This is a genomic window from Veillonella sp. CNR 79/14 (assembly GCF_003992185.1).
Taxonomy (GTDB): domain Bacteria; phylum Bacillota; class Negativicutes; order Veillonellales; family Veillonellaceae; genus F0422.
The window spans coordinates 1-115343 of sequence record NZ_RQVH01000003.1; the positions used below are offsets into that span (position 1 = coordinate 1).

A 115343-nucleotide genomic window follows, 5' to 3' on the forward strand; every position below is an offset into this window, starting at 1 on the left:
GGCTTATGTTTACTTCTTTCGAAGTAATTACCTTTTATTGTTCAGTTTTCAAAGATCAACTTTGTCTTCACAACACTGTGTTGCGGCGACTAGATTATAATAACAGATTCACAAGTTCATGTCAACAGTTATTTTTAATCTTTTTAATTTTCTTAGTTACTAAGCTGTAAGAAAATTAAAAGTGCTTGTGTCTCAAGCACTGAATGTATTATATGATATTTTTAAACATTTTGCAACCCCTTTCCCAATATTTTTTAAACAAGCATAACCACCGTATAGCTTGAGAAAAAATATATTACTCGTTTCTAATGACACCACCAAGGAACGCCATCTTTGCGTAGAACGTTTTGCTATATCCTTATTACCTAAATGTCGAAACGCAGAAACGAGCAACATGCTCCAGAGCAAACCTAACCACTGTATCAGTTCGGGAAGGAATATGTTACTTGTTTCCAATGACACCACCAAGGAACGCCATCTTTGCGTAGAACGTTTTGCTATATCCTTATTACCTAAATGCCGAAATGCAGAAACGAGCAACATGTTCCTGAACAAGCATAACCACTGTATAGCTTGAGAAGGAATATGTTGCTCGTTTCCCTTTCACCAATCAAGCATTCTAGCAAAACAGAATAGCTTTATTAGAGACGATTTCGTGCATCTTTTTTATTATTGGATTTCCAAATTGCCCACAAAGATGTAGCTACGCAAATGGATGAGTACGCACCACTGACGAAACCTACGATCATACATAGAGCAAAGTTCTTTGTTGTGTCCCCGCCAAAGAAGTACAAGGAACAACATGCGAACAATACTGTGGATAATGTATAGCAGGAACGATGGATACTTTGATGGATACTTGCATTCGCAAGATCTGCAAATGTATCTGTACGCTTATGGGTATGTGTATTTTCACGAATACGGTCAAAGATTACGACAGATTCGTTCATAGAGTAACCGATAACTGTCAAAATCGCCGCCAAAAAGGAGGAATCAATTTCTAAATGGAAGAAAGAGAATATCCCCAATACCATGATAAGGTCATGGAAGATAGCTGCCAAACATGACAAGGCCACACGATACTCAAAACGATATGTAATATACAAAGCTAACGCTACGAAAGCAATTAATAAATTCGTCAATGCATGTTCTGTTACTTCGGATCCAATAACAGCGCCTACTGATTCAATACGTTTTACTGTTCCTTCCGCTAGATTTTTATTCAATGCTGCTACCACAGCTTGACTTTCACTAGCCTCAAGGTTACGAGTACGAATCATTACCGTTTTACCTTCTGATTCAGTAGCATCCGCACCAGATAATTGGATAACTGCATTTTCTAATTCAAAGGCTTTCAAATTTTCCCGTACAGCAGACACCTGTACTGGTTTGCTAAATTCCACTTCTACAATTGTACCGCCTGTAAAATCGATACCAAAGTTAAATCCATACATAAACATGGAAATAATACTTAGAATAACCGCAATGGAGGAGATACTAAACCACCAACGATGACGTTTTATTACATCAAATGTCATTATTTCTTATCTCCTTTCTTAAATGCTTCAATTGTAACAGATGGAGATACGTTAGAACCATACCAGAATGGACGATTCGTAATTTGTGCTGCAATAAGCATATGCATTAAGGTACGGCTCATGGATACAGCTGTAAACATAGATACTATAACCCCTAATGCTAAGTTGATGGCGAAACCTTTTACAGGGCCACTACCAAGAACAATGAGGATCACTGCTGTAATCATAACGGATGTATTCGCATCAAAGATCGTATCAAAAGCACGACGGAAACCAGATTCCATGGACATGCGTAACGTTTTACCTTCCACCACTTCTTCTTTGAACCGTTCAAAGATTAGGATATTCGCATCCACGGCAACCCCCATACTGAGGATAATACCAGCTACACCCGGCAAGGTCATGGTCGCATTCAAAGCATGCGGCCCTAAGATTGCTACCAAAATTAACACAAACACCAATAAAGCGATAGTTGCTACGAATCCAGACAATCTGTATAAAACAAGCATAAATACAATGATTAAGGCAATACCAACACCAAAAGCTACGACAGATTTATCTTTAGAGTCTTGACCCAAGGTAGGACCAACGGTACGCACTTCCATAACTTCTACTTTTACAGGCAATGCACCAGAACGTAGTAAAATAGCTAAGCTTTTCGCTTCTTCCAAGTCACGGCTACCAGTAATACGAGCACTACCACCAGTAATTGGTTCGTTGACCACTGGATTTGTCAATTGCTCACCATCCAAATAAATACCGATGTGACGACCAATATTAGCTGTTGTTAAGGCGCCGAATTTTTTCGCCCCTTCATCTGTTAATTGGATATTAACGGATGCTTGTTTACCTTCTAATTGTTCTTTTGCATCTTTTAAGTCATTACCATCTAAATGGACTTTTCCATTTTCATCACGGAACTCAAGAACCGCCGTTTTACCAACTGTTTCGATGGCTTTTTGCGGATCTTTTTCACCAGGTAATTCGATAATGATACGTTTTTTACCTTCTCGTTGAATGATAGGCTCAGTTAAACCCATTTCATTAATACGACGGCCTAAGATTTGAATAACCCGTTCTACTGCATCATCTGTAACCACGTTAGGGCCAGAATCTTGCGCTTCTAATACAATGTGAGTACCACCTTGTAAATCCAACCCTTGTTTAATGGAGTTAGCAAGTGGTCCAATGAGCCAAATAAATAGGCCTAAAATCACTGCTACTACGCCGAAAAAGCGTAAAGCTGCTTTTGTGTTCAATGGATTCCCTCCTGTTCTTTATAACAATGGATACTCTCTGATGGGGTCACAATGGTATGCATCCACTCATCATGAGGTGCCATGGGTAACATTTCTTCTGAAATTTGATTATCCCAGGCTATACCGATTCGGTTCTCTACAGCAATCTGTTGTAAGTATCGGTCATAATATCCAGCTCCCATTCCCATGCGGCCACCTCTACGATCAAAGGCTAAACCAGGAACGAGAATACAATCCAATGTTTGAGGTTCTACAACTACATACGGTTCTTTGGGAATCCGTATTCCCAAAGCTCCTCTATCAAGGTCCTTTAAACTCTGTATGCGAACTCCTACCATATCTGTCTTCGTCACACACACAGGCACATATACATACTTACCCTGTTGCAATGCTTCTGTAATAAACATATCTACATTGGCTTCTTTAGGCATAGCCAAGTACGCCATAATATGCTCTGCATCAGATATTGTAGGAATAGACAAAAGTCGATCATCTAATTGTTGAGACCAAATTGCAACCTCTTGGACTTGTACATTGCGACGACGTTCTAAAAACTTCTTACGCAATGCCGTTTTATCCATTACTTCTGTTCCTTTCCAAGAACTTGAGCTATGGCTGTACGAGCAAATTTCATTTCCACTTTTTCAGACACTTGTAACACTAATGTATCTTCTGTTAAGGAAACAATTTCACCATAAATACCACCAACAGTCAATACTTTTTGACCTTTTTTAAGGCTGTTCAATAACACTTGACGTTGTTTTTGTTGTTTCTTTTGCGGACGATATAACAAGAAGTAGAAAATCACGACCATAATCAACAATGGTAAAATCGCTTGCCCTGTTTGTCCTTGGAAAAATTCTAAGAAATCCATAAGTCCTCCTATTTAGTAAAATACTGCCAGAACTCTTCGCGGAATGCTACAAAGCGATCCTCTAGGATAGCTTTACGCATTTGACGCATAAATTCTAGTAAGAAATATAAATTATGATACGACACCAATCGGAAAGCCAAAATTTCTTCTGCCTTATATAGATGTCGAATATAAGCTCTTGAATAGTTTTGGCACGCATAACAGCCGCAACCTTCTTCAATCGGACCCCAGTCACGCATGAAAGAAGCATTGCGTAAATTCAATCGCCCTTTCCATGTCATGGCCATGCCATTCCTCGCTACTCGTGTTGGATATACACAGTCAAACATATCTACTCCACGAGCTACCCCTTCCACTAAGCAGTCAGCAGTACCAACACCCATCAAATAACGAGCTTTATTGGTAGGCAACAATGGTGTTGTATATTCTAGTACTTCATACATCAAATCATGTGGTTCCCCTACCGAAAGGCCACCAATGCTATACCCTTCAAAGTCCATATCCACTAACTCTTTAGCACTTCTTTCACGAAGGTCTTTATACATACCACCTTGAACGATACCAAACATGCCTTGATTCTTAGAACGACGTGCTTCTTGGCAACGTTCTGCCCAACGTGTGGTCCGTGCTGTTGATGCATCAGCATATCGATGATCCGCAGGATATGGAATACACTCATCGAATGCCATCATAATATCAGAACCTAATTGTTCTTGTACCTTAGTGGCCACTTCAGGAGAGAGAAATTTTTTCGACCCATCTAAATGGGATCTAAAATTAACTCCTTCTTCAGTAATCTTGCGCAGCTTTCCTAAACTGAACACTTGGAACCCGCCACTATCAGTTAAGATGGCTTGGTCCCAGTTCATGAACTTATGCAATCCGCCCGCTTCTTCCACTAGGTCAGCGCCTGGGCGCAAGAATAAATGATAGGTATTACTCAAGATAACTTGAGAACCCATCGCTTTCAGCTCCTCTGGGGCCAATGTTTTTACCGTTGCCTGTGTCCCTACGGGCATAAACATCGGTGTTTCATAGGTTCCATGAGGAGTATGCAATAACCCTGCCCGTGCACCTGTGTGGGGACATTGTTTTTGCAATTCATATCTAATCGCCATATACACACTCCTTTATTACTTCTGTATTATAACACAACTTTCAACTTATCGAATGAACATTGCATCACCAAAGCTAAAAAATCTATATTTTTCACGTACCGCCTCTTCATAGGCCTCTAGACAATGCTCTCTACCAGCTAAGGCACTAATAAGCATGAGTAAGGTAGACTGTGGCAGATGAAAGTTAGTGATCAACGCATCTACCATCTTGTACTCATAGCCAGGATAAATAAAGATTTGAGTCCAATCAGACCCACTCCTTACATGACCTACCTCGGTCGCTGCTGATTCTAATGTACGCACCGATGTAGTTCCTACGGCAATCACTCTTCGTCCTTCCGCTTTGGCACGATTCACCAGCTCTGCAGTTTCTTCTGACACGTGATAAAACTCTTTATGCATATCATGGTCTTCAATGGATTCTGCCGACACAGGGCGGAATGTACCTAACCCTACATGCAATGTAACAAATCCAACTTGTACCCCTTTGCGCTGAATTTCATCCAATAATTCCGGTGTAAAATGTAAGCCTGCTGTGGGGGCTGCTGCGGATCCTTTTTCTTTCGCATATACCGTTTGGTATCTATCTTTATCTTCTAGCTTTTCATGAATATACGGAGGCAATGGCATTTCACCAATGTCATTAATAATCTCATCAAAATTACCGTTCGGCTTAAATTGAATCAGTCGACCGCCAAAATCTGTATGGTCTATAACCTCAGCCTCTAGATTAGGACCAAAGGATAAGAGTTGCCCCTTTAGACATTTTTTCCCTGGCTTTACCAGACACTCCCAAAGATGTTCTCCTTTGGGCGTTAACAGTAGTACTTCTACCTTACCACCTGTCCCTTTACGTTCTCCATACAAACGAGCAGGGATAACCTTAGTGTTATTAAAGATTAACACATCCCCTTCACATAGTTCATCTAGTATGGAGTGAAAGGATGCTTTATGGCATATCTCTCCACTTACCTTGTCCAAGGTCATCAATCGTGACGTATCCCGTGGTTCTACCGGATGTTGTGCAATGAGTTCCTCAGGCAGTTCATAATTAAAATCAGATACTTTCATACTATTCCTCATTAATTGTACAGTTTCGTAAGTGCCGTACCTTGGTAATAATGTTGTAAAATTACTTTATAATAATCAGGCTGACTTGCCTCTTTTCGGCTAGCCATTTCCGCCGCTCCCCACTGTGAAAGTCCCAAACCATGTCCCCAACCATATCCATGAATTGTCACAGTCTGATTCGCTTTACTAAACGTATGGTTAGCTTTTACAGAAGACCCCTGAATCCGACTCGGCGGTGTTTGTCCTACATAAAAATCAAATAAGGTGGACTTTAAGCCAAATATCCCTTGTACCTGTTCTCCTGTAAGCGATATAGAGCCCTTTTCACCTACAAATTTCATTATTTTTACACGTCCTGAAACCCCTCGATCTTGTACTTTCATAGGTCGATCTGCCAATGGAGATAATTCAATTTTCTGTAAGTACCCTACCGATTTGCTAGCTGCTGCTAATTTTTGTTCTATACTTTGACGGCTGGTAATGACATTCCATACGGTTGTACCCTCATGATTCGAGTAATCTTGCACCCCTTTTAAGTAGGGCAAATCATTACCCCATAGGTTCACGCTATCCTCTGTATAGCCACCTCCATCGGAATGAAAAAGAGCATTAATCGGTTGACCCTGATAAGTGAGAACCATGCCATGTGTACGCTTTACCGCTGTATTTGTGCTTACAAACTCACTACTTTTCCCTCCATATACTTGGTCAGCTGTAGTAGTTCCAATATCATACATACTATTTTGTTTGCTCTTCATGGAGTGCAAGGCATAGGTCCTAGCTGCCACTGCTTGTGCTTCTAAGGCCGGCGTAGGCCAACTAGGTACCACTTCTTCTGGTACTACACCTTGTACATATTGTTCTAACCCCAGTACATTAATAACACTCATGGATCCTGATGTATTAGCATGTACTGTCACAGCGCCTCGATAGTTTTTTCCTAATGTTTGCAATTCAGATCCATATCTACCTTGTGTATTTTGAACAGTAATTGACTTATCAATACTATGTCCATTTATATGTACTGAACCGCCTCCACTCGAAACTGTCACAGTCTGATTTTCTTTGATAGTTTGCACTTGATGTCCATGGCTATCTAGAATAACTATAGGCATAGTACTACTAATGGAAAAAGATTGTGATCTATGCCCAAGCAACACTCGTATCACAGGCTCTCCACTAGAACCTTTTTTGACCTCTTGTACAACATTAGATACTCTTGTTTGTTTGTCAATGTTTTCTTGCGCTCTGATCGTCTCTTGAGGTGTTGTTTTCGTCGCTTTAGTCACTTTAGCAGCAGGCTTAAAAACTACCCGTTTTGATGCTGCCGAATCTTTTCTTTCATTCGGTTTTACAAAAGTGGCTTTCACTGTTGTACGTTTCGGCACTTCCTTTTGCGATGCTGCTGCTCCTACAAAAGGTGCACTTCCCAATACAGCTGTTATAACCACTATCGCCACATAGCGATATCCTACCTTTCTCATGCATCCACCTTTCTAGGGATTCCCAAGTGGTCATAGGCAGCAGGAGTGACGATACGTCCACGATTTGTGCGCGCCAACAAACCAAGTTGCATCAAATATGGTTCATACACATCTTCAACACTTTCACGTTCCTCACTCACAGAGGCTGCAATCGTATCCACCCCTACAGGTCCACCATCGAATTTTTCAATGATAGTGCTTAAAATACGTCGATCTATACGGTCTAGACCTAGTTTATCAATATCTAATCGCTGTAAGGCCTGATCTGCAATTTCTTTTGTAATCACACCATCACCCAATACTTGTGCTACATCACGAACACGTTTCAACAAGCGATTCGCAATACGAGGAGTTCCTCTAGAACGACGAGCGATTTCACTAGCCCCTTCTGGATCCATATGAATATCTAAAATATCAGCAGAACGGCTCACAATAAACTCTAGCTCATTTTGCTTGTAATATTCTAAACGGCTAATCACACCAAAGCGATCACGTAGCGGTGCCGCCAAAGATCCTGCTCGTGTTGTGGCACCAATCAGCGTGAATTTAGGCAATTCAATGCGCACCGATCTAGCACTCGGACCTTTACCAATAATGATATCTAAAGCATAATCTTCCATAGCAGAATATAGCACTTCTTCTACAGAGCGAGATAAACGATGGATTTCATCGATAAACAATACATCTCCCGGTTGCAAATTGCTCAATAAAGCTGCCAAATCGCCAGCTCGTTCTATGGCTGGTCCAGAGGTAACTCGGAAGTTTACTCCCAATTCATTGGCTACTATTCCTGCCAAGGTGGTTTTCCCTAACCCTGGAGGTCCATAGAGTAAAACATGGTCCAAGGTATCTCCTCGTAGCTTGGCCGCTTCAATAAAAATATGAAGATTCTCCTTTGCCTGTGTTTGTCCAATATATTCTTTTAAATAGCGAGGACGAAGACTAAATTGCCAATTATCTTCCTCCCGTTCTTGCATGGTTACAATTCGATTTTCTTGATCCATTCTTATCGCCCTTTACCCAATGCCGCTAATACTTGTTTTAATAAGACTGGTACTTCTTGTGTGCCATCGTAAACTTCTTGGATTACCGGCTGCACTTCTTGTGCGCTGTATCCTAATGCCATAAGTGCTTCTAGCACTTCTTCGGTAGTACCTACAGGCACTTGTTCTACTGGTGAAATTCTTCCCGTTGGTGTGAAAGTTCCTGCAATACCGAGGCTTTCAATTTTATCTTTTAACTCTAGCACCAATCGCTCTGCTGATTTTTTACCAATACCAGGCAATTTCTGAAGACCTTTTGTATCACCACTAATGATGAGTCCTACAAAATGTTCTGGACTTATGGCCGATAAAATGCCAAGACCCAATTTAGGTCCCACTCCTGATACGGAGATGAGCAGTAAAAACAACTCATAATCTTCCATCGTCAAAAAGCCATATAACTGAATAGCATCTTCACGAACATTAGTATACGTGAATAAACAAGTTTCTTCACCTACTTGCAACTGACTTTGCACTGAACTAGGTACGTACACACGATAGCCCACATCATGGACATTCACGTACACCGAATCTAGCAATCGATGGGTGACAACCCCTTTTATATATGCAATCATAAACTCCTCACAATTGTAAAATTTGCTTCAATGTATCTGTATGGGAACTATGGGCTGTACATATAGCAATCGCTAAGGCATCAGCCGCATCATCAGGCTTAATTTTTTCACGAATCCCCAATAAGTTCATTGTCATATACGTGACCTGCTCTTTTGTAGCTTTTCCATAGCCCACCACAGATTGTTTCACCTGCAATGGTGTATATTCGTAAATTGGTAAGTCTTGTTGACTCGCCGCCAATAAGGTAACACCTCTTGCTTGTGCTACGCCGATACCCGTCGTTACATTGCGGGCAAAGTACAATTTTTCTATACCAAACTTTTGAGGGCGAAATTCTTCTAAAATATCGCTTAGTTCATTAAATATAATTTCTAACCGGCTTGCTTCTGGCGTTTTTGCCTCTGTGGTTATCACTCCATAGGTAACAGGTTTTAAAGAGCTTCCTATGACATCGATGATACCATATCCACAAATCGCATAGCCTGGATCTATTCCAATAATTCGCACGCTATAACCTCTGATTTCTTTTCATTGTTCCAATCATTTAATTATAGCAAATTTATAGAACATCTGCACCTATAGTATCCCTTTTTCTAATAAGCTTACATAGATGCCATCACCAATAATGATATGATCCAACACAGGGATACCCATCACTTCTCCAGCTCTAGCAAATATTTTAGTCACCCGTACATCATCACTACTCTCGGTAGGATCTCCTGATGGGTGATTATGCATCAAAATAATAGCAGCCGCATTGGCATCGATAGCTTGACGGAATACTGCTCGTTGCTCCGCCGTACTACTAGTTAACCCTCCTTTAGAAATCAGAACAGGCTTAATCAATTTATTTTTTACCGTCAATAATAAGACATAAAAGTGTTCTTCTGTTTTATGACGAAGACGTTCCATCATGTAATTAGCTGCCGCCTCCGGAGTGCTAAAATCTTCCCAATCTCGTTTCACTTTCATCTGTCCTAGACGTCTGCCCAGTTCGATAGCCGCACAAATAGTCACCGCCTTGTCTTGCCCAATGCCATCAATTTCTCGCAAAGCATCTATCGTAACATTGTTCAAGCCTCCTACCAATCCTTCCATGCGTTTCACCACTTCATGAGCCACTTCTAAGACGGTGGAACCTTTGCATCCTGTACGCAATAAAATGGCTAATAATTCTTCCAATTCTAACGCTTCAGCTCCTAAGGCAATGAATTTTTCTCGTGGCATTTGATATGATTGTAAATCCAACATAATTCCTCCAACATTTGAAAGTACATCCTTTAGCCCTATAAACGACAACACGCCACACTCCAAAGAGTGTGACGCATCACTATGTACCCATCGTGGGCACTTATATATCTTTCTTTATACTATAAATTCGCTATAGATTAGGAAAATCCTTTTATTTTGTTCAAACTTTATCCAACTTCTCCCACAGATTCCACCTCAGTCGAGGTCTAATGATAACAATCTGCTTAGGGTAAACTCCCTTTCTAACCTATACTAAGAAAAGCTTATTCTTTCACATCCTCTGCACCCGCTTGACCTTGCCCATATACATTGGCTGCATAGATCGCAAAATCTTCTCCATGTTTGAAAGCATCTTCTCTTAGATACGCATGAAAGACAACTTGGTCTTCTTTCACCTGTATCAAATTCGGTACATGCTGCGCTAAAACATCAAACAACTCTTGTTCTGCTTTTAATAACACACGGCCATGTTTTAACTTTTTCCCTTCTACCACTGAGTAAGCTAAGGCCCATACAGGGCGATCATCAGTGGACGATAATTTACGATATTTATAGCGAAATTTCAATGGGGGCATCATCGATTGTTTAAATTGGTAGACCCCGTTGATCATTGTATAAGGAATGATCATTCGTTTCTTTCCTAATAAGCCTACCTCATCAATGATGAGATCCGATTCGGTCAACCTAAATGTATAGGTCCCCACTGCCTGCGATACAAGGACAAATAGAATCATTCCTTCTATTAATATTTCCGCTAAGGCTATACTACCTAACTCCACATAGCGCCATACACTATATGCCAACGCACCCAATGCTATCACAATAAATACAGTAACTAATGCAATGCCAGCTTTGGATCGTTTCGATTGTTCTTGATATTGTATAGACATGATCTCATCCTTTCATCAACAGTATCATCATCCTACTGTTAGAATAACAACCGATGAAAGCATTTGTCAACAAAAAAAGAGCCCCTCATAGAGGGGACTCTTTCACAAGTAATCAAAGATTACCAGTTTTTCATCACTAATGGAGCTGTAATACGTTTTGTATCACGAGCGATCATGATTTCTTCATTTGTAGGGATTGCAAAGATTTTAACTTTGGAACCTTCTGCACTGATTTCCGCTTCTTTACCACGAACATTGTTGCGTTCAGGGTCAATACGAGTACCTAAGTATTCTAAACCATTGCAGATTGCGTCACGGTTGCCAATACCATTTTCACCGATACCAGCTGTGAATACGATAGCATCAACGCCACCCATAACAGCCACGTAAGCACCGATTGTAGCACGTACTTTGTAATGGAACATATCCAATGCTAATTGCGCACGTTTATTGCCTTCTTCAGCAGCTTCTTCGATAACGCGGAAGTCATTGGAAACGCCAGAAATACCAAATACACCAGATTTTTTATTCATGATAGCATCGATTTCATGGTATGTCATATCCCATTTTTCCATCAAGTAAGGTACGATAGCTGGGTCAATATCACCACAACGAGTACCCATGATTAAACCGGACAATGGAGTGAAACCCATGGAAGTATCGATGGAACGACCACCTTTGATTGCAGTAACAGAAGAACCATTACCTAAGTGACAGGATACGATACGAAGATCGGACATGTGTTTACCCATCAATTCAGCTACACGTTGTGCCACATATTTGTGGGAAGTACCATGGAAACCATAACGGCGAACACCTAAATCAGTGTATGCTTCGTATGGAAGACCATATAAGAATGCCTCAGCTGGCATTGTTTGATGGAATGCTGTATCAAATACACCAACTTGTGGTACATTTGGCATAATTTTTTGGCATGCTTCGATACCTTGGATATTTGGAGGATTGTGAAGTGGAGCGATTTTTGCGCATTCTTCCAAAGCTTCCATCACTGCTGGTGTAATTAATACGGAATCAGCAAATTTTTCAGCACCATGTACTACACGATGACCTACAGCGTCGATTTCATCCATGGAACCAATCACGCCATGTTCTGGATCAACTAAAATATCCAATAAGACTTGTAACGCCACTTTGTGGTCAGCTACTGGTTCGATGCGTTCTAATTTTTCAGCATCTGGACGGCGATGAGTGAAAATAGCATCATCGGAACCGATTTTTTCAAATTGACCTTTCGCCAATACAACTTCATGCTCCATATCAATTAATTGATACTTCAAGGAGGAGCTACCGCAGTTTACAACTAAAACGTTCATGTCTTATCCCTCTTTCTTAGTAACTTGAATGTGCCCATTCACACGTTGATTGATTTCTTCTCCTTGTGGGGAACTATCACTGTATGAATAGCGTATATTCCACAGTACACCTTTATTAATGAAAGTATACTGAGTAAACCTAATTTTTTGTCCATTAGCACCTGCTAGCATCGTAGATTTCACAGCCTGTACGCCGTCCACCTGCACTTGCTCTTGGTCCCATGGTATATTAGCACCCGTTTGGCCTAATTCTTTCACCAAAGCTTGTTGTCCTAATTTTGCGCCCTCTTCTAGTGTTGGCAATGGTGCTCCTGTAGAAGCCTGTGTAGCACTCACATAGACACCATAATTTTTATCTAGTCCTGCATAGATGGTTAAAGGTTGTCCCTTTTCATTAGCTGTAATTCTATCCAACTGACCGAAGTCAAAAGGAGAATCCACAATCACTTCAGATTGACCTACATTGATGACTTTCTGACCAAAACTATAGGTATCGATGGCTTGTTGACTACCACAGCCACCCAAGAACAACACCATCCCTAAACCAAGGGCTATGATATATTGTTTCATATAATTACCTCTAATAGACACATTTTCTACACCCAATTATAACATTAAATTCACGTTTTTTTCTACCCTTTTTTATGACTTCTTCCATACATAGCACTTCTATCGCATATAACTATTGCGCATATCAATCAAATAGATAGTCTGTTATACTATACATAAGAGGAGGTACTAAACCATGAACATCATCGGAATTATTGCAGAATATAATCCCTTTCATAAGGGGCATGCACACCAACTAAAAGACTTACGGCAAATGTATCCAGATGCAACTTTGCTGGTTGTGATGAGTGGCGACTTTGTGCAACGGGGGACACCTGCCATATTTTCTAAATTTCACCGTGCTCAATGGGCTGTTATGGGTGGTGCTGATATTGTGTTTGAGTTGCCGTCTATGTTCGCCGTTAGTTCTGCAGAATATTTTGCATCCGGTGGTGTCAGATTATTACATGCCTTAGGGTGTGACGCTATCTCATTTGGTACCAGCCATACACAAGTAGAGGAACTTGTATCCATCGCCAAAGCTCTCGATCATCCTAGCACGCAAGAATCGTTGCGTATCTTCTTGACTCAAGGATACTCCTATGGCACAGCTCTTCGTAAAGCAGTGCAAGGACTTCACTTAGAAAGCAATGGATTAGAAACCTCAAACCATATGTCTATATTAGACTCTGACCCTAATACTATCCTAGGTATTGAATACATACGCGCCTTACATCGCTATCACATCGAGCTAGACATCATTCCCATGAAACGAACTAGTTCCCATCACAATCCAACCTTAGATGATTCGTTACCATCTGGTACGGCCTTACGAAGTGCTATATATGCTTCGAAACAAACTGCTTCTAATCCGTTGGAATCCCATAACACGCAACAGGCAACAAGTACTACTTGTTCACCTTGTACGCCATCAGAAATCGATAGGGCTATCTCCTTAGGTGAATTGGCAATCAATGGGACTACCTCGTTAGGCAAAACTAGTCCCCAGTGGCATCACTACTTACCCCCTATGGTTGCCCCTCTTGCGATGGACGTCGTAGAGTCCAACTATTACACTAACTTAGAGCGCTATTATGACATGATTCATTTCGCTAGCCGTGTATCAAGCAAAGAAGATTTGCAAACTCTACAGGATATGAGCGACGGTTTAGAGGAGGCATGGCTCACTGCGAGTGCCCTCGCCTCTTGGGAGCAAGCCCGTGAAAGTTTAAAATCAAAACGCTACACCTATGCTCGTCTCGATCGCATCGCTACCTACAGCCTATTCCGTCGCACCAAAGAGATATTCCAAAAGTGCCACCAACAAGGACCTACCTATGGACGACTGCTCGCTTTCAACGACAGAGGCCGTCAATACTTAAAAGAAAAACGTTCCTCCATTCCAGTCGTCCAAAAATGGGCTCCTTTTTGCCAAAGTGCAACAGGTACTACTAAAGTACTGTGTGAGCAAGATCAACTAGCTAGTAAACTATGGCGAATGACTGTAGATAATCCTAATTATCGAGGTAGTCATTATGATTTCACCACCAGTCCCATATATGTATAAAACCACAAAAAGTCCCCTGTACTGAACGCATCATTGCACTCAGTACAAGGGACTTTTTTATTACAACCATTCTGGAGGATCTACGATCATCTTACCACCTTCAATATCAATGGTTAATACCACTGTTTTCAAAGCTGGTAATAATAAATCTGGCTCCCCCTCTTTAGCGACTACATACACATCGTTTGCACCAGGTTGTAGTACTTCTTTTACAATGCCTAAATCATTACCTTCTGTATCTTCTACGGCAAGGCCTTCGATTTCAAAGATATAATATCTATCTTCTGGCAATTCCACCAAATCTTTTCTTGGCACTTTAATTTCTTGCTTACCTAAACGCTCCACAGCTGTGCGATCAGGTAACTCTTTAAAAGTAGCCAAGATAAACTGTTTATGAAATTTTGCAGATGTAATATGGTATAGTTGACCATTGATGTAGCATTCATCCATTTTCATAAACCGCTCAGGAAAATCTGTTCTCGGTAATATACGAACATCGCCCCGCACACCGTGCGGAGCGACGATCACACCGATGGTAATCAGTTCTTGTGTATCCATTATTGACGGAATGCCACAACTTTGCCATCTTCTAGCAAAATTTCAGATCCCATAAGAGCATCTAAATTATCACCGATTTTCACAGTAATAGTTTGCTCCATTTGACCTTGGGCAATTTCAGAACCAATTTCAAGCTTTTCTGCTTCTTTCAAACGCTCTGCTACTTGAGCTTTGAAAGCTACGCGTTGTTGCTTTTCTTCCTCGATTTGTTGACGCAATTGGATTAAACCTTGTGCATCAATTTTTGCTTGTTCACTTAACAAACGTTTAGCTTGGAATTCGATTTGTTGTAAATCTTGATCTACCATATCCATTTGTTGTTGTAAATCAGCAATAATTTTGTTTTTTAAAGTGTCCGTAACCTTAGACTTAATTGCCACGGGTACGCGTAATGTCATTTCTTCCATGTTACCACCCTTTTAGACAATATCAACGGATATCTTCTTGTTCTCTTTAATAGCCGCTGCTTTAGCCACAGCGCGAATCGCTTTCGCAATCTTACCTTGCTTTCCAATTACTTTACCCATATCATCAGGAGCGACACGGATTTCATAGACTTCCACTTGATCGCGAACTTCCATAGTAACAGAAACGGCTTCAGGTTGCTTAACTAATGATTGAACAATTAATGTAATTAATTCTTGCATCACAGTACGCCTCTCTATTAATTATTTTTTAGCGTCAGCAAATTTTTGCATAACACCATGTTTTTTGAACAAGGAGCGAACAGTATCAGTAGGTTGTGCACCTTTACCCAACCATTCTAATGCTTTCTCTTCGTCAATATTAACGATTGCTGGGTTTTTAGTAGCATCGTATTGACCTACTGTATCAACTGGACGACCTTCGCGTGGAGCGCGGGAGTCAGCAACAACGATACGATAGAAAGGAGCTTTTTTAGCACCTAAACGAGTTAAACGGATTTTTAACATTCTTCTTTCACCTCCTTAAATAGAATATTATCCCATGAACGGTAATTTAGGGAACATCCCCTTCTTACCTTTGCTCATAGACTGCATCTGCTTCATAAACTTACGAGCATCCTCGAACTGTTTAATCAGTTGATTTACTCGCTGCACTGTAGTGCCAGATCCTGCCGCAATACGTTTGCGCCGAGATCCATTCAATATATTAGGATTTGTACGTTCTGCCATCGTCATAGATTTGATGATAGCTTCAATTTGACGTACTTCTTTATTATCTAAATCAAAGCCTGCTAATTGGTCCTTCAATTTTCCCATACCTGGTAACATGCCTAAGATATTTTGCAAAGGTCCCAATTTGCGTATTTGGTTCATTTGCGCTAAGAAATCATCTAAAGTAAAGCTATTTTTGGCCATTTTCTCAGCCATTTTTTTTGCTTCTTCTTCATCGATAGAACTTTGCACATTTTCAATCAACGTTTTGAAATCGCCTAAATCAAGAATACGAGATGCCATACGATCTGGATGGAATACTTCTAAACCATCCATTTTTTCGCTAGTACCGGTAAACTTAATTGGCGTACCTGTGACAGCTTTAATGGAAAGTGCTGCACCACCACGGGCATCGCCATCCATTTTCGTTAGAATGACACCATCAAGGCCTAGGTAATTATTAAATGCTTCGGCTGTGCCTACTGCATCTTGACCAATCATGGCATCCACCACTAGTAAGATTTCATGCGGTTTTACTTCACCCTTGATATTAGCTAGTTCATCCATCAAGGTTTCATCGATGGCTAAGCGACCTGCTGTATCGATGATAACAATGTCTTTGAATAAGCGTTTTGCCTCTTCAATACCCGCTTTAGCAATCTCCACAGGATTCGCACCTGGCGTTTCATTCGCAAATACAGGAACATCGATTTGAGCTCCCACTACTTGCAATTGCTTAATCGCTGCTGGACGATACACATCGGCTGCTACTAGCATTGGATTCTTACCTTGTTTACGAAGATGTACAGACAACTTACCAGCCGTAGTCGTTTTACCTGCCCCTTGTAAACCTACCAACATAATGATTGTGGGAGGTTTTGGAGAAATCATAATACGACTTTCAGTGCCACCTAATAGCTCGGTTAATTCGTCATTCACAATTTTAATGACCGTTTGCGCTGGGTTCAAGGAACCAAACACTTCCTCACCCAAGGCTTTATCCTTGATACGGGCAATGAAATCTTTCGCTACTCCAAAGTTTACATCAGCTTCTAACAAAGCAAACCGAACTTGTCGTAACGCTAGGTTAACATCTTCTTCAGAAATTTTACCTTTTCCTTTTAAGGATGCAAAGGCTTCTTGTAATTTATGTGTTAAATTTTCAAAAGCCATACTAGCCCTCCAATTGTGTTAATAATGATTGAATCGATTCAGATGTAATGGCAGCAGATACTAGCTCTTCTCTAATCTGTTTCACAATCTTTCGCCGTAGTAAATATTGTTCAATGAGGTGCAACTTTTGTTCATACCCCTCCATACTAGCTTTTGCTCGTTCAATATTATCATGAACAGCTTGCCTAGAGATATGCATTTCTTCTGCAATTTCACCTAGTGACATATCATCTTCATGATGTAAGGCATAACACTCTCGTTGTCGCTCCGTCAGCAAGGATCCATAAAAATCTAACAACAAACTAATTGTCATTCGTTCTTCCATGGTCCCTCCTTCTAAGCGTTTTGAAAGTATTATCTGTCAAGCAAAAAATATTTACACCCTATATTAACAATATTTACCTAACTTGTCAATAGTTGTAAAGTGAATTGCCTTTACACACAAAATAATCTATACCACAACATCTTATAATATTTTGTACTGCATCGCGTCTTATGGTAACTCATTTTTTATATTTTGTTTCCAATTTTTCGGCGTACATGTTTCACCTATTCCTCAACAGGTACTGTAATTTTAGATAAATAGTCTTCACGTTTTGTCTCTGTCCAATAATTCCGTACTGGTTCTATATATACGGAACCTGCAATTTGTAATCCCTCATAAGACAAATAACTACTTACTTTATCGTACATCCACTGAGCCTGTTCTTCATAAAGACCCGTATAAAACATTTCTAGATACATCCCTCTAGGACGAGTAACAATCTCCATGTCTCCTTCATAATCAAACCCTACATCTGTACAATAATGGCTGTACTTGGTGATATCTCCCTGTTCATAGTCTTCTCCATCGATAGCCATACCAATTTGAATAGCTTTAAAAGGGACTTCCTCTATAAGCCTAGCTTGATGTTCTAATAAAGTAAACAACTTTTTCTTTCCTTTTTCTGTTGCATCATAAGAAGTTAGTGCATAAAAAGATTCTTCTTTCATACCAAAGAATAATCGATTTTTAGGTATTTTTAAATATCGTTCTAAGTTAAATAAGGTTCTCTCTAAATTCATTTTATTTGTATATAAATCATTAATCTCTCGATCAAAGCCATAGCGTGCATCTTCTAATAAGGTTTTCAACATATGCGGACCTCGATGTTCCACATAGTCTTGAATATCTTTCAAGGATAGATTTAGTTTTTTTAGGGTCAAAATAATCTCTAATCGATAGCACTCTTCTAATGTGTAATAGCGGTATCCATTATCTTCAATTTTTGCTGGCAGAAATAGTCCTAATTTTTCATAGTATAAGATCGTTTGTTTTGATATGCCATAAATTTTCGACACATCTCCAATCGTCATATAAATATTTCGCATAGATACTATCCTTTCTACTGTATTTCCAACAGGCATTTAGGTCTTCTAACAGATTTAATACATGTAACGCCTTTAATCCTCTTAATACTTGTATTGCTTATAATACATTCACAATATTTGCAATCTCTATATTATCTGCAATCTTTATAATACTTCTTTTATTTTATTTCCTGTAATACATAAGTGTTTTAGTAAAACTAAACTACAGGTATATAGTTTTAACTACACCTATACTATAGCATAACTATGGGCTTTTTAATATATTGAGTTTCATTCATATATTTTTATCTATTATTAAATTAATTCTCATAAAAAAGTCTAGTCCAAAACCTTTCAAGTTCTATAAACCTTATACTATCAATGGTTAATAACAGATATGAAAAATTTTAAAAATAATTCTTTTTATTTGTTGACTCCACCACAACCATATACTTTATTATAATAACAGAGGACAGGTACTAGATGTACAGGAGTTCTCAATGAGCAAGTTAATAAGTATAAACTATATTGTAAAAGGAGGCTATTCCTATGGCATGTGGACACAAAGGTCGCGAATTTTACGCGAACGATCCAGAAAAATTAGCACGCTACGATATGGCAATGCGTCATATTGAAGCAGCTCGTGAAGAAGGTCAATCTTCCGAGGAAATCCATGCTATGTTCAACCGCATTATGAGCGGCAACACGGCTGGTAAATGTAAGCACAAAAAAGGTTGATTCAAATACGTACGCCCATACTATTAGAATATACCCCAACCTTTGAGTGAAATAGATAGGACGATGTCCGAAACAAAACCCCAACTCTTCTTCCCTTGAGTTGGGGTTCTATTTTTGTGTTAAAACTATTACTAACCACTCTTATATACATAATTCCAGCATTTTGTATAATATCCACAAAAAGGACTATAGCAAATCGTACCTAGTTCGTATTTGTTATAGTCCTTTTCTATTGTATGACATACGGTGAATGTTCATGTAAGTCCTATTACATAGATATTACAATAAAGTTATGAACTTCTCCGGATCATCATATAAGCTGATGATTACACTTTTGCACGTTTTAACCGCAATGCATTACTTACCACAGTAACAGAGCTAAATGCCATGGCGGTTCCGGCAATGATAGGGCTCAAATACCCTATGGCTGCCAATGGAATACCAATGCAGTTAAAGATCAATGCCCAGAATAAATTTTGTTTAATATTTGTCATCGTTTTACGACTAATCGTCACGGCTTGTACTAAGGTGCGCAAATCATTTCGCACTAATACGATATCCGCCGCCTCAATGGCTACGTCCGTACCATGACCGATACCAAATCCAATATCTGCTAGCGCTAAAGCTGGCGCATCATTGATACCATCTCCCACCATGCCAACGGATTTTCCTTGACTTTGTAATGTGGCGATGGTATTTGCTTTATCTTGTGGCAGTACTTCCGCTACTACGTGAGTAATTCCTGCTTGGGCAGCTATATAGTTCGCTGTGCGCGCATTGTCTCCTGTGACCATCCACACATCGATGCCTTGCTCTTGTAAAGCCTTTACAACCTCAGGAGTTTCTGGACGCAATGTATCTGCTACAGCCCAAATACCGTGTACTGTGCCGTCTACTAACAAGACGGATACAGAATTGCCTTGTTCTTCCAGACTGTGGATCTCCGCTTGCCATGGCGTGATATCAACACCTAGTTCTTGCATCCAGCGAGTATGACCAACCCGAATCAATTTATCCGCTATACGTCCTTCCAATCCTTTTCCTGGAATATCTTGGAAGTCTTTCACGATCATTTGTGGCACGCCTTTGCTAGCACCGTATTTAGCAATGGCTTGTGCAATAGGGTGAGTGGATCCTTTTTCAAGATTCACTGTGAAAGCCAAATTATACATTTCATCACCTGCTGTATATATCACTTTCGTAACAGATAGCTTTCCTTCCGTTAAAGTCCCAGTTTTATCCATGATGATGGCATTGATATGACCTGCTTTTTCTAAAAATTCTGCGCTTTTAATAAGCACACCATGTTCTGCCCCAAGGCCTGAACCTACCATGATGGATGTGGGTGTCGCCAAGCCCAAGGCGCACGGGCAGGCAATTACAAGCACAGCTGTGCCATATAATAAAGCTTCTCCTACCGTAGATCCTAATACAAAATACCAAATAATCATGGTAAGAATGGCAATACCGATGACTACCGGCACAAAATAGGATGCTACCACATCCGCGATACGCTGAATGCTCGCTTTAGATGCTTGTGCTTGTTCCACTACTTTGATGATTTGGGATAACATAGTTTCCTCCCCAATAGCAGTGGCTTTCATAATAAATGTGCCCGACATGTTAACTGTGGCGCCTATGACTTGACTAGACTGACCTTTTTCTACAGGTACGCTTTCACCTGTCAGCATAGCCTCATCCACTGTGGAATGACCTTCTAAAATAATTCCATCTACTGGCACTTTTTCGCCGGCCCGTACTTGGATTTTGTCACCTAGGACAATCTCCTTCGTAGGAATATCCATCCACTCCCCATTGCGTTCCACATGGGCCACGCTAGGTTGTAATGCCACTAATTTTTGAATAGCCTCAGACGTACGTCCCTTAGCAATTTCTTCCAATAATTTACCTAATAAAATAAAGGTAATAAGCCACGCAGAGGTTTCAAAATACACATCATGATTCCCTACTGCCATTTGATAGATACTAAATCCGTACGCTACGGACGTGCCTAATGCTACGAGCACATCCATAGTAAGCGTGCCACTGCGAATCGCCGCAAAAGCGCTAGTATAAAAAATCCAGCCCGCTCCAAATTGAGCAATCGTAGCTAAGACTAATTCAATTTCATGAGATAACATCGGCCAATGCCATAAATAGTGACCCATCATGGATACCATCATAGGGATCGCCATGAGGGCTGCCACACCTAAGCGAATATATTGCCCTTTATGAGATGGTTTTTCTACCTTCATATCCGCATCAGTAGCAATATGTGCTTCAAAGCCAATCTTTTCAATAGCAGCAATGACCTCTGCCGCACCTATTGTGCTACCTTCTGTATACGTTACGGTTCCTTTATTGGTGAGCAAATTGACTTTCACATCTTCTACACCATCTAATTTGCTAACTGCTTTTTCTACACGCCCTACGCAAGCTGCGCAGTGCATGCCAATAATAGAAAATTCTTCTTTACGCATGATTCCTCCTAATGATACATAGTTCTATATGAAAGATACCTATATTTATTACTATGAATATATTAACATATATCCAACCTTTTTCATAGTATATACCCTATACAAATTTAACAGTATATTTCTTATACAAATCTTGCAGTATGTGGCTTACACCGATTTGATAGCTATCGATTGTCTAACCCACCGTATTTACACAAACTATTGTATCCTGTCTATGTTACGCTATCCAATTATACAGACCTAACACTCTATATTTCATATAGCAACAGTGTTCCACTAACTTATGTTATACTATAGATACACAAGGATTGTAAACTAATATTTATTATTCATATACAGGAGTTTCTATGTCAGATATCCCCCAATCTTATATCACTATAGCCAATGAGTTTAGAACTGAATATATTATCGAAAAGTCACGTTTCATTTCTACTATCGCTCCTGTTACTACTGAAGGAGAAGCACAAACATTTATCCAACGTATATCCAAAGAATTTTGGGATGCTACTCACAACTGCACCGCCTATGCTATCGGCCCTCGCCAAGAACAACAGCGTTCCTCTGACAATGGAGAGCCCTCAGGGACGGCAGGAAAGCCGATGCTAGAAGTATTAAAAAAAACAGGCATTACAAATGTAGCTGTCGTGGTTACTCGTTATTTCGGAGGTATTAAGTTAGGTGCAGGAGGACTCATTCGTGCGTACTCTCATAGTGCAGCTAAGGCTGTCCAAGAAGGTCCTAAACTACTTATTGCACCTCGCCAAATTGTGACTATCTCCATAGATTATTCTAACTTTGGAGCCATAGAGCGCCAACTACAAACTCAAGGGCTTCACTATACAGCATCGTTTACAGATCTAGTATCTATTGAAATCTATGTAGAACCAGAAGCTGTGACCTCCTTAGAAACAGATTTGACCAACCTAACTGGAGGTAATCTAACTTGGCAATTGCAAGAAGTTCGCATGGTAGAATTACCGTATGTTGCTGATATAACTGAAAACTGATGTTTAGATGTCACATATATGCAATTGGTAATAGAATGGTAGAGTTACTGTAGCCCATCTCCTCTCACAACACATCAATCAGTTATGTAATAGACTAATAAAATTTCTGATCTAACTCTGATGAACAAATGATATGGGATTTTCCAAAAGAGCAACAAAAAACCACGGTGTCTTCCTTCACCGTGGTTTTTTGTGCTTCTTGTTGGAGTCCTCTATATAAAGGGAAAGTACGCTAAATTAATTGTTGCAGCATTCTGCTACAAATACTTCTACAACTTCTTCATCTTGCAATTCAGAAGTCCAAGGATGTGGCCAGCCTTTAATGCTATTATCTTTGCATTGGCTTGCTTCACATGCTTCTAAACGATGTTCTTTTAAATTTTCTATCCATGCTGATACTAAACTCATATTAGTTACTTCCTTCCTTGTCATAACACTCTACTCTTCCTGTTAAGTGTACTCTTATTGCATGTCTGTAGTATACAAGAGTCCAGAACATTTGTGAAATGACAGATAGTTATTATCTCATAAACTATTTTTTATAACACTTTTTATAGTATTTTTATTAAATCAAATTTAATCATAACTAACAAGCATGTTAGATATAACTTTTTGACATTTATTTGACGATTTTTGATAAAATAGAAAACAAAAAGCACACATGTATAACATATGTGCTCTTGTCCTGTGGCGGAGGATTAGGGATTCGAACCCTAGCGCCGGTAACCCGACCTAACGATTTAGCAAACCGTCCTCTTCAGCCTCTTGAGTAATCCTCCATGATACTTACTAAGAATACCATAGAAAGATTCAATTTGTCAATTCTTTTTTAAAGTTCATAGCCAACTTCTACAACTTCAACTTCTCCAGAGTTTGGATGCATCATTAGTCCATGGACTGCTACATCCTTTGGAATCAACGGGTTCATACGAAGCATGCTCACTGTTTCTTGTACATTATCTACTGGGTGAGAAAATCCATCAGCCCAATGCTCTAATTCGTGACGCACCATTTGAATCGCCTCAGGTGCTACACCCCGCAACAACATGGCTGTAGTCAAACTTTCAGAAGTAGTTTTCGCCATGCCACACTCATAATGGCCGATCACAAAAATTTCAGATACTCCTAATTCATAGATACAAACTAACAAACTACGTACCACGCTATCAAACATACCTGAAATGGAGTTGCCCGCCGATTTAATCACCTTTGCATGACCCCGTTCAATGCCGAGAGCTTGCTCCATAAAGTTCACTAATCGCGTATCCATACACGTCAAAATCGCAATTTCACGAGTTGGCACCTTACTTACTGTTGGTGGCTCATCCCCATGTTCTTTGGTCGTACTGTCTAGAAATTCTCGATTATGTCGTAATATTTCATTTAATAAATTCATCAGTCACCTCACATAAAATTATCGAATTCGTTTTTTATAATGTTGTGAATTACCTTGCTGTTTCCAACCTACACGATCACCAATAGACATAACGCGACGAGTTAAACACTCTTTACATTGGTCTGCATTATCATCCACACATGGCTTATTATCATATAATAAATACTTCGCACGATGCTCTGGTACTGTAATGATAGGCATTAAGATATTCGCTCCAGCCGCCAATCCTTTTTCACGACCTAGTTTGTCTAAAGCTTGCAATGCTGTGGTAGCTGCAATATTAACATCTTTTAAGAATAGACGTGTTAAGGCAATCATTTTTAATCCTAACTGCACCCGCTCTAGTTTACCCTCTTGTGAGTCTATGCCTAACTCCAAAGCACGTTGCCCTAGAGGAGTATCATGGTGTACCACATACGGTCCCATACCAATCATATCGATATCCATATCACGATAGAATAAAATGTCGTTGACAAGATCATCTAGTGTTTGTCCTGGTAAACCAATCATAACACCTGTACCGACTTGAAATCCTACCTTGCGCAAAGACTTCAAGCAATTCACACGTGTCTCAAAGGAGTGTAAGGCATCCTTTGGATGAATCATCTCAAATAAGTCTTTGTTCGTTGTTTCAATACGAAGAAGGTAGCGGTCAGCGCCTGCTTCACGCATACGTCTATACGCCTCTTCCGATTGCTCCCCTACACACATGGTGATGCCTAGCTCATTGTTGCTTAACTTTTTAATATCGCGAATTAAATCCACCACATAATCTACAAAGGCATCATCCGTACGTTCTCCGGACTGTAATGTTAAAGATCCATACTCATGGTCGTAGGCCCATTGTGCCATTTTTAATACGTCATCACGAGACATATCAAATCGTTCTGTCTTGCTGTTTTCATGACGGATACCACAATATAAACAGTTTTTGATACAACGATTGGAAAACTCAATGAGTCCACGGTAATAGGCTACCTTATCTACATAAGCAGCTTTTACTTCATAGGCTTTTTTATATATTTTTTGTAATTCTCCCTCATCCGTAATGGTCATGAGAAATCGTAACTCCTCCTCCGTTAACCACTCGTCACCGACAAGGTCTTTTTGTAAAATACTATCTACTGTCATAATTCCTCTATTAGAACACATGTAATACTTATAATTCCTTACGATAGGCAATGGTAATTGACCCATCTATAGCTATAGGCAATGGATCCAATACAAATCCTTTTAATTCTTTTGGTAACCGTGAAAGTTCTGTCACTTGATGTTCACAGATATAATGTGCCAATGAACCACGCATCTGTTTTGACGATGTACTAAGCTGCTTCCACACACCATTACGATGCTCTAAAAATTCTATGGTTACCATCTTAGGATGGTTAATCCATTTAGAATATTCCTTAGATGCCAAATTGAGTATCCAATCTTCCTCACCTACAGCGGCATCCACTAAAGGTTGCCACCAGGCATAGAGATTTGTTTTTTCCTCTTTCAATACAGGATCAATTAAATCCAGCCGATATCCTTTGATACCACTGTTAGGGGCTACTAAGCCATACAAGGCAGACCCTATCCATACATGGGTATTGGCGAATGCTTTTCCTTCCTCTGAAAGTCCATCATAATCAAAATTTTTGAAAGATAGCCCGTCATAGCTAAGCGCTGCCATACCTTCTACTTCTTTGTCATAATTTTGATAAAAATCATATACTTCATCTAAAACTGTATCTTTTATTTTTAAAGCCTTCCCTAGACCTTCTTTTGATACACCTTGCATGTGTTTCACAATTTGCTCCGTCATATATGATGCAAACATAGGTCCACTAGGAGTGCCTTTTATATCTTTTGTTTTACTAGGGGATATAATTAGTTTCATAGTCTCCTCTATTCTAACAGTACTATTCTATCGTTTAATATATCTATTTATTTAATACCCAATAATCATGATATTATCTATTTTCAATCTTGTTAGTATTCATAGTATTGTTGTAGACTTATATAGTATATCATACATCGACTAAAATGGATATGGACTCCATCATACATATTTAAGTATCTTTTTAATACCCATGATGCATTCCACAATCTTATTCTATTCCTCTCATATATTATAGACAAAGACCATATCATATCAAGAATATTAGAAAAATTATAAGTAAAGAAAACCCCTCAAACACAAGTGTTCAAGGGGCTTTGTTATACGCTTTATCGATTATTTCAATTCGATTGTTGCGCCAGCTTCTTCTAATTTAGCTTTTAAAGCTTCAGCGTCAGCAGCAGCTACGCCTTCTTTAACAGCAGCAGGAGCGCCGTCAACGATAGCTTTAGCTTCTTTTAAGCCTAAACCAGTAGCTTCACGTACAACTTTGATTACGTTGATTTTGGAAGCACCAGCGTCTTTAAGAATTACGTCGAATTCGGATTTAGCGTCAGCACCGCCAGCAGCAGCACCAGCAGCAGCTACAGCTACAGGAGCAGCAGCAGTTACGCCGAATTTGTCTTCGATTGCTTTTACAAGATCATTAAGTTCTAAAATAGTTGCAGTTTCTAATTCAGCAACGATGTTTTCGATGTTCAATGCCATGATTGATATCCTCCATTTTTGATATATGTTTTCTTAGTTAATTGTGTTGCTATTATGCAACAGTTTCGTCTTTTGCTTCCGCAACAGCTTTTACTGCGTAAGCTACATTGCGAACTGGAGCTTGAAGCACGGAAAGAAGCATGGAAAGCATACCTTCGCGGTTCGGCAAGTTTGCAATTTCTTGTACTTTTGCAGCGTCAAGAACTTCACCTTCCACAATACCAGCTTTAACAGTTAAAGCTTCAGTTTTTGTGTCTTTAATGAAGTTTTCAAGAATACGAGCTGGAGCTACAGCGTCTGTGCTAGAAGTTGCTAATGCAGTAGGACCTTCTAAATGCTCAGAGAAAGCTTCGTAACCTAATTCGTTAGCAGCGATGCGAGTCAAAGTATTTTTGATTACTTTGTATTCTACACCTTCAGCCAAGAATTTACGACGAAGATCTGTTACTTGAGCAACAGTCAAACCGCTATAACCAACTAATACAGCACCTTTCGCTTCAGAAAGAGTTTCTTTCATTTGAGCTACAACTGCTTGTTTTTGTTGAGTGACAGCCATTAGAATACCTCCTTGTAGATTTTTGGTGATTTTCTATGTACTATCTTAGCGTAAAAACGACCTCAACGAAGACGTTGAGGTCGAGAACCATTCCATAATAGATTGGATTCAGCCTCAGCGGGCGAGTTTCCTCATTAAATCAAATGATGCCAGCCGTCTACAGCTAAGAGAACATATATAATTATTGTTCCTTGCTAGTGCTTGTTAATTTAAACACGTTCATAGGAACGCCAGGACCCATAGTGGAGCTAAGTGTCACAGTTTTAATGTATTGACCTTTAGCTGCTGCAGGTTTAGCTTTAACAATAGTATCAACGATTGTACGGAAATTGTCAAGTAATTTCGCATCATCAAAAGATGCTTTACCGATAGGACATGCAATGATACCAGCTTTGTCTGTACGGTATTCGATTTTACCTGCTTTAATTTCGCTAACAGCACGAGCTACGTCAGGTGTTACAGTACCAACTTTAGGGTTTGGCATTAAGCCTTTAGGACCTAAAATTTTACCTAAACGACCAACTTGGCCCATCATGTCAGGAGTAGCTACAACAACGTCGAAGTCGCTGAAACCACCTTGTACTTTTGCTACTAATTCTTCGGAACCAACGATATCTGCGCCAGCATCCTCAGCTTCTTTAATTTTGTCGCCTTTCGCAAATACGAGTACGCGTTGAGTTTTACCTGTACCATGTGGTAATACAACGGCACCACGAACTTGTTGATCAGCGTATTTAGGATCGACGTTCAAATTGAAAGCGATTTCGATTGTTTCGTCGAATTTTGCAGTGGCAGTTTTCTTAACTAATTCAATACCTTCTACTGGTTCGTAGAATTTATCTGCTTCGATAAGTTTTACTGCTTCAGCATATTTCTTACCTACTTTTGCCATTTTTATTCCTCCTTATGTGGTGTAACGGGATGTCCCTCCCACCGATATGTGAGTCACATACCGTACGCTAATTAATCAACGATTTCAATGCCCATGCTGCGTGCAGTACCTTCTACCATACGCATAGCTTGCTCAACAGTGTTAGCATTTAAGTCAGGCATTTTAAGTTCAGCGATTTCACGAACTTTATCGCGACCAACTTTAGCTACTTTATCACGGTTAGGTACTCCAGATCCTTTTGGGATACCTGCTGCTTTTTTCAATAAAACTGCAGCTGGTGGAGTTTTTGTGATGAAAGTGAAGCTTCTATCTTCGTATACAGTAATAACAACTGGGATGATAAGACCAGCTTGTTGAGCTGTTCTTTCGTTAAATTCTTTAACGAAGCCCATGATGTTAACACCTGCTTGACCCAAAGCTGGACCAATCGGTGGCGCTGGACTCGCTTTACCAGCCTCGCACTGTAATTTCACAACTTTACTAACTTTTTTAGCCATGGTGATTACACCTCCTTGCGTCAAAATGTGGTGGTAACGGAGCGAAATTGCCCCTCCCACTGGCAACCTCCCGGCCGCCTAAAAAGGTTAGAGTTATATAATATATTAAAGAATTTTCTCAACTTGAGAATATTCTACCTCTACTGGGGTTTCACGATTAAACATCTCTACATTTAAACGTAGTTTTGCATGATCATGATTAATTTCAGTAATAACGCCTGTTCTATCTTCAAAGGCACCGGATGTAATTCGGACAGTTTCTCCTACTTCAACATCAAGAGTTTGTACTGGTTCTTGATCCAAACCTTGAGACTTCAAGATATAGGCTACTTCAGAATCAGATAGTGGCACTGGTTTTGTTACAGAACCAACAAATCCTGTAACACCTGGTGTATTACGCACCACATACCAAGATTCGTCATTTACTTCCATTTCTACCAGCACATAGCCTGGAAAGACTTTGCGTTTTACTACTTTTTTTACACCATCTTTTTCGTCGATTTCATCTTCCATTGGAATTAAGATGCGTGAAATCACATCTTCCATTCCCATAGCTTGAACTTTCAACTCCAAAGTGGTTTTTACTTTATTTTCGTAGCCTGAGTAAGTATGTAAGACATACCACTTTTTATCTGTTCCCATTAAAAAAGCCTCCTACTTTACAGCACTCTTTAACAACTTAAAAAGTTCTGCAAATACTGTGTCAACGATACCAATAATAACAGAAATTAAAATTACTGCTATAAATACGGCAATCGTATAGTTCACAAGCTCTTTTTTTGTAGGCCAGACTACTTTCTTGAGCTCAGATCGCACTTCACGAACGAATTTACCGTTACCATTTTGTTGTGCTTGAGCTTTTGAATTAGTTCCTGCCATGATATCACATCCTCACGTCAACAAATAATTAACAATTATTTTGTTTCACGGTGTAACGTGTGTTTACCACAGAATTTACAGAATTTATTCATTTCAATACGATCTGGGTTATTTTTTTTGTTTTTGTTTGTCTGATAGTTACGTTGCTTGCATTCAGTACAAGCCATTGTTACTGCGTTACGCATCAGTTTACACCTCTCTTTAAAGTGCCTAGACGGCTATTACTTCATAAACATACTAATATAGACTACCACAAGTGGAAGCCTATGTCAAATGCAATCTAAAAAAGCCAGGTTTTTCCTGACCTCTATATTATTACATAGAACATCTTAAATAGCAAGTAGTTTCCTATGTTATTTATAAATTTTTCATTTACAAAATTGAATGATAGGACTATAATAAAACCATAATTTACCATGTTGCATGGAACACTAGCTCAGTTGGCAGAGCATCTGACTCTTAATCAGAGGGTCCAGGGTTCGAACCCCTGGTGTTCCACCACACCTATAACCGCACAACAGTGCGGTTCTTTTGTTTTGCGACATCAAGATTGATTGACGTAACTTTTTCAAGTTGACCCCATTTTGACCCCAGCTTGACCCCAGCTTACTTGATTTCTTGAAAAATGCACGCAGTTTATGGAGTTCCCCATGTTTAAATTTTTCCTATCTACCCTTATCTCTTTCATCGATGCCCTATTTATGTTATTTGAATCTATTGGTATATTTGTTTTTTCCTTAATTATCTTAATTATAGTACTCATCGTAGTTGGATGTTTCTTTATAGCCTTATTTAGCTAATTATTATTTACATCACTCAATTCTTCACTCCGCTTAATGCGTAATAGAATCACAAATATTCATTATAATTTTATACGATAAAGGACTGTCACAAAATGTAGAAATACATTTTAGGACAGTCCTTTTCCATTATAACACCAGCGCCCCTACGACGCCACCTACTAGCAAGGTAATGTCATAGAATATAAATGTTGGCACGCAAGTATCCCATATATGATTGTGTTGTCCATCTGCATTGAGTCCTGATGTAGGCCCTAATGTAGAATCCGATGCTGGCGAACCTGCATCTCCTAAGGCTGCTGCGATACCGATTAATAAGATGATAGCCGGCACTGAAAAACCTAAATGCAATCCCATAGGAATATATATAGATGCAATCACTGGAATGGTACCAAAGGAAGTGCCTATTCCCATAGTAATTAGCAATCCCACAATAAGCATCACGATGGCACCTACTAATTTTGAATCAATAATAGTCACTGTGGCTGATACTAAATGTTCCACAGAGTTTGTTTCTCGCAATACGTTGGCATAACCTGCGGCAATTAACATGACAAATGCTATGGTCCCCATCATGCGAATACCACCATCCACATCTTCATCCATTTTTGACCATTTGATGAGGCCTGTAGCAAAGAATACTGCCAATCCTGCTAACGCTCCTATGGGCAAAGATTTAAAATACAGCTGTGCCACAAAAGCCACTGCTGCCCCTGCTAATCCTTTCCAACAATCTGCCGTCATACGAGTTGTATGCTCTGTAGATTCTTCTTGCACCACCGCAATATCTTCATACTCACGACTTCGACTATAATACACAATGGCAAGCAATAATCCTACCACCATGGATATACCACCAATCCACATGACAGAAGCTATATCAGAAATCGATACATTCACACCGTTCGCTACCATTTGATCTTTTATAATAGTCATAAACAGTAATCCAAAGCCAACTGGCAAAGATACATACGGTGCTTTCAACCCAAATGTTAAGGCGCATGCCACCGCTCTACGATCTAATTTCATTCGATTCATCACCACTAATAGGGGCGGAATCAAAATAGGAATGAAGGCAATATGCACAGGAATTAAATTTTGCGAAAAACATGCTACGAAAGCGATGAGCAAGGTAAATGCTACTTTTTTCGTACCTACAATATTAGTAATCTTCTTGGTAACAACTGTGGCTAGCCCAGACCGTCCAATGACAATGGCTAAGGCTCCCAGTAAAATATAACTAAATGCAGTTTCCGAATTGCCACCCATACCACCGATTAATGACTCAATCGTAGTAGTTACCGTCATCCCTCCTGCTAGGCCTGCCACTAAGGAAGCTACGATAACCGATAACAACACGTTAAATCGTAGCAAACACAGAATCGACATTGCGATGACTGATAACACTATGGGGTTTAACACTATATCCATTTAGGATCTCCTTCTTTTGTACTTACTCAGCTTGGAGCAACTGTTCTAGGTACGTTCGTTCCCACACATCTCCATAGCCATCTAATTGTTGCAATGCTATTGTACCATAGGTAGCCAAACTTTTAGAAAAAGCTTGATCCACCTCTGCACTAGGATACTCAGTTTTGAGGAAACAAATAGCCCAATGCACACGACCAACTTCTTGTCCATGTTGCTCTACTACACCATGAGATTGGGCAGATTCCAAATAGGATACAGCTGTCTGCGTATCTCCTTTAATTCGGGCTAACAAACCAAGGTATGCCTCAATAGTCGGTCTCCGTCGACTTATGGTATATTGCAAGCATAATTCATAGGACTGTTGAAAATACGTAGCCGCTACTTCATACTGTTGCAATGCAAAAGCTGTCATACCCGCATTGGTGGCAAATACAATCCATGAACTATATAGTTCCGTTTGATCACAATAGTCCAGTGCTTTTTGGTACATCTCTAATGCCGTCTCCAGACAAGACCGACTTTTTTCAACATCTCCTAAGTAGTTATAGGCCGCCCCAATATTAATAGCATATCTACGAGCCACAGTTTGGGTTACCGAGAATAAGCGTATAGATTCCTCTAGGAGAGGAATTGCCTGTTCTGGCTGACCTTCCATAATGAAAGCCAATGCTTTCAGTCTTAATATAACCCCAATCTCCTTTTTGAAATGGTACTGCTCTGCCAACGCAAGAGCCTTTGTGGTATATTGATGTATCTCTAGAATATGACGCATTTGCAAGTGATAATAAATCATCTCTTTATAAGCTTTCAACTTATAATTCGATGCTTCTTGTTCCATACTTTCCTCTAATAATTCTTGAAAGTATCCTAAACCTCGCTCCTTATCACCGATACTCATGTAATATTTACCTGCTCCGTATAGGTAAGGCAATTCTAAGGCTCGCACCTCTGGCACATCTCCATACAATGTGTACACATGAGCTAACTCATCTTCTATTTCCTGCAAGGCTTTACCCGTTACTTCTCCCATAAAATACCCTGCATAGACAGAAGATAATTCCCCTACGCCAAGTTCTGGAGAGGCATCTTTATTAAAGTTTAAATAATGCATAAAAGATTTTAATTTATACATTAAAGCTTTTTGGTATTGTCCTGCTTCACGGAAATGAAATTCTAGTTGCTTATAGCGAATCATATCTTCCTTGGAGTGTGTTAACCGTTTTTCCCAGGCTTCCCCCAGATACGCATGCAAAATTTGACGGCGATCGATAGCCATTTGATCTCGTAAATACTCTTTGCACTTGAATTGTTTTAAACTATATTGCACTTCACCATGTTGTGTACGGTAATCAATGAATCCTTTTCTTTCCAACTCCTCTAAAGTTTGCAACAGACGTAGTTTGTCTAAGCCCATATATTGTTCAATCATCCCTAATGGTGCTTCATTATAAAATAAACTGATAAACTCCGCCAATTTACGTTCTTCTTCAGATAAAGTATCGCATTTCTTGCTATAGAGCAGTTCCATATCTTTAGTCAAACCATAAATAGAACCATATTCTTTCCATAGTTGCATACTTTCTATCAGCACTAACAAATTGCCTCGACTGACTTCTACTAATTGATCCACTATATCTGTGTCCTGTAACGTAGGTTCTCGGTCCAAGATAAAAGCTCGCATCCGTTCATCTGGTAAAGGCAATAAGGAAATACTTTGCAATGCTTTCTGCTGTTCTAAACTTTGCAAGGTTCGTTGATGCATGCCTTTTACTTCCTCTACGTCAGTAACAATGATCATAAGACGTTCAGACCTATGATGTAACAGCAATAAACTCAATAAAGAAAAACTTAAGGAGTCCATCCATTGCACATCCTCAAAAATCAATGTAAAAGGAATTTCTTCCGACACCTGTTCTAGTAGATTTGATACTGCTTGGTACACTACATCAAAAGGCAATGCTTCCGTTACTTCTAAAAAGCCCAAGTCTCGAGCCATACGTCGATCTAACTGTGGAAAGATTTCATAAATACGCCGTAATTCGATGTTTTCCAGACCTTGTAATTCGATTTCTTCAAGTATCTTTCCTACAATAGGAATCCACGCATGCAATAGCAAGCCTTGTTCCTCTTCATAACATTGGCTATCTAACACACATCGGTAGGGCTCTACTTTATCTCGTATATATTCTACGAGGCTCGTTTTACCGCTTCCAGTGTCTCCTGTAATACGCAAAGCTAAGGGAGTATCTTCAAAGAAGTGCAAATACTTCTGCACCTCTCCTGCTTCTGCATCACGGCCCTTCAACATCGTATGTTCTACAAAGGACACTGCCTCTTGCTTTTGTACTTTTGATAAATGCATAGCTTCTCGAAGAGAGTTAGGTACACTTTCATCTAAATCATCTGCGTAAATACATTGCAGTTGATGGTATAACTGTTTCCCCATGGTCGTGAAACCTTGGCTCATAATCAGTTCCAAAATCGCACTAAACCGCTCTTCGTTATAGGGGTCATAGGACAATAGGACAGGAATATATCGCTCAATACAGGCGATATTTTTTTCCTCAATCCCTGCATCTACTAAATCATAGACCGCCTCCATGTACATAGATTTAAGACGACTTCGTTCCCCTAAATACCAATCTTCATAAGCCACTGCATCTTTTACATAAAATCCCTGTAAAAATTCCCCTTTGTAAATATCTATATATTGTTTAGGGTTCCTTTGAAATTGATGTACATCCACATAGATATGTGCCGTAGGATTCCATTGTAATACAGCGTTCCTCGGTGATACAAATACATCTGCCCCCAATAGCTTTTTTGCCTCATAAATGGCATTTCTTAAGTTTTTTCTGGCATTGATCTCCGATTTTTCAGGCCACAATAAACCGCTAATTTCATCTCGGAGGGCTACTCCTTTTACCACCATATAATAAATGAGCGCTTGTACTTTTCCATAGGTAAAAAAGATGTCTTTCCCATCTACTTGTATCCGTGGTGTCCCTAATAAATGAATTTCTATCCCCATATGATTTCCTTCATTCCATTATGATGGGTCTTATATTTTAGCAAGACCTAACAATCGTTGTTCCTCTGCATCTAACACAGCTTCTATCTCTTCCATGCTATCTGCCAATTGTTTCACAAGCTCTGCATCTTGTATAGATCCTAAATTGATTTTCACATTTAAAAAGGCACTCTTTACAGCAGCTCTTGCATTAATCGTAGCAATCATCCCATCCGTAATGGCATTGGTATTTCCTTTTACAATGACTGTTTCCGTCAAGGGTAATAAAGTATATGCTAATTTACCAATTTCATAAGGCACTAAGGCTGCTTGTTTCGTGGTACGTTGTATTTCAGCTTTACGAAATACTTTTTCTTCATCTGTTTCTTTTGGTAATTTGAAAGCTCCCATTAACTCCATAAAAGCAGCACTATCTTTATTAATATAGTGAACAAAGTCTTCTTTGACTTGGCTTACTTCTTTTTGAATAGCCTTCATCTCCTCATGGACCGCTTCGTATTTTGCATTCCCAATTGTTAAATTCGCTACCATTTCAATTAAAGCGGCCGCCATAGCGCCATTCATCGCCGCCACACTGCCACCTCCTGGGGCTGGTACACTAGAACCAAGGTCACGAATAAACTCTAATACAGATGCGTTATGTAATTCCATCATTCCTCCTAAAACAATCCTTTAATAGTCCCTTCTGCTGTTACATCCATACCAAGAGCTGCTGGTTGTTTCGGTAACCCTGGCATGACCATAATATTGCTTGTTTGACACACAATAAATCCAGCCCCATTGGCAATTCGTACATCTTGCACAGTAATCGTAAAGCCTGTAGGGGCTCCTAGTAACTCCGGATTATCACTTAAGGAATATTGTGTTTTTGCCACACATACCGGTAAGTCTGCCAATCCCCATTCTTCCAATTGAGCAATTTGCTTTTTCGCTGCACTGGTAAATTCTACACCATTGCCACCATAAATTTCTTTTACAATAGCCGTTAACTTATCAGGAATACTATCTTTCGCGTCGTATAAAGCAGTTGGCTTGATATCTGTTCCTTCAAGCATACCCATCACTTGTTTCGCCATATCAATACCGCCGGCTCCACCTTTTCCCCAGCATTCATTAAGGCTTACATCTACACCGTAATGATCACATAATTGCAATAATGCATCGATTTCAGCTGGTGTATCCGTAGCAAATTTATTAATACTCACTAATACTGGTAACCCAAAGGCTCTCATATTGGCGATTTGTTTCCCTAAATTCACAAAGCCTCGTTCTAGTGCTTTTACATTTTCTTTGGTCAACTCTGATTTTGGCACTCCTCCATGCATTTTTAAGGCACGGATAGTGGCTACGATGACCACTGCATCAGGGAAGATGTCTCCATAATGACACTTAATATGTAAGAATTTCTCTGCTCCTAAATCCGCCCCAAATCCCGCTTCTGTAATGACTACATCACCTAATTTTAATCCTAGCTTGGTAGCAATGATAGAGTTACATCCATGAGCAATATTCGCAAATGGACCACCATGGATCAGTACTGGTGTATGTTCTAACGTTTGTACTAAATTAGGTTTGATAGCATCTTTCATAAGTAGTGCCATCGCTCCTTCACAACCTAATTGATGAACAAATACAGGATCTCCAGATAGGTTTGTACCAATTACAATACGACCAAATCGTGCTTTTAAATCTTCTAAATCACGAGCCAAGCATAAAATAGCCATAATTTCAGAGGCCACCGTAATCATGAAATGATCTTCTCGTGGTACACCACTCATAGGGCCACCCATGCCAATGACCACATTACGTAAAGCACGATCATTCATATCTAATACGCGTTTCCAACTAATACGACGCACATCGATTTGTAGTGCATTACCTTGGAAAATATGATTATCAATCATTGCTGATAACAAGTTATTAGCCGCCGTTATGGCATGCATATCCCCTGTAAAATGAAGATTAATATCTTCCATTGGCACTACCTGCGCATAACCACCGCCAGCAGCACCACCTTTGACACCGAATACTGGTCCTAAGGATGGTTCGCGCAATACAGCAATACTATTCACACCAATTTGTTGTAAAGCTTGCGTCAATCCAATAGTAGTGGTAGACTTGCCTTCTCCTGCTGGTGTAGGTGTGATGGCTGTAACTAGTACCAGCTTACCATTCGGCGTATCCTGTAAGCGTTCCATCGCATCAAAGGACACTTTTGCTTTATATTTTCCATATAATTCTAATTCATCTTCTGCTAAATTGCATCGTTTTGCAATTTCCACAATAGGTTCCATTTGTGCCTGTTGGGCAATTTCAATATCACTTAACATGAGTCTCCCTCCTTATACATCGCTATGCACTTGCATGACCATAACGCAGGTTACAGCAATTCTTTACTGTTCAAGAATTCCAACACTTTTCACTAGTACTATAGTAAAGAAATAGTCTATTACGAACATCATACAACGATTTACCATATTTCGTCTATCAATAATTACACTTAAAGCACTTTCCTTTTCTATAACAAGTTATAAAAAAACACCATATATCCAGAACTGGTATATATGGTGTTTATTTACATTCTATTATGCATGCGCATCTGCCATAGCTTCCAAATGTTTTTGTTCTAGAGCCGATACTTCTTCATCTGTTAGTGGATGATCTATATATCGTTTTAAATCTTCTGCAGATACTTCTTGTTCCCATCGCCCCACAATAGCTGCAGCGATGCAATTACCTAACAAGTTACATACGGTACGACCCATATCTAACACACGGTCTATCCCCAAAATTAAAGCTAAGCCTTCCACTGGCAGTCCAAAGGCTGCACTTGTAGCTGCCACCACAATTAAGGAGCCGCCTGGTACCCCTGCAATTCCTTTAGTGGACAACATCAACGTAATCATCATTAAAATTTGTTGATCAATCGGAAATGGAACACCATAGACTTGTGCAATAAAGACAACCGCCAATGCAGAGTACAACGTAGAGCCATCTAAATTAAATGTATATCCCAAGGGAAGTACGAAGCTTACAATATGATTGGGAATCCCCATCTTTTTCAATTTCTCCATAGCAATTGGTAATGCTGCCTCTGATGCGGCTGTGGTAAACGCTAAGATAGTAGGCTCTTTCAATGCGATGAATAATTTAAATAAGTTCACTTTTGTTAAAGCCGATGCGATACCCAATACGATGGCAAGGAACACAATTAGCCCCGCATATAAAGTAAATACTAATTTTAATAATGGAATCAGCATTTCAATCCCAAAGGCACCAACTGTATACGCAATAGCACCAAAAATACCGATAGGAGAAATATACATGACATAATGGGTTACTCTAAACATGATGTGGGCTATACTTTTTGATAAGTCTACAATTTGTTTTCCCTCTTTACCCAAACTTGCTGCTGCAATAGCAAACATACAGCTAAAGAAGATAATTTGTAACATATCTCCACGAGCCATGGCATCAATAATATTTGTTGGAATAATATTCACTAACATTTGCACATGGTCCATTTGACCTTTAGAGGCTGCTTTGTTAACGATATCCGTAGCGCCACCACTAGCTGTCAAATTCACACCCACTCCGGGTTCTACTACATTCACAGCAAACAATGCAATAAATAACGCCAACGTAGTAGCTAATTCAAACCATAGAATCGCTTTTCCGCCAAGACGACCTAATTTTTTAAAATCCCCTGTCCCGGCGATACCCATTACTAGGGAGCTAAAAATTAAAGGGACTACAATCATTTTAATCATGCGAATAAATACATCACCTAAAGGTTTTAATTGTTTCGCAAAATCTGGTGCCACTGCACCTACTAGCACACCAGCCAAAAGACCAATGCCTATCCACCCGGACAGTCCAATTTTCTTTAACATAGTATAGAATCTCCTTTTTACATACCAATACTTGCTTAGGTTATATAAAAAGAGGCGATGGTGTACAAGTACAGAATGTCTCTTTCAGAACCTATTCTAAAATTCTATAGAAAGCATTATAACAAATCCTTTACAGAGATACAATAGTACAATTAATGTATACAAAAAATATAAAAATCTTTTTTCAAAAAATTTTTAATAAAAAGTTTTATATTTTGACATTCTTTTGACGCTTCTAGTTTATACTACACATAAAGAGTAGCAACACTATGATACTCTCTTTCTTGTGAAGTGATGTACGTATATTATAAACTCCTCAACTCCTTTATAGGGCCTAATAATATATGTATGCGACATAACCAGCTACCTCTACCATGCTACCTCTACGGTATGTCGCACATAAATACACATCCTTCATTCACATCTTTAGGTCTTCTCCTCTACTCTTCCCTACAGATGGCCTAAAGAACTCTATCAACGAATACCATGAGCATCTATTAGATGTACATGGTATTTTTTCTTTTTTGCTGCACTTATACTATTATATAATCTAAGTATTTCGACAACATTAATACTCTCATCACCGTATAGTGAAATACAAAAAAAAGGCTCTATAATAAATGTTGGGGCTACTCATATAAGAGTAGTCGCCAACATTTTTTGTTGCAATAAAATAGACATATACAGACTCATACCGTATCATAAAAGTAACCACACAATTAAGAAAGGATGAGTCATATATGTCTACAGTTAATTATACAGAAATTATCTTTAAAATTAAAGAGGAATATATCAAACATACAAGAGTAAATGAGGACGGTTCTGTTCACTTTACTCTTGAGATGCCAGTAGCTGAACAAGTGTGTCCTCATTGTGGAGAGAGCACTAGAAAGTCTAAAGGTAAACGATCTAGGGAGGTTAAATTTGGTGTTATACAACATCATCCTGTGACTGCTACATATTTACAAAGACGCTACACATGCCAGGAGTGTCATCATACTTTCATAGAAAAGAATCCTTTTGTTAGCCGTTATTTGCAAATTAGTAAAAGTAATATGGAATATCTATTTAGGCAATTTAGTGAAAAAGGATCTTTTACCGAGATGGCTAAGCGCAGTGACATTTCTGTATCTACAGTCATTCGATATTGTTCTAAGTTAGCTATTCCTAGGCCAAAGAATCTACCTACTGTATTAGGTATCGATGAGTATAAAGGTAATGCTGGAGGTCAAGTATACCAAGTTATCATTACGGATATAAGGAATCATTCCATCGTGGATATTTTACCTAAACGAGATACTAATGCACTAATTCAGTATTTTTCTAGCTTTTCTAGAAAAGCTAGAAAACAAGTTACATATATTATTATGGACATGTCTCCGTTATTTAAGTTAGTGATGCAAACTATGTTTCCTCATGCACATATTGTAGCTGATCGCTATCATGTATGTCGCTTAGTGGATTGGGCTGTAGAACGAGTACGCAAGAGAGAGCAAAAGATATTAGTAGCACATTCTAAAATGCTCAAACATAACCGAAGAATACTTATGAAAAATCCTGACAGATTAACTGAAAGCGAACAGATAAAACTACAGGAAATATTACGTATCTCTGATGATTTACGGATTGCTTATGGACTTAGATTAGCCTTTAGAAAGATATTTAAAACCTTTAGCATTCATAACATCGAAAGACATTTACAGTTATGGCTGAACATAGTAGAAAGAAGCCATTTAGTAGAATTTAACAATTTTAAACTATCTTTTACTAATTGGTTCCCTCAAATTGTCAATGCCTTTGTATTACCATATTCCAATGGATTTACTGAAGGTTGTAATAACAAAATTAAAGTATTAAAGAGAATAAGTTATGGGTTACGCCATTTTGAACGCTTTAGAGTTCGTATACTTATGTTAAGCAAAAAGAATAGCACTAGCTATTTCCATAGCTAGCGCTAAAAGCTTTTACATGAGTAGCCCCCACATTTGACAAAGAGCCAAAAAAAAGACTGCTTACATAGTAAATGTAAACAGTCTTTTTTGTATTGCAACGATCTCAGTGTAATTAATTATGCTTGTTGTTCACCTACGTGTTCAAAGCTTGCTTGTTCTAAAGCTTCCACTTCTTCATCAGTCAAAGGATGTTCCATTAATTCTGACAAACGCTCCGCAGATACTTCGTTTTCCCAACGCCCTACAACAGCAGCTGCTAAACAGTTACCAGATAAGTTACATACAGTACGCGCCATATCTAATATACGGTCTACACCAAGGATTAATGCTAAGCCTTCTACTGGCAATCCAAAGGCCGCTGCTGTACCAGCAATAACAATCAATGATGCTCCTGGCACTGCTGCAATCCCTTTCGTGGACAACATCAACGTTAATACCATTAATAATTGCTGTTCTAATGGAAATGGCACACCATACACTTGAGAAATAAATACTACCGCTAAGGATGAGTACAACGTGGAGCCATCCAAGTTAAATGTATATCCCAAAGGTAGTACGAAACTTACGATTTGGTTAGGAATACCAACCTTTTTCAATTTTTCCATGGCAATTGGCAATGCTGCTTCAGACGCCGCTGTAGAGAAAGCCAACACGATTGGCTCTTTCAATACTTTACCTAGTTTAAATAAGTTTACTTTTGTAAAGAAAGAAGCGATAGCAATGATAAGGATTAAGAATAACGCCAAACCACCGTACAAGGTGAATACTAACTTCATCAATGGCACTAGCATACCCAAGCCAAAGTTACCTACTGTATATGCAATGGCACCAAAGATACCGATAGGAGACACATACATTACATAGTGCGTCACTTTGAACATAATATGAGCCAAGTCTTTGGAAAGTTCAACAATTTGTTTCCCTTCTTTACCAATACTTGCTGCTGCAATAGCAAACATACAGCTAAAGAAGATAATTTGCAACATATCACCACGAGCCATAGCGTCTACAATGTTCGTTGGAATGATATTTACCAACATTTGTACGTGGTCCATCTCGCCTTTTGCTGCTGCTTTATTAGCAATGTCTACGGCATTACCTGTAGCTGTTAAGTTCACTCCTACGCCCGGTTCAAATACATTAACTACAAATAACCCTACAAATAATGCTAGTGTAGTCGCAACTTCAAACCATAGAATAGCTTTGCCCCCTAAACGGCCTAATTTTTTAAAGTCCCCCGTACCAGCGATGCCCATGACAAGGGAACTGAAAATCAATGGTACTACGATCATTTTAATCATACGAATAAATACATCGCCTAATGGTTTTAATTGTTTTGCAAAATCTGGTGCTACCGACCCTACTAGTACACCCGCTAATAAGCCAATGACAATCCAACCAGATAAGCCAAGTCTTTTTAATACTGCCATAGAATCTCCTTTTTCATAAATACTACCCTTTAAAGACCATACAAAAAGAGGCACAGGGTACGTGTACGATGTGTCTCTTTGTAGACCTTACTTATAAAATTCTATAGAATTATTATATCAGATTTTTTCTAAGCCTACAAGATAAATACCCATAAAACAGGGTATTTATTCATATTTTTGTTTCTTTATTCTTTTTATCGAGTAAACGGTAACACTTTTACTAATGTTCCTCTCTCTAATCGATCGCTATTCCCTGGAATTTTAATTAAACCATTAGCTACCGATAAAGATTTTAAACCTCCCGATGTCATCCCTAAGTTAGGGTATGCCCAACAAGAACCAGCTTCGTACCTAATATGTCCTTGATAATAGCGGTCAAGAGGGTGTTTTCTATCTGCCACTTCACCTAGGTAACATTCTATCCACCTAGTCATTACTGTCTGTCCAGATAACCGCTCTAACACAGGCAGCACCAATAAATAGAACTGATTCATCGCAGCCGTAGGATTACCAGATAAGCCCATGCACCATATACTATGGTCATCAATCGTAATGATACCACCGAAGGATGCAGCACCTGGGCGCATATGTAACCGTCGATACAATGTATTAGCCCCTAATCGTTCGTACAATTCAGGCATAGTATCATAGTCACCTACAGATACACCTCCGGTGCTGATAATCATATCCACCGGTCCCAATGTATCCAGCATATGTTGTACGGTAGCAATATTGTCGTCTACTGTGCCTGGCGCATCCGACAGATGGGCTACTCCCACCACATCAACACCTAATACATGTAAGGTGCCTTCTAGTAAATACCGATTAGAGTTATAAATATGCCCCACTCGTAGTGGCTCTGATGGATCTTGTACTTCACGCCCTGTGGTGAGCACAATAACTCTTGGATTACGATACACTAAGACTTCACTATATCCTTGCCCCGCTAAAGTTCCAACTTGTTCCGCTTCCAATACAGTACCAGCAGGCAATAATTCTTGACCGATTTGTATATCTTCCCCTTCGAGGATAATATGTTGCCCCCGTTCTATGCGACTAGGTACAGTCACCTCCATATCATTACTCCAAGTAAGAGCTTCTTTTACCACCACCGTATCTGCAGTATCTGGTATCATAGCACCCGTCATAATGTGAATCCCTTCACCAGGCGCTAATTGACCTTGAAAGACTTCACCTGCGCCAATAGTCTCTAGTATACGATATGTCCTTGTATCTTCTGCATATCGAATGGCAATACCATCCATAGCCGAACGCCTAAAAGGAGGATAATTCATCTTAGCTAAAGCCGTCGTTCCTAGCACTCTACCATAGGAGTGTCCAATGGATACAGATTCTCTCTCTATTTTATATCTATTTTGGGTAAAAGGAGTTTCTAGCAACTGTAAGCCTTCTTCTACTGTTACTACTTGCATTATAACAACTCCTTCAATATCCAATCGGCTAATCGATCCATATCTTCATCGCTGAAACTAAATTGCTCGCAGATAGTATTCCCATCTAATGTATCATCTATATCTGTAACTACTGCCACAATATCTTCTAATTGCTGTAACCGTATATCATTATGATTGGCACGGACCACTTCAATAATAGGTGCCACCCCATGACTTCTACTTTCTAGGAGCACCAAATCTACTGGCATTTCATTGGCCAAACGAATGAGTTGCTGTTGTCGTTGCATACTTTCACCATGTACTACCATGGCATATCCATTGGGTCCAGCTATCGCCACCGCTTTAGCCCCTGCTTGACTAGCCTTCCATGTATCGGTACCTTCCTGATCCATGCTAAATCCATGACCGTCGCTTTTCACCATTCCCACCACGATACCTCGTTGTGAAAGGCGATTGATGAGAGACGTAGCCACCGTCGTTTTACCCGACTTAGATTGGCTCGCACTAATGGTCACAATGGGAACAGAGCGTTCACGATTGGCAGATTTAGCTTTTGCCAACTTATAGGATAATCTAGTATTCACATTGCTATATAGCTCTGCTTCTTCAATCATATCCATTTCCATATAAGGAATCTTATCTAATACTCCGTGCATAGACACATCTTCACCTTCTAGGGATTCTTGAATCGTATCTAGCACAGATCGTTTATAAATGGCCGCCAATGGCTCGTATTCCTGTAATCCTACATAGGGAACCATAGCTAATAATTCGCCTTGTAAAAATGCATCTATATGCACTTCCCAAGACGGCAACCAATGAAAGGAAAACCATGGCATATCTGCAGACACTACGATATAGGCTTCTCGAGTACCTACTGAAAGGGCTGATTGCAGTCCACTAAGAGGGCCTTTCATAGCAATTGTATCTGGCACTAATTGAATATGTCGACCAAAAGAACGTGCCTCTTCAATAATATGTGCCTCTGATTCTTCTAATTCTCGATTAATGGAGACTAAAATTTCTCCACATTCTGTGAGGACCGCCTTACGGAGCATTTCCCCTAATAAAGTGGTACTGCCCCATGGTAATCTCGTTTTATCCGTCCCCATACGAGTGCTAAGTCCACCCGCTAACACAATAATTCCTAATTCAGAAATCATAGATATCTCCTGTCTAGATGTTTTCTTATTTATGGATTGGTGTCACACGACCTAATCCACGCATCACTGGCACATACAACAATGCCAATACTACAAGATTAATCACCATATCTGGCAACATATATGTTGCATTATACGTTAAGGAGTAAATCCAAGGACTTATCCCTTCTGGCGCATAAGAACCAAACACAACCACACCACTAATGGCAGATATGGCAAAGCGTGTTAAGATTGCATAAATTGCGCCAAAGAAGGCTTTCACAGTACTAGAACCACCAAAAAATCCTGCCATACCGATGGCACCATACGCCAAAATATAATCCAAAATAATGCTCATGTAATGAATGGAAAATTTAAATCCCACTAAAAAATGGACAATCCCATAGGCAACTCCCGTTAGCATGCCAGCACGACCACCCCAACGATACGCATAAATTAAAAGGGGTACTAAATTAGCTGCTTTCACTGCACCACCTTGTGGCATTTGGTAAATCACATACATGCTCAGAATTTGTGCCATAGCAATGACTAGGCCGCCTTCTACTAGCATTTTTGTTTTTCTTGAACTTGTATAACTCATATCTATCTCCTTTTTAGATTATGATACATTGAAATATATTATCAAATTCTCTATTATGTTTCTTTTTATTGTATCACTTTTAATCTATTTTTATCTATATATTTTTTCACAAAATACAGGATTCCTTTAGTACAAATTAGCATATCAAAAATGACTAAGTATATCCTTCCTATTGTTGCCAAGATAAGAGGTCTTATGTATAATAGATAAGGATTATGTCGTAATCCTAATTCTGTCTATTTAGGGGGCAATAAATAATGATCAATACTACAAACATTTTCGATTATGAAGACGTGCAGTTGATACCGAATAAGTGTATCGTATCCAGCCGTAGCGAATGTGACACAACGGTGAAACTGGGAAATCATACATTCCGCTTACCAGTTGTGCCAGCTAATATGCAAACCATCATCGATGAAAAATTAGCAAAACAATTAGCGGCTGAAAACTATTTCTACATCATGCACCGCTTCCAACCAGAAAAACGTTTGGACTTTGTAAAAGACATGCATGAGGCAGGTTTATTTGCATCTATTTCCATCGGTGTAAAACCAGAGGAATTTGAATTCGTTAAGGAATTAAAAGAAGCAAATCTATGCCCAGAATATATTACTATCGATATCGCTCACGGTCATTCCAACAGCGTTATCGACATGATTCAACACATTAAACGTGAGCTTCCTGAAAGCTTTGTTATCGCTGGTAACGTAGGTACTCCAGAGGCCGTTCGTGAACTAGAAAATGCTGGTGCTGATGCTACTAAAGTGGGCATCGGACCTGGTAAAGTATGTATCACAAAACTAAAAACTGGTTTTGGTACTGGTGGTTGGCAATTATCTGCTGTTCGTTGGTGTGCAAAAGCAGCCACAAAACCTATCATCGCAGACGGCGGTATCCGTGATCACGGTGACATTGCCAAATCTATTCGCTTCGGAGCTTCCTTTGTTATGATTGGCTCTTTATTCGCTGGTCATATCGAATCCCCAGGTAAAGAAGTGACTATTGACGGCGTAGCTTATAAAGAATACTTCGGCAGTGCTTCTGAACACCAAAAAGGGGAACGGAAAAATGTAGAAGGCAAAAAAATCACAATCCAATCCAAAGGCAGTATCTTTGATACATTGACTGAAATGGAACAAGATTTGCAATCTTCTATCTCCTACGCTGGTGGTACTACACTACAAGCCATCAAAAAAGTTGATTATGTCATTGTTAAAAACTCTATCTTTAACGGCGACCGGTAATCACATATACACGAGGACTCTTCTCTAGGAGGGTCCTCTTTGTATTGGAATACTTTTGAACCATGCATCTTATTTTATATACGAACAGAATATCCCTTACGAGATGTACCTTCCTCCAATGCCAAAAGAGCTATTATCGACCTTATTTAGTCGTAATAGCTCTTTTTTCACATCCTCAGATGCACTATTTAAATTTAGGTCGTCTTCCTTCAGCAAAAGCACGCACACCTTCACGGAAGTCTTCTGTTTCTCCTAAGGAATTTTGGATTTTCACTTCTAATTCCGCATATTCCTCAAAATTTGTAAAGAAACTAGCCCACATCATTTGTTTCATCGCTCGGAAAGATTGAACTGGCCCTTTCGCCAAGCGTTGCACTAAACGATTCGTTGTGCGTTCCAAAATCTCTGGTTCACACACTTTATAGACAAAGCCATATTCCTTACCTTTTTCAGCTGTTACCGCTTCCCCTGTCATAGCCAGTTGCATAGCCCTGTTGATACCTACAGCACGGCTCAACAAGTACATACCACCTGCATCAGGTGCTAGTCCCACATTGACAAAAGCTTGAATGAAACGACTATTCGTTGAAGCTACGCACATATCTGCTGCCAACACCATATTAAAAGCCGCCCCTGCCACAGCACCATCAGTACACATGACTACAGGTTTTGGCAAATGTTTCATAGCCAAAGATATTTCCATCACCAAGTGGGTAATCTCAAACAAAGACTCCGTATCGTCTTCTTCTACAGCGCGCTTCATTTCTGTTAGGTCTCCACCTACAGAAAAAACCTTACCTTCAGCCTTGAATACTAATACACGGGCCTCATCCGTTTCTTTAACTACACGAATAGCATCTAAAATTTCTTGGCACATAGGCACATTAAAGCCATTTTGTACTTCTGGACGATTAAATGTTATAGTCGCCACATTACCTTCGATGCTAAATATAATATTTTGATACGTCATACTTCACCTATTTTAATGTTTTCGTAGGATCTGCATCTACATCTTCTGGTTCTTCTTGTAATGTAAATGGTTTACCTACCCCATCATTACGCAAGCGATCTGCTTTAATTTTTGCCCAGTCGATAGGTTCTCCTTTTTCTAAGGCTTGACCTGTCACAGCATCTACTTTTACACTATATTCTTTTTCATCTTTATCTTGTGTGCGCACCATATAATGCACTTCATTATTTTCCGCTTTAATTTCCCATCCTCTAGTGAAAGAACCTTCTCCTACCAAAGCACGAGCTGCTACTTCCGCTTCTTTTGGGGAAATTACTTTCAATGGATTAAAGACTTTAGACGCTACATCTTTTGCTTTGCTAGAACGGAATTCACGCACTACTTTACCAGTAATTACGTCTACATCAATGGTAATTTTTTGTTTCGGTGTATATCCTACCACCACATACTGATAATTACCTTTTGATGGATCCAGTGTAATAGAGCTAACGGCTGCTTTTACATAACGGCCCACAAAGATACCTGCTACTTCACGCATGGACAATACCATGGATTGACCAGGTTGGCGCACCACCACTGTTTTATCATTTAAGTTAGAATATTCATTGATTTCAGCATGTGCTTGTGGCGCTACTGCAAAGGTTGTGGCAAATGCCATAGCTCCTACTAAGGCTAATGTACTTTTTTTCATTGGACTCTCCTATATATACAATTCTATGAACAAAACTTACATGACTATACTCCACGAAGTTTGCATTCTCAATCTTGAGATATCTCTTTCATTATACCGTATCTATGCAATTTCTTCAATATAGTACATAGTTACTCAAAGTAAAAACGCTCCTACCTAAGTAAGAACGTTTTTATATACATTATAGATATTTACTGATTACTGCTTGGAATGCTTCTGGTTGTTGATCTTTCCATGTGTCAAAATCTTGTCCTGCTACTTCCAGTGCTTTCACAAGGTCAATGAAGAATTGAGGAATATCTTCCACTGTGACTACACCCACTTCATCAGACATACGTGGGCCTTCTAATTCACCATTACCGTTGATGAACACTTTGAAAGCTGGTTGCGGTTTACTATCCACTAGTTTAGTAAAACCATGAAGCCCTAAGGAGCCTACTTGATGTGTACCACAAGAAGATAAACATCCAGATACATGTAATTGTGGTAAACGATCGGTAGATAATCCTTGCGCTTCTAAGGTCTTCTTAATTACTTTTACCAATCCAGAAGAATCTTGGAACCCGAGTTGACAAATCGTAGCACCTACGCAAGATACAGTGTGCTCGAAGTTATTTTTCGCATGAGTATCAGCGATAATAGCCGCTACTGCATCCGCTTCTTCTCCTGTTAAGTTTACGATGTACACAGATTCATCACCACAAATACGGATTTCTGTTTCTTCTAAACCGCCTACGTAATCAAATAATTTTACGAATACGTCGATTGGCGGTGTACCTACTAATGGTTTGTATTGGATGTAGTACAAGCCTTCTTGCTTTTGTGGCTCTGCCAACGGTGTAGCCGGTGTTGTGGTACCCACTTTTTTCACTTCATAAGGCGCCACAAACAATGTCAAATCATGGGCTGCTTTAGATTTTTCTAAATATTCATGATACGCTTTACGGAACTCTTCTTCCCCTAAGCGTTGTGCAATGAAACGAGAACGTGCTTTACCACGATTGTTAAAGTCACCCAATTCATGATACAAATGCAACATGCCATCGATATGTTGTAATGCTTCTTTTGGATCTACATTTTCTGCTACTAACACGCCGAATGCAGAACCACCACCCATGCCACCACCAGCATAGACATCAAAGGTACCATTTTCTTTTGCCAAAAATCCTAAATCTTTATAATTTGCATGGCCCTCATTGTCTACCACAGAGAAACCAATTTTATATTTACGTGGTAATGCTAAGGTACCAATTAAAGATACAGCATACTCACTAGCTGCTTGCAAGTAAGGAGTCACTGCAAATGGCTCATCAGGATGTACCCCATGTAATGGGCTTGCCGTTACATTACGCAAGTTATCTCCACCAGTACCACGATTATAGATGTCATGTTCAAAACAGTCTTTATACAACTCTAAGATTTGTTCACCTTGTAATTGATGGAATTGAATACATTGACCTGTTGTGAAATGTACATATTTTAAATCGTATTTCTTTACAGAATTTACCAAGAATTTCATTTGGTAAGGAAGAATACGAGATCCCAAGAAACGCAAACGCAACATTGCACTTTCATGTCCGCGTTCTGCATAACTACCAAATCCTCCACCAATGCCTTTGAAATCCTTTGGGGCGATTTCCTTCTTAAAGAAACCTTCAATCCCTGCTTGGAACTTTTCAAACTCTCCCGCAAATCGTTGTCGTACTTCTTCTGAAATAGCCATTATACTTTCTCCTCTCCTGAGCACTCGCTCAATAGAAAACTCTTCTTCCCAAGTATAACAGATATTAAGGCGGATTTCTATAGATTGAAATCCGCCTCTTTTCATAGGTTATATCACTTAGTTATACAGTGTAATAACCGCTTTCTATTCATTTTTCTATTCGATGAAAGCCACAACTCCATCAGTCAATTCATTCTGCAATTCATTAGAACGATCTTCAGAGTCAAACGTATCATCAAACGTCACCGCCATACGACGAGCTTTTGCTTTCATGCCTTGTACAAGACGCATAAACATCTTTTTAGTTCCTTCATCATCGCTATACACAATATCCTGCACATCATCCACTAATAATAAATGTAGCTTACAGTATTCTTCCATATAATCTGCCACTTCTCCATAGGTCACACTGTCATTGTATTCTTTAATGAATTGCGCTCCTGTCACATAACGAACACGGATGTTAGGGTTTCCTTTTACCGCCTCTTGTTCCATGGCTTTCAATAGATGCGTTTTACCCACATTAGCTTGGCCAAATAGAAATAGTACTGGCTCAAAGCACTTTGTAAAATCAGTCATCGCCAACGCAGAAGCCATAGCGAATTTATTTTTCTCTGTTACCTTGAAAGTTTCAAATGTTTGCATAATTACTCCTTATTTCCTAGCCACAATGGAAAAGAGTGGCACTGGATTGTATAATTCATCTTCTTCATTATAGATACGGCTACTCACTGCCATATCTAGATACACTCTGGAAAAACCTGCTTTCCGAATCATATGCACATCCCAATGGGGGCGATCCATACGACTGATAGATAGTCCTTCCGTAATAGCAATGCATTCTTGCATAGTCTCATTCGATACTGTCTCATGAATATGGTGCTGTGCCACCACAGGCACTTTGAGTTCTACTCCATAATCACCATCGATATTGATAAGCACCCCTTTCGGCGCAAGCACACGGTACCATTCCTTATAGGCTGCTTCCACATCAGGCAAGGTCCACGTCAGATTGCGCGCTAAGATGACATCGAAGGACGCATCTGCATATTCCAGTTGCATAGCATCCATACAGTGAAAGTCCACCGTACCTTGTAATGAGTCCTGCAATACCAACACTTGCTCCTTCGCCACCGCAATCATGTCTTCCGTCAAATCAATGCCGGTCACCGAATAGCCCTTTTGGGCCAGTAAAAAGGCAAAAAAGCCTGTACCCGTGCCCAAATCTAAAATCCGTTGATGGGTGTCCTTAAGATGCGGAGTAATCTCTCGCAACCATCGTGGCGCTAGATTCGATTGTAATTCCTTCATGCGCAGTGCTCCAAAATCATCGCTTCGCCCTTTCCAATAGGCCATAATTCTATCTCGTATCTGCATATACCCTCCTTGCATCGTATCGTATTATACCATGAGGAACATGGTTTTGTATGTATCTTGAGTCACGAACAGATGGATAAAGGCCTACTAAAATACCTTGAGATTCCACACTAAAGTACGTACTCCGCAATGTGGACATACTTGCTCAGTTACTGGCATCTCTAGTGTAAAATGAATGATACGGTATGAGTTTGTATATGTCTATTTTATTGCAACAAAAAATGTTGGTAGCTACTCTTATATGAGTAGCCCCAACATTTGGTATAGAGCCGTTATAATAACTACAAGCTCTATAGAGCGTGTTTGTATACTTAACTACAAATTATAATTTATCAAAAAGATAAACTATTTTACTTCTGCCCAACCTAAAGCAGCACGTTTAGCATCCATATCTGCTAAGATTTTTTCAGCTACTTTAGCAGGATCTGTATTAACATACATAACAGAACCTAAGATGTCTTTAGTGTCTTCTTTCAACCATTTTGTTACAGCATCAGAGCCTTGTGTAGGTGGCTCAACGCAGTGGTAAGAGTTAATCCCCATTAGGCGGAAGCCAAGGGATGCATCGATACCTTTTTCGTTAGACCATTCAGGACTAGACATTGCAAATGGCATTTGTGGTAAGTTAAGACCTAATTCAGCCGCAATACCACCAAAGATACCAGAAGAACGAGCATTATCTACACATTCACCAACATGCCATACTGGTGGTTGATCATCACCCAAGAACTCTTGTAATGCAGGGCTACATTTTTTAATAGCATCTGTATTACAGTAACCAAGTTTCATCAATGGGAAGGATGCACAACCATTTGTTAAGATGATACAACCATTTTTAATAAGTGTATCAACGATATCTACAGTAGCTTTTTCGTAGATAACGCGAGGGTTAGAACAACCTACTACGTTAACGATACCACGAACTTTGCCAGATTTTAAAGCCTCTGCCAATGGTTTGAAGGAACCATAATGTTTAACAGTAGATTCTGGAGAGAAGCCAACTTCTGCAGTGATTTCGTATGGTGGAATGAATACAGGCATACCTTTACGCAATTCATGCGCTTCAAGAGCACGATCCAAAATTTTGCGCGCCAATTCTTTTGTCTCAGACAAGTTAGTATGGTGATGATCGTAACCGATATGCTCAGCACCTGGCAAACGAGCTGCATCAGATGTAGTAATAACTTTTGTGTTAAAGCAACGTGCTACGTCCATGATAGCAGGATATACGTCTTGAACGTCAGCTACCCAGCAATCAAGAGCGCCAGTACCAAGTACAAGTTCAGCACCGATAGCATTACACAATGGAATTACATTTTCATAACGGTACATACTGGATAAGCCAGAGCAGCAAATACCGTAGAATTGGATGCCTTTAGCACCGATAGCTTTTGCTTTTTCTAAATACTCTTCGGACGCACCAATTGTACAAATTTGAGAAACCAATGTTGGTAAGTGACCATGAACAGCTATATTAACATAACCTTTTTTCAAAGCACCAATATTAACTTTGGATGTACGGCGACCGCCTTGACCGAATAATGCATCAGTAGCGATATCTGCAGCTACTACACCAGTAAATGTGAAAGCAAGACCACAACGCAAGAATTGTTTCATATTACTTTCCCAATCGCCATCTGTACCTACGGTTGTACGATGATATGCATCAAAGGCTTCATTGTATGCGGAAACAGGCAAGATATCCAAGTTTTTCCAAACTTCGCGACGCTCTGCAGGAGCCAACGCTGTAATTGTTTTATATTCACCTGGCAATGCACGGCTCAAATCTTCGAGCAATACATCCGCTAAATCATTAGCTACTTCTTTTAAAGAACGACCTTCTTCAGGGATGTTGAAAGCCTTACATACAGTACGGATTTTTTCTTCCCCTAAAATCTGAATATCCAATTGGTCATTAGCAGCAGCTTTCAAAGAAATCAAAATTTCACGAGCATGCGCACCATGTTGAGTCAAACCACCTGCAGCAGCACGTGTCATATTACGAGCTACGATGAGGTCAGCATCCGCACCGCAGACACCGCGAGGACTCTTAGGTGTAATTTTACAAGGGCCCATGAAACAGATACGACAACATATACCAGCAATACCAAATGTACATTGTGGTTGTTGTTTATCAAAACGATCAAATACTGTATCGCAACCAATTTGCTCCATGCGGAGAATCATTTCGCGCACAGCAGGATCTGGTGTTTGTTCGATAACATCTTGTTTGGTAGGCCATGTTTTTCGATATTCAGCAACGGCTTTCATGTAGTCATTTACACCATGTTCATGAGGCACGCCTGGTTCATGAGTGTGTGGCACCCATTTATCCGTTGGTAGTGCTTTGTCATGACTGTGATCATGGTCGTGATGGTGACCGCCACAATGGCAATGGTCATGATGATTGTCATGATCATGATGGTGATGATGTTCGCCATGGCTATGGTCATGGGTATTTTTGTTTTCCACATCTTTACTCATAATGAACCTCCTAGGGGCCTACATAGGCCAACCGTCAATAACATGAAAACATATTCTACTTTTATTTCGATTTTTAAAACACTATACTTGTAGGTTTTAAACCCTACTCCTAAATAGGTTTTAAATTACCTTAAGTATATTCTCTGACTAGACATCTGTCAATTACTTTTTGAGATTTTTTTGACTCATTTTTATCAAGAAAGGCTGCATTTACTATATTTATCAAATCCGATATTTTCAGTTTTCCTTCACAAAGCAAAAGAGTTTAATTCCCGTAAATTTCAGGAATTAAACTCTTTAATCGATAGAATAATATAGCTAGCAAGATTTGCTCATCAAGTACGGGATAGCTTTCAGGAGCTTGAGAATAAATTATCGTCCAATCTTTCATTATCCTTTACTTATTAAACGTATATCTTTACTTTTTTTCTTAAATCTTTACTTTTTATCCTGTTTTTTATATGATAAGTAAAGATGAAAGAGGTGCCATATGTATAATTATCAAGGATTACTCCGTCTATTACAAGAACATAACCTACACAAATCTCACTTAACGCAATTACTTCACATGTCTTCAAGAACTATCGCAAAAATTTCTAAAGGTGAAAGACTTTCACCCTCAGTCATACGCAAGTTATGTGAGTACTTTTCTTGTTCCCCAACAGATCTCTACACACTAGAGTCTGACAACCCCATCCTTAAACAGTTGCGAGAAGAAAAAGAGCATGGAATCTCCGGTGGACTTTACCATGAACTGCAAGTGCGCATGACCTATAACTCCAACCACATAGAAGGCAGTAAGTTGAACGAAGAGCAAACTAGACATCTCTTTGAAACGAACACGATCCACGGAGATGAAAGTCTGTCCGTTGATGATATTATCGAAACCGTCAACCACTTCAGAGCCATCGATTACTGCATTGATATCGCAGAAGATCCTCTCACAGAAGAAAACATCAAACACCTTCACTATCTATTAAAAAATAATACTAAAGACGAAAGACTTCCTTGGTTCAAAGTAGGAAACTACAAAACACGACCGAATGTAGTCGGTGGCATAGAAACCTCAAAACCTGAGCAAGTAGCAGGAGATATACAAAATTTACTAACATGGTATACCAGCAAACAACATATTTCATTTGAAGATATCCTGGAATTTCATTTCCGTTTCGAACGCATCCATCCATTTCAAGATGGAAACGGCCGAGTAGGTAGACTCATTGCCTTTAAAGAGTGTCTAAAACACAATCTAATCCCCTTTATCATCGAAGATAGCAAAAAATATTTTTATTATCGAGGCTTAACAGAATTTTTACGTGAACCAGGATACCTCATCGATACCTGTTACGATGGACAAGACACGATCAAACGTCTATTGGAATACCTTGAGATTCCACACTAAAGTACGTAGATACAGGTAGTATTTTTTCTAGAAGTATGCTAGAATATACATATAAAAAAGAAGAGCCATCAACGTGTCTGAGGCGTTAGGCTCATCTCAAGCAACTAAAAAATGTGATGATGCCTAACGTGTTGAGGTATGAGAGACCTCTTTTACGTTAGGCGTTTTCATTGCTTACTTATATAAGGCAATGATGTTAACTACCAATGTCAAAATAGAAATGATTAAGCTAATCTTTTCATACTTCGTCATAGTACCACCTCCTCCCATATTAGGAAGAGATGATCCCAACTCACGTCGGCGACCCTTCTATAAACTTATTATATCACAAAATTTATCAAATCGTTTATATTATGATTTGATTTTCCTTAAGGAACACAGTGATGAGTAGAAAACTTGTGGCCGATCATACTGACTAAATAGGACAAACAAAAAAAAGAGCACGGTGTGCCCCCGAACAAACAACATCCCCTGAGGAACGCAGTTACGCGTAGAAAACTTGTGGCACCCATATTGACTGAATTACACAAATACAAAACGAGCGCAACATATTCCGGAGCAAACCTACCGTAGGATCAGTTTGTGGAGGAATGTGTTGCGCTCGTTCATTTAACCACTCAATGCGTGCCACAAGTTTTCATAGCATCGCAAGAGACGTTTTACTCGGGTTGAATCGTAAAGGACAAGCTAGAGAAGTATTTAGTTTGTTCTCCTTTTGTTTCAGTTGGGAATGCTACTTCTACGCCTACTACGTTCACGCCGTTAGCAGCTACTGTAACCATTGCTTTACCTTGCGCGTCAGCTTGGCTTTCATTAGTCAAGTCGTTAAGAACGTCTTTGATCAATGGAGCGTTAGCATAAGGCATGCCATCTTTGAACACTTGGATTTCATAAGTGTCGCCTTTACGCAATGTCAATGGGTTAACACTTGGAACGATTTCGATTGGCATATTCAAACGTTCAGGTTTTACTGCTGCATTCCAGTAGTTTACATTGTATTTTACTGCATGAGTGGATTTTACCGCATTTGGTACATCTTTCATCATAGCTCTATGCGTTTTACCGTCTTTATCTTTTGTAAAGTAACCATAGTCAAATGTAGTTGCTGTTGTGCCTAACATTTCATTTTTTTCGATAGTTACATTGTGCTCATGAGGAATCACTTTTAAGTCCAATGGATTATACGCTACATCATAAGCTTCAAAACTTTTTACCATAGATGGCATATATCCGTTATCTACAGGGCCTTCTCCTAATACCAATGTTGGTTGATCAATACGTTCTGCAAACCACACGCCATGAGCAGACGCATTTGCACCTACAGAAACTGCACCTACTAAAGCTAATGCAAGAATTGCTAACTTACTTTTTTTCATGATGGATACCCTCCTATGAAATATAAAATTTATAACGCTTTTATTCTACACCTTCTGAGAATGACTAGCAAGATTTATTTTTAATTATGAATTATTTCTATAACCAAATACAATAACTATCTATATATACAAAAAACGCATACTATTCTGTTATAGAATCAACTGAACTATACTTTCAAAAATACCTAAAATCACTGCAAATACTGGACGGATGATAGCTCCTAAGAATCCAAATTGTCCCAACACCAAAATACCGATAAAGAACCACAACTGAGCGCCTAACAGTTTTTCTTGCCACTCATAAGGCAAATATTGCAGTAGCACATAAAATCCAATAAAGCCTGGTACTGGTAACATGTTAAAGACCCCAAAGCCTATGCACAAGGTCACAATATAGGACATAACCATTTGTAAACCAGTGCTTACTGTGCTGACTTGCATAGCCACAGACATACCAGCATAGGCTAAGAATGCCACTAAAATATTAGCGCCTAGACCTGCTAAAGCAATTTGTATCATCCCAGTCCGTGGATTTTTAAAGTGATACGGTGAAAATGGAATTGGTTTACTCCACCCCACGCTAGCAATGAGCATCACCAAAATACCAAGTAAATCAATATGAGCAAAGGGATTGATTGTATCTCGCCCCCATTGTCTCGGTGTCGTATCCCCTAGGTGGATGGCCATCTTCGCCTGAGCATAGTTAAATATAGATATAGCAATAGCGATAGCTGGTAGCATCGCAATATAATGAATCATATCTTTCATAGTATCTCCTTCTATCATTAAAACTGTTCCTTTTATTATACACGATAGTCGTCTCCTTCCTCCATAGGTGATAGAAAATTTCCTACCAGTCACACACCCTCCTACCAGTGAGTGGACAACATGCTTCATTCTATGCATACTGAAAGTAATCTATCTTTCACAAGGAGGCATCTTATGAGGCAGCAAAAAAAGTTCATTATTCCCATTCCTTATGAATTACTATACCACTTATATGTGACGAAACACATAAGCACAAGCACTATTGCCAAGCAATTACACTGCAGTCAAAGCACTATTTGTCAACGCCTACGAGACTATGAGATTCCTTTTCACAATAGAACTCCCTGCATTCCCAAAGAAGAACTAATTGCACTCTATACAAATGGTACATCCATCAACGCCATCGCCCAGCACTTTCATGTGTCCTCTCGAACCATCTATAGCCGTTTACATGAATGGCACCTAAAAGAACCTCGCCCTAGTTCTTCCCTAACAGCATTACCTATCTCCTATATCCTAGAATCCTACGATAAAGGATCTAGTGCCGCCATGATTGGTCGAGAATTACAGGTGGCACCTTCTACGATTATTCATATCTTACAACGTCATGGTATTCCTCTTCGAAATAGTATGAAACGCATTGACTTACCTATCGATGATATTTGTCATCTCTATACACAACACAAACTCTCTACCATTCATATTGGTAAACTATATGATGTCAAAGCCTCTACCATTGCCTCGAGATTACGAGAACAAGGGATTATATTACGTGGGAATAAAGATCAACTTCCTACATACTCCATTATTTCTGACTATGTACAAGGTACCTCCTTACAACAATTAGCGAGCACCTATCAGACTAAGTATCATACTATTCGTAATCTATTAATCCGTCATGGGGTCTATCAAAAAGCACGACGTATCCGCGACTTCGCCCATGCTATACAGACCTTCCACCAACGAGAAGGACTTTCCATAGCTGAAATTGCCACCCATTACGGATGCCATCCAGAAACGATTCGTCGCATTGTAAAAGATATATTACCTAAAGAAAAATCTATCCATTGATATCCTTGCTATGCGCTCTAAAGTAACGTATACTAAAAGTAAGTCTATCATTATTTGAAAAGGAGTTCATCATGGAGTATATCTTTGCCCTACTACCTTACTTTACGATAGGTATCGTAGCAGCGTTTATCTCCCGGTTTACGGGGATTACCATCTCATTCTTACTGGTACCGACCCTATTATATTGGGGTGCTACACCAGTAGAAGTTGTGTCATTTATGTTGACATTCACTTTGTATAATACATTCACCTTAGAAACACAGGATGTACGATTAGATTTTAAAGAGTTGACCTTCTTTCCAGGTTGGAAGTTAGCGATCCCTCTTGTTATCTCTTTTGGATTAAGTCTCGTATCTCCGCACTTATCTATCGGTTTATTTATTTTCTTCTTTATCTTGGAATTAGGTGCAGCCTTATACAAACGCATTCCACAAGCAGAGCGTCCTACCCTACGACAAATTGGAGTTTCCTCCTTACTTGCAGCTGGTTGGACTATTGTTGGTGTCTTAGCATACCGTCATATTCCTGATACATGGTACTTCCTTTTGGTAGGTATTGCCATGTTAGGCTTAACTTGGTTTGCCTACTATGTAGGTGCTAATCGCTATGCTATGCGGCAATCTTGGACTGCTGTTTGGCCATCCCTATCCCTACTATTAGGCCTATTCGGATTGGAAATCTCCTCCTATATTCATGGGGTAAAACGAAATTTCCCATCTCCATTTGATCGCATTGTGCCTATGGTCACAGTGATTGGTGCTTTTGCTGGTACCATGGTTTTGTTTGTACTAGAAAATCAATTCTCTTTGGCCTCCTTAATTGCTGCCGTTGGTTGTGCCTTCGGTATCCGCATGTTTGGATACTACGGATTCAGTAAGTCTGGTAAATTCTCTTGGTTAATCATCGGTTTAACCATCCTCATCGTGCTTTGCCTATATTTGGTAAGCCCTGCTCCAGTTGGTATGGATACAGGCAATCAATTATTACAAGCACCGATTGCAGAATAATCTATAACTAACTATAAAGGGACTGTAACAAACTAGTTCCTAATAAAAAGAGGAAAGTTAATTAAAAATTATCAACTTTCCTCTTTTTGTATATGTAAAAGTCTATCCTTGTGGAAATGCTCCAACGAACTCCCAATCGGTTACATCTGGTATACGACTCTCTCTATCCATGGATTGTAAAGTCTCTATACACCACTTGGTAGTGACATATCGTTTTACATACATGTGATTATATCCGTCTATATCTAAAGCAATTTCCAGATTTAATTGATCTGGATGATCTTCATCCATAATAGCTTGGACAAAGTGGCAGTTTTCTTTTGGTGTGTCCCAAAACAAACTAAAGAACACGCGTTCATCTGCTACAATTTGATGTAATACCTTCTCTACATCGTGCCAAGTTCCCTGTTCATAGGTTTCTTCATCCGTCACTAACCGAAACATTAGGCTTCTCCTTGTTCAATGCGGATTACATGTCCAATACGATGGCATAATTCATCCAATTGTTCTTGCTCCGGACCTTCCGCCATAACGCGAATCAATGGCTCAGTACCAGATGGACGCACTAAGATACGACCATTAGCACCCAGTTCTTCTTCTGCTTCACGAATAACATCTTGGATGGCTGTATTCGTTTCCCAACCTGCTTTAGTTAAGACGCGTACATTCACCAACAATTGTGGGTATTTCGTCATCAAACCAGCTAGCTCCGATAGGGATTTTCCTTTTTCTTTCATAATGGATAAGGTTTGTACTGCCGTCAATAAACCATCGCCAGTGCTATTGTAATCCAAGAAGATCACATGTCCAGACTGTTCACCACCAATCGAATACCCTTCAGCTAGCATTTTTTCCAACACATAACGGTCTCCCACAGCAGTGCTACATGTTTGCATACCCAATTCTTTAGCCGCCTTATGGAATCCGATATTGCTCATCACTGTGCCTACAATCATGTTCTCTTTCAATTTACCTTGCTCTTTCAAGTGTAAACCGCAAAGCAACATAATTTGGTCACCGTCTAAGACTTGGCCTTTTTCATCAACCATTAAACAACGATCTGCATCACCATCATTGGCAATACCAACCTGAGCGCCTTCTCTTAGCACTGCCTCTTGCAAGCCCTCTAAATGAGTAGACCCTGCATTATCGTTAATATTTGTACCCGTTGGTGTTACATTGATAGCAACTACCTCTGCTCCTAATTGGCGAAGGATCTTAGGCCCCACATAAGAAGCTGCCCCATGGGCTCCGTCATAGACTACTTTCAAACCAGTTAGCATATCACTAGTGGATACTACGAAGTTTACATATTCTTCCACCCAGTCTTGATGGTAGAAGATTTGACCAATATCACCTTTTGTTGGTCGTGGCAAGCAATCGTCTGCACTAGCTGTACATAATTTTTCAATTTCATCTTCTACAGCATCTGGCAATTTAAATCCATTACCGTCGAAGAATTTAATACCATTATCTGGATACGGATTATGGGATGCAGAAATGACAACCCCTGCAGTACATCCTTTCTGACGCACTAAATAGGCAATCGCTGGTGTCGGTGCTTCTCCTAAAATAATCACATCTCCACCTACAGCGCAAATACCAGAGGCTAAGGCATTTTCTAGCATACCTCCCGATATACGTGTGTCACGTCCAATTAAGAAGGTTGGACGATCAACGGATTGTCCAAAGTAAGACGCCGCTGCACGACCTAAATGATAGGCCAACTCTGGCGTTAAAAATTCATTCACTAAACCTCGTACCCCATCTGTACCGAATAATCTACTCATGATGATCTCCTTTCAAAGGGCCATATGTATTCATAATTAGTATGGCAGTTTCTGCCCCATCTAAGGCGGCACTCATGATGCCTCCTGCATATCCTGCACCTTCCCCGATGGGATATAATCCCTTCGTGGACTGTGAAAGTCTATTTTCGTCTCGCACGATGCGAAGCGGTGCTGATGTTCGTGTTTCCACCCCAGTCATACACACATGGTCCGCATCAAAACCTTGTATGCGTCTCCCAAAATATGGCAACGCCTCCGCTAATGTATTCGTCACATACTCCGGCAAGCATTGGCGAATATCTGCTGGTGTCACACCAGGTTCATAGCTATATGCCTTACGTTGTACATCATTTGTCTCTGTACGACCTAAGAAATGCCCTACCGTCTGAATTGGCGCATGGTAATTGCGACCTCCCACGATAAAAGCCTGTTCTTCCCATTTTCGTTGAAAGTCCACCCCAGCTAATGGATGATCTCCAAAGTCTCGAGGTCCTACCGTGACCACCAACGCACTATTCGCAATCCCACTGTCACGAGCGTATAAACTCATACCATTGGTCACAACGCCTCCCTCTTCGGACGCGCTGGCAACCACTTGTCCTCCTGGGCACATACAGAAACTATAGCAAGAACGATCTTGTTCTTTATCGTGATACACCAAGGAATATTCTGCAGCTCCTAATCCAATATCTGCTGGATGCACTCCATATTGTGACGTATCGATCACATCTTGATCATGCTCGATACGAACACCGATAGCAAAGGATTTCCCTTCTAAATGAACACCTCTGTCATAGAGCATACGATAGGTATCGCGCGCACTATGACCAACTCCTAACATCACAATATCTGCAGGGATTCGTTCTGTTCCATTAATAACAACACCGGTTACAACTTGGTCTTGTACTTCAATATCTGTAACTTGCGCACCAAAACGAACTTCTCCACCCCATGCAATAATCTGCTGTCGCATAGCTTTTACCATATGGCGCAAAATATCTGTTCCTACATGAGGTTTATGTTTATATAAAATTTCTTCAGGAGCTCCAAATTCTACAAAGTACGTAGCAATCTCATGAAGTCTTGGATGGGTTACACGAGTGGTTAATTTACCGTCTGAAAAGGTACCTGCTCCACCTTCACCAAACTGTACATTCGATTCAGGTTTGAAAATACCTTCTTTCCAAAACTGTTCTACATCTAAGGTACGTTGGTCTACATCTTGACCTCGTTCTAACACGATAGGACGATACCCTTCTCGAGCTAAGTAAAAGGCCGCTAGCATGCCCGCCGGTCCAAAACCTACCACCACTGGTCGATGTTGCATAGGCATAGTACCACGCACAATAGGTTCCGGCATTTCAGGTTCCATCAAAGTAATATCTTTATACCGACTTAGTTTTTTCATCAATTGTTGTTCTTGGTCTACTTCTAAGAACATAGTGTACACGAAAGTAATATGCGGTTTCTTTCTCGCATCCACAGCCCGTCGTACCACATGAATTGCTGTAATACGTCCTTGTAAAGGGCTATATTTTTTAATCAATAATTCTTCTAACCGTTCAGCATCTTGTACGGGTATCCGAAAGTTTATGATACGTAACATGACTATCTCCTACATATGAGGTTCTATTTCTACTTTTACTACAACTCGGTCTGTCGACGTAGCCACACCTTCTGGTAATACAAAGCTATAGTTCCCCGTAAAACTACCTGTAGCGCCATTGACTGGAATATCAATGGTTTTCACTCCATCAATACCATTTAAAATGGATTCTTTTCCTACAATCGTCAATTCTTTTGGTTCCACTACCACTCGTTTCACTGTATATCCAACTGGCACATTACCTACTACATTGGCTTGAACAGGTACCTTTTTCTCCATACGAATACGCTCTAAATCATATTGAATTTGAGCTCCCTTTGGTGTAACAGTAAGACCTTCTACCACATTTCCAGATGTATCTACTGGCAGAATTTCTCCTACTTCAGTAAAGCTTTCACGATGTTTATCTAAATTAATCCGAATCACCGCATAAGTAGCCTTGCTCACAAGGTGAGCTGGCCCCGCAATAGTTACCGTCGTAGGCATAATTTTAGACTCTTTAATGGCAATGTCATTAGGCACTGTCCCCAATGGTTGTGCCTGCACTTGCAATTCTTTTACCATATATTCATCCACCGTAACGGTCACATTTTCAGGGGTCATACTGTCAATGAAAGTCCCTGTAGGTGCCGTAAAGTTAATGGCTATATTTTCCTGTCCTACATGAGCATTCTTTAAATTTACATAGGCTTTCAGTACAGACGGATTAATATCAAAGATAGCATTGCGAGGTCCTCGTAAATGGACACGCACTTCCGTAGGTACACCTTCTACTAAATAGTTGGGATCCAAGTTTTGCACTTGTACTGGTACAGTATATGTCATCTCTATCACAGGATTTTGGTCCTTCATAACAAATACCCACATACCAATGGCACAAAATAGACAAAATAATTTCATCCCCCAATTATGTTTTAAACCTGTTATCCAATGCATCATTTCGATTCACCTCGTTTTATTTTAAGTAAAGAACTGACTGCACTTGGTGTTGGCTCCAATAAGGACAACATAACTGTGCGCAACGTATCTTCTGTGACACCACGGTGAATCTGCCCTCCTAAGGCATAAGAAATTTGTCCCGTCTCTTCGCTAACCACTACCACTAAGGCATCGCTTTCTTCACTTTGCCCCAAAGCTGAGCGGTGTCGTGTACCCAATTCTTTACTCACATCACGATTTTGACTTACTGGAAGTAAGCTTGCGGCAGTCTCAATACGGCCATTACGAATGATCACTGCTCCATCATGAAGAGGAGATTTAGGATAAAATAAATTCATCAATAATTCACTAGTCACGAGTCCGTCAATACGAGTCCCTTGCATAGATAATACATCTAGCTTCATCTTTCGTTCAAAGACCATGAGAGCCCCTATCTTGCGACGAGACATACTACGGCAAGCAATAACTACTTCTTTCACAATGGATGTGAGCTCTTCTTTAGAAATTTTAGTACGGGATGAGAAAAATCCAGTACCACTACCCAATTGTTCCAAGAGACGTCGTAATTCTGGCTGAAACACAATAGGTAACGCAATCATAAGGACTGCCACACTTTGTTGCATAATCCAACTTATGGTATGCAAACCCATGAAGTGTGCCACAATATTAAGAACAACTAACACACCCAAGCCTTTTAATAAGCCTAAGGCTCTTGTATTTTTAACTAGACGATATAACCAATAAAATAGCGTCGCTACAAATATAATATCTACGATATCTAAGAACCGCAATGTGGCTAATGTAGTTTGTAATTGAAACAGCATAGAATATCTCCTATCCTTTCTAATACAAATAAGGGTACATGCTCATGCATGTACCCTTTTATTGTATCCTATATTGGTATTTTTTTCTAGTAAACCTATTGGTTATACATGGTAAGTTTCGATGAGTACATCCATGTTACCGCCACAGACCATACCTTCTTTAATCGCCACATCATCGTTCAAATCCACATAAATACGACGAAAACGTTCTTTCTTTTTTAATGCATCTACCGCACTTAAACGAATTTCATTTTCCGCACGACCACCACCAATGGTGCCAAAGATAGATCCATCAGGATGCACAATCATAGTAGTACCCGCTTTGCGTGGTGTGGAGCCATGAGTTTTTAAAATCGTTGTCACTGCCAATGTATCTTGCTTATGTTGTTGTAGATATTCTATAAACTCATACTTCATGTGCATACCTCTTTTTCGATAAAAAACCACCTTGTTTACGATAGGACACCGCCATGTATTCTGCTACGATAGAAAGTGCTATCTCTTCTGGTGTTTGGGCTCCTAAATCTAATCCAATAGGGCCATATAACATATCTAGCTCTTGCTGTGTCCAACCTTCTTCTTTCAACACTTCAAAAGCATGGAAAATACGTTTTTGACTGCCCATCACACCCACATAGGTTGGCAACACATGACGCACTTGGTGCAAGCATATACTATCGAACTCATGAGCTCTAGTGACTACCACTATGCCTGTATAGGCATGAAGATTCAAATTATCCTTTAATGATTTGAAATCTAAATGCACTCGTTTTACACGAGAATCAAAAAAGTTTTCTTGTAAGTATTCCGCTCGGTCATCCACTACGGTAACGCCACAACCAATGAATAAAAATTGGTCAGCCACACAACGGCTTACGTGACCAGCCCCTAGTATGAGGACTTCTGGATCTTTTTCTACTGGTTGTAGAAAACATTCCATATCTTCAATAGAAAATAATTGTGGTTCTATTCTTTGAGGTACTGTAAAGCCTTCAATAGCATTGCCATACACCACGTCACCAGTATGGCTATACATCACTTTATCTCCTTGTCGCTCTCCAGATAAAATCGTTACAATCAACGATGATTCATCCTTTGCCATACGTTCTTGCGCAATATCAATCAGATTCATGGTACTACTCCTTTATCTGCTCATATTCCCAAGCAGTGATGGCCTCCATCACACCACCGCCGACAGCTAATGCTTTATCTGATATAGTAAAGCAATGGCTCTCTTCACATCGTGCGTCCACATCCGCTAATTTAAAGCCTTTCGTTACTAATATATTAGAGGCTAAGATACCTCGTAAAGTACCTTTAATTTTTGCATGCACTGGTACATCCTCTACATAGCCTATGATAGAACCCGCCTCTACTTGATCTCCAATATGACTTTTCGCTACAAATAGACCTTCCGTTGGGGATTTTATCACTCGCTCATGAGTATAGCCTCCCACATTGCCAGGAATCCCCGTATTGGCTAAAGCTGGACCTTCATAAATACATCGTCCTAAGGTATGACCACGCATAGTTTCAACTACAACATGCACATCCTTGCCAGCATTGAATCCGGGACCGCATCCAATGACTAAAGGAGCATCACTTTTTTGAGTTCCCACATTTCGCTTCGCCAAAATAGCATCCACTACGATGGTTGGTTTCATCGTAGTGAGTACGTTTTCATAAGGCTCAGTGACCACAGGAATTGCCTCCCGGCTAGCTAACAATTTCGCTACATCTTGTAAAGGTACATGACGTGAGCGCAATCGCTCTAAGATCATTTCTCCTCGATGCACTGCATTCCCATAGGACACTTCTCTACGAATCATGGTAGGAATCGCAATTTCATTAATCACCACAGGATACCCTGCTCGCCACAATCGATAAATAGCGCCAGATGCCACATCTCCACCGCTACGGATGAGAATCATTGGTTTCATAACGTCCTCCTTCGCTCACAATACGGTCATAGTCTTCTTTCGTATCAACATCTATACCACTATGCATAGTACATTGCCTTTCAAGCCATACATATGTAACATGAGGAGCTCCTTCACCTCTCAAAATGACACGCCCTCCCATATCTCCAGGAATTAAGCATAATGCATCCGCCCAATATCTTCCAAATACTACGGGATTACCTCGTTCTTGGTTCGGTCCATACTGTGGCTGTACAATGGCTTTCTCGTCGCCAATATCTCTGAAAGTGTTACACAAGTCGTCAATGACTTGCACATTCAATAGAGGTTGGTCAATCACACCACATACGATTGCCTCTAAACGTTCTTTCTGTGTGTGTTCCCATTGCAATAAGGCCTCTACTCCTAATCGGATAGATGTACCCTGCCCCCATTGTGGATGCTCATTAGGCACAGGAATCCCCTGTACCTTATGCACCATATCCTTCACACCCATACATGGGTCAATAACTACCGCTAGAGGTTGTATCCTGCTATACTTCGAGAGGGCACTCTCTAGCAAGGTATGTCCTTGATAGGTCAACAATTGCTTAGCACATCCCATACGCTTCGATTGTCCAGCCCCTAATAATACACATCCTATTGCCATGTTAGTATCCTTTGTATGCAACAATTTTCACGATATCCATTAGCCAACACCACTTTGTGCAATGAAAGGGATTGCAAAGCTTGTAAAAATGCATCCACCACTGTTGAATCCACCGTATCACAACCTGTACAGAATACGATCCGTTTCCCCCGAGCATATTGAAAGACACCTTGCTCGTGTCGTAGCAGTCTTACAACTCCTTCTGGAGTTATCCTATCCCCTAGTGGAACCTCCATGATAGCCTGTACTTCTTTTATGCGATGTACATAGTCCTCTGTGAGCGGTTTGCCTAACACCTGCATATTCACTACTGCAATGGTAGTCGCCGTTTTAGTCGGTATCACTGGTTCGTGAGGTTTAGGGACTTTTAACCACTTAGTTTTTGCTCCATCTGCCTCTATGATAATCGACCAATCTGGATGACGCTCTTGTACTCTATCTAGCAACTCTGGATCTAATCCTAGTACCTTATGGCCTGCTACGGATTGAAACCAAGAACCCATCCGTCCTTGTGCCAATTGTTGTTCTATATGAGTTTCCCCAAGTGTTAGGTCATCCCCATAGTAGGGGTTCCAAGGAGCCACTTGTTCAGATCCCATCTTTGTTGTAGTCGTTACCACTACTGGTCGCTCTAGACTGACTGCCGCAGCACCTAGTTTAGATACAACAGTTGTTTTGCCACCAGCCCCTACGACAGCAAGTATCCCAGGTTCTAGTAAGGACTCCCAATACTTCCTATCACTCATCTTGACTCTCCTATTACTTACTCTACTTATTTTTTTGTAACGCCATATACACGCGTTCTGGAATCATTGGCAATGTAGTTACCTCAGCACCTGTAGCATTCAAGATAGCCCCTTGAATAGCTGGACAAGATGTATTGATAACAACTTCCCCAATGGATTTAATACCGTAAGCACCAGTTGGTTCATAGGATTCCACAAAGTCTACATGAACATTACCAGTATCTAACCGTGTTGGTAATTTATAATGCATGAAATTGTTTGTTTCTAACACACCACGAGAAGAATAGCGAATTTCTTCATATAATGCCATACCGATACCTTGCACAACACCACCTTCTGTTTGTACAGTGGCTAGGTTTCTATTGACAACAGTACCACAGTCAACTACTGCATAGTAGTTTTCAGGCGTTACTTTACCAGTTTCAAGGTCTACTTTCACCTCTGCAATGCCCACCATGAAAGGAGGTGGAGAGGTTTGACTGCCCCAAGTAGCCATACCACTTAAGTAATGTCCTTTCGGTCCTGATACAAGTTTCGGCGCTAACTCTTTGGTAGTCATCGTTTTAGAACCATCTTCAGTCCATGCTTTTTCTCCATCAAAGGATAATGTACTTGGATCCACTTCTAAGATACGGCCAAATTCTTGCAAGATTTTTTCTTTCAACTCATCACAAGCCAGTTTCGTAGCAGTCCCTGTCACATAAGTCGTACTCGATGCATAAGAGCCTGGATCGAATGGTACAACGTCAGTATCTGCTTCATAGACAACCATCATATCCATGGGACAGCCCAAAGTTTCACAAGCAATTTGTGCTAACGCCGTGTTGGATCCTTGGCCCATATCTGTTGACCCCGTAAATAACATATACGTACCGTCATCCAGCATGCGCACTTCTACCGAGGCAGAGTCAATATTGGCAATCCCCGATCCTTGGAACGCAAGAGCTACTCCTAAACCACCCCTATGGCGGTCATCGATTTTCCATGATTTTGGACGATTGTCCCAATTAGACATTTCTTTCGCTTTTTGGATGGCTTCTTTCAATAGACCAGATGCCAACACTTCACCTGGATGGAAGGATTGCGCAGTTTCCCCTACACCAATTAAGTTTTTCAAACGTAAATCAATTTCATCCACACCCATAGCATGCGCCAACTTCGTAATAGCACACTCCAGTGGCCACAAGGCTTCTGTAGCACCATACCCACGGAATGCACCGCCTGGCATATGGTTAGTATACACTACATTAGATTCATAGCGAATCGCTTTTGTTTTATTATATAGTGGTAACGATTTATGTTCCCCTGCTGTGAAAGTAGTCAAGGCATGACTACCATGTGCTCCTGCATCGGATACAGCTACCATGTCAATAACTTGGATAATACCATCTTTTGTGGCACCTACACGAACTTTCCAATCCCTTGCATGTCGGCTAGTGGAACAGTTATTCGCTTCGTGACGATCGTACACGATATAGGATGGTTTTTTCAATTTCCATGTTACAAAAGCTGGGAACATTTCTGTACAACCCGTTTGTTTAGATCCGAAACCACCGCCAATACGAGGCTTGATAACGCGAATTTGGGCCGCAGAAAGCCCCAAAGCATGCGCCACATGTCTACGAATATGGAATGGTACCTGTGTCGAACTTGTAATCACAAGACGATTAAATTGGTCTATGGTAGCAAAGGTCCTAAAAGTTTCCATCGCCGATTGTAAGGTAGCTTGGTCAAAGTAAGACTCTTCTACAACATAATCACACTTTGCCAATTCTGCTTCTAAGTCACCTACTACATGACTATAGGAACAAGCAATGTTTCGCTTAGGATCTCCCCCTACTGGAAAGTTATAGTGAAAGTCATCTTCAGCGTGAATGATGCTAGGATGATCGATAGCTGTATGCATATCCAAGACTGGTTCATAGACCTCATATTTTACTTTGATAAGAGGCATAGCTTTCAATGCTGTCCGTTCATCCACAGCCACGACTAAAGCTACTTCATCCCCCACATAGCGAACCACTTGATCTAAAATCAACATATCATACGCAGATGGCTCTGGATAACTTTGACCAGCTAAGGTAAATCGAGTTTGTGGCACGTCTTTATAGGTATATATTGCTTCCACACCAGGTATTTTTAAAGCGGCATCAATATTAATATCCACAATTTTAGCAAAGGCATGAGGACTGCGAAGTATCTTAATACATAACGCATTGGATGGAATAAAATCTTCTGTATAGGCGGCTTTACCACTTAAAATCGTTGCGGAGTCTGTTTTTTTATAACTTTGTCCTAAATGTTTCATAGTGTTTTGCCTCCTAAAAATTTACGAATCCCTCGCATATGCGATTCATAACCAGTACAACGGCATAAATTGTTGTTTAGGTAAGCTTTAATTTCCTCATCAGTAGCATTTGGGTATTTACGGCTTAATGCAATGGCACTCATCATCATACCGGTTGTACAGTAGCCACATTGATCAGCCCCTTCTTCAGCCAAACAATCCGCTAATTCTGCAGCTTCCTCTGCTACACCTTCTAAGGTAGTGATTTCATGACCCACAGCTCTGAATGTAGGGTATGCACAAGATAATATAGGATCACCATCTACCCATACAGTGCATAAACCGCAGTTTGTTGTATCACAGCCGCAACGCACACTGTAAAAGCCTAAGTTACGCAATGTTTCTAATAACATTTCATCCGTTTCGATGAGAATATTTCGTTTCACTCCGTTCACTTGTAACATTATTTCCATTGTGCCACCTCTTTTACCAATCGTTTAAACATGTTTTTTGCCATCTCTAAGCGATACTCTGCACTTGCATGTGAGTTACTTTGAAAGGATAAATCCTCTTGAATCAAGATTACCGCTTCATCCAAAGCGTCCAATCCTTTTTCGTTAATAATCTGGCAAGATTTCGCAGCTAATGCTGGGTTACCTGGTCGACAACCAATATATACCGAGTAGCCTTGATCATCTAATCGTGCAGATCCCGTTAAATAAGGAAAATCTGAAGTAGATTTCCGTAATGCTTCAATCCCTACGGATACTTCTTGTTTTGGCACAATAATTTCAAGTAATAAATCTCTTGTTCCATACGTTAAATATTGTTCTATCGGCATACGGCCCGCTTCAAACAAACGTACTTCTGCTCGTAATGCTAATAAGGCAGGAATAATATCAGAGAAACCGAATTTTGCTGCTACCGATCCCCCCATGGTAGCCATACTGCGGAATTGAACACCTAAAATATCTTTCACAGCTTTTGGGAGCACTCCTCTACAGAATGTTTTAAATGGTTCGTACACCTCTACATCTCGCTGTGTAGCCATGGCACCAATGCGGTATTCCGTTTCGTCCTCTACAATATAACGGAGACCTAATTCAGACAAGTCAATCACCATAGGCCATTTACGATTTCCCAATCGCGTCCAGCAACCACCAGCTAAGATAGGTGCCATCTTTTGCTTCACCATGAGTGCATGTGCCTCTTCTACTGTTTTAGGCTGTTGCACTTGCATAAACATAAGCATACTTATACCTCCTGACTCCAACATCTCTATATCCTTATTGTACCATGTATATGAAGATTTTGGCATATGAATTATCTCAGATACTAAGCATCTATATATGCATAATCCATATACATCATATGTTACTCACAATCATTGCTATAAAAATAGGCATACACAAACTACTTCGAACTACAATGAATCTATCATTATTCGAGACTAAGTTTATGTATGCCTAATATCAACTTTATATGAGATATAGTTTGCAAGATGTTTAATTACTTTTATAGATCTCTCTATATCCTTCTGTTTGTTTCTCTACAACCTGCTCTATATCTTCTAAAATATCTTCAGGAATGTCTTCAACAATGCATCGATCCACTTGGAAAATTGCACATGTACCACAAGAAGAGCTTAACCACCTCGGTACAGGCTGTAAATGTACAGTAATCGCTCTTTGTTTACAAAACTGTTCAAATTGTATAGCTCCAAAATGAGAATAAAATGTTGCTACATATTCCATATTATTGTTTTGTAACAGTGAGGATATACTCACCATTCTCTTCTTTAGACACGATTGTATAACCTTGAGCCAATACAAATCGAGTAATATTTTCTACCGCTGTTTTAGAATCAGATTGTACAGTATATTCACTGTCACCTGATGCCATTGCTTTTTGTACCATAATAACTGGTTCTGGACAAGATAGTCCTCTTACATCAATCATGCTTACCTCCTATGTTTCCTATTTACGCATATTTTTAACAGCAATTACTAAGGCAATCACAAAACCTACACCTACCGCAATTTGGCCCGCTACTGGAACACCTGTACCAGTGGCTGCTAATCCAAAGTTATGTGCGAATGCTGCGCCTGCTGCTAGGCCCACTACTGTAATTGTGGAATCGGAGTTACCTTCACCAGATAAGATTAATTGACGCAATGGACAACCACCCATTAATGTACAGCATAAACCTGCCAAGGCCATACCTAAGAAGTTCCACAATCCATCTGTATGCGCAATTGGTTGTTTCACAAAACCAGGATGGAAGTTACCTACAGAAATGTTCACTAGGAACGCTGCTACAAGAATCGCAATAAAACCAAGAATTAATTTTGTTTCTTTAAATAAAATGATATCTCGGATACCACCTACCATACAAAGACGGCTATATTGTGCCAAGCCACCTACTACTAAACCAGCTGCTAAAGAAATCCATAACGGAGTATGAATGGCACCTGGTCCTTTTTCAGTAAAGAAAATGAACGCTGGCGCTGCCACCACAAGACCTAATAGAATCACCTGTGCTGCTGGCATAATATAGGAATCCATTTTAGATACAATGTACGTTCTACCCAAGGAATATCCACGTTTTAAGAATACTGTACCTACTGCAATACCACCTGTGAATCCTAATAGACCCATGATTGCATTCCAGTCACCACCTGCTAAGCGCAAAATCATACGGAATGGACATCCTAAGAAAATAAGACAGCCAATCATAGTAAAGAACCCTAAGGTAAATCGTGTTGCTGGAGCGGAACCACCTTTAGCCGCTCTCTCTCCACGGAACCAAGATAATAAAAAGGCTCCTAACACTAATCCAATAATCTCTGGACGAATGTATTGTACTGGTGCTGCTCTATGCAGACCCAAGCCACCTACAGAATCACGAATGAAACAGGCAATACAAAAACCCATATTTTGTGGGTTTCCCGCTAGCACTAATAAACTAGCAATCGCACCAATAATTAATCCAGCAATAATAATTCTTTGCTTTTCACTTATTACACTCATAGTACCTCTCCTACTAAACATTACCTCTTCGACTAGTTTACTTCAGTCCCTACAAATTGATATTTTGCACGCATTACTTTATACTAAATATAATATACATATTAAAAGGAGTTATAATTATGAAGTCTATCTATGCAGATAATAGCAGTACCTCTTTCCCGAAAGCGCCCACTGTAGCGCAAGCTATGTATGATTACATTTCCTATAATGGAGCTTCTGTTCATCGCTCCTCTAACGAAGATGCGTACCAAGTGGAACGTTTGATCCTAGAAACACGCCAACAGTTACAACAACTATTAGGTGGACCTAGTCCAAAATACATCATCTTTACTCCCAATGTGACAACTAGTCTAAATATGGTCTTACAAGGTCTTTTTTCCGCTGGTGATCACTTCCTAATCTCCAGTTTAGAGCATAACGCAGTCATGCGTCCGCTCCATCAATTATCTATGAAAGGTGTTTCTTACTCCACTATTCCAAGCACACCTCAAGGTGAAATGATTACCTCCACCTTAGAATCACTTCTCTTACCTACTACAAAGGCTATTCTAGTGACTCATGTCTCTAATGTATGCGGTACCATACAACCTATCGCTGAACTCGGAGCTTTTTGCAGAGAACACAATCTATTATGTATCGTAGATGCTGCCCAATCAGCTGGTATCTTACCTATCCATATGAAAGATATGAATATCGACGTTCTATGCTTTACTGGTCATAAAGGGTTACTTGGGCCTCAAGGTATCGGCGGCTTTCTCCTTACAAAAGATGTAGCTCATCAAATACAGCCCATACTAAGTGGTGGCACAGGTAGTTTTTCTCATACCTTAGAGATTCCCACTACCTTTCCCGATCGCTTTGAACCAGGTACGCCCAATATTCCTGGAATCCTCGGCCTCCATGCTAGTCTATCCTATCTCAATACAATAGGTATCGAGAGTATTTACCAACATGAATTGTCTTTGACCAAGCAATTCATATGTGGTTTGCAAGAATTATCGAAATATACTATTCACGGAATTCCCGACATTCAAAATCGGACAGCCGTGATTTCTATTTCTCCTACTCATTGTGATCCAGCAGAACTGGCTCACAAACTGGAACAAGATTATCATATTATCACTAGAGTTGGGTTGCACTGCGCTCCTACTGCTCATCAAGTACTAGGTACCTATCCTAAAGGAACAGTTCGCTTTTCCTTTGGCTACCACAACACAGCTGATGAAGTAGATACTATATTAAATAGCTTAGATCTATTACAACACAAACACCCTTATAGCTAGAATATTACATATTAAAAATAAAGTAAGCACCAATTATACATATAATTGGTGCTTACCTATTTTCGTGCTACTTTCTGTATAAAGAAAGCACTTATATATGTAACCTAAGTCTAACCATATACAGTATTTTGATTAAATAGATTGATTTCTACGAACTTTACGTTCTGCTTTCCATTTATCCAAACGAGCAATCGCTTTTTCACGACGAGTTTTTTGGACCACATGCGTTTCATTGCCATAGCCATTTAACAATACATTAAGAATGACTGCCATTAAGCTACCGAATGTAATACCACTATGAAGAACAATTTTTAACCATTCAGGGAAATGATTATAGAAACTTGGTACTGCTAACGGAATCATACTCACACCAATACTGATGGCTACAATCATAAGATTGTAAGTACCATCAAATTGTACTTTAGATAAAGAGCGAATACCACTCGCAATAATCATACCAAACATAGCAATACCAGCACCACCTAATACAGGGTTAGGAATACTTGCTACAACCGCTGCCATTTTAGGGAATAATCCTAATGCTACTAAAATAATACCAGAAGCAGCTACTACGAAACGGCTTTTTACGTTTGTTACAGCTACTAAACCTACGTTTTGCGCAAATGCTGTATGTGGGAAACTATTTAAGAATCCACCAATCATAGTTGCAAAACCATCTGCACGTAAGCAATCAGCCAATTCTTTTTTACCAATTGGTTTCTCAACGATTTCACCAATTGCAATACAGTCACCAGTCGTTTCTGTCATAACAACAAGCATAACAATGACCATAGAAATAATAGAGGAAAATTCAAATGTTGGCCATCCGAACGCTAATGGTGTTACGACTGCAAACCATTCTGCTTGACCAACGGCCCCTAAGTTAGCTACACCCAGTGCCATTGACGCTAATGTTCCAACTACTAAACCTACTAAAACTGCTACATTACTCCAGAATCCTTTACCAAATCGATACACTGCTACTACGATTGCCAATGTTAAGGTAGCCAGTAGCAAGTTAATTGGACTTGCAAATTCAGGTGAACTAGGGTTACCTCCCCCTACCCAACGAACGGATACAGGCATTAATGTAATACCGATAATTGTAATAATAGTACCTGTAACTACAGGTGGAAAAAAGCGGATTAAACGACTAAATAGATGAGAAATCAAGAATGTGACTATCCCGGCTACGATAACGGCCCCGTAAATACTTGTCATACCATGCTCTTGACCAATTAAAATCATTGGAGATACCGCAGCAAATGTAATCCCTTGAATCAAAGGAATTTTTGCGCCGATTTTCCAAAATCCTAACGTTTGGATCAAAGTGGCAATACCACAAGTAAATAAATCTGCGTTAATTAATTGAATCAACTGCGCCTCTGATAACCCCATAGCTTGTGCTATGATAATTGGAACCGCTACTGCTCCTGCATACATTGCCAATACGTGTTGTAAACCGTAAGCAAACAATTTAGGAATTGGTAACATTCCGTCTACATGATTAACTCCCTGAATTTGATGTGCCATATGAATCACCTCATATTACTTAATAGAATATACTAGTCTTATGCTTATATCATGTTTTGAATTTTAGACATCATCTGATGAAGTAGCAAGCACTCGCATACTTGCTACAACATCGAACTTCATAGACTGAGCACACTCTCTCCCTTACTGATTATTTTCGATATCCAGTTTTCTCAAGTGGTAAAGAACGACGTTCCATACCGTCCAAACGATTATATGCATTGGCAATAGCTGGAGCAATTGGGATACTACTGATTTCCCCAATACCTTTAGCACCATATGCATATTGGTCTGGTGTACCTTTTTCTATGAATGTACATTTAATTTCTGGACGTTGTGTAGCTCTTAACAAGCCTAATGTGCCATATTTTGTAACTACCTTACCTTCATTGTACTTGAAGTCTTCTGTTACACCATAGCCCATACCCATGATAGCTCCACCCTCTACTTGCCCTTCACAAGATTGTGGGTTTACAACTCGTCCTACATCATAGGCCACATGAAGTTCACTTACTTTGTTATCATCTCCAATCGTAGCTACGCAAGCTCCATATCCATAAGCCACATGGCTCTTAGGATGATCTTTGTCCGAATCAAATGGATCCGTAACGCCAAGGAACTCTTCATAAACTTCTATTCCTTCAAGTTCAGCTAACGTTTTAGTGGCTAACAATTCTGCTAATTTTATAGCCGCTCTACGTGTTGCTTCCCCTGTAAATACCGTTTGTCGTGATGCTGTTGTAGTTCCAGAGTTTGGTGTACGTTCCGTATCTGGTGCTTCTACTATAATTTGATCTGGAGACAATTTTGTGGCTTCACATACAATCTGAGATGCCACTGTGCCTACACCTTGACCAATACATGCAGCAGATGTACGAATACGTACTTTACCATCACGAACTTCTAAAATAACTCGACCAGTATCTGGCAATCCTACACCAACCCCACTATTTTTCAAGCAAATCGCAAGACCTGTACGATCACTCGCATAGTATGCATCTTTTACTGCTTCTAAGCATTCAGCTATACCAGTATCCGGTGTACATAATTGTCCATTCGGCAAGTAATCACCAGGGCGAACCGCATTTTTATAACGGAATTCCCAAGGGTCCATGCCTACCTCTTTAGCTAGTAAGTCGATATTGATCTCTTGTCCAAATATAGTTTGTGTTACACCAAAACCACGGAATGCACCACCTGGTACAGTATTCGTATACACACAAATACCATCCATAGAGAAATGTTCAAAGTTATATGGTCCACTAGAGTGTGTACCTGCCCGTTGTAATACTGGGCCACCTAAAGATGCATAAGCACCACAGTCGGATACAATTTTAACTTTTGTAGCTAACAATTTACCGTTTTCATCACATGCAGTAGTAATATCCATTTCCATTGCATGACGTTTTGGATGTACATCTAAACTTTCTTGACGAGTTAATTGTACTTTCGTTGGAAGTCCAGTTTTCCAAGCTACAAGTGCTGCATGATGTTGCACACTCATATCCTCTTTACCACCGAAACCGCCACCTACTAACATACTATGTACCTTAACTTGAGATTCTTCCAAGCCTAACATGCGAGATACTTCATGTTGCTCATCATAGATACTTTGTCCACCTGTGTATAATTGTATGCCATCTTCTGTTTTCACAGCAATTGCACACTCAGGTTCCATAAATGCATGATCTGTTTGTGGTGTAGAGTAATGTCTTGTTACCACATGAGCCGCATTGGCAATGACTTCATCAGCATTCCCACGATTTAACGCTTGATGAGATAGGATATTTCCATTTGGATGTAATAATGGTGCATCTTCTGCCAAAGCTTCTTCTGGAGTTAATACAGGTTTTAATTCTGTATAATCTACCGTTACCAAATTACATACTTCTTGCAAATATTTTTTCTCTTTTACTGCTACTACAGCAATAGCATCACCTACATAGCGAGTAATATCACCTTCTGCAATCATAACATCCCAGTCAGGAACAATATGACCTGTTTTATTGAAAGGTACATCTTTCGCCGTTAATACAGTCACACATTGAGGATGTGCCAAAGCTTCTTCAATATGGATTGCATCAACACGAGCACGTGGATATTTAGAACGGATCGCTTTGGCATAAATCATGCCATCTACCACCATGTCATCTGCATATAATCCTGTACCCAATGCTTTTTCAGCCGCATCTATACGATGTAAGCGAGATCCTACAGTACCATCTGCATCATTTTTAGGAACTGGTGCGTTCTCTTTAAATAAACGAGCCGCTAATAAAATAGCATCTTCAATTTTTACATATCCTGTACAACGACAAATATTTCCCAATAAAGCTTTTTGAACATCTGCCCTTGTAGGTTCTAATGTAGTATCCAATAATGCTTTAGCACTGATAATCATGCCCGGAATACAGAAACCACATTGTACAGCTCCACATTCCGCAAAAGCATATACATACACTTCTTTTTCACGTTCTGTAAGGCCTTCAATGGTAATAATTGATTTGCCTTCCATTTGCGAAACTTTACCTATACAAGCTTTTACCTTTTTCCCATCAATGAGAATTGTACAAGCTCCACAAGCACCTGCACTACAACCGTCCTTTGTTCCGGTTAAGCGTAGGTCATCACGAAGATAATCCATTAGTCGTTTATCTTCTTCCACCTCACGCCAAATACCGTTAACTTGAAATCGGTACATACAGAGACCTCCCTCCAATTATTGTTGGAACTCCCCTTTATAGGCTTCCACTAATTTTCTATCTTGCACCACATGGTGCCCACGTAAAAATACATCATCTATTCGACCATGTACAGTCATTCCTTCATAAGGTGTATAATCTGACCGACTATGAGTTTTATCCGAAGTCATACATTCTGTTACATCTGATGAAAGTATCACAATATCCGCATCACTTCCTACCTGTAACGTTCCTTTTTTTGGATATAATCCATATAACTTAGCTGGTGTTTCGCTAGTTAATTTCATATATTCTACAGGGTCGATTCGTCCACTATGAACAAACATATCCCACATTAGAATCATCCGCTCTTCTACACCTGGCAAACCACCTGGTGTTTTCGTAAAGTCACCAAGACCCTGCGCTTTTTGCGCTAATGTATAATTGCAGTGATCCGTACATAAAGTTTGGAAAACTCCACGTTCTACCGCTGCTTGCAAAATCTCCACATCTCTTTGTTTTCTAAGAGGTGGACTTAAGATATATCTCAATCCTTTTCCATCCGGCTGATTATACAATTCATCTGTCAGTAATAAGTATTGAGGACAGGTTTCACAGGTCACTTTTGCCCCATTCTTTCTGCGTTCCTCAATCACATCTAATCCTGCTGCAGAGCTCACATGTACAATATGTACTGGATAATCTGCTAATTCCCCTAGTCGAATGAAACGATGCATTGCTTCTGCTTCTATGGTATCTGGTTTTGAAAGCGGATGATACTTTGCTTCTGTATCTCCTTCCTCTCTCATTTCCTGTACCTTAGCTGCAATCATCGCTCCATTCTCACAGTGGGCTGCCACCAACGCACCGGTTGGGGCGATTGCTTTGATTGCTTCATAAATTGACCGATCGTCAATACTAAAGCTGTAGGCCATATATACTTTGAAGGATGCGACGCCTTCTTCAACGACCTTAGGAATTTCCGCTGCTACTTGCTCATTCATATCTAATAATTCCATATGAAATTTATAGTCACAAGAGCAACGTCCTTCCGCCCGTTTCTTATCGCGTCGCAAACCTTCTAACAAAGATTCTTCAAAAGGCGATGCAAAATTAATAATCGTCGTGGTCCCCCCCATAATGGCTGCTTTTGTACCACTTTCAAAATCGTCTGCCGTGGTGGCAAAAGCGTTGGTCATTTCAAAATGGGTATGTGTATCGATTCCTCCAGGCAACACATAGCGCCCTTTTGCATCGATTCGTACATCTCCTGGTTTTGCCTCAATATGAGGAGCTACCTCTACAATTGTATCGTTTTCAATTGCTATCGTCCCTTGCATGACTCCCGTTGGGAGTACAAGATATCCTTGTTCAATGAGTATCATAGATATAATATGGAAGTTCTTTAATGAACGCTTCCACAACTCCTTTCAACACCTCTGGTAAGGCATCAATCGCTGTGCGACCTGTAGCGCCTTGGAAACGATATCCGCATTCCTTACCTTGAATATAAAAGCCGTCATTATCGCTTGCTAATAAGCGTTCTTCATCAATAAAATATGTTAATTTATCTTTATATGGGAAACATGGTTGTACGCAATGACAAGCACAGTTACCACATTCATTACAAGACTCATCAATATGAATAATTAATTTTTTACCATCTACAGTAATACATTCATTCGTTCTATTTGGACATACACGTACGCAAGTACCACATACAACACGGCATTCATGATTTTTGTCATGAGCTGTTGGGAAACCTGGTTGCTCTTCGCGTTTTTTCTTAGCAGCTGCAGATTTTTTGTATGTTGGAGCTGTTCCCATTGCCTCCGCAAAAGATTTGATTTCTGTTGGTTTAATTACCTTAGCAGTATCGTAATCTTCTGCTTCTACTAATTTAGCCAAGTTATCCAATTGGTTATAACCTAAACCTTGTAATAAGGTTGTACATACTGTGATTGGCCAAATACCTGTGCGGAATAAAGCTGCAATATTTTTCGCATCTGCACCACCGCTATAAGACATTGGTAAGCGTTCGCCAAATGTTTCACTCAATAATTGAGCTACACCGATAGATAATGGTAATAAGGATTTACCAGACATATACATTTGCTCACCTGGCAATTCTTTTTCGTGAATCGAAACAGGGAATGTATTTGTCAGTTTCACACCGAACACTAAACCTTCTTCTTCTGCAATCGTCAACAATCGTTCAATCATTGGCACTGCTTCTTTAAAAGATAAGTCTACTTCAAATTGATGTGCATCAAAATCAATATATCCAAATTCTGCTTGATCTAATAATTCTCTTACACGATCATAGCCTAATAATGTTGGATTACATTTTAGATATAAATTTAGATGTTTTTCTTTCATTAGGTATGTACAAATCGATTCAATTTCGCCTGCAGGACAGCCGTGCATTGTGGATAATGTAATACCTTGGCAAATGTTGTCATCAATATTTCGAATGTACTCTTCTGTTACATTTTTAAATTGATGTACATTAGCTAATGCCCATTCTTCGCATTCTTTCCAAACTGGTTTAGTACGTGCTGCACGTAAACATTCCATATAGGAATCTACATCTTCACTTTTAATGCCCGCTAAGTTGTAGCCAACACTCATAATAAAGATGAATCCATCTGGATCGCCGATGCCCCATTCTTTACTAATTAATTTAATAGCAAACCATGCTTTAATGTATTCATCAGCAGCTGCATGGCAATGGTACTCAGAGGACCATTCCACATTGTATGCTTCATCTTTTGAATAAATACATGGTCTTGGGATACCCAATTCTTCACCGAACATAATTTGTACTGTTTTTAATTCTAAGAATCGGGAACCCCCAACATAGGCTGCTACTAAGTTTTGAGCTAATTGAGTATGTGGACCTGCTGCAGGGCCTAATGGATTTTCCAGGTTACGACCAAATAAGGATAACCGTTGATCCGTACCTGTTGTGTGCATGCGCTCCACATTATATACTCGATTGTGGGTAGCATATTCTGTTAGAATATGGTTCATTAAATGTCCGAAACTTACCGGATACATGATATCGCTCATAGTATTCACTCCTTACTGAAAGTGTATTATGGGACTAATCGTTTCCATAAACGATGGGAAATTTGTCGTACTTCTCGTAGCAATTCTTCTTTATTCATGCCACATAATTGACGATCTAGCATACGTACCTTACCACCAGAAATAGTTGTAATTACATTAAGACCATTTAGGCCAAATAGTAAATGACCATTAATATTATCAGCATGTAAATCTGTTCTAGGAATATAATCTAAAACAATTACATCTGCTTCTGCCCCCGGTGTCAAGGTACCAACTTTTACAGGGAAGAATTTTTCAATCATTGCTGGGTTAGTGTTGAATAACATATGTGGAATTTCAGTCCAACCAACATTTGGATGTTGCATGTTATGTTTCACTAAGCAATTTGCTACTTTGTAGGATTCTAACATATCGCTAGTATATCCATCTGTACCAAGACCCACTGGAATACCTGCTTCCATAAGTTTTAATACATTAGGTGCTCCTACCGCATTACCCATATTACTTTCTGGATTATGAGCCACCATGGTTCCAGTTTCAGCTAATACCTTTACTTCACTATCATCTACATGGATACAATGTCCAGCAATCGTTTTTGGTCCTAGGATGCCATCTTCATGCAAGCGATGCACTGCGCGCATACCATATTTCTCTTGGCTATCTTCTTGATCTGTAGTACCTTCTGCTACATGGATGTGATATCCCAAATTGTCTACGTTTTGTTCACGAACATAAGCCAATGTATCTTTACTCAATGTGAAAGATGCATGTAACCCCATCATAGCTGCGATTGTTTCAGGATTTTCTTTTGCTTCTTTACCAAAGCGTACGTTTTCTGCTACAGCTTTCTCCATTTCCTCTTGGCCATTCCGATCACTTACTTCATAGCACAAGCAAGAACGAACGCCAAAGTCTTGAGCAACTTCGCTAATAACAGATAGGCTGCCTTCTGTTTCCCCATAACTTGCATGATGGTCAAATATGGAAGTCACACCATTTTCGATACATGCCATATAGGTCACAATAGCACTTGCCCACACGTCTTCTTTAGCAAGACGTTTATCTAGGTAGAACCACAATCCATCTAAAATTTCTTTAAAATTTGTTGGGTTGTTACCAGGGATATATAATCCGCGGGCTAAGGCAGAATAAATATGGTGATGAGCGTTCACAAAACCAGGCATAATCAAGCGCCCATGAGCGTTTACTCGATATGCTTTTGGATATTGTTTGCGCAATGTTTCGTATGAGTCTACTGCCACAATTTTAGTGCCATCCATTAATACGCCACCGTCTTCAATAATCGGTTGTAATGGATTGCGTGTAACGACAGTTCCTTTTCCTAATAAAATCATAGATAGGCTCCTTTCTATGAAAAACAGTATTCAATGAAATACTACTATTATAATTCGATGTGAGTGCCTGTTTTTCCTTCAATACCTTCTCTAGATTTTTCTAGTTGTGTGATAATTGCTTTTCTACCTGCTTTAGATTTAGCAAAAGCTACAGCTGCTTCCATTTTTGGTTTCATAGAGCCTGCTGCAAATTCACCATTGTCGATATGTTTTTGCGCTTCTTCTACTGTAATATGTTCTAACCATTGTTGGTTTTCTTTACCATAATTAATCGCTGCTTTTTCAATAGCTGTTAAGATAATCAATACATCTGCGTCAACTTCTTGTGCTAGTAAGCTACTAGTCCAGTCTTTATCAATAACTGCAGATGCACCTGTTAAATGATTGCCTTCACGAACTACAGGGATACCGCCACCACCGCAAGCGATTACTAATTCATGACCGATTAAGCCTTTGATAGCTTGTAATTCAATGATTTCTTTTGGCGCTGGAGATGCTACTACACGGCGATAGCCACGACCTGCATCTTCTTTTACCACATAATCATATTGGTTCACTGCATGTACAGCTTCTTCTTTTGTCATAAAGTGGCCAATTGGTTTTGTTGGATCTAAGAACGCTGGATCATCTGCATCTACACGAACTTGTGTAACCATTGTTGTCACAGGTAGATCTGTAATACCTCTGTTCAACAACTCTTCACGCAATGCATTTTGTAAATCATATCCGATATACGCTTGGCTCATGGCTACGCATACAGACAACGGAGTATTAGGTTGACCTTCTACTTCTCTAGTTAATGCAGCCATAGCATTATTGATCATACCGATTTGAGGGCCATTACCATGAGTAACGATCACATCACAATCTGCTTCAATTAAATCTACGATTGCTTTCGATGTTTCTTTCACCGCAATCATTTGTTCTGGTAATGTATTGCCTAGGGCATTGCCCCCTAAAGCGATAACAACACGTTTTTTCATAGGGTACCTCTCTATGGTGTATATATTCCTAACTACTTTGTAGGGATTAAAATAAGGGACTGTCTGAACAGACAGCCCCTTTGCTCTTAGCGGAGAACTCTTTCTGTTCCCTTTTCTTCTAGCTCTTTTAATAATTCTACTGGATTTTCAAATTTGCTTAATAAAATCATAGCAGCAATTACATATGGTTTATAGCTTGCTTCTTTGTAAAGAGGTACACGATAACGATCAAATACGGATGCGTCAACTTCACCTTCTTCACAGCTTAAGCCAGTGATATCAGCTGGTAAGCAATGTAAGTATAATGCTTTGCCGTCTTTTGTAAGACTCATCATATCTTCTGTGCAAGCCCAATCTTTATGTTGTGCATTTTGTTCTAATAAACGACCTTCTAATTCTTTAATGCCTGCTGTATCGCCTTTGCCATATAAGTCAGTTCTTTCTTCCATTGCAGCGAAAGGTGCCCAGGATTTAGGATATACGATATCAGCATCTTTGAAAGCTTCTTTCATGTCGTTTGTACGTTTGAAAGATCCGCCACTAGCTTGTGCTTGTTTTTTAGCAACTTCTTCAACTTCTGGCATTACTTCGTATCCTTCTGGATGCGCTAATACAACTTCCATACCTAAACGAGTGAATAAACCGATAGCACCTTGTGGTACGGAAAGCGGTTTACCATAGGATGGGGAGTATGCCCAAGTCATAGCCACTTTTTTACCTTTTAAGTTTTCAAGTCCACCAAATTCATTGATAAGGTGAGCTGTATCAGCCATCAATTGTGTTGGATGGTCAATATCACATTGTAAGTTTACCAATGTAGGACGTTGTTCTAATACACCGTCTTTATGGCCTTCTTCTACTGCATCAGCTACTGCATGCATGTATGCATTACCTTTACCGATATACATATCATCACGGATACCGATGATGTCAGCCATGAAGGAGATCATGTTAGCTGTTTCACGTACAGTTTCGCCATGAGCGATTTGAGATTTTCCTTCATCTAAGTCTTGTACTTCTAAACCTAATAAGTTACAAGCAGATGCGAAGGAGAAACGAGTACGAGTGGAGTTATCACGGAATAAGGAGATACCTAAACCACTGTCGAATACTTTTGTAGAGATATTGCGCTCACGCAATGCACGTAATGCATCAGCTACAGCCCAAACAGCTTGTAATTCGTCGTCTGTTTTTTCCCAAGTCAAGAAGAAGTCATTGTTGTACATGTTTTTTGTGTCTAACTTAGCTAATGCGTCTACACATTTTTTGAAATCTGCCATTTTTTGCACCTCATTAATAATTTATAGCTTTATAAAATGTAAACTATTATTTGCAATAGTTTGTAGGTAAGATTGCATATACTGCTGCACATGTTACAAGGTCTTGTTTCCATGTGATTTCGTTAGGTGCATGTGCTTGTGCTTCTGCGCCAGGACCGAAACCGATGCAAGGGATACCATTACGTCCCATGATGGATACGCCATTTGTAGAGAATGTCCATTTATCAGTTAATGGGCGAGCTTTACGTTCTGCCAATGTAACTTCTGCACCAATACGTTCTGTACCGTATAAGGAGATGTAAGATTCTTCCAATGCTTTTGTTACTTTATGATCTTTAGGAATTACCCATGTTGGGAAGTAACATTCGATAGGATAAGTTAAACCAGTCCAGGATGGACGAGCATATTCGTACATAGATACTTTTGCACCGTATTTTTGTACAGCTGGTAAATCTTCGATTTCTTTTAAGCAACTTTGCCATGTTTCACCTGCTGTCATACGACGGTCAAGAGATACTGCGCAAGAGTCTGCTACTGCACAACGGCTTGGGGATGTGTAGAAAATTTGGGAAGTTGTTACTGTGCCACGGCCCAAGAAACGAGCTTCTTCATAATGGTCAGGGTTGAATTTTGGATCCAACATTTTTTCTAAGCCACGAACACGAGTAGTTTCTGTAGAATTGTTTGCATTTAATGCACGAACATCTTGTAAAATGTCAGCCATTTTATAGATTGCATTGTCACCGCGATCTGGTGCAGAACCATGGCAAGATACGCCTTCTACATCGATACGGATTTCCATACGACCACGTTGACCGCGATAGATACCGCCATCAGTTGGTTCTGTGGATACTACGAATTCTGGACGAATGCCACGTTCTTTAATAATGTATTCCCAGCACAATCCGTCGCAATCTTCTTCTTGTACTGTACCAACTACTAATACACGGTATTTATCATTCAATAAACCTAAGTCTTTCATGATTTTTGCACCGTATACTGCGGATACGATACCGCCTAATTGGTCAGATACACCACGGCCACCAATTTCAGTGTCGCTTTCAAAACCTTCATATGGATCAAAGTTCCAGTTATCACGGTTACCAATACCTACTGTATCAATATGTCCGTCAAAAGCAATCAATGTTTTACCAGTTCCCATATATCCAAGAATGTTACCCATAGGATCCACTTCTACTTCATCGAATCCTAAGTCTTTCATTTCTTTTTCAATGCGGCGAACGTGTTGTTCTTCTTCCGCACTTTCACCAGGGAATGCGACGATTTCTCTTAAAAATTTTGTCATCGCTGGTCCATAAGCTTCTGCTGCTTTTTTTACTGCTTGTAAATCCATTACCATTTCCTCCTTAAACACACATATACGTATACGTTAAAGTTAAAATTAACTGTATATGACTTAAATAGTTAGATTAAAATTTTCCTTGCCACACAATTTCTTGATAACGTGTTGGGTCAGTGTCTCCTTCTGTGGAGAAGCAAAGTACTTTAGAATCTTTAGTAAGTCCTAATTCTTCTTTCAAATCTTTATATTCTTCCATAGTCATAGCGGCTGCTACTAAACCAAATGGAACAGCTCCAGATTCTCCAGAGATAATGCTTGCATCGCCTTTAATTGGTGCTGCAGACATTCTCATACCTAAGGATGCTACCCAATCTGGTGCAGATACAAATACATCCACATGGTTTTTCAAAATATCCCAAGAAATCGTATTTGGTTCACCACAAGCGAGTCCTGCCATGATTGTTTGTAAGTCGCCGCCTACGATACGTAAATCGCCATCGCCTGCTTTAGCACCTTTGTATAAGCAATCCGCTGCAGATGCTTCTACTACTACAATTTTAGGTTTCACAGGTGCATCTTTATAACGATTTACCACATAACCAGTAACAGCACCAGCTAAGGAACCAACCCCTGCTTGTACAATTACGTGTGTAGGTACATCTACGCCAGCTTTTTCTAATTGTTCAGTAGCTTCTAGAGCCATTGTGCCGTAGCCTTGCATGATCCATGTAGGAATTTCTTCATAACCATCCCAAGCTGTATCTTGGATAACAACACCATGATCTACTTTTTTGGATTCTGCAGTAGCTAAACGTACACAGTCATCATAGTTCATTTCTTCGATAGTTACTGTAGCACCTTCTGCTGCAATATTTTGTTTACGAGTTTCTGTGGAACCTTTTGGCATAAATACCACTGATTTTTGACCTAGTTTGTTTGCTGCCCAAGCAACACCACGACCATGGTTTCCATCAGTAGCTGTGAAGAATGTAGCTTGTCCAAATTCATCACGCAATTCTTTTGATGTCAAGATGTCATATGGCAAATCAGATACTTGTTTACCTGTTTCTTTAGCAATGAATTTCGCAATTGCATAAGAACCGCCTAACACTTTGAATGCATTTAAACCGAAACGATAGGATTCATCTTTAATGAATAAACGGCCTAATCCTAAGTGTTCTGCCATGCGTGGTAATTCAGTAAGTGGTGTTTCCTGATATTGTGGGAAACTCTTATGAAACTCGCGCACACCTTCACTTTCTTTTACATTCATTGCACAGGTGTTCAAATCCTCTGAAGCGGGCATAGTGTTCTTAACCCATTGAATTCGTTCCATGTAACTCTTCCTCCTCTTTTACTTGGTTCAAATCATTATATAAAGTAAATTTAGAAACGTTGAAATATTCCGATATTTTATCAGATGCCTTTGAAATCAAAAAAGCGCCCTGGCAATATAAATATCGTATTGCTTCCAAGCGCTCATTCTTATTCATTAAATGTGCTGGTCGCCCTACTACTTTTTCAGCTTGAGATAACATATCGCTCAACAAATCGCTAACAGATGTAACAATTCGTTCACCTTTTGTTTCCCACGCATGATTACTGGATGTAATAATCCGATCTAAAGAGTTTTGCAATGTAATAAAATCAGTAATATCATAATTGATACACAATAAATACTGTAATTTATCATTATCATCACGTATATACATCGTCGTCGATCGAAGAACTCTTCCATCTTTGGTTCGTGTGAGATAAGCTTGTTTACCCTGACACTGACCATCGTCATTTCGTATCGCATCTAGTACTGCATGCGAGGCGCCATCACCTACATCTCGGTTAGAAATATCTCCATGCTCAATATACACAATAGAACTCTCTAATGTCTCTATTTGCACGTCGTGAATCAACACTTCACATGAAGCTCCAAATTGTGTCGCAATACCATGCGCAATTACCTTTAATTGTTCTAATTTCATAATTGTCTCCTAACTATTTTTTAGGCTATCTAACAATTTATTAGGTATGCCCTTATTATAGCACTGTCATATCTATAATTCAATACTTTTTCTAAATATTTTTTAGGTTTTCTAATTTTTTGTTAGGTGATAATTTTCACTGCCTTCACATACAAAAAAAAGATAGAGGTAGGTTAAGTTTACACTTCAACCTACCTCTATAGTATATAAGAGTTCTTTATCTTAATAAGGAACTTCTGTTTTACGAGCTACACCCGTTTTAATTGCTGTTTCAGCAACTGCTTTTGCTACTGCTAATGGAACACGTTTGTCGAATGCATTCGCTACTACGTAGTCTTCTGCTAATTCTTCATCTGTTACAAGAGCTGCTAGCGCCTCAGCGGCTGCCAATTTCATTTCATCATTAATTTCACGTGCTTGTACATCGATGGCTCCACGGAAGATGCCAGGGAATACATTCACATTATTGATTTGGTTAGGCGCATCACTACGACCTGTACCCATAACACGTACGCCAGCTGCTTTCGCTTCTTCGTACATAACTTCTGGAACTGGGTTAGCCATAGCAAATACAATAGCATCATCCGCTAAGCTTTCCAAAATTTCTTTTGTGAAAGCACCTGCTGCAGATACACCTAACAATACGTCAGCGCCTTTTGCAATCTCTGCTAAGTTGCCAGTTTTTGTTTCTTGACCCAATGTTTTGATCAACTCAGCTTGTAAAGAATCAAGACGTTTGTAGTCTTTGTTCAATACACCGGAGCTTACCATTAATGTAATGTTACGAGCGCCTGCTAAGTATAATAGACGAGCAATATTGGCACCCGCTGCACCAGCACCGTTTACAACGATTTTAACTTTGGATAAATCTTTTTTCACAAAGCGAAGGGCTGCTTTTACACCTGCTAAGCAAGCGATAGCTGTACCATGTTGATCATCATGGAATACAGGGATTTCTAACTCTTTTTTCAAGCGATTTTCGATTTCGTAGCATTTAGGAGAAGAAATATCTTCTAAGTTAATGCCAGCAAAGTTTTTTTGCACTAATTTTACAGTGTTAATTAACACGTCTGGATCTTTTGTATCAATCACCAAAGGAATACAATCTACATTACCAAAGCGTTTGAATAATAGGGATTTACCTTCCATAACTGGAATCGCAGCAGCTGCTCCGATATCTCCCAAACCCAATACGCGAGTACCGTCAGATACAACGGCTACCATATTAGAACGACATGTTAAGTCGAAGGATTTGTCTTCATCTTCTTTGATATGAAGGCATGGTTCTGCTACACCTGGAGTGTATGCTACCGTTAAGTCATGAGCATCTTTTAATTCGTATTTTGTTCCAGTTTGCAAAAAACCTTTTAGTTCCAAGCGTTTTTCAATTGCCTCTTGTTTTACGTCCATGGGAAAACCTCCTAGATTTTCAATGATGGTAAGTTTCTACCGTAGAATATTTCCGCCATCTCTTGTTTGAGTTGTTGGTTAATTTGTTTGCGCTCTTTTAGCGTCAAATCTTCTTCGGTAATACCAAACAAATAATTATTAATGTCGTACTCTTTCAGCATCATTTTGGTATGGAAAATATTTTCTTGATACACATTCACATCGATCATATTGTAGAGATTACGTGTTTTAGAGTTAATGTAATTTTGAATGGAGTTCATGCGATGATCCATGAATAATTTTTTACCATGAATATCACGAGTGAATCCACGCACTCTATAATCTAAGCTGATGATATCAGAATCAAAACTATCGATAAGATAGTTTAATGCGTTGAGCGGAGAGATTTGACCACATGTGGACACGTCAATATCTGCACGGAATGTACTGACTCCATTGTCTGGATGACTTTCAGGATAGGTATGAACCGTCAAATGAGATTTATCGAGATGCATTACCACATCATCTTTATCTACTTTATCAACAGGTTCTTCCGAAATCAGGATGGTTACGCTTGCCCCTTGTGGATCATAGTCTTGCTTTGCCACATTCAACACATTGGCTCCGATAATATGTGAAACCTCTGTTAAAATATCAGTCAGGCGCTGTGCATTGTAAACTTCGTCAATGTATTCAATATATTGGCGTTTTTCTTCTTCTGTACGCGTATAACAAATATCATAAATATTAAAACTCAAGGTTTTCGTTAAATTGTTAAACCCATAGAGTTTCATTTTATTTGATTTTACAGATGTATCCATAACTTAATATCTGCCTTCCTTATAATACCTACCATTATTATATCGAATTAAATAAATATATTCAAGACTTTCGATATAAAATTTTCATTTTTTATTAATTACTTAATTATAGTGTGTCGCAATTGCTCCACCAATGCCCGTAGCGCCTTACCTCGATGGCTAATAGCTTGCTTATGTTCCATAGAAATATTGGCCATCGTCGTTTTTAATTTTGGAATGTAAAAGTATGGATCGTAACCGAATCCACCTTTTCCCATTGGGCTTAACTGAATAAGTCCTTCACAAGTGCCTGTAGCTCGAACACATTGTCCATCCGGTGTAGCCCATACAAGAGCACATTGATAACGTGCTGTTCTATCACTTGGAGTAACATCCACCAATTCCGCTACTAATCGTCGATTATTATCTTCATCACTGCGATGCAGTCCTGCATAGCGCGCAGAATATACACCTGGTGCACCGCCTAAGGCATCTACTTCTAAGCCAGAATCATCTGCCACGCAAGGTAAACCACAAGCCTCTGCATAGTATAAAGCCTTTAATTCTGCATTTTCCATAAAGGTAGTGCCAATTTCTTCTGGTTCGTCAATATCTACAACGTCATCTATCGTACGCACTTCAAAGCCTAATTCTTCAAAGGCTGCGGTAAACTCTCGAATTTTCCCTTTATTCCGTGTGGCTAATACCACTGCTTTCGGTGCATTTTCATGACCCACCATGTTACCAATTTCACCTAATGCTTCACGTTGTACCGCCATTAGTTGTTGTGTACCAGCTTCACCTAAATCTAATAGGCTATTCAACTCATCTCTTGTGAAAGTCCCATGTTCACCTGTTCCTTGCACTTCTACTAATTGGCCTTTACCGGTACAAACCACATTCATATCCACAATGGCTGCACTATCTTCTTCATAGCACAAGTCTAGCATAGGACCATCTTCACCGATTCCCATAGAAATAGCTGCTAAATAGTCCGTTACAGGAAACTTACCATATCCATCGTACATAGAATAGATAGCATCTACTAAAGCCACAAAAGCCCCTGTAATCGAGGCAGTACGAGTGCCACCATCAGCTTGTAGTACATCACAGTCTACCGTAATTGATACTTCGCCTAAAGCTTCTAAGTCTACAACAGCTCGCAAGGCACGACCAATCAAACGTTGGATTTCCACGGTGCGACCTGTCTGTTTACCTTTTGCTGCCTCTCTAGGTACACGAGTATGTGTAGCTCGTGGTAACAAGGAATATTCTGCTGTCACCCAGCCTGTGCCAGTTCCTTTCAAAAAGCGGGGAACGCGATCCTCAACGCTAGCCGTACAAAGGACTTTTGTATTGCCACATTCAATTAGTACAGATCCCTCTGCATAGGCAGTGTAATGCCTAGTAATTTTCACAGGGCGTATTTCTTTTAAACTACGACCATCAATTCGCATCGTCATTCCTCATTTCCCATTACAATCGGATTATACATACCTCTTATTATACACAATCTCATGGCGGATTGGCAATTTATGTTCGCCTTTGACTGAGGGCACTTTATCATGAGTAAGTAGGCTATGTTTTCCTCTCCTTCTCAGTCAGAATGCGGCATGCTTCCTCACAAACGGCACTTCGTAATGTTTGCTGCGGAGCATACCGCATTCTTCTCAACCTTTATCTTATATAGCAAAACTAGCCTACTTACTTATCTCTCCAGACCTCATACCTCCATTAGTCAAAGACAATCATCTACTTTGGATCCGTCTATACGATTGTGTATGATCATCGGTATGCGAGGGAGATCCTCAAGGAAACAGATTGTGCTTATCTCCGCAGAAATACGTATAAGACATAAAGTATAGTTGTACACAAAAATACGGCGCACCTCGCTACAAATATCATACAGTATTATTTGTAACTGGTGCTCCGTACGGTAATTTAAGTTCGATATATTGTTTTTATACTCGCAGCATGGAGTTTAGGAACGCTTGTGTTCTTGGGTTTTGTGGGTTCCCGAAGACCTGTTCTGGGGTTCCTTCTTCTTGTATTTTACCGTCTGCCATGAAGATGACTCTGTCTGCTACTTCACGAGCGAATGCCATTTCATGGGTGACGATGATCATGGTCATATCTTCTTCGGCTAGTTCCTTGATAGTCCGTAATACTTCACTGGTAAACTCTGGGTCCAAGGCTGATGTAGGTTCATCGAAGAGCATGATTTCTGGTTTCATCGCTAATGCTCTAGCAATAGCGACCCTTTGTTTTTGTCCCCCTGACAAGGTGCTAGGGTATACGTCTCGTTTATCCCAGAGACCTACTTTTTCTAGCAAGGACTGAGCCATAGGTAATATATCTGCCTCTTTCATTCCTTTCACCATGCGAGGTGCGACCATGATATTTTCTAGGACGGTCATATGTGGGAATAGGTTAAAGGATTGGAATACCATCCCCATTTTCAGCAAAATTTGTTGCTGTTCTTCTTTCCCAACATAAACCGCTGCGCCTGTGTTCGCCGGTGTGTCCACCAAGGTCGCCCCATCGACCCTGATTGTCCCTTTTTGTATGCTTTCTAGTTGTCCTAAGCAACGAAGAAAGGTGGATTTACCCGATCCAGAGGGACCGATGATGGACACCACTTCGCCACGTTCCATGGATAGTGACACGTCTTGTAAGACCGCCACCGAGCCAAAGCTCTTTTCAATATGTAACATGTCTATGAAAGCCATGGTCTCCTCCTAATCTTCGTAAATCGCCATGCGGCGTTCTAAATATTGATACAGTTTCGTCAACACAAATGTCATAGCCAAGTAGAATACACCAGCTACGATGAAAGCTGTAATGTCAAAATCACGTTGTACAATGCTGCGTGTAATGCGCAAGATATCATTCATAGCTAAGACATACACCAAGGATGTATCTTTCAGCAGTGTAATCGTTTCATTTGCCAATGGTGGCAATACACGTTTGATGACCTGCGGCAAAATGATTTTGTACATCGTCTGCACATAGGTAAAGCCTAATACCTTCGCTCCTTCATACTGCCCTTTTGGAATGGATTGAATGCCACTACGGAAAATTTCACATAAGTAGGCAATGTAATTCAACACGAAGGACAGTACCGCCGCCGTCATATCTGTGAGTTCAAAGCCATCAATCATAAATGGCAAACCGTAATAGATGAGCAAAATTTGTAACATTAACGGTGTGCCACGCATCACGTATACGTAAGCATCCACGATCGTCGTCACCACTCGGTTTGTACTCAATCGGAGCAACGCCAAGAGTAATCCTCCTGGCACTGACAAGATGATGACGATGAAGAACAAGGACAAGGTCACTTGGAATCCGCCAGCAATAGCCGGAACGATTTGTAACATATACTCCAATACGTCCATGTTTATTTATACTCCTCTTTCGTCAAGATAGATGTACTGCCAAACCATTTTTGCACCAATTTGTCAGCCGTACCATCATTCATCACTTCTTGTAACGCAGCGTCAACTTTTGCTTTCAACGCTGCATCTTCTTTGCGCATACCTACACCTACTTTTTCACTGGCGAAGGAACCTGTGGCTACAGTGAATACATTGTTACCTTTTTTATCGATTAAATAACGGCCTACCATTTCATCCACCACGACCGCATCGATGCGTCCTAATTCTAGATCCATGAAAGCATTCACATAATCGCCATATTCTTTGATTTCTTTAAAGTTTTTAGATTGTGGATCATTTTTTACCGCTTCTAAACCAGTAGAACCTGATTGAACGCCTACGCGTTTGCCATCAAGTTGGGATTTGTCAGCAATCCCAGAATCAGATTTTACGGCAATAATTTGGTCCCCACGAAGATATGGTTTAGAGAACAAGATGTTGCGCTCCCGTTCCTTCGTAATGGTTAAACCATTCCACAACACATCAATACGTTTAGATTTTAGTTCTGCTTCTTTACTATCCCAATCGATAGATTTAAATTCCACTTCAGAACCAATACGCTTTGCCACTTCTTTCGCAAGATCGATATCAAAACCTACGAGTTCACCTTTTTCATCTTTAAATCCCATAGGAGGGAAGTTATCATCTAAACCGATGACAATTTTCTTCGGCACCTCTGTGTTCGCCTGTTTTGTAGACGCCCCACAACCTGCCACTAACCCCACAATTACCAATGCACTAGCTGCTGCTAATACTGTTTTAGAACATGTTTGTAACCAATTCATAGTACTTTCTCCTCTCTACAGGTATGTAATCTCTATTTCATGATTACATTATACTTTAGTTAATTAAAGTTGTAAAGAGATAAATTACAAAAATTTTATCATGTATTATGAAAGTAATTTATACTGACAACGCCCTTCCAATAACTAACTATCAAAACAAAAAGCGATATAGTAAGTTATGTACTCACTATATCGCTGATTTGCTCTTTACCTATATGTTTTATATCAATGCATGCTCTTTCGCAATAGCCTTTACTTCTTCTACAGTAAAGTTAGTGACTTCTGCAATCATTTCTAAGGACAAATGCTTACGCAACATCTGAATGACAACCTCAGCTTTACCTTCTGCCCGACCTTCAGCCACGCCTTCTTTCCAATATGTATAATGATCCATTGATAGCATTGAATATTCCTCCCTCCAAGCCTCACAATGTTTTGCTTCATCTACGGCACTTTCAATATCTCTTAGTAACTCATCCGATGCAGCATGACCATCTACGTAATCCAAGAACCGTTGCAGCGGTTTTGAAATATCATTATAAAGAAACTATGTCAGAACAAAAAGTTAGAATCTATAGATTACACCTTAAGCTGATCTTTAAATTATATCTATATATGATAGGTTAGTAGAGGAACTCAAAGATAACATAGGATAGTCCAGAACAAAAGCATACCCAAAACCAAATGAGTTCATTACCTGTACCATCATCCCAAGTGGCTTCATCAGAAGTAGCCAATAGGATAGCAAAAAATGAGTATACAAACGATAGAATAGGCGCAACGATAAGTCCTTTTTCAACAATCATATAGATACCCATAAGTGCTACTGCAATAGCATGAGGAACTACCATGATTCTGAAACTAAAGGCATACATTAAGACTGCATAAGCAGCGTGAATTAGCAATATACCAAACATATAGATTTTCCCCCTTGTATGAAAATAGACCCTGCCGAATAACAAACAGATATTACTCTTTGATAAGAGGGTAACATGTTTTATAATCCTATTCAAGTATTTTTATATCGACTCAGTGCCTTTAAGACTTTCATTTTATCTTGATGGCTCAGAAACTGTAAGCTAATAGGCACGATATATATACCGCCCGTTTCTGTTTGCACATACAAGGTTTTCCAGTCCTCTCCGAATCCCATGATGCCTTGATAATGCACAAAGGTCAAATATAAGTCCGGTGCAAAAAAACGTTCAATTCGTTCTTTTACCAATATAGGCGTTCGTTTCAGAATGAGCCCTTCTGTAGCAATATAAATCTCCACATCGTCTTGTTGGTACATGCGCAATAATGCGTAGGCAGATACAACCATAAGAAGAAGCATCCACATATTGAAGCTATGACCCAGTTCTCGATATAGAAGCACTCCACGATACAGTCCCCAAGCAGCGATAGCTGCATACACTAGTTGAAACCCCCATATCATAACAGAGGAATTATGTAATTCTTCTTGAATCGTTCCACAGGGAAACATGTTCTCTAATTCTTCACGTTTCATAGTTCCTCTCCCAAATAGCACTCCAACCTCTATGTATTTCCACTCAACACCTTTATAGACAGCATCTACTTGTCTGCTTCATACATATCCCACTATACTTCCTCACAACGTCTTAGTATAGATGATTAAAAAGATGTAATGAAATGCCCCAAAAGCATCTCATTACATCTTACTATTACTTACGTCGTAGGCCCATAGCTTCTTCTACACGAGCCAATGTTACATTCGCCACAGCGGCTGCTTTTTCAGCACCTTCTGTCAAAATCGTATCTAGCTCTGGACTGTCGATTAATTCTGCATACCGTTCATGGATCGGTGTCATCGCTCCTACTAATAGATCTGCAATATCACCTTTGAAAGTTCCATAGTTTTTACCAGCATACATAGCTTCAATAGCCTCAAAGGAATCTCCTGTTAAAGCATTGTAAATGCCCATCAAGTTGGAGATACCTGGCTGTTTTTCTTTATCGTAGCGCACGACCCCTTCAGAGTCAGTAGCTGCCTTTTTAATCTTCTTCACCACTACATCTGGTGTATCCAACAAGCGAATAGTCGCCCAATTATTATCATCGGACTTACTCATTTTTTTCGTTGGATCTTGTAAGGACATGACACGAGCACCACCTACGGTAGTTTTAATTTCTGGCATAGCAAATACTTCACCATATTTGAAATTGAAACGTTGCGCCAAGTCACGAGTAAGCTCGATATGTTGACGTTGGTCATCCCCTACAGGCACATAGTTGGTTTGGTATAACAAAATATCTGCTGCCATCAATGGTGGATATGTCAACAAACCAGCTGGGATGGTTTCCCCTTGTTTCGCCGATTTATCTTTGTATTGCGTCATACGCTCTAATTCACCGATGGAGCTTAAGGTTGTTAAAATCCAACCCAACTGCGCATGAGCAGGTACTTCGGATTGCACAAACAAAGTCACTTTATTAGGGTCCAAACCTACTGCTAAATATAAGGCAGCAAGGCTTCGAGTGTTGTGGATTAAATCCTTTGGATCTTGTGGTACTGTGATGGCATGTTGGTTCACGATACAGTAAAAACAATCATGGTCATCTTGGAATGTTAAGAAGTTGCGAAGAGCTCCAAGGTAATTGCCAATGGTTAACTCACCGCTAGGTTGTATTCCGGAAAATATAACAGACATAGTATCTCCTATTCTACGGTTACAGATTTTGCCAAGTTTCTTGGTTTATCTACATCAGCACCGCGAGTGATAGCTGCATAATAGGACAACAATTGCAATGGTACAACGGCTAAGATAGGCACTGTGAAAGCGTCAGTTTTTGGCACGAAGATAGTATGGTCAACATACTTCGCCAACTCTTCGTCACCTTTCATACCCACGCCGATGACAATGGCATCACGAGCTTTTACTTCTTTGATGTTGCTCATCATTTTTTCACGCACAGATTCTTGTGTTGCCAAGGCGATCACAGGAATACCTTCTTCAATCAATGCCAAAGTACCATGTTTCAACTCACCACCTGCATAGGCTTCTGCATGGATGTAAGAAATTTCTTTCAATTTCAAAGACCCTTCCATAGCTACGGCATAGTCGATTAAACGTCCTAAGAAGAATGCATCCTCTTTGTAACCATAATGGTTGGCAAAGGCTTTAATTTCGTCTACGTTTTCAAAGATTTCATGAGTTAATGTAGGCAATTCTTGTAAATTTGTCAAAATTTCGTGTTTTACTGCTTCATCGATGCGACCATTTAATTGACCTAAGTACACTGCTAATAACAATAAAGCTACTAATTGTGTAGTGTACGCTTTTGTGGATGCTACAGCGATTTCAGGACCTGCCCAAGTGTAGATTACTTGATCCGCTTCACGGGATACAGCGGAACCCACTACGTTGGTGATACCTAAAGATTTAGCACCTAAGCGTTTTGCTTCTTTCAAGGCAGACAATGTATCGCTGGTTTCACCAGATTGGCTGATGACGATGCATAAGGTATCTTCATCCGTTAATGGTGTACGGTAACGGTATTCAGAAGCGATATCTACTTCTACTGGAATACGAGCTAATTGCTCAATGTAGTATTTCGCTACTAACCCTGCATGGTACGCCGTACCACACGCTGTAATCAAGATGCGCTTGATGCCTTTCACTGTATCTGGTGTCCAGTTTAATTCATCATACACTACTTCTGTAGCATCTTTATTAATACGACCGCTCAACGTATCACGAATCGCTTTTGGTTGTTCGTAAATTTCTTTTAACATGAAGTGCTCATAGCCACCTTTTTCAGCCGCTTCTGCATTCCATGTGACATGGTAAATGTCTTTTTGCACTGGTTGACCAGCTCGGTCAGTGATTGTCACGCTATCTGGTGTCACAATAACAACTTCATTGTCGTTGATGATATATGTTTCACGAGTGCGTTGAATAATAGCTGGGATATCGGAAGCGATGAAGTTTTCCCCTTTTCCTAAGCCCACTACCAATGGATTATCTTTTTTTGTAGCAATGATTTTATTTGGTTCATCGGCACAGATCATCACCAAAGAGTACGAGCCTTCGATGCGTTCTAACATGCGACGAACTGTACTTTCAAAATTGCCATCGTACATATCGCTCAATAAGTGAGCTACTACTTCTGTATCTGTTTCAGATGTAAATTCAACACCTTTTGCCAACAATTCTTCTTTCAACGGCATGTAGTTTTCAATGATGCCATTGTGCACTACGGCAAATTTGCCATCTGTACTTGTATGTGGGTGCGCATTCATATCGCTTGGACGACCATGAGTTGCCCAACGAGTATGACCGATACCAATATGACCTTGGTTAGGATCTGCTTTCACCACAGCTTCCAAATTCGCCAAGCGTCCCATTTTCTTTTGTACTTTAATTACATTATTTTCGCCTACTACGGCAATCCCTGCAGAATCATATCCACGGTATTCTAATTTCTCCAAACCTTCCAGCATAAAATCTGCTGCATTTTCAAATCCAATATATCCTACGATACCACACATGGTATATTCCTCCTTGATTAATTCATTCTTGTTGCTTCTGAAAGTAGCCTTTGTGCACCTAGTTACCTTGGTGTTTTGCTCTACCTTTACGACTGAAGCTAGCCGAGAGGCATCCGCTGAATTTCGATACTCCTCTACCTCGTCCGCTGTGAAAGCTGTCTCTTTCCAGCGCTTGCGCTATTCGCCTTTACGAATTTGGTACCTCCTTTGTCATTGTTTCGACAGTTCTTTTGACTATGCCTAAGTCTTTAAAAATAGTCATAATCAGTAGTATTATACTTCATATGAGCAACAACTGTAAAGAAATAAACACATATGCCCCCAAAACATTGAAGGACACATGTTCGTATCACAGCACAATGATACTAGCATATCCTCCTAAATAGGGGAAAAGTAATATAGAGGAACGCTGACCTAAGTGTATCAACATTCCTCTATTATGCTATCATGCTATTTACGCCTCTTCTGCAATCATCCCATCACGACACAACAGTCGATGATTCCCTACCGCAGCAGCCTCTTCTTCACTGTGCGTGACCCATAAGCAGGGGATAGCCCATTCAGAAATAATAGCTACTAAATCTTGTTGCAACTGAGCACGTAAGTTCACATCTAACGCCGTAAGCGGTTCGTCTAGGATAAGTAATACTGGTTTTGAGTACAGTGCTCGTCCTAATGCCACCCGTTGTTGCTCCCCACCAGACAAGCCTTTGGCTTTCTTCTTAAGATGTGGTGTCAATCGCAAACGCTCCACAATATGATCGAACAACTCTGGAGAACCTTGCTTACTATATCGGATATTCTCCTCCACGGTCATATGAGGAAACACAATATTGCCTTGCGGCATATAGCCAATGTGTCGTTCTTGGGTAGGTGTTACTACCTTCTTTCCCTCAAACCATACCACATCATTGGCTGTAATCCTACCTTCTTTAGGCGTTAATAATCCACATAAAGCTTTCAAAAATGTAGATTTTCCACTGCCAGAAGGGCCCATCAATGTAGTAATACCTTCTTGTAATGTACCTTGGGCTTTCACAACAAAAGTACCTCGTTCTATGACGATATCAAAGGAAATCATAGTACCTCCTTACCGATTTGAGAAGAGGGATCCTTTTGTTAGACCTTGAATGGCCCACACAAGCCCCAATGTTAAAATACAAATATAAATCACAAGTTCAAAGGCCCCACTATAATCGCCAAATTCTACGAGAGAATAAATGGCTAAGGGCATCGTCCTTGTAATACCTGGAATATTTCCAGCAATCAAAATAGTGGCACCAAATTCTCCTAATCCACGGGCAAAGGAAAGGATGGATCCACTGAGAATTCCTTTCCACGCTAACGGCAAGGAGATAGTCCAAAACACACGAAACTCCGAGGCTCCTAATGTACGGGCTACATCTTCCATATCGCTATCGATAGCGGCTAGCGCTGTTCGAACAGATTGATAAAACAGAGGAAAACTCACCACGGCGGATGCAATAATTGCCCCTAACTTAGAGAAGACCACGCGAATTCCATGCGCCTCTAACCAAGCTCCAAAGGCATTGCCTGGAGAAAATATGATGAGCAACACAAAGCCTAATACCACTGGTGGTAATACCAAGGGCAATGTAAAGAAAGAATCAATTAAAGATTTTCCTGGAAAGGCATAATGTTTCATCACATAGTTCAAACTAAGTCCAAAAATGACATTAATCAAAAGTGCCAGAAAGGCAACTTCGATGGATAGTTGTAAGGCTATCATTTTTGAGCTGGCTCAGCGAAGCCCCATTTGGCTAATACTTCGTTAGCTTCTTTACTTGTTAGGAACGCATAAAAATCTTCAGTTAATTTATTTTGGTTCTTTTTCACCACACCGATAGGGTACTCGATAGGTGCATGTAATTTAGCATCCACTGTAGCAGAAATATCTACTTTATCTTTCAATGCTAAGGCATCAGTTTTATATACGAATCCTACATCAGCTGCGCCTTCCGCAATGTACGCACCTACTGCTTTTACATCTTTCGCAAATACAATATTAGGTTCTACTGCATCCCACAAATTAGCTTTGGTTAAGGATTCTTTCGCATATTTACCAGCTGGCACTGTTTCTACTGTGCCGATAGCTACGCGTTTTGCATTCGTAATATTATCTAATGTCACAGCTTCTTTACCTTTTGGTACAATCATCACCAATGTATTCGCTACGAATGGACGAATGTTATCCATTAATCCTTTTTCATTCAATTGATCCATATTCTTTTTGTTCGCAGAAATAAAGATACTGGATGGCGCGCCTTCTTCAATTTGTTGACGCAAAGTGCCAGAACCTGCATAGACAATATTCACTTGTTCAGGTTTTAAGTTATGTTTTTTCACATAGTCTGCTTTTAATTCTTCCAATGCCCCCTGCATACTAGCTGCTGCAGATACAGTGATTGTTTCATTTGTAGATGGTGCTGTAGACGATGTAGTGCCTTGTCCACCACAGCCAGCTAATGCTAACATACCTGCCATAACTAACCCCATTAACCAATTACGCTTCATAATGATATCCTCCCTAATTTAAATATATACACTTAGAAGCTTACTACATATTCTCATTATACTAGAAAAATGATATTAAGCAAAATGATTTTAATTACATGTGGTACAATAGAGATGACAACTATACAACCTAAGGAGGTTATCCATTATGGATTTATTTTTTCACATCATTCTCACTAGCATCGTCCCCATTTTATTACTTACCCTCATGGGGGTCTTACTAGATCGATGGTTTCACCTCGATTTACGAACTTTGAGTAAGTTGAACTTTTATTTATTTCTGCCCGCCTATATTTTGAAATCCTTTTATGTCACTGATTTAACCCATGAAAGTTTTGAAATTTTTGGCTGTGCCCTCATCATTTTATTTGCTAACTCAGCATTAGCAGGCATCGTCGCTAAGTGGCAAGGTTATAATTTAGGAAAAACAGAAATCGTCCGCAATGCAGTGATGTTTTCCAACATTGGTAACTTAGGAGTAGCCCTAGGAACTTTCGTCTTTGCCAACGAACCATACATCATCGATGGTGGTACCCCCTATTTACATGATGGAGTCATCGCCATTATCGCTACCTTTATTATCCAAACTGTATTCTGTAATTCCTTGGGATTCTATCAAGCTGGCAAAGGAAAGTTAACCACTGCAGAATCTTTACGTACTATCTTACATATTCCTATCATTTATTGCGTACCTATATCTATCATAGCTCATTACTACATTCCTATCGATTTCACCCAAACCATTATATGGGGGCCTTTAGATATTTTTGGGCGCTGCTTTGTTGGTGCCGCTATGCTGACTCTAGGAGTACAGTTGAATCGAACACCTTGGAACTTTATCAAAAAAGATGTAATGATTACATCTTTCTTGCGGTTAATCGCAGGTCCTGTATTAGCATTAATTGTAGTACTTCCTATTACCATGTACTACACACCACTAAGTGCTATTGCAGCGCAAAGCATTATCATCGCTTACGCAGTCCCATCTGCAGTAAACACTGCCCTCATGGCAGTGGAGATGAACAACAATCCAGAACTAGCTACGCAAATCGTACTAGCTACTACAGTTCTTTCTTCTTTCACCATGCCACTGGCAATTTTATTGGCCTACTATGTATTTCCCTTATAACTAATACTATGATACGTCAATTCGCTTATACAGGCACACTACATAAATTCTGTATAAATAACGTATAAATACTATTTAGATAGACAACCTAGCATTCTAGATACGTACTCATACACAAGAACTACTACGATATATTCCATCCTTACATAAAAACATACAATAATAAAACCCTATTCAACACTACATCAGTACAATGTTGAATAGGGTTTTTCCATGCAAAAAGGGCTGCTTTCGCAACCCTTCTACATGTTCTACACTTATTGATGTCCCACGTGTTCTAATCCTTGACGAATAAGAACAATTACATGGTCATCATTTAAGCGATACCAAGCTGTTTTTCCTTCTTTTCTAAATGTTACAAGTCTTGCTTGACGCAACACACGTAACTGATGAGATATAGCTGACTGGCCCATATCCATAGAATCTGCAATTTCAGTTACACACATTTCTTTCTGAAGCAGATGTCTAACAATACGCAACCGCGTTGGATCCCCTAGGACCTTGAATAGTTCAGCTAACAATTGTGTTTCCAACTCTTGTTGATTTGTTTCCATCTTAACCTCGCTATCATATAGTAGTCCGTCCTCTAATTAGAGTTCGGTATTACTATTATATCATCTTTTTCTTGTTCTGTATCACCAATTTTTTCCAAAAGAACTCGTGAATCTTTTTCTTGATCCACTACGCTCTCTGGCGTAGCTAATTCCAATGGTACCCCCTTGGCATAAACACCAGTGACGACTCCATAGCCATCACGTAATTTCAAGGTGCCAATTAAAGTACCACGATAATTGGTATAAAACTTACTATCTACCTTGCTAAGGTCTACTTTCACACGATTGAAAGGAATTGAAAACTCCACTACACCATGATCAAATCGTTTCACATTAGCCCGAATGTATTCTTGATCTTTTGGAGTTTCATCAGTGGCGGATACCACTTGCAATACACCAGACTGTTTAGGTGTTACAACAATATATACTTCATGTCCTACTTCTGGAGTTTGCTTCCCTTCCCAATTCGCATAAGACCCTAAAAACTCTATCTCTAAGTAATCTGACGGAACCCATCCAATATGTCGACTTACTTTCACAGGCCATTGGTATTCCGCACCACCTTGTAGCAAGGTCGTATATCGTTGTTGAATATAGAATTGACTTAGCAAGGCAACGATAGCAGCCAGAGCAAAGACAATCCATTTTTGATATCTCATCGTTCTTCCTCCTTCACTACACCCTCAGAGTCTACTACTTTCACGTCCTTTGATATAACTTGCTCTCCTAACGTGAATTCCTCCACTGTTGGATCTGTTGACTGACGACGAGCTTGTCGAACACGCTGATTTACCTTAACCCTTTGTAGTCGTTTACGCCATAAATATAAGGCATTGATACCTAATACAATGCCCCCTAACACTAAGAACGATACACCTCGCTCCACAAAAGTAAAGCTAGGATCAAAGAATCGAGCACCAAACATAGCAATTAGCGTCAAAATACTACTATTCAATAAGCTCACCTTTTTCACCAAGGTGCCACGAATAAAAGTCCCTAAAGCTGCTACTAAAATATATGCATTAAATAGGATGGACGTCAAAATAGGTGTCGCCCCAGAGACAGTGACCACATAGCATCCAAAGATTACAAAAGGAATCAATCCGATAGTGCTTTCAATACGCTTAGCTAATACTAAACGACGCAATACAAGAACTGCTATGCCTAAGCTCAATACCATGCAAAACCATAGCCACCATGCCATGGTGCTTTCACCAATGCGCATCCATGTACTAATGTAAGTACCTTCCACAATGGTGTACAACAGAGCAATGGCACCTACGCCTTTACAAGGAAGTGCTAAGAGGGCAATTTTCTTTTCTAATGTGCCTAAGCCGTAGGTAACGGCGCCCAATACACTAATAAAAAATAAATTCATTTGTGGCTCATAGGTGGATAAGATGAAGAATACTTCACCAAAAATGGCACCAATAAAGGCCCAAGATACAGATACTAACAAGGAATCTTTCGACCCTTGATACTTACCAAATCTACGGATATAGTATGGTACTGCTACTAATAAAAGTCCTCCCACTGCTACAGGCCCTACCCAAGTATTTAGAGGATGACTAGAAAAACTCCACCCCAATACACCAATAAGATATAAAATCATACCTAGAGCCGAGTCCAAGACATAAATAATCGGCAAGGCACAGCAAAGAATGATAAGCACATATAGCCCCATATGCTCGCCTGTATAGAAAGTATCTGCTACCAACAAAGTAGTGGCTGTCAACAGTCCCATATAAATAACAGTAATGCTTTCTGCTATCATGCTAGCTGGCTTTGCTTTCCATACACCACCACCGACCACAGCAATAGCTAATAACAAGATTGCCAAGGACCAATCAAATCGTCCATTAGGTGAAAAACCATACCAGTATCCCGCAAAAAGCAAAATAATTCCCAACAAAATAAGTATAGCTCCAGCTAAAACTGTAATTAATCGTGTCCAAGATGGGCCCTCTTTAGGGATAAAACCGTACTTTGCTTGTAGCTGATGGCTCTGTTCTTCTGAAATAATTCCCTCTTCTTTCCATTGGTCAAGCTCTTTGTGCAACCAATGTATATGTTTTACATTCATATGCCTCTCCATAAAAAAAGGCTTTGCTCAGAGAACAAAGCCTTATATCCTATTATTTAACAATCAATACTGGACATGTGGAATGACTAGTTACATAACTACTTACACTACCCATAAATAAGGCTCTATAATAAATGTTGGGGCTACTCATATAAGAGTAGTCGCCAACATTTTTTGTTGCAATAAAATAGACATATACAGACTCATACCGTATCATAAAAGTAACCACACAATTAAGAAAGGATGAGTCATATATGTCTACAGTTAATTATACAGAAATTATCTTTAAAATTAAAGAGGAATATATCAAACATACAAGAGTAAATGAGGACGGTTCTGTTCACTTTACTCTTGAGATGCCAGTAGCTGAACAAGTGTGTCCTCATTGTGGAGAGAGCACTAGAAAGTCTAAAGGTAAACGATCTAGGGAGGTTAAATTTGGTGTTATACAACATCATCCTGTGACTGCTACATATTTACAAAGACGCTACACATGCCAGGAGTGTCATCATACTTTCATAGAAAAGAATCCTTTTGTTAGCCGTTATTTGCAAATTAGTAAAAGTAATATGGAATATCTATTTAGGCAATTTAGTGAAAAAGGATCTTTTACCGAGATGGCTAAGCGCAGTGACATTTCTGTATCTACAGTCATTCGATATTGTTCTAAGTTAGCTATTCCTAGGCCAAAGAATCTACCTACTGTATTAGGTATCGATGAGTATAAAGGTAATGCTGGAGGTCAAGTATACCAAGTTATCATTACGGATATAAGGAATCATTCCATCGTGGATATTTTACCTAAACGAGATACTAATGCACTAATTCAGTATTTTTCTAGCTTTTCTAGAAAAGCTAGAAAACAAGTTACATATATTATTATGGACATGTCTCCGTTATTTAAGTTAGTGATGCAAACTATGTTTCCTCATGCACATATTGTAGCTGATCGCTATCATGTATGTCGCTTAGTGGATTGGGCTGTAGAACGAGTACGCAAGAGAGAGCAAAAGATATTAGTAGCACATTCTAAAATGCTCAAACATAACCGAAGAATACTTATGAAAAATCCTGACAGATTAACTGAAAGCGAACAGATAAAACTACAGGAAATATTACGTATCTCTGATGATTTACGGATTGCTTATGGACTTAGATTAGCCTTTAGAAAGATATTTAAAACCTTTAGCATTCATAACATCGAAAGACATTTACAGTTATGGCTGAACATAGTAGAAAGAAGCCATTTAGTAGAATTTAACAATTTTAAACTATCTTTTACTAATTGGTTCCCTCAAATTGTCAATGCCTTTGTATTACCATATTCCAATGGATTTACTGAAGGTTGTAATAACAAAATTAAAGTATTAAAGAGAATAAGTTATGGGTTACGCCATTTTGAACGCTTTAGAGTTCGTATACTTATGTTAAGCAAAAAGAATAGCACTAGCTATTTCCATAGCTAGCGCTAAAAGCTTTTACATGAGTAGCCCCCACATTTGACAAAGAGCCATAAATAAACCTTTTAAAGGTCCCAATCCACGGCTCCCCATAACAATTAAGTCTGCATCATATTTTTTAGCTACCGCTAATACAGCAGGTCCAGGAGACCCTACTTCAAAGACGCATTTAACTTTCATATCAGCTGGTACCTCTTCTGCTACTTCGCTCAAGATTTTTTTACCTGTTTCTTCCATATCTTCAGCAATTTGTTCAGATACATAACCACCACTGATTGGAGTTTGGTCAAAATTAGAAATTGCGGATACAATGTTTGCTACGTGCACTAAAATCAATTCCGCATCATTACGTTTAACAATTGCCAATGCATGTTCTAACGCTCTTTTACCATTTTCCGATCCATCTGCAGGAACAATTATTTTTTTATATTCCACCATAGTAAGACCTCCTCCATATTGTCACTGTGCTACTATGTAACTTGCCTATATCACTATAATTCGACATAGACTTGAAAATTCCTTTTCTTTACTCTTATTGTCTCACAAAATCTGAATCTTCGCAAATGAAACTTGCGTCACGATAATATCTTTATGGTGTTCTTTGGACATGCCACTTTTACATTATGTTCCTCAAAGTTATAAGGAGTACCTCATAAAAGCGTATATTCTTATTTTAGTCGAATTAATGACAATAAAATAGCTCCAATAATTGGGGAGATGGACAATGCCATTAAGGCTGTTTGGTAATTGCCAGTAGCTGTTAATACTGTGGACAAAATGATAGGTGCTGTGAGTGCGCCAATTTGGTTAAATAGATTTACGAACCCTGCTGTGGTACCTCTTAGTTCTGGTGGTGCTGCTTGGATAATGATAGCATTGGTTAATGGGCTATACATAAATGCTCCCATACCTAATAGAGGGGCTGTAATGTATAACATATCTGGATTGGTTGTGTTCGCAAAGATTAGCAAAGCTGGAGAGAACAAAAACATAACGATGGCCGCTAAATAGTTTCGTGGTAAAGAAATTCTATCTGAAATGAATCCGATAGTCGGTTTGGCAATCACTGCTGCAATACCGTAAATACTCATAATAGCGCCTGCAAAGATAGGTGTCACATGCAATTGTTTCACTAAATACAAGTTAGCCCAAGTGGTAACACCCCAAGTAGTGCCTGTTGCGAAAAATCCCATCACTGCTAACAATAAAATGTTGCGGTTTGTTCCTACAAAACGTAAGCTTTGTGCTAATGACATGCACCGTGGTTCTGTTCCTTGTACTTCTACTGTATGGTTCTTTCTGAAAGCTTGTACTTCTTTCACCGTAAACAAAGCTAAAAAGAATACTAGTAATGGCAATAAAGCGGTAATTAAAAATGCCATTTGCCATCCGTAATGGACAGCCACAAATGGTGCATATCCGTTAACCACGGTAATCCCAAATGATGTACAACTCATGAAAATACCTACAGCGGTACCACGTTGTTCTGCACTGAAATGCTCTCCAATAGCTTTCAAACAAGCAGATTGTACAGGGCCTGATACAATACCTAATAAGAAGCGCAACACTAAGCCATATTCATAACTTTGCACAGTACTCATAAGCCCCGTTACAATAGCCATAGCCACTAAACTACCTAAGATAGATTTACGATAGCCAAATCGATCCGCTAACAGACCTCCTGGTAATACAGTCAATGCATAACCAAAATAAAAAGCCGTCAAATACGACGTTCCTTGTTGCGCTGTAAAATGTAAGGCCTCATTTACAATTGGCATCAACGATGACCATGATAAGCGCATCACAAAACTTAACAAAAAAGTTAACCACAAAGTCAGCAGTATACCTGTTTGTGTAAGAGTAAACCCTTTTTTCATGTAATACCTCCTATGGAATACCACAAACCTATTTATACAGATCTAATCTGCATAAAATTATAACATATGCACCTTAAATTCACATCTTTATTCTTTAATTATACTTTGACTGATTCTATGGTGTAAAGCTAGCATGACAGCATACTACAATAATTTATGCGTATCTCATAACACCTATTCTTCAGAATATTTGAAAAAACTCTTCTAAAATAAGCACTACAAATATACATCATATTCTGATTGACAAAAGGTCTAGTTCAATGATAGACTATATCTAGTTTTTATATTTGGAGAGGTGTCCGAGTGGTTTAAGGAGCTGGTCTTGAAAACCAGTGACTCCGCAAGGGGCCGTGGGTTCGAATCCCACCCTCTCCGCCACAATAAGCTGTTATCAACATGATAACAGCTTTTTTATTTCCCCGTAGAATCGCAGTTCTGCGTAGTAGCCCTGTGGCGCTCCTTACTATCTACATTACATAAACTCAAGAAGAGCACGGTGTGCTGTAAACAAACTATGATAATGTCACGTTCATTTATATCATAATTACATATGCCCTAAAAGAGCACGGCATGTTCCTGAAGAAACATTATGAAATACCGTTTCTGAAAGAATGTGCCGTGCTCTTTCCCCCGTAGAATCGCAGTTATGCGTAGTAGCCTCGTGGCGACCCTTACTATCTACATGACACAAACACAAGAAGAGCACGGTGTGCTCCGAACAAACATTATGAAATACCGTTTGTGAGGAGTATACCGTGCTCTTCCTTTTTATCATATTCAATTAATAACGCCACAGGCTACATAGGGGAGCAAGATTAGTCTTTGAGTTCCGCATTTCCAAGTCCTGTTTTACGGAAAATCGCAAAGATAACGCTCAATAAGATGGCTGTTACTGTTGCCAATCCCATACCTTGCAGTACCACTGGGCCGATTGCTAATTTAGCACCGCTCAAGCCGATAACTAGTACTACAGAGGTTAAAATTAGATTAGAAGATTTTGTATAATCCACTTTACGTTCTACCAACATACGTAAACCAGAGGCAGCGATGATACCGAATAATAAAATACTTACACCACCCATTACTGGAACTGGGATAGCATGGATTAAAGCTGCAACTTTACCAACGAAGGAGAACAAGATAGCAAGTACTGCGGCGCCAGCGATAACAAAGGTACTGAATACACGTGTAATCGCCATAACACCGATATTTTCTCCGTATGTTGTATTCGGTGTAGCACCAAATAAACCGGATAACACATTAGATAAACCATCTGCAAATAAAGAACGGCTCAATCCTGGATCTTTCATTAAATCACGACCAATGATATTACTTGTTACTACAATATGACCCACATGTTCTGCAAATACTACGAATAAAGCTGGCATAATCATTAAGATAGCATTGATATTAAATTCTGGCTCATAGAATTGAGGGAATGCAAACCAAGGAGCATTGGCTACGCTTGCGAAATCTACTACTCCCATGATTGCAGCAGCTACATAGCCAGATACCACACCAATTAATACTGGAATCACTGCAAAGAATCCACGGAATAATACGGTACCCAAGATTGTCACAGATAAGGAAAATAAGGATAAAAATAACGCTTGCTCATGAGTCATGCCAAAGCTTTGCCATTGATCTCCAATGATACCTGCCATACCCATAGCTACAGGGGCAACTTCTAAACCGATAACCGCAACAATCGCGCCCATTGCGGCAGGAGGGAATAATACATCAATCCATTTAATACCAATATATTTAACTAACAAAGCCAATAGCATAAAAGACACACCAAAGGCAATAAAACCACCTTGTGCTGCTCCATAGGTCATGCCAGAGGCTACCACAGCACCTACTGGTCCAATGAAAGCAAAGCTAGAACCTAAATAGGAAGGAATCTTTCCTTGACAAATTAATACGTATAAAATAGTTCCAATACCGTTCATGAACAGGGACGTCGCTGGGTCAACTTTCAATAAGAATGGTACTAATACAGTAGCCCCAAACATAGCAAATAAATGCTGAAAACTAAGTGGCAATAACTTAGCGAAAGACGGGCGTTCGTGAACATCAATAAAATCTTTCATGGTGCATCTCTTTCTGTGTGAATCACACTTAAAACATTAAGACTTAGGTTGAAAACGATGGCGCGTTTCTTCGCCAATGGACGGCAAATGACGTGTCGTTCCTATTTGTTTGCGTGCATATTCATTACGGCGCGCAATATTTAATAATATTCCTATGACAGCAAAATTTGTCACCAATGAGGATCCCCCATAACTGATAAATGGTAAAGGTACCCCCGTTACTGGTAGCATTCCCACCACCATAGCAATATTAAAAAATGCTTGAATTGTAATAAAAAATGTAAGACCTACCGCTAATACTTGACCTAATAAATCTCTAGATTGACGAGCAATGGAAAGTCCATATTTTGTAAACCAAAGAAATAAAAAGATAACCAAGCACACACCTAATAAGCCAAATTCTTGTGAGAAAATAGAAAAAGCAAAGTCTGTATGAGCCTCTGGCAAATAATTATATTTGGAAATTCCCTTTGTAAAGCCTTCGCCCCAAAATCCACCAATCGACACACTCAGTATACTCTGTGTCACTTGATATCCATTAGCCGTAGTATCTGACCATGGATCATAATAGGCACGAACCCGATCCAGTCGATAGGACACAAAAGCAATTAAGGGATACGCAATAGCTAGTACAACGCCAAATGCTATACCTAAATATTTCCTATGCCCTCTGTAATAACCTACGCAAAAGGTCATGATCACGGGAAAACTGAAAATTAATACAGCTGTGCCCATATCTGGTTGAAACATAGTAATGAAAGCATACACAAAAGGAACTGTAAATACAGCTGGCACTAATAAGTTAGGGTGAAATATCCCCGGTGTACCTCGCAGGGCCTTCCACAGGGCATTCAGTTTTCCTATGACACGATTCCACCAACTCCAAAGTCCATGTAACCGTGTATTCCCACCCCAGTCATAATATTCATACAAGTACATTCTCCCATGCTTTTTCACATGTCTATCAATACTATAGGCCGCCCAAATAATAGCTGCTAATTTAGCAAATTCAGATGGCTGTAATGTCATTCCATAAGGCAATCCAATCCAACGTCGCGCCCCATTAGCACCATGCCCTAAGAAGGGTAAAAATACAATGAGCAACAAAAAGAGTAAAAACAAAAACATCTTTAGTTGTACCTTTGAGTCTGCCCATTTACGGTAATCAAACAAATAGAATCTCCAGGCTACAAGAATACCAGCCCCTAAAAAGACTAGTTGTTTACCTAATAAGAACCAAAATGGTTTCCAATTATCTCCCCCTTGTAGGGTCGTAGTATAGGTAGCACTGTAACCATTAAAAAATCCTATTAAAATAATCCCAAAAAGAGGTACTAATATACCTTGTCCATCATGCTTGATGATACTACGATAAAAAGATCGAATATTTTGCCATACACTAGATGATGGCTTAGATGAAGTATGACTATTTTCCTGCATCTGTCGTATCACTTCCTTTAGCTGGCTTAATAGCCTCTAAGCGGAAAATTGGCTGCCCTTTGGCACTAAATTTTTCTTCATATTCTGTGCGCACATTAGGCATATCCGTACTATGTAAGTCATAACTTACATTTTTTAATGTCCAACCAGAGTTTGTAAACTCCTCCAAAGAGAACATAAACAAGCCTTCATTATCTGTTTTAAAGTGGATTTCTCCATTTTCCTTCAATAATCGTGCATATCGATCTAAGAAGGTGTGATAGGTCAATCTACGTTTCGCATGCTTAGCTTTTGGCCATGGGTCGCAGAAGTTAATATAGAACCGGTCTACCTCTCCTGGTGCTACTACTTCTTCAATCCCCGCAATATCAAATAAGCTCACTTTACCATTCTCAGCTTGTTGTTCAAATAACTTTTGAGCGGCATAGTATAGCACTCCAATTTGCACTTCAAAGCCCACAAAATTTGCTTCTGGATGGGCTTCACACATACCAGCAATGAACTTGCCTTTTCCCGTCCCTAATTCCATATATAAAGGTTTAGATGGATCTGCAAAACTTTCACGCCATTTTCCCTTGAAAACTTCGTGATTCTCTAGTACAGTATATGTATTATATTCTAGGATTGCTTCATCAATCCATGGTTTTCTACGTAAACGCATACTATCTCCTTTTATAACAATCTTATCCTTACTATTATAGTACATCATCTGTTCTATGTCAGTACTCACTTATAATTTTTTTATTTCTATGAAAGGTTTCCTATGAAAGCACTAGTATTATCCAGTGGTGGCGTAGATTCCACCACCTGCTTAGCCATGGCCATCGATGTTCTCGGCACAGACAATGTGAGCGCCCTATCCATTTGGTACGGGCAAAAGCACAAAAAAGAATTAGATTCCGCCAAAGCCATTGCCCAGTATTATGGCGTTTCCCATTATGAACTGGACCTGACTCAAGTGATGTCCTACTCCAACTCGTCCCTCTTATCTTCTTCTACTGAAAGCATCGATCACCGTACCTATGGTGAACAAATTGCCCAAACCGGCTCAGTATCCACCTATGTGCCGTTCCGAAATGGCTTAATTTTATCCATGGCGGCTAGTTTAGCTCTCAGTCTATATCCTGAGGAAGAAGTGACCATCTATATCGGCGCCCATGCTGATGATGCTGCAGGCAATGCGTACCCAGACTGTCGACCTGACTTCAACCATCATATGAATGAAGCCATTTACATCGGTTCTTATAACAAAGTGCGCCTCTATGCTCCTCTCAATGATATGAACAAATCCCAAGTCATACAAGAAGGATTGCGTTTACAGGTTCCTTACCACCTTACCTGGTCTTGTTATGAAGGCGGCTCTACCCCATGCCATACATGTGGCACATGCCGTGATAGAGAACAGGCTTTCACTGATAATGGTATGGTAGATCCATTATTGCAACAGAAATAACACAAAAAAGCTATTCAACCTTTTTGGATTGAATAGCTTTTATCCTTCTTTAGTCACTTCGATTACCTGACTGGAATTAGCATCAATAACAACATGCATAATGTCACCGTTCACATCTAATACCATATGGTATCTAGCCACATATTCTTTTGTTTCAAGTTCCCATCGTATTAGACGAGCACTACTACCTAAAATAGTAATAGCCACTTGCTTTGCCTCATCAGGATTAATTAAATTTCCTAAGTCGATAGCTGTAGATTCTTTTAAATTTTCTGGTGCTGTATCTACTTCTGCACTTATAACTTGGCCAGTGGTTGCATCAATCATCACACTATGACCAGCCTCCGAAGAAACACCTGCTACTTCGTAGCTTTTGCGTCCATCTTGTTCTGCAAAGGTTATCCCTTTAATTTGCGCCGTTGGATATTGTTTTTTATACAGATTAACTGCCCCTTTGGCATCTACCATAATAGGGTCAGGTCCATCATTAGTTTCTACCTTATCTGTTGTGGGCACAACTTTTGTTTCTGGTAAAGCCACCTTTTTTAGCTTAACAGTGTCCGCATCCATCGATGTGGACTCTACAGATATACTATTTTGTTTGGCATTACACCAATACCATGTGCCTACTGCAGCAGATATAATAGCACAAATACTCAGGATACCTATGATTATCTTTCGTCTCATATTACATCCTTTATATACACTAATTAGTTTCTGAATCAGTATACACTATAATTATGAACATAATATGAACCAAATGCTCATACTTTTACAATATATCGTAACACACCATAACTAATTTCATAGAGTAAAATCATAGGTCCCGCAATCATAGTTTGTGATAACATATCTGGGGTCGGAGAAATAGCTGCACCGATAATAAAGGCCAAGAGAATAAACATTTTCCTATATTCTCGTA

113 protein-coding genes, 3 tRNA genes and 1 pseudogene (1 of these 117 running past the window's edge) are annotated in these 115343 nt (G+C 39.7%); 14 read left to right on the top strand and 103 right to left on the bottom strand.

Features of this window, described 5'->3' with window-relative positions:
• Positions 1–641 precede the first annotated feature (641 nt).
• From secF to EO119_RS01110, 14 genes are all read right to left on the bottom strand, one after another.
• Positions 642–1538 carry a protein translocase subunit SecF gene (secF, locus tag EO119_RS01045; protein WP_009353410.1) on the bottom strand — a complete coding sequence of 299 codons (897 nt, stop codon included), beginning with the start codon at positions 1536–1538 and terminating at the stop codon, positions 642–644.
• On the bottom strand, positions 1538–2797 hold the full coding sequence (secD, locus tag EO119_RS01050) for a protein translocase subunit SecD (protein WP_126940369.1): 1260 nt from the start codon (positions 2795–2797) through the stop codon (positions 1538–1540). The genes secF and secD overlap by 1 nt, the downstream gene beginning before the upstream one ends.
• Complete coding sequence (locus EO119_RS01055; protein ID WP_126940370.1) at positions 2794–3378, bottom strand: 5-formyltetrahydrofolate cyclo-ligase; 585 nt, start codon at positions 3376–3378, stop codon at positions 2794–2796. The genes secD and EO119_RS01055 overlap by 4 nt, the downstream gene beginning before the upstream one ends.
• Complete coding sequence (gene yajC / locus EO119_RS01060) at positions 3378–3671, bottom strand: preprotein translocase subunit YajC (protein ID WP_009353379.1); 294 nt, start codon at positions 3669–3671, stop codon at positions 3378–3380. Before yajC ends, EO119_RS01055 begins: the two co-directional genes overlap by 1 nt.
• Positions 3672–3679: 8 nt before the next feature.
• A complete protein-coding gene (gene tgt / locus EO119_RS01065; protein WP_009353303.1) occupies positions 3680–4789 on the bottom strand; it encodes a tRNA guanosine(34) transglycosylase Tgt in 1110 nt (369 codons plus the stop codon).
• 45 nt (positions 4790–4834) lie between these two features.
• The gene (queA, locus tag EO119_RS01070; protein ID WP_126940371.1) at positions 4835–5860 is read right to left on the bottom strand and encodes a tRNA preQ1(34) S-adenosylmethionine ribosyltransferase-isomerase QueA; all 1026 of its coding nucleotides are present in this window, start codon (positions 5858–5860) and stop codon (positions 4835–4837) included.
• A gap of 11 nt (positions 5861–5871) precedes the next feature.
• Positions 5872–7344: a SpoIID/LytB domain-containing protein gene (locus EO119_RS01075; protein ID WP_240632791.1), complete on the bottom strand. Its 1473-nt coding sequence runs from the start codon at positions 7342–7344 to the stop codon at positions 5872–5874.
• Positions 7341–8348, bottom strand: a complete 1008-nt coding sequence (gene ruvB, locus EO119_RS01080) for a Holliday junction branch migration DNA helicase RuvB (RefSeq protein ID WP_009353399.1) — start codon at positions 8346–8348, stop codon at positions 7341–7343. Before ruvB ends, EO119_RS01075 begins: the two co-directional genes overlap by 4 nt.
• 2 nt (positions 8349–8350) lie before the next feature.
• Entirely contained in the window at positions 8351–8962 is a 612-nt protein-coding gene (gene ruvA / locus EO119_RS01085; RefSeq protein ID WP_062401725.1) for a Holliday junction branch migration protein RuvA, read from the bottom strand.
• A 7-nt stretch (positions 8963–8969) separates the two neighbouring features.
• Positions 8970–9470 carry a crossover junction endodeoxyribonuclease RuvC gene (ruvC, locus tag EO119_RS01090; RefSeq protein ID WP_009353415.1) on the bottom strand — a complete coding sequence of 167 codons (501 nt, stop codon included), beginning with the start codon at positions 9468–9470 and terminating at the stop codon, positions 8970–8972.
• 69 nt (positions 9471–9539) lie between these two features.
• Positions 9540–10214 (bottom strand): DNA repair protein RadC, encoded by a 675-nt coding sequence (gene radC / locus EO119_RS01095; protein ID WP_009353338.1) that lies wholly within the window; start codon positions 10212–10214, stop codon positions 9540–9542.
• A 263-nt stretch (positions 10215–10477) separates the two neighbouring features.
• A complete protein-coding gene (locus tag EO119_RS01100; RefSeq protein WP_009353277.1) occupies positions 10478–11104 on the bottom strand; it encodes a hypothetical protein in 627 nt (208 codons plus the stop codon).
• A gap of 119 nt (positions 11105–11223) precedes the next feature.
• Positions 11224–12438, bottom strand: coding sequence for an acetate/propionate family kinase (locus EO119_RS01105; protein WP_009353440.1), 1215 nt, complete (start codon positions 12436–12438; stop codon positions 11224–11226).
• 3 nt (positions 12439–12441) lie between these two features.
• The gene (locus tag EO119_RS01110; RefSeq protein ID WP_009353283.1) at positions 12442–13008 is read right to left on the bottom strand and encodes a hypothetical protein; all 567 of its coding nucleotides are present in this window, start codon (positions 13006–13008) and stop codon (positions 12442–12444) included.
• 175 nt (positions 13009–13183) lie between these two features.
• Here EO119_RS01110 and EO119_RS01115 point away from each other — a divergent pair, with 175 nt between their 5' ends.
• A complete protein-coding gene (locus EO119_RS01115; RefSeq protein ID WP_126940372.1) occupies positions 13184–14554 on the top strand; it encodes a nucleotidyltransferase family protein in 1371 nt (456 codons plus the stop codon).
• A gap of 60 nt (positions 14555–14614) precedes the next feature.
• Here EO119_RS01115 and rimM read toward each other — a convergent pair whose 3' ends face one another.
• From rimM to EO119_RS01150, 7 genes are all read right to left on the bottom strand, one after another.
• On the bottom strand, positions 14615–15112 hold the full coding sequence (gene rimM, locus EO119_RS01120) for a ribosome maturation factor RimM (protein ID WP_062401703.1): 498 nt from the start codon (positions 15110–15112) through the stop codon (positions 14615–14617).
• Positions 15112–15519, bottom strand: coding sequence for a YlqD family protein (locus EO119_RS01125; RefSeq protein ID WP_009353329.1), 408 nt, complete (start codon positions 15517–15519; stop codon positions 15112–15114). Before EO119_RS01125 ends, rimM begins: the two co-directional genes overlap by 1 nt.
• 12 nt (positions 15520–15531) lie before the next feature.
• Positions 15532–15759, bottom strand: coding sequence for a KH domain-containing protein (locus EO119_RS01130; protein WP_009353402.1), 228 nt, complete (start codon positions 15757–15759; stop codon positions 15532–15534).
• Between the two features lie 21 nt (positions 15760–15780).
• On the bottom strand, positions 15781–16044 hold the full coding sequence (gene rpsP / locus EO119_RS01135) for a 30S ribosomal protein S16 (protein WP_009353289.1): 264 nt from the start codon (positions 16042–16044) through the stop codon (positions 15781–15783).
• A gap of 27 nt (positions 16045–16071) precedes the next feature.
• The gene (gene ffh, locus EO119_RS01140) at positions 16072–17421 is read right to left on the bottom strand and encodes a signal recognition particle protein (protein WP_009353265.1); all 1350 of its coding nucleotides are present in this window, start codon (positions 17419–17421) and stop codon (positions 16072–16074) included.
• Between the two features lies 1 nt (position 17422).
• Positions 17423–17746, bottom strand: coding sequence for a YlxM family DNA-binding protein (ylxM, locus tag EO119_RS01145; protein WP_062401698.1), 324 nt, complete (start codon positions 17744–17746; stop codon positions 17423–17425).
• 224 nt (positions 17747–17970) lie between these two features.
• Positions 17971–18792, bottom strand: a complete 822-nt coding sequence (locus tag EO119_RS01150; RefSeq protein WP_164723954.1) for a MerR family transcriptional regulator — start codon at positions 18790–18792, stop codon at positions 17971–17973.
• 528 nt (positions 18793–19320) lie between these two features.
• Between EO119_RS01150 and EO119_RS01155 the strand changes: the two genes are divergently transcribed.
• Complete coding sequence (locus tag EO119_RS01155; RefSeq protein ID WP_009353434.1) at positions 19321–19509, top strand: hypothetical protein; 189 nt, start codon at positions 19321–19323, stop codon at positions 19507–19509.
• Positions 19510–19835: 326 nt separating this feature from the next.
• Here EO119_RS01155 and EO119_RS01160 read toward each other — a convergent pair whose 3' ends face one another.
• Positions 19836–21989, bottom strand: coding sequence for a cation-translocating P-type ATPase (locus EO119_RS01160; protein WP_062401692.1), 2154 nt, complete (start codon positions 21987–21989; stop codon positions 19836–19838).
• Positions 21990–22336: 347 nt separating this feature from the next.
• On the opposite strand from EO119_RS01160, the gene EO119_RS01165 reads away from it, so the two are divergent.
• Positions 22337–22996 carry a YigZ family protein gene (locus EO119_RS01165; RefSeq protein WP_126940374.1) on the top strand — a complete coding sequence of 220 codons (660 nt, stop codon included), beginning with the start codon at positions 22337–22339 and terminating at the stop codon, positions 22994–22996.
• Positions 22997–23233: 237 nt separating this feature from the next.
• Here EO119_RS01165 and EO119_RS08065 read toward each other — a convergent pair whose 3' ends face one another.
• From EO119_RS08065 to rpmG, 12 genes are all read right to left on the bottom strand, one after another.
• Positions 23234–23404, bottom strand: coding sequence for a hypothetical protein (locus EO119_RS08065; protein WP_164723833.1), 171 nt, complete (start codon positions 23402–23404; stop codon positions 23234–23236).
• Between the two features lie 280 nt (positions 23405–23684).
• Positions 23685–23775 (bottom strand) — tRNA-Ser (locus tag EO119_RS01170).
• A gap of 50 nt (positions 23776–23825) precedes the next feature.
• Complete coding sequence (locus EO119_RS01175; protein WP_126940375.1) at positions 23826–24392, bottom strand: carbonic anhydrase; 567 nt, start codon at positions 24390–24392, stop codon at positions 23826–23828.
• A gap of 18 nt (positions 24393–24410) precedes the next feature.
• Positions 24411–25523: a [FeFe] hydrogenase H-cluster radical SAM maturase HydE gene (gene hydE / locus EO119_RS01180; RefSeq protein ID WP_126940376.1), complete on the bottom strand. Its 1113-nt coding sequence runs from the start codon at positions 25521–25523 to the stop codon at positions 24411–24413.
• A gap of 28 nt (positions 25524–25551) precedes the next feature.
• On the bottom strand, positions 25552–26274 hold the full coding sequence (locus tag EO119_RS01185; protein ID WP_126940377.1) for a YaaA family protein: 723 nt from the start codon (positions 26272–26274) through the stop codon (positions 25552–25554).
• A 336-nt stretch (positions 26275–26610) separates the two neighbouring features.
• Positions 26611–26982 (bottom strand): 50S ribosomal protein L7/L12, encoded by a 372-nt coding sequence (rplL, locus tag EO119_RS01190; RefSeq protein ID WP_009353354.1) that lies wholly within the window; start codon positions 26980–26982, stop codon positions 26611–26613.
• 52 nt (positions 26983–27034) lie between these two features.
• Complete coding sequence (gene rplJ / locus EO119_RS01195; RefSeq protein ID WP_009353339.1) at positions 27035–27538, bottom strand: 50S ribosomal protein L10; 504 nt, start codon at positions 27536–27538, stop codon at positions 27035–27037.
• 181 nt (positions 27539–27719) lie between these two features.
• Positions 27720–28430, bottom strand: a complete 711-nt coding sequence (gene rplA / locus EO119_RS01200; protein WP_009353433.1) for a 50S ribosomal protein L1 — start codon at positions 28428–28430, stop codon at positions 27720–27722.
• 71 nt (positions 28431–28501) lie between these two features.
• Positions 28502–28927 (bottom strand): 50S ribosomal protein L11, encoded by a 426-nt coding sequence (rplK, locus tag EO119_RS01205; protein ID WP_062401677.1) that lies wholly within the window; start codon positions 28925–28927, stop codon positions 28502–28504.
• Positions 28928–29032: 105 nt separating this feature from the next.
• Positions 29033–29569, bottom strand: coding sequence for a transcription termination/antitermination protein NusG (nusG, locus tag EO119_RS01210; RefSeq protein ID WP_009353394.1), 537 nt, complete (start codon positions 29567–29569; stop codon positions 29033–29035).
• A gap of 12 nt (positions 29570–29581) precedes the next feature.
• Positions 29582–29806, bottom strand: coding sequence for a preprotein translocase subunit SecE (secE, locus tag EO119_RS01215; RefSeq protein ID WP_009353261.1), 225 nt, complete (start codon positions 29804–29806; stop codon positions 29582–29584).
• Between the two features lie 35 nt (positions 29807–29841).
• Positions 29842–29991: a 50S ribosomal protein L33 gene (gene rpmG, locus EO119_RS01220; RefSeq protein ID WP_062401675.1), complete on the bottom strand. Its 150-nt coding sequence runs from the start codon at positions 29989–29991 to the stop codon at positions 29842–29844.
• 240 nt (positions 29992–30231) lie between these two features.
• Between rpmG and EO119_RS01225 the strand changes: the two genes are divergently transcribed.
• A tRNA-Lys gene (locus EO119_RS01225) sits at positions 30232–30307 on the top strand.
• Between the two features lie 428 nt (positions 30308–30735).
• On the opposite strand, the gene EO119_RS01230 is transcribed toward EO119_RS01225, so the two are convergent.
• The 5 genes from EO119_RS01230 to EO119_RS01250 all read right to left on the bottom strand — a co-directional run bounded on the left by EO119_RS01230 (position 30736) and on the right by EO119_RS01250 (position 38961).
• Positions 30736–32037 carry a Na+/H+ antiporter family protein gene (locus EO119_RS01230; RefSeq protein WP_126940378.1) on the bottom strand — a complete coding sequence of 434 codons (1302 nt, stop codon included), beginning with the start codon at positions 32035–32037 and terminating at the stop codon, positions 30736–30738.
• A gap of 22 nt (positions 32038–32059) precedes the next feature.
• Positions 32060–35068: an AAA family ATPase gene (locus EO119_RS01235; protein ID WP_126940379.1), complete on the bottom strand. Its 3009-nt coding sequence runs from the start codon at positions 35066–35068 to the stop codon at positions 32060–32062.
• A gap of 30 nt (positions 35069–35098) precedes the next feature.
• On the bottom strand, positions 35099–35719 hold the full coding sequence (locus EO119_RS01240; protein ID WP_126940380.1) for a cyclodeaminase/cyclohydrolase family protein: 621 nt from the start codon (positions 35717–35719) through the stop codon (positions 35099–35101).
• 8 nt (positions 35720–35727) lie between these two features.
• Positions 35728–37398 carry a formate--tetrahydrofolate ligase gene (locus tag EO119_RS01245; RefSeq protein WP_126940381.1) on the bottom strand — a complete coding sequence of 557 codons (1671 nt, stop codon included), beginning with the start codon at positions 37396–37398 and terminating at the stop codon, positions 35728–35730.
• A 255-nt stretch (positions 37399–37653) separates the two neighbouring features.
• Positions 37654–38961 (bottom strand): dicarboxylate/amino acid:cation symporter, encoded by a 1308-nt coding sequence (locus tag EO119_RS01250; protein ID WP_009353362.1) that lies wholly within the window; start codon positions 38959–38961, stop codon positions 37654–37656.
• A 740-nt stretch (positions 38962–39701) separates the two neighbouring features.
• Here EO119_RS01250 and EO119_RS01255 point away from each other — a divergent pair.
• The gene (locus EO119_RS01255; protein WP_126940382.1) at positions 39702–40913 is read left to right on the top strand and encodes an ISL3 family transposase; all 1212 of its coding nucleotides are present in this window, start codon (positions 39702–39704) and stop codon (positions 40911–40913) included.
• Positions 40914–41029: 116 nt separating this feature from the next.
• Here the strand turns inward: EO119_RS01255 and EO119_RS01260 are convergent, their stop codons facing one another.
• The 4 genes from EO119_RS01260 to thiT form a co-directional block, all read right to left on the bottom strand.
• Entirely contained in the window at positions 41030–42343 is a 1314-nt protein-coding gene (locus EO119_RS01260; RefSeq protein ID WP_062401663.1) for a dicarboxylate/amino acid:cation symporter, read from the bottom strand.
• 194 nt (positions 42344–42537) lie between these two features.
• Positions 42538–43776, bottom strand: a complete 1239-nt coding sequence (locus EO119_RS01265) for a molybdopterin molybdotransferase MoeA (protein WP_126940383.1) — start codon at positions 43774–43776, stop codon at positions 42538–42540.
• Complete coding sequence (locus tag EO119_RS01270; protein ID WP_126940384.1) at positions 43776–44921, bottom strand: molybdopterin-guanine dinucleotide biosynthesis protein MobB; 1146 nt, start codon at positions 44919–44921, stop codon at positions 43776–43778. Before EO119_RS01270 ends, EO119_RS01265 begins: the two co-directional genes overlap by 1 nt.
• 25 nt (positions 44922–44946) lie before the next feature.
• Positions 44947–45501: an energy-coupled thiamine transporter ThiT gene (thiT, locus tag EO119_RS01275; RefSeq protein ID WP_126940385.1), complete on the bottom strand. Its 555-nt coding sequence runs from the start codon at positions 45499–45501 to the stop codon at positions 44947–44949.
• 257 nt (positions 45502–45758) lie between these two features.
• On the opposite strand from thiT, the gene guaC reads away from it, so the two are divergent.
• The gene (gene guaC, locus EO119_RS01280) at positions 45759–46745 is read left to right on the top strand and encodes a GMP reductase (RefSeq protein WP_062401653.1); all 987 of its coding nucleotides are present in this window, start codon (positions 45759–45761) and stop codon (positions 46743–46745) included.
• Positions 46746–46929: 184 nt separating this feature from the next.
• Here guaC and EO119_RS01285 read toward each other — a convergent pair whose 3' ends face one another.
• From EO119_RS01285 to cooS, 6 genes are all read right to left on the bottom strand, one after another.
• Positions 46930–47715, bottom strand: a complete 786-nt coding sequence (locus tag EO119_RS01285) for an enoyl-CoA hydratase (protein ID WP_009353363.1) — start codon at positions 47713–47715, stop codon at positions 46930–46932.
• 7 nt (positions 47716–47722) lie between these two features.
• Complete coding sequence (locus tag EO119_RS01290) at positions 47723–48406, bottom strand: PepSY domain-containing protein (protein WP_009353293.1); 684 nt, start codon at positions 48404–48406, stop codon at positions 47723–47725.
• A 181-nt stretch (positions 48407–48587) separates the two neighbouring features.
• On the bottom strand, positions 48588–50129 hold the full coding sequence (locus EO119_RS01295; protein ID WP_164725655.1) for a nitrite/sulfite reductase: 1542 nt from the start codon (positions 50127–50129) through the stop codon (positions 48588–48590).
• A 156-nt stretch (positions 50130–50285) separates the two neighbouring features.
• Positions 50286–50774 (bottom strand): DnaA ATPase domain-containing protein, encoded by a 489-nt coding sequence (locus tag EO119_RS01300; protein ID WP_126940387.1) that lies wholly within the window; start codon positions 50772–50774, stop codon positions 50286–50288.
• Positions 50775–50783: 9 nt separating this feature from the next.
• The gene (locus EO119_RS01305) at positions 50784–51506 is read right to left on the bottom strand and encodes a class I SAM-dependent methyltransferase (RefSeq protein WP_164725656.1); all 723 of its coding nucleotides are present in this window, start codon (positions 51504–51506) and stop codon (positions 50784–50786) included.
• A gap of 345 nt (positions 51507–51851) precedes the next feature.
• Complete coding sequence (gene cooS / locus EO119_RS01310) at positions 51852–53990, bottom strand: anaerobic carbon-monoxide dehydrogenase catalytic subunit (RefSeq protein ID WP_126940389.1); 2139 nt, start codon at positions 53988–53990, stop codon at positions 51852–51854.
• 490 nt (positions 53991–54480) lie between these two features.
• Here cooS and EO119_RS01315 point away from each other — a divergent pair, with 490 nt between their 5' ends.
• A complete protein-coding gene (locus EO119_RS01315; RefSeq protein WP_126940390.1) occupies positions 54481–55392 on the top strand; it encodes a Fic family protein in 912 nt (303 codons plus the stop codon).
• A 659-nt stretch (positions 55393–56051) separates the two neighbouring features.
• On the opposite strand, the gene EO119_RS01320 is transcribed toward EO119_RS01315, so the two are convergent.
• Positions 56052–56768 (bottom strand): DUF4198 domain-containing protein, encoded by a 717-nt coding sequence (locus EO119_RS01320; RefSeq protein ID WP_062401641.1) that lies wholly within the window; start codon positions 56766–56768, stop codon positions 56052–56054.
• A 150-nt stretch (positions 56769–56918) separates the two neighbouring features.
• On the bottom strand, positions 56919–57536 hold the full coding sequence (locus tag EO119_RS01325) for a site-2 protease family protein (RefSeq protein ID WP_126940391.1): 618 nt from the start codon (positions 57534–57536) through the stop codon (positions 56919–56921).
• Positions 57537–57710: 174 nt separating this feature from the next.
• Between EO119_RS01325 and EO119_RS01330 the strand changes: the two genes are divergently transcribed.
• Together EO119_RS01330 and EO119_RS01335 are read left to right on the top strand one after the other, a co-directional pair.
• Complete coding sequence (locus tag EO119_RS01330) at positions 57711–58607, top strand: helix-turn-helix domain-containing protein (RefSeq protein ID WP_062401634.1); 897 nt, start codon at positions 57711–57713, stop codon at positions 58605–58607.
• A 71-nt stretch (positions 58608–58678) separates the two neighbouring features.
• Entirely contained in the window at positions 58679–59614 is a 936-nt protein-coding gene (locus tag EO119_RS01335) for a hypothetical protein (protein ID WP_009353371.1), read from the top strand.
• 102 nt (positions 59615–59716) lie between these two features.
• Here the strand turns inward: EO119_RS01335 and EO119_RS01340 are convergent, their stop codons facing one another.
• The 16 genes from EO119_RS01340 to yedE form a co-directional block, all read right to left on the bottom strand.
• Positions 59717–60058: a hypothetical protein gene (locus tag EO119_RS01340; protein ID WP_126940393.1), complete on the bottom strand. Its 342-nt coding sequence runs from the start codon at positions 60056–60058 to the stop codon at positions 59717–59719.
• Entirely contained in the window at positions 60058–61404 is a 1347-nt protein-coding gene (gene glmM / locus EO119_RS01345; protein ID WP_062401625.1) for a phosphoglucosamine mutase, read from the bottom strand. Before glmM ends, EO119_RS01340 begins: the two co-directional genes overlap by 1 nt.
• On the bottom strand, positions 61397–63010 hold the full coding sequence (locus EO119_RS01350) for an NAD(P)/FAD-dependent oxidoreductase (RefSeq protein ID WP_126940394.1): 1614 nt from the start codon (positions 63008–63010) through the stop codon (positions 61397–61399). Before EO119_RS01350 ends, glmM begins: the two co-directional genes overlap by 8 nt.
• A gap of 9 nt (positions 63011–63019) precedes the next feature.
• Complete coding sequence (locus EO119_RS01355) at positions 63020–63949, bottom strand: YbbR-like domain-containing protein (protein ID WP_126940395.1); 930 nt, start codon at positions 63947–63949, stop codon at positions 63020–63022.
• Positions 63946–64773 carry a diadenylate cyclase CdaA gene (gene cdaA / locus EO119_RS01360; protein ID WP_126940396.1) on the bottom strand — a complete coding sequence of 276 codons (828 nt, stop codon included), beginning with the start codon at positions 64771–64773 and terminating at the stop codon, positions 63946–63948. Before cdaA ends, EO119_RS01355 begins: the two co-directional genes overlap by 4 nt.
• A 102-nt stretch (positions 64774–64875) precedes the next feature.
• Positions 64876–65190, bottom strand: a complete 315-nt coding sequence (locus tag EO119_RS01365; protein WP_062401615.1) for an XdhC family protein — start codon at positions 65188–65190, stop codon at positions 64876–64878.
• On the bottom strand, positions 65180–65905 hold the full coding sequence (locus EO119_RS01370; RefSeq protein WP_126940397.1) for an XdhC family protein: 726 nt from the start codon (positions 65903–65905) through the stop codon (positions 65180–65182). Before EO119_RS01370 ends, EO119_RS01365 begins: the two co-directional genes overlap by 11 nt.
• A gap of 4 nt (positions 65906–65909) precedes the next feature.
• Complete coding sequence (gene yqeB, locus EO119_RS01375) at positions 65910–66713, bottom strand: selenium-dependent molybdenum cofactor biosynthesis protein YqeB (protein WP_126940398.1); 804 nt, start codon at positions 66711–66713, stop codon at positions 65910–65912.
• A complete protein-coding gene (locus EO119_RS01380; RefSeq protein ID WP_126940399.1) occupies positions 66688–67341 on the bottom strand; it encodes an NTP transferase domain-containing protein in 654 nt (217 codons plus the stop codon). Before EO119_RS01380 ends, yqeB begins: the two co-directional genes overlap by 26 nt.
• Positions 67332–68087, bottom strand: coding sequence for a selenium cofactor biosynthesis protein YqeC (gene yqeC, locus EO119_RS01385; protein ID WP_126940400.1), 756 nt, complete (start codon positions 68085–68087; stop codon positions 67332–67334). The genes EO119_RS01380 and yqeC overlap by 10 nt, the downstream gene beginning before the upstream one ends.
• A gap of 22 nt (positions 68088–68109) precedes the next feature.
• Entirely contained in the window at positions 68110–70395 is a 2286-nt protein-coding gene (locus EO119_RS01390; RefSeq protein ID WP_126940401.1) for a xanthine dehydrogenase family protein molybdopterin-binding subunit, read from the bottom strand.
• Positions 70392–70847, bottom strand: a complete 456-nt coding sequence (locus tag EO119_RS01395; protein WP_009353384.1) for a (2Fe-2S)-binding protein — start codon at positions 70845–70847, stop codon at positions 70392–70394. Before EO119_RS01395 ends, EO119_RS01390 begins: the two co-directional genes overlap by 4 nt.
• Complete coding sequence (locus tag EO119_RS01400) at positions 70838–71626, bottom strand: xanthine dehydrogenase family protein subunit M (protein ID WP_126940402.1); 789 nt, start codon at positions 71624–71626, stop codon at positions 70838–70840. Before EO119_RS01400 ends, EO119_RS01395 begins: the two co-directional genes overlap by 10 nt.
• Before the next feature lie 253 nt (positions 71627–71879).
• Positions 71880–72128 (bottom strand): DUF3343 domain-containing protein, encoded by a 249-nt coding sequence (locus tag EO119_RS01405; RefSeq protein ID WP_126940403.1) that lies wholly within the window; start codon positions 72126–72128, stop codon positions 71880–71882.
• A 1-nt stretch (position 72129) separates the two neighbouring features.
• Entirely contained in the window at positions 72130–72333 is a 204-nt protein-coding gene (locus EO119_RS01410) for a sulfurtransferase TusA family protein (protein WP_126940404.1), read from the bottom strand.
• A gap of 18 nt (positions 72334–72351) precedes the next feature.
• Positions 72352–73404 carry a YedE family putative selenium transporter gene (gene yedE / locus EO119_RS01415; RefSeq protein WP_126940405.1) on the bottom strand — a complete coding sequence of 351 codons (1053 nt, stop codon included), beginning with the start codon at positions 73402–73404 and terminating at the stop codon, positions 72352–72354.
• 119 nt (positions 73405–73523) lie between these two features.
• Here yedE and EO119_RS01420 point away from each other — a divergent pair, with 119 nt between their 5' ends.
• On the top strand, positions 73524–74687 hold the full coding sequence (locus EO119_RS01420; protein ID WP_126940406.1) for an aminotransferase class V-fold PLP-dependent enzyme: 1164 nt from the start codon (positions 73524–73526) through the stop codon (positions 74685–74687).
• A gap of 132 nt (positions 74688–74819) precedes the next feature.
• Here EO119_RS01420 and EO119_RS01425 read toward each other — a convergent pair whose 3' ends face one another.
• The 25 genes and pseudogenes from EO119_RS01425 to modA form a co-directional block, all read right to left on the bottom strand.
• A complete protein-coding gene (locus EO119_RS01425) occupies positions 74820–76220 on the bottom strand; it encodes a nucleobase:cation symporter-2 family protein (protein ID WP_126940407.1) in 1401 nt (466 codons plus the stop codon).
• Between the two features lie 151 nt (positions 76221–76371).
• The gene (gene xdh, locus EO119_RS01430) at positions 76372–78921 is read right to left on the bottom strand and encodes a selenium-dependent xanthine dehydrogenase (protein WP_126940408.1); all 2550 of its coding nucleotides are present in this window, start codon (positions 78919–78921) and stop codon (positions 76372–76374) included.
• Between the two features lie 18 nt (positions 78922–78939).
• The gene (hydA, locus tag EO119_RS01435; protein ID WP_240632792.1) at positions 78940–80241 is read right to left on the bottom strand and encodes a dihydropyrimidinase; all 1302 of its coding nucleotides are present in this window, start codon (positions 80239–80241) and stop codon (positions 78940–78942) included.
• A gap of 31 nt (positions 80242–80272) precedes the next feature.
• Positions 80273–81973: a hypothetical protein gene (locus EO119_RS01440; protein WP_062401580.1), complete on the bottom strand. Its 1701-nt coding sequence runs from the start codon at positions 81971–81973 to the stop codon at positions 80273–80275.
• A 26-nt stretch (positions 81974–81999) separates the two neighbouring features.
• Positions 82000–83328: a putative aminohydrolase SsnA gene (ssnA, locus tag EO119_RS01445; RefSeq protein WP_126940409.1), complete on the bottom strand. Its 1329-nt coding sequence runs from the start codon at positions 83326–83328 to the stop codon at positions 82000–82002.
• 47 nt (positions 83329–83375) lie between these two features.
• A complete protein-coding gene (gene arcC, locus EO119_RS01450) occupies positions 83376–84311 on the bottom strand; it encodes a carbamate kinase (RefSeq protein ID WP_009353343.1) in 936 nt (311 codons plus the stop codon).
• Positions 84312–84397: 86 nt separating this feature from the next.
• Positions 84398–85591 carry a knotted carbamoyltransferase YgeW gene (ygeW, locus tag EO119_RS01455; protein ID WP_062401575.1) on the bottom strand — a complete coding sequence of 398 codons (1194 nt, stop codon included), beginning with the start codon at positions 85589–85591 and terminating at the stop codon, positions 84398–84400.
• 46 nt (positions 85592–85637) lie between these two features.
• Positions 85638–86945, bottom strand: a complete 1308-nt coding sequence (locus tag EO119_RS01460; protein ID WP_062401573.1) for a YgeY family selenium metabolism-linked hydrolase — start codon at positions 86943–86945, stop codon at positions 85638–85640.
• A gap of 76 nt (positions 86946–87021) precedes the next feature.
• Positions 87022–88230: a diaminopropionate ammonia-lyase gene (dpaL, locus tag EO119_RS01465; protein WP_126940410.1), complete on the bottom strand. Its 1209-nt coding sequence runs from the start codon at positions 88228–88230 to the stop codon at positions 87022–87024.
• Positions 88208–88876 (bottom strand): helix-turn-helix transcriptional regulator, encoded by a 669-nt coding sequence (locus EO119_RS01470; RefSeq protein WP_126940411.1) that lies wholly within the window; start codon positions 88874–88876, stop codon positions 88208–88210. Before EO119_RS01470 ends, dpaL begins: the two co-directional genes overlap by 23 nt.
• Positions 88877–89095: 219 nt before the next feature.
• Positions 89096–90283 carry an NADP-dependent malic enzyme gene (locus EO119_RS01475; protein WP_009353334.1) on the bottom strand — a complete coding sequence of 396 codons (1188 nt, stop codon included), beginning with the start codon at positions 90281–90283 and terminating at the stop codon, positions 89096–89098.
• Positions 90284–90294: 11 nt separating this feature from the next.
• Positions 90295–91083, bottom strand: a complete 789-nt coding sequence (speD, locus tag EO119_RS01480; protein WP_009353328.1) for an adenosylmethionine decarboxylase — start codon at positions 91081–91083, stop codon at positions 90295–90297.
• 98 nt (positions 91084–91181) lie between these two features.
• On the bottom strand, positions 91182–91802 hold the full coding sequence (locus tag EO119_RS08185) for an XTP/dITP diphosphatase (RefSeq protein WP_240632798.1): 621 nt from the start codon (positions 91800–91802) through the stop codon (positions 91182–91184).
• Positions 91794–92519: pseudogene (rph, locus tag EO119_RS08190) on the bottom strand (ribonuclease PH); the annotation flags it as partial. The gene EO119_RS08185 and the pseudogene rph, both read right to left, overlap by 9 nt.
• A gap of 504 nt (positions 92520–93023) precedes the next feature.
• Entirely contained in the window at positions 93024–93791 is a 768-nt protein-coding gene (locus EO119_RS01490; protein WP_009353352.1) for an amino acid ABC transporter ATP-binding protein, read from the bottom strand.
• Between the two features lie 9 nt (positions 93792–93800).
• A complete protein-coding gene (locus EO119_RS01495; RefSeq protein ID WP_206168781.1) occupies positions 93801–94460 on the bottom strand; it encodes an amino acid ABC transporter permease in 660 nt (219 codons plus the stop codon).
• Positions 94461–94462: 2 nt separating this feature from the next.
• Positions 94463–95284 carry an amino acid ABC transporter substrate-binding protein gene (locus EO119_RS01500; protein ID WP_126940412.1) on the bottom strand — a complete coding sequence of 274 codons (822 nt, stop codon included), beginning with the start codon at positions 95282–95284 and terminating at the stop codon, positions 94463–94465.
• A gap of 220 nt (positions 95285–95504) precedes the next feature.
• A complete protein-coding gene (locus EO119_RS01505; RefSeq protein WP_126940413.1) occupies positions 95505–95792 on the bottom strand; it encodes a hypothetical protein in 288 nt (95 codons plus the stop codon).
• 115 nt (positions 95793–95907) lie between these two features.
• Positions 95908–96201 carry a hypothetical protein gene (locus EO119_RS01510; protein WP_126940414.1) on the bottom strand — a complete coding sequence of 98 codons (294 nt, stop codon included), beginning with the start codon at positions 96199–96201 and terminating at the stop codon, positions 95908–95910.
• Between the two features lie 92 nt (positions 96202–96293).
• On the bottom strand, positions 96294–96794 hold the full coding sequence (locus EO119_RS01515; RefSeq protein ID WP_126940415.1) for a hypothetical protein: 501 nt from the start codon (positions 96792–96794) through the stop codon (positions 96294–96296).
• A gap of 175 nt (positions 96795–96969) precedes the next feature.
• Entirely contained in the window at positions 96970–97956 is a 987-nt protein-coding gene (gene trpS / locus EO119_RS01520; RefSeq protein WP_126940416.1) for a tryptophan--tRNA ligase, read from the bottom strand.
• A gap of 8 nt (positions 97957–97964) precedes the next feature.
• Positions 97965–99797 (bottom strand): glutamine--fructose-6-phosphate transaminase (isomerizing), encoded by a 1833-nt coding sequence (glmS, locus tag EO119_RS01525; protein WP_126940417.1) that lies wholly within the window; start codon positions 99795–99797, stop codon positions 97965–97967.
• A 454-nt stretch (positions 99798–100251) separates the two neighbouring features.
• Positions 100252–100878 (bottom strand): ATP-binding cassette domain-containing protein, encoded by a 627-nt coding sequence (locus tag EO119_RS01530; protein ID WP_126940418.1) that lies wholly within the window; start codon positions 100876–100878, stop codon positions 100252–100254.
• A gap of 9 nt (positions 100879–100887) precedes the next feature.
• Positions 100888–101547: a molybdate ABC transporter permease subunit gene (modB, locus tag EO119_RS01535; protein WP_126940419.1), complete on the bottom strand. Its 660-nt coding sequence runs from the start codon at positions 101545–101547 to the stop codon at positions 100888–100890.
• On the bottom strand, positions 101544–102332 hold the full coding sequence (gene modA, locus EO119_RS01540; protein ID WP_126940420.1) for a molybdate ABC transporter substrate-binding protein: 789 nt from the start codon (positions 102330–102332) through the stop codon (positions 101544–101546). Before modA ends, modB begins: the two co-directional genes overlap by 4 nt.
• Before the next feature lie 148 nt (positions 102333–102480).
• Here modA and EO119_RS01545 point away from each other — a divergent pair, with 148 nt between their 5' ends.
• Positions 102481–103461 carry an AEC family transporter gene (locus EO119_RS01545; protein ID WP_126940421.1) on the top strand — a complete coding sequence of 327 codons (981 nt, stop codon included), beginning with the start codon at positions 102481–102483 and terminating at the stop codon, positions 103459–103461.
• Between the two features lie 257 nt (positions 103462–103718).
• Here the strand turns inward: EO119_RS01545 and EO119_RS01550 are convergent, their stop codons facing one another.
• The 4 genes from EO119_RS01550 to EO119_RS08240 are packed head-to-tail and all read right to left on the bottom strand — an operon-like array spanning position 103719 to position 106315.
• Positions 103719–104015 carry a metalloregulator ArsR/SmtB family transcription factor gene (locus tag EO119_RS01550; RefSeq protein WP_009353411.1) on the bottom strand — a complete coding sequence of 99 codons (297 nt, stop codon included), beginning with the start codon at positions 104013–104015 and terminating at the stop codon, positions 103719–103721.
• Between the two features lie 32 nt (positions 104016–104047).
• On the bottom strand, positions 104048–104674 hold the full coding sequence (locus EO119_RS01555; RefSeq protein WP_126940422.1) for a hypothetical protein: 627 nt from the start codon (positions 104672–104674) through the stop codon (positions 104048–104050).
• Complete coding sequence (locus tag EO119_RS01560) at positions 104671–106098, bottom strand: DUF2157 domain-containing protein (protein WP_164725657.1); 1428 nt, start codon at positions 106096–106098, stop codon at positions 104671–104673. Before EO119_RS01560 ends, EO119_RS01555 begins: the two co-directional genes overlap by 4 nt.
• Before the next feature lie 52 nt (positions 106099–106150).
• Positions 106151–106315 carry a universal stress protein gene (locus EO119_RS08240; protein WP_371666276.1) on the bottom strand — a complete coding sequence of 55 codons (165 nt, stop codon included), beginning with the start codon at positions 106313–106315 and terminating at the stop codon, positions 106151–106153.
• 37 nt (positions 106316–106352) lie between these two features.
• Here EO119_RS08240 and EO119_RS01570 point away from each other — a divergent pair, with 37 nt between their 5' ends.
• Positions 106353–107564 carry an ISL3 family transposase gene (locus EO119_RS01570; protein ID WP_126940382.1) on the top strand — a complete coding sequence of 404 codons (1212 nt, stop codon included), beginning with the start codon at positions 106353–106355 and terminating at the stop codon, positions 107562–107564.
• Between the two features lie 12 nt (positions 107565–107576).
• Here the strand turns inward: EO119_RS01570 and EO119_RS01575 are convergent, their stop codons facing one another.
• Together EO119_RS01575 and EO119_RS01580 are read right to left on the bottom strand one after the other, a co-directional pair.
• The gene (locus tag EO119_RS01575; RefSeq protein WP_126940424.1) at positions 107577–107996 is read right to left on the bottom strand and encodes a universal stress protein; all 420 of its coding nucleotides are present in this window, start codon (positions 107994–107996) and stop codon (positions 107577–107579) included.
• Positions 107997–108226: 230 nt separating this feature from the next.
• Positions 108227–109435, bottom strand: coding sequence for an MFS transporter (locus tag EO119_RS01580; protein ID WP_062401530.1), 1209 nt, complete (start codon positions 109433–109435; stop codon positions 108227–108229).
• A gap of 289 nt (positions 109436–109724) precedes the next feature.
• On the opposite strand from EO119_RS01580, the gene EO119_RS01585 reads away from it, so the two are divergent.
• Positions 109725–109813: transfer RNA gene (locus tag EO119_RS01585), tRNA-Ser, on the top strand.
• 437 nt (positions 109814–110250) lie between these two features.
• On the opposite strand, the gene uraA is transcribed toward EO119_RS01585, so the two are convergent.
• The 3 genes from uraA to trmB are packed head-to-tail and all read right to left on the bottom strand — an operon-like array spanning position 110251 to position 113629.
• Positions 110251–111528, bottom strand: coding sequence for a uracil permease (uraA, locus tag EO119_RS01590; RefSeq protein ID WP_126940425.1), 1278 nt, complete (start codon positions 111526–111528; stop codon positions 110251–110253).
• Between the two features lie 36 nt (positions 111529–111564).
• Entirely contained in the window at positions 111565–112968 is a 1404-nt protein-coding gene (locus EO119_RS01595) for an FtsW/RodA/SpoVE family cell cycle protein (RefSeq protein ID WP_126940426.1), read from the bottom strand.
• A complete protein-coding gene (gene trmB, locus EO119_RS01600; protein WP_009353360.1) occupies positions 112955–113629 on the bottom strand; it encodes a tRNA (guanosine(46)-N7)-methyltransferase TrmB in 675 nt (224 codons plus the stop codon). The genes EO119_RS01595 and trmB overlap by 14 nt, the downstream gene beginning before the upstream one ends.
• Positions 113630–113731: 102 nt before the next feature.
• Between trmB and queC the strand changes: the two genes are divergently transcribed.
• Entirely contained in the window at positions 113732–114421 is a 690-nt protein-coding gene (gene queC, locus EO119_RS01605) for a 7-cyano-7-deazaguanine synthase QueC (RefSeq protein ID WP_126940427.1), read from the top strand.
• A gap of 39 nt (positions 114422–114460) precedes the next feature.
• On the opposite strand, the gene EO119_RS01610 is transcribed toward queC, so the two are convergent.
• Positions 114461–115108 (bottom strand): PepSY domain-containing protein, encoded by a 648-nt coding sequence (locus tag EO119_RS01610; RefSeq protein ID WP_126940428.1) that lies wholly within the window; start codon positions 115106–115108, stop codon positions 114461–114463.
• A 77-nt stretch (positions 115109–115185) separates the two neighbouring features.
• Positions 115186–115343, bottom strand: the end of a protein-coding gene (gene tatC, locus EO119_RS01615; RefSeq protein WP_009353409.1) for a twin-arginine translocase subunit TatC. It continues 697 nt past the right edge of the window; the window shows 158 of its 855 coding nt (coding positions 698–855); its start codon lies beyond the right edge, outside the window; it ends in the stop codon at positions 115186–115188.

What these genes read in the sequence shown, in the direction of transcription:
- secF (WP_009353410.1), bottom strand. Translation starts at nt 1,538, where the DNA reads ATGACATTTGATGTAATAAAACGTCATCGTTGGTGGTTTAGTATCTCC.
- EO119_RS01055 (WP_126940370.1), bottom strand. Translation starts at nt 3,378, where the DNA reads ATGGATAAAACGGCATTGCGTAAGAAGTTTTTAGAACGTCGTCGCAAT.
- yajC (WP_009353379.1), bottom strand. Translation starts at nt 3,671, where the DNA reads ATGGATTTCTTAGAATTTTTCCAAGGACAAACAGGGCAAGCGATTTTA.
- tgt (WP_009353303.1), bottom strand. Translation starts at nt 4,789, where the DNA reads ATGGCGATTAGATATGAATTGCAAAAACAATGTCCCCACACAGGTGCA.
- queA (WP_126940371.1), bottom strand. Translation starts at nt 5,860, where the DNA reads ATGAAAGTATCTGATTTTAATTATGAACTGCCTGAGGAACTCATTGCA.
- EO119_RS01075 (WP_240632791.1), bottom strand. Translation starts at nt 7,344, where the DNA reads ATGAGAAAGGTAGGATATCGCTATGTGGCGATAGTGGTTATAACAGCT.
- ruvB (WP_009353399.1), bottom strand. Translation starts at nt 8,348, where the DNA reads ATGGATCAAGAAAATCGAATTGTAACCATGCAAGAACGGGAGGAAGAT.
- ruvA (WP_062401725.1), bottom strand. Translation starts at nt 8,962, where the DNA reads ATGATTGCATATATAAAAGGGGTTGTCACCCATCGATTGCTAGATTCG.
- radC (WP_009353338.1), bottom strand. Translation starts at nt 10,214, where the DNA reads ATGTTGGATTTACAATCATATCAAATGCCACGAGAAAAATTCATTGCC.
- EO119_RS01100 (WP_009353277.1), bottom strand. Translation starts at nt 11,104, where the DNA reads ATGTCTATACAATATCAAGAACAATCGAAACGATCCAAAGCTGGCATT.
- EO119_RS01105 (WP_009353440.1), bottom strand. Translation starts at nt 12,438, where the DNA reads ATGAACGTTTTAGTTGTAAACTGCGGTAGCTCCTCCTTGAAGTATCAA.
- EO119_RS01110 (WP_009353283.1), bottom strand. Translation starts at nt 13,008, where the DNA reads ATGAAACAATATATCATAGCCCTTGGTTTAGGGATGGTGTTGTTCTTG.
- EO119_RS01115 (WP_126940372.1), top strand. Translation starts at nt 13,184, where the DNA reads ATGAACATCATCGGAATTATTGCAGAATATAATCCCTTTCATAAGGGG.
- rimM (WP_062401703.1), bottom strand. Translation starts at nt 15,112, where the DNA reads ATGGATACACAAGAACTGATTACCATCGGTGTGATCGTCGCTCCGCAC.
- EO119_RS01125 (WP_009353329.1), bottom strand. Translation starts at nt 15,519, where the DNA reads ATGGAAGAAATGACATTACGCGTACCCGTGGCAATTAAGTCTAAGGTT.
- EO119_RS01130 (WP_009353402.1), bottom strand. Translation starts at nt 15,759, where the DNA reads ATGCAAGAATTAATTACATTAATTGTTCAATCATTAGTTAAGCAACCT.
- rpsP (WP_009353289.1), bottom strand. Translation starts at nt 16,044, where the DNA reads ATGTTAAAAATCCGTTTAACTCGTTTAGGTGCTAAAAAAGCTCCTTTC.
- ffh (WP_009353265.1), bottom strand. Translation starts at nt 17,421, where the DNA reads ATGGCTTTTGAAAATTTAACACATAAATTACAAGAAGCCTTTGCATCC.
- ylxM (WP_062401698.1), bottom strand. Translation starts at nt 17,746, where the DNA reads ATGGAAGAACGAATGACAATTAGTTTGTTGTTAGATTTTTATGGATCC.
- EO119_RS01150 (WP_164723954.1), bottom strand. Translation starts at nt 18,792, where the DNA reads ATGCGAAATATTTATATGACGATTGGAGATGTGTCGAAAATTTATGGC.
- EO119_RS01155 (WP_009353434.1), top strand. Translation starts at nt 19,321, where the DNA reads ATGGCATGTGGACACAAAGGTCGCGAATTTTACGCGAACGATCCAGAA.
- EO119_RS01160 (WP_062401692.1), bottom strand. Translation starts at nt 21,989, where the DNA reads ATGCGTAAAGAAGAATTTTCTATTATTGGCATGCACTGCGCAGCTTGC.
- EO119_RS01165 (WP_126940374.1), top strand. Translation starts at nt 22,337, where the DNA reads ATGTCAGATATCCCCCAATCTTATATCACTATAGCCAATGAGTTTAGA.
- EO119_RS08065 (WP_164723833.1), bottom strand. Translation starts at nt 23,404, where the DNA reads ATGAGTTTAGTATCAGCATGGATAGAAAATTTAAAAGAACATCGTTTA.
- EO119_RS01175 (WP_126940375.1), bottom strand. Translation starts at nt 24,392, where the DNA reads ATGAATTTATTAAATGAAATATTACGACATAATCGAGAATTTCTAGAC.
- hydE (WP_126940376.1), bottom strand. Translation starts at nt 25,523, where the DNA reads ATGACAGTAGATAGTATTTTACAAAAAGACCTTGTCGGTGACGAGTGG.
- EO119_RS01185 (WP_126940377.1), bottom strand. Translation starts at nt 26,274, where the DNA reads ATGAAACTAATTATATCCCCTAGTAAAACAAAAGATATAAAAGGCACT.
- rplL (WP_009353354.1), bottom strand. Translation starts at nt 26,982, where the DNA reads ATGGCATTGAACATCGAAAACATCGTTGCTGAATTAGAAACTGCAACT.
- rplJ (WP_009353339.1), bottom strand. Translation starts at nt 27,538, where the DNA reads ATGGCTGTCACTCAACAAAAACAAGCAGTTGTAGCTCAAATGAAAGAA.
- rplA (WP_009353433.1), bottom strand. Translation starts at nt 28,430, where the DNA reads ATGGCAAAAGTAGGTAAGAAATATGCTGAAGCAGTAAAACTTATCGAA.
- rplK (WP_062401677.1), bottom strand. Translation starts at nt 28,927, where the DNA reads ATGGCTAAAAAAGTTAGTAAAGTTGTGAAATTACAGTGCGAGGCTGGT.
- nusG (WP_009353394.1), bottom strand. Translation starts at nt 29,569, where the DNA reads ATGGGAACAGATAAAAAGTGGTATGTCTTACATACTTACTCAGGCTAC.
- secE (WP_009353261.1), bottom strand. Translation starts at nt 29,806, where the DNA reads ATGGCAGGAACTAATTCAAAAGCTCAAGCACAACAAAATGGTAACGGT.
- rpmG (WP_062401675.1), bottom strand. Translation starts at nt 29,991, where the DNA reads ATGCGTAACGCAGTAACAATGGCTTGTACTGAATGCAAGCAACGTAAC.
- EO119_RS01230 (WP_126940378.1), bottom strand. Translation starts at nt 32,037, where the DNA reads ATGGATATAGTGTTAAACCCCATAGTGTTATCAGTCATCGCAATGTCG.
- EO119_RS01235 (WP_126940379.1), bottom strand. Translation starts at nt 35,068, where the DNA reads ATGGGGATAGAAATTCATTTATTAGGGACACCACGGATACAAGTAGAT.
- EO119_RS01240 (WP_126940380.1), bottom strand. Translation starts at nt 35,719, where the DNA reads ATGGAATTACATAACGCATCTGTATTAGAGTTTATTCGTGACCTTGGT.
- EO119_RS01245 (WP_126940381.1), bottom strand. Translation starts at nt 37,398, where the DNA reads ATGTTAAGTGATATTGAAATTGCCCAACAGGCACAAATGGAACCTATT.
- EO119_RS01250 (WP_009353362.1), bottom strand. Translation starts at nt 38,961, where the DNA reads ATGTTAAAGAAAATTGGACTGTCCGGGTGGATAGGCATTGGTCTTTTG.
- EO119_RS01255 (WP_126940382.1), top strand. Translation starts at nt 39,702, where the DNA reads ATGTCTACAGTTAATTATACAGAAATTATCTTTAAAATTAAAGAGGAA.
- EO119_RS01260 (WP_062401663.1), bottom strand. Translation starts at nt 42,343, where the DNA reads ATGGCAGTATTAAAAAGACTTGGCTTATCTGGTTGGATTGTCATTGGC.
- EO119_RS01265 (WP_126940383.1), bottom strand. Translation starts at nt 43,776, where the DNA reads ATGCAAGTAGTAACAGTAGAAGAAGGCTTACAGTTGCTAGAAACTCCT.
- EO119_RS01270 (WP_126940384.1), bottom strand. Translation starts at nt 44,921, where the DNA reads ATGATTTCTGAATTAGGAATTATTGTGTTAGCGGGTGGACTTAGCACT.
- thiT (WP_126940385.1), bottom strand. Translation starts at nt 45,501, where the DNA reads ATGAGTTATACAAGTTCAAGAAAAACAAAAATGCTAGTAGAAGGCGGC.
- guaC (WP_062401653.1), top strand. Translation starts at nt 45,759, where the DNA reads ATGATCAATACTACAAACATTTTCGATTATGAAGACGTGCAGTTGATA.
- EO119_RS01285 (WP_009353363.1), bottom strand. Translation starts at nt 47,715, where the DNA reads ATGACGTATCAAAATATTATATTTAGCATCGAAGGTAATGTGGCGACT.
- EO119_RS01290 (WP_009353293.1), bottom strand. Translation starts at nt 48,406, where the DNA reads ATGAAAAAAAGTACATTAGCCTTAGTAGGAGCTATGGCATTTGCCACA.
- EO119_RS01295 (WP_164725655.1), bottom strand. Translation starts at nt 50,129, where the DNA reads ATGGCTATTTCAGAAGAAGTACGACAACGATTTGCGGGAGAGTTTGAA.
- EO119_RS01300 (WP_126940387.1), bottom strand. Translation starts at nt 50,774, where the DNA reads ATGCAAACATTTGAAACTTTCAAGGTAACAGAGAAAAATAAATTCGCT.
- EO119_RS01305 (WP_164725656.1), bottom strand. Translation starts at nt 51,506, where the DNA reads ATGCAGATACGAGATAGAATTATGGCCTATTGGAAAGGGCGAAGCGAT.
- cooS (WP_126940389.1), bottom strand. Translation starts at nt 53,990, where the DNA reads ATGAGTAAAGATGTGGAAAACAAAAATACCCATGACCATAGCCATGGC.
- EO119_RS01315 (WP_126940390.1), top strand. Translation starts at nt 54,481, where the DNA reads ATGTATAATTATCAAGGATTACTCCGTCTATTACAAGAACATAACCTA.
- EO119_RS01320 (WP_062401641.1), bottom strand. Translation starts at nt 56,768, where the DNA reads ATGAAAAAAAGTAAGTTAGCAATTCTTGCATTAGCTTTAGTAGGTGCA.
- EO119_RS01325 (WP_126940391.1), bottom strand. Translation starts at nt 57,536, where the DNA reads ATGAAAGATATGATTCATTATATTGCGATGCTACCAGCTATCGCTATT.
- EO119_RS01330 (WP_062401634.1), top strand. Translation starts at nt 57,711, where the DNA reads ATGAGGCAGCAAAAAAAGTTCATTATTCCCATTCCTTATGAATTACTA.
- EO119_RS01335 (WP_009353371.1), top strand. Translation starts at nt 58,679, where the DNA reads ATGGAGTATATCTTTGCCCTACTACCTTACTTTACGATAGGTATCGTA.
- EO119_RS01340 (WP_126940393.1), bottom strand. Translation starts at nt 60,058, where the DNA reads ATGTTTCGGTTAGTGACGGATGAAGAAACCTATGAACAGGGAACTTGG.
- glmM (WP_062401625.1), bottom strand. Translation starts at nt 61,404, where the DNA reads ATGAGTAGATTATTCGGTACAGATGGGGTACGAGGTTTAGTGAATGAA.
- EO119_RS01350 (WP_126940394.1), bottom strand. Translation starts at nt 63,010, where the DNA reads ATGTTACGTATCATAAACTTTCGGATACCCGTACAAGATGCTGAACGG.
- EO119_RS01355 (WP_126940395.1), bottom strand. Translation starts at nt 63,949, where the DNA reads ATGATGCATTGGATAACAGGTTTAAAACATAATTGGGGGATGAAATTA.
- cdaA (WP_126940396.1), bottom strand. Translation starts at nt 64,773, where the DNA reads ATGCTGTTTCAATTACAAACTACATTAGCCACATTGCGGTTCTTAGAT.
- EO119_RS01365 (WP_062401615.1), bottom strand. Translation starts at nt 65,190, where the DNA reads ATGAAGTATGAGTTTATAGAATATCTACAACAACATAAGCAAGATACA.
- EO119_RS01370 (WP_126940397.1), bottom strand. Translation starts at nt 65,905, where the DNA reads ATGAATCTGATTGATATTGCGCAAGAACGTATGGCAAAGGATGAATCA.
- yqeB (WP_126940398.1), bottom strand. Translation starts at nt 66,713, where the DNA reads ATGAAACCAATGATTCTCATCCGTAGCGGTGGAGATGTGGCATCTGGC.
- EO119_RS01380 (WP_126940399.1), bottom strand. Translation starts at nt 67,341, where the DNA reads ATGGCAATAGGATGTGTATTATTAGGGGCTGGACAATCGAAGCGTATG.
- yqeC (WP_126940400.1), bottom strand. Translation starts at nt 68,087, where the DNA reads ATGAGTGATAGGAAGTATTGGGAGTCCTTACTAGAACCTGGGATACTT.
- EO119_RS01390 (WP_126940401.1), bottom strand. Translation starts at nt 70,395, where the DNA reads ATGAAACATTTAGGACAAAGTTATAAAAAAACAGACTCCGCAACGATT.
- EO119_RS01395 (WP_009353384.1), bottom strand. Translation starts at nt 70,847, where the DNA reads ATGGAAATAATGTTACAAGTGAACGGAGTGAAACGAAATATTCTCATC.
- EO119_RS01400 (WP_126940402.1), bottom strand. Translation starts at nt 71,626, where the DNA reads ATGCTTATGTTTATGCAAGTGCAACAGCCTAAAACAGTAGAAGAGGCA.
- EO119_RS01405 (WP_126940403.1), bottom strand. Translation starts at nt 72,128, where the DNA reads ATGGAATATGTAGCAACATTTTATTCTCATTTTGGAGCTATACAATTT.
- EO119_RS01410 (WP_126940404.1), bottom strand. Translation starts at nt 72,333, where the DNA reads ATGATTGATGTAAGAGGACTATCTTGTCCAGAACCAGTTATTATGGTA.
- yedE (WP_126940405.1), bottom strand. Translation starts at nt 73,404, where the DNA reads ATGAGTGTAATAAGTGAAAAGCAAAGAATTATTATTGCTGGATTAATT.
- EO119_RS01420 (WP_126940406.1), top strand. Translation starts at nt 73,524, where the DNA reads ATGAAGTCTATCTATGCAGATAATAGCAGTACCTCTTTCCCGAAAGCG.
- EO119_RS01425 (WP_126940407.1), bottom strand. Translation starts at nt 76,220, where the DNA reads ATGGCACATCAAATTCAGGGAGTTAATCATGTAGACGGAATGTTACCA.
- xdh (WP_126940408.1), bottom strand. Translation starts at nt 78,921, where the DNA reads ATGTACCGATTTCAAGTTAACGGTATTTGGCGTGAGGTGGAAGAAGAT.
- hydA (WP_240632792.1), bottom strand. Translation starts at nt 80,241, where the DNA reads ATGCAAGGGACGATAGCAATTGAAAACGATACAATTGTAGAGGTAGCT.
- EO119_RS01440 (WP_062401580.1), bottom strand. Translation starts at nt 81,973, where the DNA reads ATGAGCGATATCATGTATCCGGTAAGTTTCGGACATTTAATGAACCAT.
- ssnA (WP_126940409.1), bottom strand. Translation starts at nt 83,328, where the DNA reads ATGATTTTATTAGGAAAAGGAACTGTCGTTACACGCAATCCATTACAA.
- arcC (WP_009353343.1), bottom strand. Translation starts at nt 84,311, where the DNA reads ATGAAAAAACGTGTTGTTATCGCTTTAGGGGGCAATGCCCTAGGCAAT.
- ygeW (WP_062401575.1), bottom strand. Translation starts at nt 85,591, where the DNA reads ATGGCAGATTTCAAAAAATGTGTAGACGCATTAGCTAAGTTAGACACA.
- EO119_RS01460 (WP_062401573.1), bottom strand. Translation starts at nt 86,945, where the DNA reads ATGGATTTACAAGCAGTAAAAAAAGCAGCAGAAGCTTATGGACCAGCG.
- dpaL (WP_126940410.1), bottom strand. Translation starts at nt 88,230, where the DNA reads ATGGAACGAATTCAATGGGTTAAGAACACTATGCCCGCTTCAGAGGAT.
- EO119_RS01475 (WP_009353334.1), bottom strand. Translation starts at nt 90,283, where the DNA reads ATGGACGTAAAACAAGAGGCAATTGAAAAACGCTTGGAACTAAAAGGT.
- speD (WP_009353328.1), bottom strand. Translation starts at nt 91,083, where the DNA reads ATGGATACATCTGTAAAATCAAATAAAATGAAACTCTATGGGTTTAAC.
- EO119_RS08185 (WP_240632798.1), bottom strand. Translation starts at nt 91,802, where the DNA reads ATGGTGGGTCATGAAAATGCACCGAAAGCAGTGGTATTAGCCACACGG.
- EO119_RS01490 (WP_009353352.1), bottom strand. Translation starts at nt 93,791, where the DNA reads ATGGCTTTCATAGACATGTTACATATTGAAAAGAGCTTTGGCTCGGTG.
- EO119_RS01495 (WP_206168781.1), bottom strand. Translation starts at nt 94,460, where the DNA reads ATGGACGTATTGGAGTATATGTTACAAATCGTTCCGGCTATTGCTGGC.
- EO119_RS01500 (WP_126940412.1), bottom strand. Translation starts at nt 95,284, where the DNA reads ATGAATTGGTTACAAACATGTTCTAAAACAGTATTAGCAGCAGCTAGT.
- EO119_RS01510 (WP_126940414.1), bottom strand. Translation starts at nt 96,201, where the DNA reads ATGTTTGGTATATTGCTAATTCACGCTGCTTATGCAGTCTTAATGTAT.
- EO119_RS01515 (WP_126940415.1), bottom strand. Translation starts at nt 96,794, where the DNA reads ATGAAACGTGAAGAATTAGAGAACATGTTTCCCTGTGGAACGATTCAA.
- trpS (WP_126940416.1), bottom strand. Translation starts at nt 97,956, where the DNA reads ATGTCTGTTATATTTTCCGGAATACAACCTAGCGGTGAGTTAACCATT.
- glmS (WP_126940417.1), bottom strand. Translation starts at nt 99,797, where the DNA reads ATGTGTGGTATCGTAGGATATATTGGATTTGAAAATGCAGCAGATTTT.
- EO119_RS01530 (WP_126940418.1), bottom strand. Translation starts at nt 100,878, where the DNA reads ATGATTTCCTTTGATATCGTCATAGAACGAGGTACTTTTGTTGTGAAA.
- modB (WP_126940419.1), bottom strand. Translation starts at nt 101,547, where the DNA reads ATGATAGCCTTACAACTATCCATCGAAGTTGCCTTTCTGGCACTTTTG.
- modA (WP_126940420.1), bottom strand. Translation starts at nt 102,332, where the DNA reads ATGAAGCGTAATTGGTTAATGGGGTTAGTTATGGCAGGTATGTTAGCA.
- EO119_RS01545 (WP_126940421.1), top strand. Translation starts at nt 102,481, where the DNA reads ATGGATTTATTTTTTCACATCATTCTCACTAGCATCGTCCCCATTTTA.
- EO119_RS01550 (WP_009353411.1), bottom strand. Translation starts at nt 104,015, where the DNA reads ATGGAAACAAATCAACAAGAGTTGGAAACACAATTGTTAGCTGAACTA.
- EO119_RS01555 (WP_126940422.1), bottom strand. Translation starts at nt 104,674, where the DNA reads ATGAGATATCAAAAATGGATTGTCTTTGCTCTGGCTGCTATCGTTGCC.
- EO119_RS01560 (WP_164725657.1), bottom strand. Translation starts at nt 106,098, where the DNA reads ATGAATGTAAAACATATACATTGGTTGCACAAAGAGCTTGACCAATGG.
- EO119_RS08240 (WP_371666276.1), bottom strand. Translation starts at nt 106,315, where the DNA reads ATGATACGGTATGAGTCTGTATATGTCTATTTTATTGCAACAAAAAAT.
- EO119_RS01570 (WP_126940382.1), top strand. Translation starts at nt 106,353, where the DNA reads ATGTCTACAGTTAATTATACAGAAATTATCTTTAAAATTAAAGAGGAA.
- EO119_RS01575 (WP_126940424.1), bottom strand. Translation starts at nt 107,996, where the DNA reads ATGGTGGAATATAAAAAAATAATTGTTCCTGCAGATGGATCGGAAAAT.
- EO119_RS01580 (WP_062401530.1), bottom strand. Translation starts at nt 109,435, where the DNA reads ATGAAAAAAGGGTTTACTCTTACACAAACAGGTATACTGCTGACTTTG.
- uraA (WP_126940425.1), bottom strand. Translation starts at nt 111,528, where the DNA reads ATGAAAGATTTTATTGATGTTCACGAACGCCCGTCTTTCGCTAAGTTA.
- EO119_RS01595 (WP_126940426.1), bottom strand. Translation starts at nt 112,968, where the DNA reads ATGCAGGAAAATAGTCATACTTCATCTAAGCCATCATCTAGTGTATGG.
- trmB (WP_009353360.1), bottom strand. Translation starts at nt 113,629, where the DNA reads ATGCGTTTACGTAGAAAACCATGGATTGATGAAGCAATCCTAGAATAT.
- queC (WP_126940427.1), top strand. Translation starts at nt 113,732, where the DNA reads ATGAAAGCACTAGTATTATCCAGTGGTGGCGTAGATTCCACCACCTGC.
- EO119_RS01610 (WP_126940428.1), bottom strand. Translation starts at nt 115,108, where the DNA reads ATGAGACGAAAGATAATCATAGGTATCCTGAGTATTTGTGCTATTATA.